The 115,343-nt window shown below is 49.1% G+C and carries 104 protein-coding genes, 1 tRNA gene, 1 other RNA gene and 13 pseudogenes; 67 read left to right on the forward strand and 52 right to left on the reverse strand.

All coding sequences use genetic code 11. The features are described 5' to 3' along the window. Positions 1–217 precede the first annotated feature (217 nt). The 8 genes from ruvX to metK form a co-directional block, all read right to left on the reverse strand. Positions 218–634: a Holliday junction resolvase RuvX gene (ruvX, locus tag ACJHXA_RS04650; protein ID WP_000017106.1), complete on the reverse strand. Its 417-nt coding sequence runs from the start codon at positions 632–634 to the stop codon at positions 218–220. After that, positions 634–1,197 (reverse strand): YqgE/AlgH family protein, encoded by a 564-nt coding sequence (locus ACJHXA_RS04655; RefSeq protein WP_001053178.1) that lies wholly within the window; start codon positions 1,195–1,197, stop codon positions 634–636. Before ACJHXA_RS04655 ends, ruvX begins: the two co-directional genes overlap by 1 nt. Before the next feature lie 108 nt (positions 1,198–1,305). After that, entirely contained in the window at positions 1,306–2,256 is a 951-nt protein-coding gene (gene gshB / locus ACJHXA_RS04660) for a glutathione synthase (protein WP_000593273.1), read from the reverse strand. Positions 2,257–2,268: 12 nt separating this feature from the next. Continuing rightward, positions 2,269–3,000: a 16S rRNA (uracil(1498)-N(3))-methyltransferase gene (rsmE, locus tag ACJHXA_RS04665; protein WP_001222508.1), complete on the reverse strand. Its 732-nt coding sequence runs from the start codon at positions 2,998–3,000 to the stop codon at positions 2,269–2,271. A gap of 79 nt (positions 3,001–3,079) precedes the next feature. Continuing rightward, positions 3,080–3,787: a deoxyribonuclease I gene (gene endA / locus ACJHXA_RS04670; RefSeq protein WP_000286500.1), complete on the reverse strand. Its 708-nt coding sequence runs from the start codon at positions 3,785–3,787 to the stop codon at positions 3,080–3,082. 94 nt (positions 3,788–3,881) lie between these two features. After that, positions 3,882–4,379 carry a SprT family zinc-dependent metalloprotease gene (locus tag ACJHXA_RS04675; RefSeq protein ID WP_000858396.1) on the reverse strand — a complete coding sequence of 166 codons (498 nt, stop codon included), beginning with the start codon at positions 4,377–4,379 and terminating at the stop codon, positions 3,882–3,884. Between the two features lie 76 nt (positions 4,380–4,455). Then, the gene (gene galP / locus ACJHXA_RS04680) at positions 4,456–5,850 is read right to left on the reverse strand and encodes a galactose/proton symporter (protein WP_103262161.1); all 1,395 of its coding nucleotides are present in this window, start codon (positions 5,848–5,850) and stop codon (positions 4,456–4,458) included. Between the two features lie 435 nt (positions 5,851–6,285). Next, entirely contained in the window at positions 6,286–7,440 is a 1,155-nt protein-coding gene (gene metK, locus ACJHXA_RS04685; protein ID WP_001062128.1) for a methionine adenosyltransferase, read from the reverse strand. A gap of 55 nt (positions 7,441–7,495) precedes the next feature. Between metK and yqgD the strand changes: the two genes are divergently transcribed. The 6 genes from yqgD to speB all read left to right on the forward strand — a co-directional run bounded on the left by yqgD (position 7,496) and on the right by speB (position 12,144). After that, positions 7,496–7,747 carry a protein YqgD gene (gene yqgD, locus ACJHXA_RS04690; protein ID WP_001303651.1) on the forward strand — a complete coding sequence of 84 codons (252 nt, stop codon included), beginning with the start codon at positions 7,496–7,498 and terminating at the stop codon, positions 7,745–7,747. Positions 7,748–7,857: 110 nt separating this feature from the next. After that, complete coding sequence (yqgG, locus tag ACJHXA_RS04695; protein ID WP_001297404.1) at positions 7,858–8,001, forward strand: protein YqgG; 144 nt, start codon at positions 7,858–7,860, stop codon at positions 7,999–8,001. Between the two features lie 93 nt (positions 8,002–8,094). Then, positions 8,095–8,226, forward strand: a complete 132-nt coding sequence (yqgB, locus tag ACJHXA_RS04700; RefSeq protein ID WP_001297406.1) for an acid stress response protein YqgB — start codon at positions 8,095–8,097, stop codon at positions 8,224–8,226. A gap of 8 nt (positions 8,227–8,234) precedes the next feature. Beyond that, complete coding sequence (gene speA / locus ACJHXA_RS04705; protein ID WP_001295380.1) at positions 8,235–10,211, forward strand: biosynthetic arginine decarboxylase; 1,977 nt, start codon at positions 8,235–8,237, stop codon at positions 10,209–10,211. 145 nt (positions 10,212–10,356) lie between these two features. Next, a complete protein-coding gene (locus ACJHXA_RS04710) occupies positions 10,357–11,088 on the forward strand; it encodes a membrane protein (protein WP_000758903.1) in 732 nt (243 codons plus the stop codon). A gap of 135 nt (positions 11,089–11,223) precedes the next feature. Next, on the forward strand, positions 11,224–12,144 hold the full coding sequence (speB, locus tag ACJHXA_RS04715) for an agmatinase (protein ID WP_000105566.1): 921 nt from the start codon (positions 11,224–11,226) through the stop codon (positions 12,142–12,144). Between the two features lie 205 nt (positions 12,145–12,349). Here speB and loiP read toward each other — a convergent pair whose 3' ends face one another. After that, entirely contained in the window at positions 12,350–13,108 is a 759-nt protein-coding gene (gene loiP, locus ACJHXA_RS04720) for a metalloprotease LoiP (RefSeq protein ID WP_000701842.1), read from the reverse strand. 277 nt (positions 13,109–13,385) lie between these two features. Here loiP and tkt point away from each other — a divergent pair, with 277 nt between their 5' ends. The 7 genes from tkt to ACJHXA_RS04755 all read left to right on the forward strand — a co-directional run bounded on the left by tkt (position 13,386) and on the right by ACJHXA_RS04755 (position 21,045). Continuing rightward, on the forward strand, positions 13,386–15,377 hold the full coding sequence (gene tkt, locus ACJHXA_RS04725) for a transketolase (RefSeq protein WP_000098614.1): 1,992 nt from the start codon (positions 13,386–13,388) through the stop codon (positions 15,375–15,377). A 313-nt stretch (positions 15,378–15,690) separates the two neighbouring features. After that, positions 15,691–16,134, forward strand: coding sequence for a PTS mannitol transporter subunit IIA (cmtB, locus tag ACJHXA_RS04730; RefSeq protein ID WP_001239650.1), 444 nt, complete (start codon positions 15,691–15,693; stop codon positions 16,132–16,134). Positions 16,135–16,161: 27 nt separating this feature from the next. Beyond that, positions 16,162–17,550 carry a PTS mannitol transporter subunit IICB gene (gene cmtA, locus ACJHXA_RS04735; protein ID WP_000428805.1) on the forward strand — a complete coding sequence of 463 codons (1,389 nt, stop codon included), beginning with the start codon at positions 16,162–16,164 and terminating at the stop codon, positions 17,548–17,550. Between the two features lie 14 nt (positions 17,551–17,564). Continuing rightward, positions 17,565–18,842, forward strand: a complete 1,278-nt coding sequence (locus ACJHXA_RS04740) for a zinc-binding dehydrogenase (protein WP_000853221.1) — start codon at positions 17,565–17,567, stop codon at positions 18,840–18,842. Next, on the forward strand, positions 18,839–19,804 hold the full coding sequence (glpX, locus tag ACJHXA_RS04745; protein ID WP_000987277.1) for a class II fructose-bisphosphatase: 966 nt from the start codon (positions 18,839–18,841) through the stop codon (positions 19,802–19,804). The genes ACJHXA_RS04740 and glpX overlap by 4 nt, the downstream gene beginning before the upstream one ends. Positions 19,805–19,825: 21 nt before the next feature. Continuing rightward, positions 19,826–20,335 carry a fumarase E gene (gene fumE / locus ACJHXA_RS04750; protein ID WP_000224138.1) on the forward strand — a complete coding sequence of 170 codons (510 nt, stop codon included), beginning with the start codon at positions 19,826–19,828 and terminating at the stop codon, positions 20,333–20,335. Further along, the gene (locus ACJHXA_RS04755) at positions 20,332–21,045 is read left to right on the forward strand and encodes a nucleoside/nucleotide kinase family protein (protein ID WP_000687753.1); all 714 of its coding nucleotides are present in this window, start codon (positions 20,332–20,334) and stop codon (positions 21,043–21,045) included. The genes fumE and ACJHXA_RS04755 overlap by 4 nt, the downstream gene beginning before the upstream one ends. Here the strand turns inward: ACJHXA_RS04755 and ACJHXA_RS04760 are convergent. Genes ACJHXA_RS04760 through ACJHXA_RS04780 form a run of 5 tightly spaced genes read right to left on the reverse strand, consistent with a single transcriptional unit; the run spans position 21,017 to position 24,093 of the window. Further along, positions 21,017–21,694: an ABC transporter ATP-binding protein gene (locus ACJHXA_RS04760; RefSeq protein WP_000956871.1), complete on the reverse strand. Its 678-nt coding sequence runs from the start codon at positions 21,692–21,694 to the stop codon at positions 21,017–21,019. The genes ACJHXA_RS04755 and ACJHXA_RS04760 overlap by 29 nt on opposite strands. After that, positions 21,688–22,365 carry an ABC transporter ATP-binding protein gene (locus ACJHXA_RS04765; protein ID WP_000256969.1) on the reverse strand — a complete coding sequence of 226 codons (678 nt, stop codon included), beginning with the start codon at positions 22,363–22,365 and terminating at the stop codon, positions 21,688–21,690. Before ACJHXA_RS04765 ends, ACJHXA_RS04760 begins: the two co-directional genes overlap by 7 nt. Continuing rightward, positions 22,353–23,060 (reverse strand): energy-coupling factor transporter transmembrane component T, encoded by a 708-nt coding sequence (locus tag ACJHXA_RS04770; RefSeq protein ID WP_000553217.1) that lies wholly within the window; start codon positions 23,058–23,060, stop codon positions 22,353–22,355. The genes ACJHXA_RS04765 and ACJHXA_RS04770 overlap by 13 nt, the downstream gene beginning before the upstream one ends. After that, on the reverse strand, positions 23,061–23,639 hold the full coding sequence (locus ACJHXA_RS04775; protein ID WP_000124317.1) for an ECF transporter S component: 579 nt from the start codon (positions 23,637–23,639) through the stop codon (positions 23,061–23,063). Between the two features lie 22 nt (positions 23,640–23,661). Then, entirely contained in the window at positions 23,662–24,093 is a 432-nt protein-coding gene (locus ACJHXA_RS04780) for a PPC domain-containing DNA-binding protein (RefSeq protein WP_000988693.1), read from the reverse strand. Positions 24,094–24,464: 371 nt separating this feature from the next. On the opposite strand from ACJHXA_RS04780, the gene epd reads away from it, so the two are divergent. The 7 genes from epd (at position 24,465) to srsR (ending at position 31,879) form a co-directional block, all read left to right on the forward strand. Further along, the gene (gene epd, locus ACJHXA_RS04785) at positions 24,465–25,484 is read left to right on the forward strand and encodes an erythrose-4-phosphate dehydrogenase (protein ID WP_000218480.1); all 1,020 of its coding nucleotides are present in this window, start codon (positions 24,465–24,467) and stop codon (positions 25,482–25,484) included. Positions 25,485–25,533: 49 nt separating this feature from the next. Then, positions 25,534–26,697: a phosphoglycerate kinase gene (gene pgk / locus ACJHXA_RS04790; protein WP_000111269.1), complete on the forward strand. Its 1,164-nt coding sequence runs from the start codon at positions 25,534–25,536 to the stop codon at positions 26,695–26,697. A 214-nt stretch (positions 26,698–26,911) separates the two neighbouring features. After that, positions 26,912–27,991: a class II fructose-bisphosphate aldolase gene (gene fbaA / locus ACJHXA_RS04795; protein ID WP_000034372.1), complete on the forward strand. Its 1,080-nt coding sequence runs from the start codon at positions 26,912–26,914 to the stop codon at positions 27,989–27,991. Between the two features lie 357 nt (positions 27,992–28,348). After that, positions 28,349–29,209: a small-conductance mechanosensitive channel MscS gene (gene mscS / locus ACJHXA_RS04800; protein ID WP_000389818.1), complete on the forward strand. Its 861-nt coding sequence runs from the start codon at positions 28,349–28,351 to the stop codon at positions 29,207–29,209. A 138-nt stretch (positions 29,210–29,347) separates the two neighbouring features. Beyond that, a complete protein-coding gene (gene argO / locus ACJHXA_RS04805) occupies positions 29,348–29,983 on the forward strand; it encodes an arginine exporter ArgO (RefSeq protein ID WP_000493360.1) in 636 nt (211 codons plus the stop codon). A 92-nt stretch (positions 29,984–30,075) separates the two neighbouring features. Next, positions 30,076–30,816, forward strand: coding sequence for an oxidative stress defense protein (locus ACJHXA_RS04810; protein WP_000669834.1), 741 nt, complete (start codon positions 30,076–30,078; stop codon positions 30,814–30,816). Positions 30,817–30,982: 166 nt separating this feature from the next. After that, complete coding sequence (gene srsR / locus ACJHXA_RS04815) at positions 30,983–31,879, forward strand: LysR family transcriptional regulator SrsR (protein WP_000350806.1); 897 nt, start codon at positions 30,983–30,985, stop codon at positions 31,877–31,879. On the opposite strand, the gene scpC is transcribed toward srsR, so the two are convergent. The 5 genes from scpC to argP form a co-directional block, all read right to left on the reverse strand. Then, positions 31,876–33,354 carry a propionyl-CoA:succinate CoA transferase gene (gene scpC / locus ACJHXA_RS04820; protein WP_000449941.1) on the reverse strand — a complete coding sequence of 493 codons (1,479 nt, stop codon included), beginning with the start codon at positions 33,352–33,354 and terminating at the stop codon, positions 31,876–31,878. The two genes, srsR and scpC, sit on opposite strands and share 4 nt — an antisense overlap. A gap of 23 nt (positions 33,355–33,377) precedes the next feature. Then, the gene (gene scpB, locus ACJHXA_RS04825) at positions 33,378–34,163 is read right to left on the reverse strand and encodes a methylmalonyl-CoA decarboxylase (protein WP_000122080.1); all 786 of its coding nucleotides are present in this window, start codon (positions 34,161–34,163) and stop codon (positions 33,378–33,380) included. Positions 34,164–34,173: 10 nt separating this feature from the next. After that, a complete protein-coding gene (gene meaB, locus ACJHXA_RS04830) occupies positions 34,174–35,169 on the reverse strand; it encodes a methylmalonyl Co-A mutase-associated GTPase MeaB (RefSeq protein WP_000606536.1) in 996 nt (331 codons plus the stop codon). Beyond that, entirely contained in the window at positions 35,162–37,306 is a 2,145-nt protein-coding gene (gene scpA, locus ACJHXA_RS04835) for a methylmalonyl-CoA mutase (RefSeq protein WP_000064239.1), read from the reverse strand. The genes meaB and scpA overlap by 8 nt, the downstream gene beginning before the upstream one ends. Before the next feature lie 203 nt (positions 37,307–37,509). Then, on the reverse strand, positions 37,510–38,403 hold the full coding sequence (gene argP, locus ACJHXA_RS04840; RefSeq protein WP_000828351.1) for a DNA-binding transcriptional regulator ArgP: 894 nt from the start codon (positions 38,401–38,403) through the stop codon (positions 37,510–37,512). Between the two features lie 141 nt (positions 38,404–38,544). On the opposite strand from argP, the gene ACJHXA_RS04845 reads away from it, so the two are divergent. The 5 genes from ACJHXA_RS04845 to ACJHXA_RS04865 all read left to right on the forward strand — a co-directional run bounded on the left by ACJHXA_RS04845 (position 38,545) and on the right by ACJHXA_RS04865 (position 41,613). Then, positions 38,545–38,730 (forward strand): hypothetical protein, encoded by a 186-nt coding sequence (locus ACJHXA_RS04845; RefSeq protein WP_000545299.1) that lies wholly within the window; start codon positions 38,545–38,547, stop codon positions 38,728–38,730. Positions 38,731–38,785: 55 nt separating this feature from the next. Beyond that, positions 38,786–39,445 carry a ribose-5-phosphate isomerase RpiA gene (rpiA, locus tag ACJHXA_RS04850; RefSeq protein ID WP_000189743.1) on the forward strand — a complete coding sequence of 220 codons (660 nt, stop codon included), beginning with the start codon at positions 38,786–38,788 and terminating at the stop codon, positions 39,443–39,445. A gap of 255 nt (positions 39,446–39,700) precedes the next feature. Beyond that, positions 39,701–40,933, forward strand: a complete 1,233-nt coding sequence (serA, locus tag ACJHXA_RS04855; protein ID WP_001151604.1) for a phosphoglycerate dehydrogenase — start codon at positions 39,701–39,703, stop codon at positions 40,931–40,933. A gap of 228 nt (positions 40,934–41,161) precedes the next feature. Further along, positions 41,162–41,221 carry a type I toxin-antitoxin system toxin IbsC gene (ibsC, locus tag ACJHXA_RS04860; RefSeq protein ID WP_071524576.1) on the forward strand — a complete coding sequence of 20 codons (60 nt, stop codon included), beginning with the start codon at positions 41,162–41,164 and terminating at the stop codon, positions 41,219–41,221. Between the two features lie 332 nt (positions 41,222–41,553). After that, positions 41,554–41,613 (forward strand): type I toxin-antitoxin system Ibs family toxin, encoded by a 60-nt coding sequence (locus tag ACJHXA_RS04865; RefSeq protein ID WP_001387035.1) that lies wholly within the window; start codon positions 41,554–41,556, stop codon positions 41,611–41,613. A gap of 100 nt (positions 41,614–41,713) precedes the next feature. On the opposite strand, the gene ACJHXA_RS04870 is transcribed toward ACJHXA_RS04865, so the two are convergent. The 3 genes from ACJHXA_RS04870 to zapA all read right to left on the reverse strand — a co-directional run bounded on the left by ACJHXA_RS04870 (position 41,714) and on the right by zapA (position 42,891). Further along, the gene (locus ACJHXA_RS04870; protein ID WP_000192748.1) at positions 41,714–42,316 is read right to left on the reverse strand and encodes a 5-formyltetrahydrofolate cyclo-ligase; all 603 of its coding nucleotides are present in this window, start codon (positions 42,314–42,316) and stop codon (positions 41,714–41,716) included. Positions 42,317–42,336: 20 nt separating this feature from the next. Further along, a non-coding RNA gene (ssrS, locus tag ACJHXA_RS04875) (6S RNA) lies at positions 42,337–42,520 on the reverse strand. A gap of 41 nt (positions 42,521–42,561) precedes the next feature. After that, the gene (gene zapA, locus ACJHXA_RS04880) at positions 42,562–42,891 is read right to left on the reverse strand and encodes a cell division protein ZapA (RefSeq protein WP_001276008.1); all 330 of its coding nucleotides are present in this window, start codon (positions 42,889–42,891) and stop codon (positions 42,562–42,564) included. A gap of 167 nt (positions 42,892–43,058) precedes the next feature. Here zapA and ygfB point away from each other — a divergent pair, with 167 nt between their 5' ends. From ygfB to ubiI, 4 genes are read left to right on the forward strand one after another with little or no spacing between them, the layout of a single operon-like run. Next, positions 43,059–43,637, forward strand: a complete 579-nt coding sequence (ygfB, locus tag ACJHXA_RS04885) for a UPF0149 family protein YgfB (RefSeq protein ID WP_001367089.1) — start codon at positions 43,059–43,061, stop codon at positions 43,635–43,637. Between the two features lie 25 nt (positions 43,638–43,662). Beyond that, positions 43,663–44,988, forward strand: a complete 1,326-nt coding sequence (pepP, locus tag ACJHXA_RS04890) for a Xaa-Pro aminopeptidase (RefSeq protein ID WP_001290117.1) — start codon at positions 43,663–43,665, stop codon at positions 44,986–44,988. Beyond that, positions 44,985–46,163, forward strand: a complete 1,179-nt coding sequence (ubiH, locus tag ACJHXA_RS04895; RefSeq protein ID WP_000111192.1) for a 2-octaprenyl-6-methoxyphenyl hydroxylase — start codon at positions 44,985–44,987, stop codon at positions 46,161–46,163. The genes pepP and ubiH overlap by 4 nt, the downstream gene beginning before the upstream one ends. A gap of 22 nt (positions 46,164–46,185) precedes the next feature. Beyond that, positions 46,186–47,388, forward strand: a complete 1,203-nt coding sequence (gene ubiI / locus ACJHXA_RS04900; RefSeq protein ID WP_001192202.1) for an FAD-dependent 2-octaprenylphenol hydroxylase — start codon at positions 46,186–46,188, stop codon at positions 47,386–47,388. A gap of 73 nt (positions 47,389–47,461) precedes the next feature. On the opposite strand, the gene ACJHXA_RS04905 is transcribed toward ubiI, so the two are convergent. Further along, positions 47,462–47,545: a hypothetical protein gene (locus ACJHXA_RS04905; RefSeq protein ID WP_122985416.1), complete on the reverse strand. Its 84-nt coding sequence runs from the start codon at positions 47,543–47,545 to the stop codon at positions 47,462–47,464. A 289-nt stretch (positions 47,546–47,834) separates the two neighbouring features. Between ACJHXA_RS04905 and gcvT the strand changes: the two genes are divergently transcribed. The 4 genes from gcvT to ACJHXA_RS04925 all read left to right on the forward strand — a co-directional run bounded on the left by gcvT (position 47,835) and on the right by ACJHXA_RS04925 (position 53,338). Next, on the forward strand, positions 47,835–48,929 hold the full coding sequence (gcvT, locus tag ACJHXA_RS04910) for a glycine cleavage system aminomethyltransferase GcvT (protein ID WP_000068701.1): 1,095 nt from the start codon (positions 47,835–47,837) through the stop codon (positions 48,927–48,929). Between the two features lie 23 nt (positions 48,930–48,952). Continuing rightward, positions 48,953–49,342 carry a glycine cleavage system protein GcvH gene (gcvH, locus tag ACJHXA_RS04915; protein WP_001295377.1) on the forward strand — a complete coding sequence of 130 codons (390 nt, stop codon included), beginning with the start codon at positions 48,953–48,955 and terminating at the stop codon, positions 49,340–49,342. Between the two features lie 118 nt (positions 49,343–49,460). Then, positions 49,461–52,334, forward strand: coding sequence for an aminomethyl-transferring glycine dehydrogenase (gene gcvP / locus ACJHXA_RS04920; protein ID WP_000195050.1), 2,874 nt, complete (start codon positions 49,461–49,463; stop codon positions 52,332–52,334). Between the two features lie 260 nt (positions 52,335–52,594). After that, positions 52,595–53,338 (forward strand): SDR family oxidoreductase, encoded by a 744-nt coding sequence (locus ACJHXA_RS04925; RefSeq protein WP_000951964.1) that lies wholly within the window; start codon positions 52,595–52,597, stop codon positions 53,336–53,338. Positions 53,339–53,394: 56 nt separating this feature from the next. On the opposite strand, the gene bglA is transcribed toward ACJHXA_RS04925, so the two are convergent. Beyond that, positions 53,395–54,828, reverse strand: coding sequence for a 6-phospho-beta-glucosidase BglA (bglA, locus tag ACJHXA_RS04930; protein ID WP_001363803.1), 1,434 nt, complete (start codon positions 54,826–54,828; stop codon positions 53,395–53,397). Positions 54,829–54,872: 44 nt separating this feature from the next. Here bglA and yqfB point away from each other — a divergent pair, with 44 nt between their 5' ends. Together yqfB and trhA are read left to right on the forward strand one after the other, a co-directional pair. Then, entirely contained in the window at positions 54,873–55,184 is a 312-nt protein-coding gene (yqfB, locus tag ACJHXA_RS04935; RefSeq protein ID WP_001182944.1) for a N(4)-acetylcytidine aminohydrolase, read from the forward strand. Between the two features lie 163 nt (positions 55,185–55,347). After that, positions 55,348–56,007, forward strand: a complete 660-nt coding sequence (gene trhA, locus ACJHXA_RS04940; protein WP_000250274.1) for a PAQR family membrane homeostasis protein TrhA — start codon at positions 55,348–55,350, stop codon at positions 56,005–56,007. 76 nt (positions 56,008–56,083) lie between these two features. Here the strand turns inward: trhA and ygfZ are convergent, their stop codons facing one another. Further along, on the reverse strand, positions 56,084–57,064 hold the full coding sequence (gene ygfZ, locus ACJHXA_RS04945) for a tRNA-modifying protein YgfZ (protein ID WP_000886062.1): 981 nt from the start codon (positions 57,062–57,064) through the stop codon (positions 56,084–56,086). 242 nt (positions 57,065–57,306) lie between these two features. On the opposite strand from ygfZ, the gene sdhE reads away from it, so the two are divergent. Further along, the gene (sdhE, locus tag ACJHXA_RS04950) at positions 57,307–57,573 is read left to right on the forward strand and encodes an FAD assembly factor SdhE (RefSeq protein ID WP_000354046.1); all 267 of its coding nucleotides are present in this window, start codon (positions 57,307–57,309) and stop codon (positions 57,571–57,573) included. Then, the gene (locus ACJHXA_RS04955) at positions 57,554–57,961 is read left to right on the forward strand and encodes a protein YgfX (protein ID WP_000244772.1); all 408 of its coding nucleotides are present in this window, start codon (positions 57,554–57,556) and stop codon (positions 57,959–57,961) included. Before sdhE ends, ACJHXA_RS04955 begins: the two co-directional genes overlap by 20 nt. A gap of 39 nt (positions 57,962–58,000) precedes the next feature. Here the strand turns inward: ACJHXA_RS04955 and fldB are convergent, their stop codons facing one another. Next, on the reverse strand, positions 58,001–58,522 hold the full coding sequence (gene fldB, locus ACJHXA_RS04960) for a flavodoxin FldB (protein ID WP_001055874.1): 522 nt from the start codon (positions 58,520–58,522) through the stop codon (positions 58,001–58,003). A gap of 111 nt (positions 58,523–58,633) precedes the next feature. Between fldB and xerD the strand changes: the two genes are divergently transcribed. The 5 genes from xerD (at position 58,634) to lysS (ending at position 64,720) form a co-directional block, all read left to right on the forward strand. Beyond that, the gene (xerD, locus tag ACJHXA_RS04965) at positions 58,634–59,530 is read left to right on the forward strand and encodes a site-specific tyrosine recombinase XerD (RefSeq protein WP_000806638.1); all 897 of its coding nucleotides are present in this window, start codon (positions 58,634–58,636) and stop codon (positions 59,528–59,530) included. Positions 59,531–59,554: 24 nt separating this feature from the next. Next, positions 59,555–60,265 carry a bifunctional protein-disulfide isomerase/oxidoreductase DsbC gene (gene dsbC / locus ACJHXA_RS04970; RefSeq protein ID WP_000715214.1) on the forward strand — a complete coding sequence of 237 codons (711 nt, stop codon included), beginning with the start codon at positions 59,555–59,557 and terminating at the stop codon, positions 60,263–60,265. A 5-nt stretch (positions 60,266–60,270) separates the two neighbouring features. Next, positions 60,271–62,004 (forward strand): single-stranded-DNA-specific exonuclease RecJ, encoded by a 1,734-nt coding sequence (gene recJ / locus ACJHXA_RS04975; RefSeq protein WP_000813215.1) that lies wholly within the window; start codon positions 60,271–60,273, stop codon positions 62,002–62,004. A 90-nt stretch (positions 62,005–62,094) separates the two neighbouring features. Beyond that, a protein-coding gene (gene prfB / locus ACJHXA_RS04980; protein WP_001701073.1) for a peptide chain release factor 2 occupies positions 62,095–63,193 on the forward strand; the annotation gives its coding sequence in 2 pieces (ribosomal slippage) (positions 62,095–62,169 and positions 62,171–63,193; 1,098 coding nt in all). A gap of 9 nt (positions 63,194–63,202) precedes the next feature. Beyond that, positions 63,203–64,720, forward strand: a complete 1,518-nt coding sequence (gene lysS, locus ACJHXA_RS04985) for a lysine--tRNA ligase (protein WP_000003068.1) — start codon at positions 63,203–63,205, stop codon at positions 64,718–64,720. Positions 64,721–64,762: 42 nt separating this feature from the next. Here lysS and idi read toward each other — a convergent pair whose 3' ends face one another. Continuing rightward, entirely contained in the window at positions 64,763–65,311 is a 549-nt protein-coding gene (gene idi / locus ACJHXA_RS04990) for an isopentenyl-diphosphate Delta-isomerase (RefSeq protein ID WP_001192804.1), read from the reverse strand. 54 nt (positions 65,312–65,365) lie between these two features. Here idi and ACJHXA_RS04995 point away from each other — a divergent pair, with 54 nt between their 5' ends. Further along, the gene (locus tag ACJHXA_RS04995) at positions 65,366–65,437 is read left to right on the forward strand and encodes a protein YqfH (protein ID WP_120795390.1); all 72 of its coding nucleotides are present in this window, start codon (positions 65,366–65,368) and stop codon (positions 65,435–65,437) included. Here the strand turns inward: ACJHXA_RS04995 and yqfG are convergent. Next, entirely contained in the window at positions 65,434–65,559 is a 126-nt protein-coding gene (gene yqfG, locus ACJHXA_RS05000) for a protein YqfG (RefSeq protein ID WP_001010156.1), read from the reverse strand. The two genes, ACJHXA_RS04995 and yqfG, sit on opposite strands and share 4 nt — an antisense overlap. A gap of 1 nt (position 65,560) precedes the next feature. After that, positions 65,561–67,009, reverse strand: a complete 1,449-nt coding sequence (uacT, locus tag ACJHXA_RS05005; RefSeq protein ID WP_283512258.1) for a urate/proton symporter UacT — start codon at positions 67,007–67,009, stop codon at positions 65,561–65,563. Between the two features lie 435 nt (positions 67,010–67,444). Here uacT and ygfT point away from each other — a divergent pair, with 435 nt between their 5' ends. Together ygfT and ACJHXA_RS05015 are read left to right on the forward strand one after the other, a co-directional pair. Then, entirely contained in the window at positions 67,445–69,364 is a 1,920-nt protein-coding gene (ygfT, locus tag ACJHXA_RS05010) for a formate-dependent uric acid utilization protein YgfT (RefSeq protein WP_001367088.1), read from the forward strand. Beyond that, the gene (locus ACJHXA_RS05015; RefSeq protein ID WP_000838428.1) at positions 69,364–69,852 is read left to right on the forward strand and encodes a 4Fe-4S dicluster domain-containing protein; all 489 of its coding nucleotides are present in this window, start codon (positions 69,364–69,366) and stop codon (positions 69,850–69,852) included. Before ygfT ends, ACJHXA_RS05015 begins: the two co-directional genes overlap by 1 nt. A gap of 35 nt (positions 69,853–69,887) precedes the next feature. Here the strand turns inward: ACJHXA_RS05015 and ghxQ are convergent, their stop codons facing one another. From ghxQ to mocA, 8 genes are all read right to left on the reverse strand, one after another. After that, positions 69,888–71,255: a guanine/hypoxanthine transporter GhxQ gene (ghxQ, locus tag ACJHXA_RS05020; protein WP_000012163.1), complete on the reverse strand. Its 1,368-nt coding sequence runs from the start codon at positions 71,253–71,255 to the stop codon at positions 69,888–69,890. A gap of 35 nt (positions 71,256–71,290) precedes the next feature. Next, positions 71,291–72,607 carry a guanine deaminase gene (gene guaD / locus ACJHXA_RS05025; protein WP_001295158.1) on the reverse strand — a complete coding sequence of 439 codons (1,317 nt, stop codon included), beginning with the start codon at positions 72,605–72,607 and terminating at the stop codon, positions 71,291–71,293. Positions 72,608–72,624: 17 nt separating this feature from the next. Then, a complete protein-coding gene (gene xanQ / locus ACJHXA_RS05030; protein WP_001280215.1) occupies positions 72,625–74,025 on the reverse strand; it encodes a xanthine/proton symporter XanQ in 1,401 nt (466 codons plus the stop codon). A gap of 164 nt (positions 74,026–74,189) precedes the next feature. Continuing rightward, entirely contained in the window at positions 74,190–77,060 is a 2,871-nt protein-coding gene (locus ACJHXA_RS05035; protein WP_000583618.1) for a molybdopterin-dependent oxidoreductase Mo/Fe-S-binding subunit, read from the reverse strand. Further along, complete coding sequence (ygfM, locus tag ACJHXA_RS05040) at positions 77,057–77,836, reverse strand: molybdopterin-dependent oxidoreductase FAD-binding subunit (protein ID WP_000572462.1); 780 nt, start codon at positions 77,834–77,836, stop codon at positions 77,057–77,059. Before ygfM ends, ACJHXA_RS05035 begins: the two co-directional genes overlap by 4 nt. Positions 77,837–77,886: 50 nt before the next feature. Beyond that, positions 77,887–79,215, reverse strand: a complete 1,329-nt coding sequence (gene ssnA / locus ACJHXA_RS05045; RefSeq protein ID WP_000906280.1) for a putative aminohydrolase SsnA — start codon at positions 79,213–79,215, stop codon at positions 77,887–77,889. A 2-nt stretch (positions 79,216–79,217) separates the two neighbouring features. After that, positions 79,218–82,316 (reverse strand): putative selenate reductase subunit YgfK, encoded by a 3,099-nt coding sequence (gene ygfK / locus ACJHXA_RS05050; RefSeq protein WP_000502432.1) that lies wholly within the window; start codon positions 82,314–82,316, stop codon positions 79,218–79,220. Between the two features lie 321 nt (positions 82,317–82,637). After that, positions 82,638–83,216: a molybdenum cofactor cytidylyltransferase gene (gene mocA / locus ACJHXA_RS05055; RefSeq protein WP_001272856.1), complete on the reverse strand. Its 579-nt coding sequence runs from the start codon at positions 83,214–83,216 to the stop codon at positions 82,638–82,640. Positions 83,217–83,318: 102 nt separating this feature from the next. Between mocA and yqeC the strand changes: the two genes are divergently transcribed. Further along, the gene (gene yqeC, locus ACJHXA_RS05060) at positions 83,319–84,089 is read left to right on the forward strand and encodes a selenium cofactor biosynthesis protein YqeC (RefSeq protein WP_001298920.1); all 771 of its coding nucleotides are present in this window, start codon (positions 83,319–83,321) and stop codon (positions 84,087–84,089) included. A gap of 47 nt (positions 84,090–84,136) precedes the next feature. Further along, on the forward strand, positions 84,137–85,762 hold the full coding sequence (yqeB, locus tag ACJHXA_RS05065; protein WP_001020381.1) for a selenium-dependent molybdenum cofactor biosynthesis protein YqeB: 1,626 nt from the start codon (positions 84,137–84,139) through the stop codon (positions 85,760–85,762). 40 nt (positions 85,763–85,802) lie between these two features. Here yqeB and arcC read toward each other — a convergent pair whose 3' ends face one another. Genes arcC through ygeW form a run of 5 tightly spaced genes read right to left on the reverse strand, consistent with a single transcriptional unit; the run spans position 85,803 to position 91,931 of the window. Then, positions 85,803–86,735 (reverse strand): carbamate kinase, encoded by a 933-nt coding sequence (arcC, locus tag ACJHXA_RS05070; RefSeq protein WP_000037992.1) that lies wholly within the window; start codon positions 86,733–86,735, stop codon positions 85,803–85,805. Positions 86,736–86,782: 47 nt separating this feature from the next. After that, positions 86,783–88,168, reverse strand: coding sequence for a D-phenylhydantoinase (hyuA, locus tag ACJHXA_RS05075; RefSeq protein WP_001264452.1), 1,386 nt, complete (start codon positions 88,166–88,168; stop codon positions 86,783–86,785). 52 nt (positions 88,169–88,220) lie between these two features. Further along, entirely contained in the window at positions 88,221–89,432 is a 1,212-nt protein-coding gene (locus ACJHXA_RS05080; protein ID WP_001107117.1) for a YgeY family selenium metabolism-linked hydrolase, read from the reverse strand. A gap of 57 nt (positions 89,433–89,489) precedes the next feature. Continuing rightward, positions 89,490–90,686, reverse strand: coding sequence for a diaminopropionate ammonia-lyase (gene dpaL, locus ACJHXA_RS05085; protein ID WP_000110493.1), 1,197 nt, complete (start codon positions 90,684–90,686; stop codon positions 89,490–89,492). A gap of 57 nt (positions 90,687–90,743) precedes the next feature. After that, positions 90,744–91,931, reverse strand: coding sequence for a knotted carbamoyltransferase YgeW (gene ygeW / locus ACJHXA_RS05090; protein ID WP_001406073.1), 1,188 nt, complete (start codon positions 91,929–91,931; stop codon positions 90,744–90,746). A 478-nt stretch (positions 91,932–92,409) separates the two neighbouring features. On the opposite strand from ygeW, the gene ACJHXA_RS05095 reads away from it, so the two are divergent. Beyond that, positions 92,410–94,188, forward strand: a complete 1,779-nt coding sequence (locus ACJHXA_RS05095) for a sigma-54 interaction domain-containing protein (protein ID WP_000417807.1) — start codon at positions 92,410–92,412, stop codon at positions 94,186–94,188. A 39-nt stretch (positions 94,189–94,227) separates the two neighbouring features. Here the strand turns inward: ACJHXA_RS05095 and xdhC are convergent, their stop codons facing one another. The 3 genes from xdhC to xdhA are packed head-to-tail and all read right to left on the reverse strand — an operon-like array spanning position 94,228 to position 97,890. Continuing rightward, positions 94,228–94,707: a xanthine dehydrogenase iron sulfur-binding subunit XdhC gene (gene xdhC, locus ACJHXA_RS05100; protein ID WP_001016605.1), complete on the reverse strand. Its 480-nt coding sequence runs from the start codon at positions 94,705–94,707 to the stop codon at positions 94,228–94,230. Continuing rightward, complete coding sequence (gene xdhB / locus ACJHXA_RS05105) at positions 94,704–95,582, reverse strand: xanthine dehydrogenase FAD-binding subunit XdhB (RefSeq protein ID WP_000459182.1); 879 nt, start codon at positions 95,580–95,582, stop codon at positions 94,704–94,706. The genes xdhC and xdhB overlap by 4 nt, the downstream gene beginning before the upstream one ends. Before the next feature lie 10 nt (positions 95,583–95,592). Continuing rightward, positions 95,593–97,890 carry a xanthine dehydrogenase molybdenum-binding subunit XdhA gene (gene xdhA, locus ACJHXA_RS05110; RefSeq protein WP_000388148.1) on the reverse strand — a complete coding sequence of 766 codons (2,298 nt, stop codon included), beginning with the start codon at positions 97,888–97,890 and terminating at the stop codon, positions 95,593–95,595. Between the two features lie 414 nt (positions 97,891–98,304). Here xdhA and actS point away from each other — a divergent pair, with 414 nt between their 5' ends. From actS to ACJHXA_RS05155, 9 genes and pseudogenes are all read left to right on the forward strand, one after another. Continuing rightward, positions 98,305–99,060, forward strand: coding sequence for an amidase activator ActS (actS, locus tag ACJHXA_RS05115; protein WP_001272558.1), 756 nt, complete (start codon positions 98,305–98,307; stop codon positions 99,058–99,060). Positions 99,061–99,138: 78 nt separating this feature from the next. Next, positions 99,139–99,212 (forward strand) — tRNA-Gly (locus tag ACJHXA_RS05120). Positions 99,213–99,445: 233 nt separating this feature from the next. Then, positions 99,446–101,056 (forward strand): glycoside hydrolase family 15 protein, encoded by a 1,611-nt coding sequence (locus ACJHXA_RS05125; RefSeq protein ID WP_000676929.1) that lies wholly within the window; start codon positions 99,446–99,448, stop codon positions 101,054–101,056. A gap of 12 nt (positions 101,057–101,068) precedes the next feature. After that, a pseudogene (locus ACJHXA_RS05130) lies at positions 101,069–101,188 on the forward strand (type III secretion protein); the annotation flags it as partial. Further along, positions 101,148–102,135, forward strand: a pseudogene (locus tag ACJHXA_RS05135) (YscQ/HrcQ family type III secretion apparatus protein). The pseudogenes ACJHXA_RS05130 and ACJHXA_RS05135, both read left to right, overlap by 41 nt. Further along, positions 102,125–102,790 (forward strand): annotated as a pseudogene (locus tag ACJHXA_RS05140) (EscR/YscR/HrcR family type III secretion system export apparatus protein). Before ACJHXA_RS05135 ends, ACJHXA_RS05140 begins: the two co-directional pseudogenes overlap by 11 nt. Before the next feature lie 9 nt (positions 102,791–102,799). Then, on the forward strand, positions 102,800–103,060 hold the full coding sequence (locus ACJHXA_RS05145; RefSeq protein WP_000341004.1) for an EscS/YscS/HrcS family type III secretion system export apparatus protein: 261 nt from the start codon (positions 102,800–102,802) through the stop codon (positions 103,058–103,060). Position 103,061: 1 nt separating this feature from the next. Next, entirely contained in the window at positions 103,062–103,829 is a 768-nt protein-coding gene (gene sctT / locus ACJHXA_RS05150; RefSeq protein WP_000503294.1) for a type III secretion system export apparatus subunit SctT, read from the forward strand. Positions 103,830–103,837: 8 nt separating this feature from the next. After that, positions 103,838–104,958, forward strand: a pseudogene (locus ACJHXA_RS05155) (EscU/YscU/HrcU family type III secretion system export apparatus switch protein). A 60-nt stretch (positions 104,959–105,018) separates the two neighbouring features. Here ACJHXA_RS05155 and ACJHXA_RS05160 read toward each other — a convergent pair. Both ACJHXA_RS05160 and ACJHXA_RS05165 read right to left on the reverse strand, forming a co-directional pair. Then, a complete protein-coding gene (locus ACJHXA_RS05160; protein ID WP_001566866.1) occupies positions 105,019–105,312 on the reverse strand; it encodes a hypothetical protein in 294 nt (97 codons plus the stop codon). Between the two features lies 1 nt (position 105,313). Then, a pseudogene (locus tag ACJHXA_RS05165) lies at positions 105,314–105,814 on the reverse strand (helix-turn-helix transcriptional regulator). Between the two features lie 257 nt (positions 105,815–106,071). Here ACJHXA_RS05165 and ACJHXA_RS05170 point away from each other — a divergent pair. The 8 genes and pseudogenes from ACJHXA_RS05170 to ACJHXA_RS05205 all read left to right on the forward strand — a co-directional run bounded on the left by ACJHXA_RS05170 (position 106,072) and on the right by ACJHXA_RS05205 (position 110,688). After that, a pseudogene (locus ACJHXA_RS05170) lies at positions 106,072–107,254 on the forward strand (PrgH/EprH family type III secretion apparatus protein). Positions 107,255–107,267: 13 nt separating this feature from the next. Then, positions 107,268–107,508, forward strand: a pseudogene (locus tag ACJHXA_RS05175) (type III secretion system needle complex protein). 19 nt (positions 107,509–107,527) lie between these two features. Next, positions 107,528–107,859 (forward strand): annotated as a pseudogene (sctI, locus tag ACJHXA_RS05180) (type III secretion system inner rod subunit SctI). Further along, positions 107,856–108,590: pseudogene (locus ACJHXA_RS05185) on the forward strand (EscJ/YscJ/HrcJ family type III secretion inner membrane ring protein). The pseudogenes sctI and ACJHXA_RS05185 overlap by 4 nt, the downstream one beginning before the upstream one ends. Before the next feature lie 15 nt (positions 108,591–108,605). Then, positions 108,606–109,187, forward strand: a complete 582-nt coding sequence (locus tag ACJHXA_RS05190) for a type III secretion apparatus protein OrgA/MxiK (RefSeq protein ID WP_001341846.1) — start codon at positions 108,606–108,608, stop codon at positions 109,185–109,187. Between the two features lie 28 nt (positions 109,188–109,215). Further along, the gene (locus tag ACJHXA_RS05195; RefSeq protein WP_146274757.1) at positions 109,216–109,401 is read left to right on the forward strand and encodes a hypothetical protein; all 186 of its coding nucleotides are present in this window, start codon (positions 109,216–109,218) and stop codon (positions 109,399–109,401) included. A 2-nt stretch (positions 109,402–109,403) separates the two neighbouring features. After that, positions 109,404–109,835, forward strand: a complete 432-nt coding sequence (locus ACJHXA_RS05200; RefSeq protein ID WP_001349908.1) for a hypothetical protein — start codon at positions 109,404–109,406, stop codon at positions 109,833–109,835. A 220-nt stretch (positions 109,836–110,055) separates the two neighbouring features. After that, positions 110,056–110,688: pseudogene (locus tag ACJHXA_RS05205) on the forward strand (LuxR C-terminal-related transcriptional regulator). An 18-nt stretch (positions 110,689–110,706) separates the two neighbouring features. On the opposite strand, the pseudogene ACJHXA_RS05210 reads toward ACJHXA_RS05205, so the two are convergent. From ACJHXA_RS05210 to ACJHXA_RS05230, 5 genes and pseudogenes are all read right to left on the reverse strand, one after another. Beyond that, positions 110,707–111,209 (reverse strand): annotated as a pseudogene (locus ACJHXA_RS05210) (lytic transglycosylase domain-containing protein). Positions 111,210–111,291: 82 nt separating this feature from the next. Next, a complete protein-coding gene (ygeI, locus tag ACJHXA_RS05215; RefSeq protein ID WP_000184091.1) occupies positions 111,292–111,510 on the reverse strand; it encodes a protein YgeI in 219 nt (72 codons plus the stop codon). Positions 111,511–111,677: 167 nt separating this feature from the next. Beyond that, complete coding sequence (gene ygeH, locus ACJHXA_RS05220; protein WP_000362702.1) at positions 111,678–113,054, reverse strand: HilA family transcriptional regulator YgeH; 1,377 nt, start codon at positions 113,052–113,054, stop codon at positions 111,678–111,680. A 333-nt stretch (positions 113,055–113,387) separates the two neighbouring features. After that, positions 113,388–113,879: a tetratricopeptide repeat protein gene (locus ACJHXA_RS05225; protein ID WP_001564498.1), complete on the reverse strand. Its 492-nt coding sequence runs from the start codon at positions 113,877–113,879 to the stop codon at positions 113,388–113,390. Between the two features lie 224 nt (positions 113,880–114,103). Then, positions 114,104–114,594, reverse strand: a pseudogene (locus ACJHXA_RS05230) (hypothetical protein). A gap of 193 nt (positions 114,595–114,787) precedes the next feature. On the opposite strand from ACJHXA_RS05230, the pseudogene yqeK reads away from it, so the two are divergent. Both yqeK and ACJHXA_RS05240 read left to right on the forward strand, forming a co-directional pair. Beyond that, positions 114,788–115,212, forward strand: a pseudogene (gene yqeK, locus ACJHXA_RS05235) (protein YqeK). Positions 115,213–115,247: 35 nt separating this feature from the next. Further along, positions 115,248–115,328, forward strand: a complete 81-nt coding sequence (locus ACJHXA_RS05240; protein ID WP_000655821.1) for a hypothetical protein — start codon at positions 115,248–115,250, stop codon at positions 115,326–115,328. Positions 115,329–115,343: the final 15 nt, after the last annotated feature.

Consider the following 115,343-nt stretch of genomic DNA (forward strand, 5'->3'; position numbering starts at 1 on the left):
TAATCCGGTAGCGGCGTAAAAATCGCGGAAGGGATGAAAAAAACAGCGCCTGACGGCGCTGTGTCTGGCATGCCTGCAATCCGGGAAACCGGACCAGGAAAAAACTTGCAGGCCATAACAGTATCTACAGCCGCTGCCAGATGTGTGCTGGATAAGGCGTTCACGCCGCATCCGGCAAGATGGCGGTAACGACTATCCGCCAGGCTTTTAGATCGCCTTAATATCCCTGCTCGAAATAGCTTTCGAGAATAATAACCGCAGAGGCAGAGTCGACTTTGCCTTTGTTGAGCGCCCGATAGCCGCCCTGTTCAAACAGACCGGAACGGGCTTCCACGGTGCTAAGACGTTCGTCATGGAGCTTTACTTCAACACCGAAACGACCATGAATACGGTTGGCAAATTTACGCGCTCTGGCAGTCAATGGTTGCTCGGTGCCGTCCATATTCAGCGGCAAACCGACGATGATTTCGTCCGGCTGCCACTCTTTCAGTAAACGCTCGATAATGTTCCAGTCCGGCGTACCGTCCTGTGCTTTAATTGCAGGCAAAGGGCGAGCGGTGCCGGTAATGCGTTGGCCGACCGCTACGCCAATGCTTTTGGTGCCGAAGTCGAAGGCGAGTAAGGTTCCACTCATCAGGCGTGCCCTGCCACACCAGGCATGGTGAGAATATCCACACCAATCAGTTTTGCCGCCTCGCGCCAGCGGTCGGCAATCGGCGTTTTGAACAGAATATTCAGATCCGCCGGGGCCGTTAGCCACGCGTTATCGAGAATTTCTTGTTCCAGTTGACCTTTTTCCCAGGAGGCATAACCCAGAGCCACCAATACGTCAGACGGTTGTTTATCGGTGCCGAGCGTTTCCAGCACATCGCGGGAAGTGGTCATCACTGTGTTGTCTGAAATGCGAATGCTGGAAGCAAAATTGGAGGGCGGAGTATGCAAAATAAACCCGCGATCTTCAGCCAGCGGACCGCCGAGCATAACCGGTTTATCCAGACGGATTGATTCATCACGCGGCTCCGGCGTGATCTTCAGCTTTTCCAGAATCCCTTCAATTTTGAGATTTTCCAGCGGCTTGTTGACGATGATCCCCATTGCACCATTGGTATTATGTTCGCAAATGTAGACCACGGAACGACGGAAAATCGGATCCTGGAGAGCAGGCATGGCAATAAGAAAGTGATGCTGTAAATTCATTGTCAGAGGTTCTGTTTCCTGGTTCAAAAAAGCAACAGCGCCCAGTATGCGTGGAAAGAAGGGCGCTGTCACTCAGAGTCTCAACGAGATCCTTCTCGCTAAGGTGGGTTACTGCTGCTGTAAACGTGCTTCGATGGCATCCATTAACATTCCGGTGATCGACACCGGAAACTCTGCTTCAATCTCACGAATACAGGTTGGGCTGGTGACGTTAATTTCAGTCAGACGGTCGCCGATGATATCCAGACCAACAAAAATCAGCCCTTTTTCTTTCAACGTCGGTCCGATCTGACGGGCGATTTTCCAGTCACTTTCCGTCAGCGGACGAGGTTCACCGCGACCACCGGCAGCCAGATTGCCACGGGTTTCGCCCCCCTGCGGAATACGCGCCAGGCAGTACGGTACCGGCTCGCCATCCACCACCAGCACGCGTTTGTCGCCATCTTTAATGGCTGGCAGGTAATTTTGCGCCATGCAGTAGCGAGTGCCATGCTCAGTCAGGGTTTCGGCAATCACGCCGAGGTTTGGATCGCCTTCTTTCACGCGGAAAATCGACGCGCCGCCCATACCGTCCAGCGGCTTAAGAATGATGTCGCTGTGTTTCTCCCAGAACGCTTTTAGCTGCGCTTTATTGCGCGTAACCAGCGTTTCTGGCGTTAAGTCAGAGAACCAGGCGGTAAACAGTTTCTCGTTACAGTCGCGCAGGCTCTGCGGCTTGTTAACGATCAGCGTTCCTTTCTCTTCGGCACGTTCCAGAATATAGGTCGCGTAGATAAACTCGGTATCAAACGGCGGGTCTTTACGCATCAGAATCACATCGAGATCGGCCAGCGGCAGATCCTGTTCACCGACGAACGAAAACCACTCTTCGTAGTTCTGCTTCACGTTCAGCGTGCGGGTATGGGCGCGGGCTTCGCCATTGATCAGATACAGATCGCCCATCTCCATATAGTGAAGTTCGTAACCACGACGCTGTGCTTCCAGCAACATAGCGAAACTGGAATCTTTCTTGATGTTGATGTTTGCGATGGGGTCCATCACGATGCCGAGCTTGATCATTATTCTTCTCCGTTAGCCCAAATCGCCAAATCGTACTTGTAGCGCGGTAATGGCGGTGAGCGCAGTTGTCTCTGTACGCAAAACGCGAGGTCCCAACAGGATATCAGTAAATTGATAGCGGGCAGTCATGGCAATTTCATCTGCCGATAAACCGCCTTCCGGGCCAATCAGCAGGCGGACGCGTTCAACCGGTAACGGCAACGTATTGATGCTGTTACTGGCGCGCGGGTGAAGATTCAGTTTCAGTCCTTCATCCTGCTCTGCACACCAGGCTTCCAGATCCATCGCTGGGCGGATTTCCGGCACCCGGTTACGACCACACTGCTCACAGGCAGCAATTGCAATCTTCTGCCACTGCTGGAGCTTCTTGTTCAGACGTTCACTATCCAGTTTAACGCCGCAGCGCTCAGAAAAAAGTGGCGTAATGAGGCTTACACCGAGTTCGATCGATTTCTGGATCGTAAATTCCATTTTTTCACCACGCGACATCACCTGACCGAGGTGAATATGCAGCGGAGATTCGCGATCGTCGATCTTGCCTTCCAGCACCTTCACTTCCACGCTTTTTTTGCTGGCGCTGGTAATTTCGGCGTCAAAGACCTGGTTGCTACCGTCAAACAATTGCAACGCCTGCCCCGGCCCCATGCGCAGTACGCGCCCGATATGGTTGGCGGCATCTTCGCAAAGCGCGATGTGAGAATGGCTGGTCAGTGGTTCAGGATGATAAATGCGGGGGATACGCATAGTTAAAAATCCGCGTCGTCTCCCCACGCGGTTGTACGCGTGGGGTAGGGGTTAACAAAAAGAGTCCCGCTAGTGTAGGTTAGCTCTTTCGCGCCTGGCAAGCGCGTTGCACATACGGGTTATGATTGCCTTGCACCTTCGCGATGCGTTCATCGCGCTCGCACTCCCAGTCGGTAACCGGATACATCTTGTTCCATGCGTTGAACAGCTGCGTTTGCTGGCGAGAGAGTGTCAGGTTGTATTGGTCGCGCATATAGAAGTAGGTGCGCGCAATGGCACCGCGTGCACGCGCTGGTGGTTCGGCAGCTTTTTCTTTGAAATCGACCTTCATGGCGCATTGACCGTACTGGCCTTCGCCGCCATTCCACTGGCTGTACATAAAGTTGCCGCGATCGCCATTCACCTCACCGACTGACGGCTGCAGGTTATGCATATCGCTTTCCATCTTGCGATAGACCGGATCTTTAGCGCAGTTTTTACGTCCACCGTCCTGCCAGCACTGGCGCTGGTGACCGAACTGCCAGGCGGGAACGACGTGTTCCCACTCTACGCGGCTGGCTCGGTTTTCATTTTTGCGCACCTGATAGCCGCACGATTGCAGATCAACAACGCCTTTTTTGCCCTGCCAGTTAATTTTACATCCGCAATAAAACGTACCGGGCGCGTCAGCGTGGACTTTTACCGCCGCGGCTTTCGCCTGAGAAAAACTATTGATACCTTCGGCCAACGCCGGGCCGGAAAATGCTGCGCTCAGTACCACCGCAGCAATAGACAAATAACGGTACATCACTTACTCCGTGTTAAAACGAGCCAGCAACGTAGCGAAAGTTGTTTTGGTATGCAATCAGCCAGATCAGGAAAGTTCCTGATAGTTCAGATGGTTATTTCGCAACCAGCTGTTCACCGCAGTGAACACAGCGATAGACGGCCTCGCCACGAACTACGCGATTATGGCGGCGTACGGTAAGCTGATGCTCCTGGCACTTGCAGCGGTAGGGGAAGGTGTTGCGACGCACGGATTGCAGTTCGAACTGATGCGTACGACGGGCGGGAACGCCCAGCACGCTTTCCATCATCCACTTCCACTCTTTGCCATGTGGCGCTACGCGGCCGAAATGTTTCCATACCAGCAAATGTGCCAGTTCGTGCGGTACCACTTCTTCAATAAAAGCTTCACTGTTTTCCAACAGCAAAACGGGATTGAGGCGGATTTCATAGCTTTCCAGCCAGGCTGTTCCGGCGGAGGTTCCGCGCTGGGTGTAAGAGAGTTTTGGCTCCGGGTAGTTACGCCCTAGCTTCAGGTTGGCCTGGGCGAGTTTTTCCCGCAGGCGGCGCATAACGGCCTGCTGGATGGCGATAGGGAGACGGGATGTTTTCATAGCGGCAGAGGATAGAGCGAAGAAAAGATGACTGCAAGAGGTGGCTTCCTCCGCGATGGGAGGAAGCCTGAGGAGATTAATCGTGAGCGCCGATTTCGCGCAGTTTACGACCTTTCATCAGATTACGTTCAATATGTTCCAGCGAAACGTGTTTGGTTTCCGGTACCAGCCAAAATGTCAGCAGGATAAACAGTACGTTCAGAGCCGCATACACCCAGAAGGTGTTGGCGTTACCCAGCGTGTTGAGCATGGTCAGGAACGTTGCGCCAACGATCATGTTGGCAATCCAGTTGGTGGCGGTGGAGCAGGTGATGCCAAAATCGCGGCCTTTCAGCGGCTGAATTTCGGAGCACAGTACCCAAATCAGCGGACCGGCACTCATGGCAAAACCGACAATAAACATCAGCAGCATGGCGATGGCGAAATACTGCGCTGACGGAGAGTGAATACCGATATGCATCATTGTACCGAGTACGCCCATGCCAGCAGCCATCACCAGGAAGCCCAGCGTTAGCGTTGGTTTACGTCCCCAGCGGTCAACAAGGCCGATTGCGATAAAGGTGGCAAGTACGTTGGTCAGGCCGACAATCACGGTCCCCCACATTTGCTCGGTAGTGTTGGTATAACCCGCCAGTTCGAAGATTTTCGGCGCGTAATACATGATGACGTTCATCCCGGTGAATTGCTGCATTACCTGCAACAGTACGCCAAGGAACACCGCGCGGCGGAAGTTGCTGTTCTCTTTAAACAGCGCCCAGCCACTCTGTTTAACCTGCAAACTTTCACGGATTTCATCCAGTTCGCGTTTCGCTTCCGCGCTGGTGTCACGCAGGCGTAGCAGCACGCGTTCGGCATCAACAAAACGGCGTTTGGCGGCAAACCAACGTGGGCTGTCTGGCAGGAAGAAGACACCAATCAGCAGCAAAATTGCCGGGATGATAATCACACCCAGCATCCAGCGCCATGCACCGGTGTAGCTGAAGGCGGTATCAGAAAGATAAGCACCGAGGATCCCGATAGTGATCATCAACTGATACATCGAGATCATACTGCCACGAATTTTTTCCGGCGCAATTTCAGAGAGGTACAGCGGTGCGGTATAAGAGGCCACACCCACCGCCAGCCCCAGTAGAACGCGGGAAAGAATCAGTACTTCAACGTTTGGCGCAGCCGCAGAGAACAGCGAACCGGCAACAAACAAAATTGCGCCGATCATCAGGCTCTTTTTGCGCCCGAGTTTAAAGGAGAGCCAGCCGCTGCCCACCGCACCGACTGCCGCACCGAACATCATGGAGCTTACGACCCATTCTTGCGTATGCGAAGTAATCTGGAATTCATCTGCAATAAACGGCAGTGCGCCAGCAATTACACCGATATCCAGGCCAAAGAGTAATCCCGCCAGAGCGGCAAGGAAGCAGACGAAAAACGTCATTGCCTTGTTTGACCGCCCCTGTTTTTTAGCGTCAGGCATGATGCCCTCCAATATGGTTATTTTTTATTGTGAATTAAGATAGGTGAGTACGACGTAAAAAGATGTGAAGCAAATCACATCAGTGTAATCGCTTACACTAACATTTATCTTAGTTATGGTTTAAGTGCATGAAAATAATTGAGTTATATCATCATAGATTAAACGCTGTTATCTGCAATTAAGACTTTACTGAAAAGAAATGTAACAACTGTGAAAACTGAATAATAATATGAAAATATTACAAATATTTGGCTGGTGTTATTGGTGTAATCGGTTTCAGTAGTGATGATAATTTGCGATAAAACGTGTTGAGGAAGAATGATGTTATTGTGCGGGCAGCTTTTTGCCGGATGCGGCGTGAATGCCTATCCACCGCGGTGAGGTAAAAGAAAAAGGCCAGCGCGAGGCTGGCCTTTGAAAGCAGGTGAAGAAAGATTACTTCAGACCGGCAGCATCGCGCAGCAGCTGCGCTTTGTCGGTTTTTTCCCACGGGAAATGTTCACGACCAAAGTGACCGTATGCTGCGGTTTCTTTGTAGATCGGGTGCAGCAGATCCAGCATCTGAATCAGACCGTATGGGCGCAGGTCGAAGAACTCACGTACCAGCAGAGTCAGTTGTTCAGAAGGCACTTTCTCAGTACCGAAAGTTTCTACCATGATGGAAGTCGGTTCAGCCACGCCGATTGCGTAGGAAACCTGAATTTCACAACGATCGGCCAGGCCAGCAGCAACGATGTTTTTCGCGACATAACGTGCTGCGTAGGCTGCGGAACGGTCCACTTTTGATGGATCTTTACCAGAGAATGCACCGCCACCGTGACGCGCCATGCCGCCGTAGGTATCAACGATAATTTTACGACCAGTCAGACCGCAGTCACCCATTGGGCCACCGATAACGAAACGACCGGTCGGGTTGATGAAGAATTTGGTGGCAGAAGTCAGCCATTCAGCGGGCAGAATTGGCTTGATGATCTCTTCCATTACCGCTTCTTGCAGCGATTTCTGGTCGATCTCTTCAGAATGCTGAGTGGAAAGCACGACAGCATCGATACCAACGATTTTGCCGTCGTCATACTGGAAAGTCACCTGGCTTTTCGCGTCCGGGCGCAGCCACGGCAGAGTGCCGTTTTTACGCACTTCAGCCTGACGCTGTACCAGACGGTGTGCATAGGTGATAGGTGCTGGCATCAGCACGTCGGTTTCATTAGTTGCGTAGCCAAACATCAGACCCTGGTCACCCGCGCCCTGTTCCAGCGGATCGGCACGGTCAACGCCCTGGTTGATGTCAGGAGACTGTTTGCCGATAGCGCTCAGAACCGCACAGGAGTTAGCGTCAAAGCCCATGTCGGAATGCACATAGCCAATTTCGCGAACGGTGTTACGGGTGATCTCTTCGATGTCTACCCAGGCGCTGGTGGTGATTTCGCCGCCAACTAAAACCATGCCGGTTTTTACGTAGGTTTCGCAAGCAACGCGTGCTTTCGGATCCTGTTCGAGGATCGCGTCTAAAACGGCATCAGAGATTTGGTCAGCAATTTTGTCAGGATGCCCTTCAGAGACGGACTCGGACGTAAAAAGGTGTTTTGCCATATTTAATATCACCTAAAGAGAATTTGGTTAGCTCAAACTGTTGTGTGGATTTTCTGTGGTAGCGGATCCTACCACGACTCTGCAGGTTAAAAACACTGGCAGTCTGAGTGTTAATCGGTATGGATGGATTAACATCTGGATGGCTATTTTAGGTCAATTCTTCACCCGATTTCCACTTTTTTTTGAATCGTGTCTCATTCTGTTAAAAACGTGGCTGGAAATTTTTCCTGACAATGCCGGCATTCTGCGTATTTATCTTTTGCAATTTTCTGCCATTGTGGGGTATAAAACGCGGCGCGCGGCTTAAATAAAAAGCACACGACGTTTCTTTCGTGTTGCCACTTCCAGCCGGGTTGAAATCAGAGTTTTGGCTTGTGGGTTCGTCTTAACAGGCGGCCGTGGAGGTGATACGAAATAATGAACCGTTGTCTGCTGCTTAACCTGTCTCACCGTTCTGGTGAAGATTCGTTCCCCGCACTCTGCATCTCTGCTTTGCATACCTGCCGATGTTATACCCATCTCGGCGCTTCTCAGGATTCAAGAGCTGGTTACAGTTACTGAGGACTGAACAAGGGCGCTCTTGTAAAAACAAGAGTTTTCTCGTGGTTTCGCCGAACTGTCACACTTACGTTCGGTTATGTGCTTAATAATGTTATGAAAAAGAAACCGGTTGCGCAGTTGGAGCGTCAGCATTCACTGCTGGAAAATCCATGTGCTTATGGGTTGTTATCGCAGTTCCAGGCTGCGATAGTCGTTAACTGTTTTACACTTAATAAAATAATTTGAGGTTCGCTATGTCTGACGACATGTCTATGGGTTTGCCTTCGTCAGCGGGCGAACACGGTGTACTACGCTCCATGCAGGAGGTTGCAATGAGCTCCCAGGAAGCCAGCAAGATGCTGCGTACTTACAATATTGCCTGGTGGGGCAATAACTACTATGACGTTAACGAGCTGGGCCACATCAGCGTGTGCCCGGACCCGGACGTCCCGGAAGCTCGCGTCGATCTCGCGCAGTTAGTGAAAACTCGTGAAGCACAGGGCCAGCGTCTGCCTGCACTGTTCTGTTTCCCACAGATCCTGCAGCACCGTTTGCGTTCCATTAACGCCGCGTTCAAACGTGCGCGGGAATCCTACGGCTATAACGGCGATTACTTCCTTGTTTATCCGATCAAAGTTAACCAGCACCGTCGCGTGATTGAGTCCCTGATTCATTCGGGCGAACCGCTGGGTCTGGAAGCCGGTTCCAAAGCCGAGTTGATGGCAGTGCTGGCACATGCTGGCATGACCCGTAGCGTCATCGTCTGCAACGGTTATAAAGACCGCGAATATATCCGCCTGGCATTAATTGGCGAGAAGATGGGGCACAAGGTCTATCTGGTCATTGAGAAGATGTCAGAAATCGCCATTGTGCTGGATGAAGCAGAACGTCTGAATGTCGTTCCTCGTCTGGGCGTGCGTGCACGTCTGGCTTCGCAGGGCTCGGGTAAATGGCAGTCCTCCGGCGGGGAAAAATCGAAGTTCGGCCTGGCTGCGACTCAGGTACTGCAACTGGTTGAAACCCTGCGTGAAGCCGGGCGTCTCGACAGCCTGCAACTACTGCACTTCCACCTCGGTTCGCAGATGGCGAATATTCGCGATATCGCCACAGGCGTTCGTGAATCGGCGCGTTTCTATGTGGAACTGCACAAGCTGGGCGTCAATATTCAGTGCTTCGACGTCGGCGGCGGTCTGGGCGTGGACTATGAAGGCACCCGTTCGCAGTCTGACTGCTCCGTAAACTACGGCCTCAATGAATATGCCAACAACATCATCTGGGCGATTGGTGATGCGTGTGAAGAAAACGGTCTGCCGCATCCGACGGTAATCACCGAATCGGGTCGTGCGGTGACTGCGCATCACACCGTGCTGGTGTCTAATATCATCGGCGTGGAACGTAACGAATACACGGTGCCGACCGCGCCTGCAGAAGATGCGCCGCGCGCGCTGCAAAGCATGTGGGAAACCTGGCAGGAGATGCACGAACCGGGAACTCGCCGTTCTCTGCGTGAATGGTTACACGACAGTCAGATGGATCTGCACGACATTCATATCGGCTACTCTTCCGGCACCTTTAGCCTGCAAGAACGTGCATGGGCAGAACAACTCTATCTGAGCATGTGCCATGAAGTGCAGAAGCAACTGGATCCGCAAAACCGTGCGCATCGTCCGATAATCGACGAACTGCAGGAACGTATGGCGGACAAAATGTACGTCAATTTCTCGCTGTTCCAGTCAATGCCGGACGCATGGGGGATCGACCAGTTGTTCCCGGTTCTGCCGCTGGAAGGGCTGGATCAAGTGCCGGAACGTCGCGCTGTGCTGCTGGATATTACCTGTGACTCTGACGGTGCTATCGACCACTATATTGATGGTGATGGTATTGCCACGACAATGCCAATGCCGGAGTACGATCCAGAGAATCCGCCGATGCTCGGTTTCTTTATGGTCGGCGCATATCAGGAGATCCTTGGCAATATGCACAACCTGTTCGGTGATACCGAAGCGGTTGACGTGTTCGTGTTCCCTGACGGTAGCGTAGAAGTAGAACTGTCTGACGAAGGCGATACCGTGGCGGACATGCTGCAATATGTACAGCTCGATCCGAAAACGCTGTTAACCCAGTTCCGCGATCAAGTGAAGAAAACCGATCTTGATGCTGAACTGCAACAACAGTTCCTTGAAGAGTTCGAGGCAGGTTTGTACGGTTATACCTATCTTGAAGATGAATAATTAAGATTATTCCGCTGGCGGGTCGATTTATTTACGTAAATCGGCCCGCTTTCTTTTTATATATTCTTAAAAATAATCTCGCTGCTTTTCTTATTAAATAATCTCCCTACAATCGCTGCATTAATTAAATGCAGAGGGAACGGTTATGAAAAAATGGAAAGTACGTAGCGCGTTGGTGGCATTAATCGTGCTGCTGGCCGGTTGTTCCAGTAATGCGCAGTATAATAGCAGTGCATCGGGCAATGTCGGCACTGCCTGGGGTGGGGATGTGCACTCATCGGTTCAGGGCGTATCTGCTGAGCGAGCCTGGCGCGATCCGGCAGAGATGATCGTTATTAGTTATTCGACTAATGTTCCTTCCGGCTATGACCGCGTTTATAGCATTCGTATTAACGAACTGGAATATGCTATTCGCGATGGTAATTTTAATTCTCTACCTATTACGCGTGTTTATGATTCATCCAATAATGAACCACGCTATATTGTCCATGCCAGAGTCGGAATGAATTATCAATTATATGTCCGTAATTACAGTCGTAACACCAACTACGAGATCGTTGCTACTGTTGATGGCCTGGATGTGCTGAACGGCAAGCAAGGTTCGCTGAATAACAACGGCTATATTGTGAATGCCGGAGATTCTTTAGCGATTAAAGGATTCCGCAAAGATAAACATACCGAAGCGGCTTTTCAGTTCGCCAACGTTGCTGATTCCTACGCAGCCAATTCGGCGCAAGGCGATGTGCGTAATACCGGTGTAATAGGCTTTGCCGCCTTTGAATTACAAGGCCAGGCGCAAAACGCGCTGCCGCCGTGCTCTGGACAAGCCTTTCCGGCAGATAACAATGGCTATGCGCCGCCACCGTGTCGGAAATAGCAACCTCGCTTGATGCCTCGCCCATTTAAGGCGATAATTAGCACAAACTTGTGTTTCGCAAATCCAACCCTTCCTCGTCGGGCCTAACGACGCGGAAGGGTTTTTTTATATCGACTTTGTAATAGGAGTCCATCCATGAGCACCTTAGGTCATCAATACGATAACTCACTGGTTTCCAATGCCTTTGGTTTTTTACGCCTGCCGATGAACTTCCAGCCGTATGACAGCGATGCTGACTGGGTGATTACTGGTGTGCCGTTCGATATGGCCACTTCTGGTCGTGCGGGGGGACGCCACGGTCCGGCAGCTATCCGTCAGGTTTCGACGAATCTGGCCTGGGAACACAACCGCTTCCCGTGGAATTTCGACATGCGTGAGCGTCTGAACGTCGTGGACTGCGGTGATCTGGTATATGCTTTCGGCGATGCCCGTGAGATGAGCGAGAAGCTGCAGGCGCACGCCGAGAAGCTGCTGGCTGCCGGTAAGCGTATGCTCTCCTTCGGTGGTGACCACTTTGTTACGCTGCCGCTGCTGCGTGCTCATGCGAAGCATTTCGGCAAAATGGCGCTGGTACACTTTGACGCCCACACCGATACCTACGCGAACGGTTGTGAATTTGACCACGGCACCATGTTCTATACCGCGCCGAAAGAAGGTCTGATCGATCCGAATCATTCCGTGCAGATTGGTATTCGTACCGAATTTGATAAAGACAACGGCTTTACCGTGCTGGACGCCTGCCAGGTGAACGATCGCAGCGTGGATGACGTTATCGCCCAGGTGAAACAAATTGTGGGTGATATGCCGGTTTACCTGACCTTTGATATCGACTGCCTGGATCCTGCATTTGCGCCGGGAACCGGTACGCCGGTAATTGGCGGTCTGACCTCCGATCGCGCCATTAAACTGGTACGCGGCCTGAAAGATCTCAACATCGTTGGGATGGACGTAGTGGAAGTGGCTCCGGCATACGATCAGTCGGAAATCACTGCTCTGGCTGCGGCGACGCTGGCGCTGGAGATGCTGTATATTCAGGCGGCGAAAAAGGGCGAGTAAGCACCAGATGCGATGCGCACGGGTAAAACGTGCCATTAATGTCGGATGCGGCGTGAACGCCTTATCCGACCTACGTTCGGCACCCGTAGGCCGGATAAGATGCGCCAGCATCGCATCCGGCAATGCGCACAAGGTAACAAATGTGCCATTCATGTCAGATGCGGGGTGAACGCCTTATCTGACCTACGTTCGACACCACCAGGCTTTACTTTATCCCATCCGCGCTCATACGATCGCGAATATGCTGGGCGCGTTCGGCGGATGCAGGATGGTCGTCAAACATTGAGCTTTGGCGGCCTTCTTCCAGTTTCGCCAGTTTTTCAAAGCTGGTGGCAAGACCTGCCGGGCTGATGCCGCGTTGGCGCAGAAGATCGTAAGAATAATCATCGGCTTCTGCTTCCTGGCGCTGGGAGAATTGCGAATTAACTAATTTCTCGCCCAGATCACCGAGTTGTGATTGAGATAAACTGCCGACAATCCCGCCCGCAGAGGCCGCAGCTACTCGCACGGCATTTGTACCAAGTGCCACCTGCATTCCTTTTTTCACATGGCCTAACGCCACGTGCCCCATTTCGTGACCGATCACCGCTTCGACTTCGTTATCCGTCATCATATCCATCAGCCCGCTATAGACGCGGATACAGCCGTTAGCCATTGCAAAGGCGTTCACATCCTTCGCCATATACACTTTGTAATTTACCGGCTGACCGTTGATATTGTTGCCTAGCGCATTGGCAATAGTTGTCAGACGTTTAGCGTATTCGCTATTGGCTGGCGCAATCGTCGCCTTGCTGTCCATCTCCTGACATGCCTGATCGCTCAGGGTTTTCACCTGCGCATCACTCAAACTGTAAGCCTGAAAAGCTTCCGCTCCTGATGAGAGCAGTCCGTTGGAGTCCATATTCTGGCAACCAGTCAGTACCGTTGCCACGCTCATTGCTACCAATAAGGCGCGAATTTTCATGTTTTCTCTTCCGCACAAGGTCAGGATTATTCTAAAAATGCGCCGTTTGCAGGTGAATCGACGCTCAGTCTCAGTATAAGGAAAAGCGCAGCGGACGGGCGAGTAGATTGCGCAACATGCGAGCATGATCCAGAGATTTCTGAAGCGGCAAAAGGATGTTCCATGTACATGACGCGCGGCTTGCGGTAAATTGTTGGCAAATTTTCCGGCGTAGCCCAAAACGCGCTGTCGTCAAGTCGTTAAGGGCGTGCCCTTCATCATCCGATCTGGAGTCAAAATGTCCTCACGTAAAGAGCTTGCCAATGCTATTCGTGCGCTGAGCATGGACGCAGTACAGAAAGCCAAATCCGGTCACCCGGGTGCCCCTATGGGTATGGCTGACATTGCCGAAGTCCTGTGGCGTGATTTCCTGAAACACAACCCGCAGAATCCGTCCTGGGCTGACCGTGACCGCTTCGTGCTGTCCAACGGCCACGGCTCCATGCTGATCTACAGCCTGCTGCACCTCACCGGTTACGATCTGCCGATGGAAGAACTGAAAAACTTCCGTCAGCTGCACTCTAAAACTCCGGGTCACCCGGAAGTGGGTTACACCGCTGGTGTGGAAACCACCACCGGTCCGCTGGGTCAGGGTATTGCCAACGCAGTCGGTATGGCGATTGCAGAAAAAACGCTGGCGGCGCAGTTTAACCGTCCGGGCCACGACATTGTCGACCACTACACCTATGCCTTCATGGGCGACGGCTGCATGATGGAAGGCATCTCCCACGAAGTTTGCTCTCTGGCGGGTACGCTGAAGCTGGGTAAACTGATTGCGTTCTACGATGACAACGGTATCTCTATTGATGGTCACGTTGAAGGCTGGTTCACCGACGACACCGCAATGCGTTTCGAAGCTTACGGCTGGCACGTTATTCGCGACATCGACGGTCATGACGCGGCATCCATCAAACGCGCAGTAGAAGAAGCGCGCGCAGTGACTGACAAACCGTCCCTGCTGATGTGCAAAACCATCATCGGTTTCGGTTCCCCGAACAAAGCCGGTACTCACGACTCCCACGGTGCGCCGCTGGGCGACGCTGAAATTGCCCTGACCCGCGAACAGCTGGGCTGGAAATATGCACCGTTCGAAATCCCGTCTGAAATCTATGCTCAGTGGGATGCGAAAGAAGCAGGCCAGGCGAAAGAATCCGCATGGAACGAGAAATTCGCTGCTTACGCGAAAGCTTATCCGCAGGAAGCCGCTGAATTTACCCGCCGTATGAAAGGCGAAATGCCGTCTGACTTCGACGCGAAAGCAAAAGAGTTCATTGCTAAACTGCAGGCTAACCCGGCGAAAATCGCCAGCCGTAAAGCGTCTCAGAATGCTATCGAAGCTTTCGGTCCGCTGTTGCCGGAATTCCTCGGCGGTTCTGCTGACCTGGCACCGTCTAACCTGACCCTGTGGTCTGGTTCTAAAGCAATCAACGAAGATGCTGCGGGTAACTACATCCACTACGGTGTTCGCGAGTTCGGTATGACCGCGATTGCTAACGGTATCTCCCTGCACGGTGGTTTCCTGCCGTACACCTCCACCTTCCTGATGTTCGTGGAATACGCACGTAACGCCGTACGTATGGCTGCGCTGATGAAACAGCGTCAGGTGATGGTTTACACCCACGACTCCATCGGTCTGGGCGAAGATGGCCCGACTCACCAGCCGGTAGAGCAGGTCGCTTCTCTGCGCGTAACCCCGAACATGTCTACATGGCGTCCGTGTGACCAGGTTGAATCCGCGGTCGCGTGGAAATACGGTGTTGAGCGTCAGGACGGCCCGACCGCACTGATCCTCTCCCGTCAGAACCTGGCGCAGCAGGAACGAACTGAAGAGCAACTGGCAAACATCGCGCGCGGTGGTTATGTGCTGAAAGACTGCGCCGGTCAGCCGGAACTGATTTTCATCGCTACCGGTTCAGAAGTTGAACTGGCTGTTGCTGCCTACGAAAAACTGACTGCCGAAGGCGTGAAAGCGCGCGTGGTGTCCATGCCGTCTACCGACGCATTTGACAAGCAGGATGCTGCTTACCGTGAATCCGTACTGCCGAAAGCGGTTACTGCACGCGTTGCTGTAGAAGCGGGTATTGCTGACTACTGGTACAAGTATGTTGGCCTGAACGGTGCTATCGTCGGTATGACCACCTTCGGTGAATCTGCTCCGGCAGAGCTGCTGTTTGAAGAGTTCGGCTTCACTGTTGATAACGTTGTTGCGAAAGCAAAAGAACTGCTGTAATTAGCATTTCGGGTAAAAAGGTCGCTTCGGCGACCTTTTTTATTACCTTGATATGTCCGTTTGCGGACAAGCAATAGATAAATCGTGTTGTAGATCACAAATATTTATATGCAATAAATATCAATTATGTAATATGCATCACGATATGCGTATTGACATTTGTTGTTATATCTATAACTCAATGTTATATAAGAAATTAATAATTCACTGTTTTCAAAACATCGGTTTCCCTGCTCAATTGCTTTCATTAAACCGCACGAGTATTTTATTTTTACCGCCGGACGGTACCCTAAAAATAAAATAAGGATAATTTATGCGGCTTAGTGATTATTTTCCAGAATCATCAATCTCAGTTATACATTCAGCAAAAGATTGGCAGGAAGCTATCGATTTCTCGATGGTATCATTGCTGGATAAAAACTATATCAGCGAGAATTACATTCAGGCAATTAAAGATTCCACCATTAACAATGGCCCTTATTATATTCTCGCACCAGGCGTGGCAATGCCTCATGCGCGACCGGAATGTGGGGCGCTTAAAACCGGGATGTCTTTGACATTACTTGAACAAGGTGTTTATTTTCCGGGGAATGACGAACCAATTAAATTACTCATCGGACTCTCTGCTGCCGATGCCGATTCGCACATTGGCGCTATTCAGGCGTTAAGTGAATTACTGTGCGAAGAAGAAATACTCGAACAACTCTTAACAGCATCATCAGAAAAACAATTAGCGGACATTATCAGCCGCGGATAATTACTCTCTCCTCTACAGGATAATATTATGGAAAACAAGTCTGCTCGTGCAAAGGTCCAGGCTTTTGGGGGCTTTTTGACTGCAATGGTCATCCCCAATATTGGTGCTTTTATTGCCTGGGGTTTTATTACTGCGTTATTTATTCCCACCGGTTGGCTGCCTAACGAACATTTCGCCAAAATTGTCGGCCCGATGATTACCTATTTATTGCCCGTGATGATTGGTTCTACAGGTGGTCATCTGGTCGGCGGTAAACGCGGGGCGGTCATGGGCGGAATAGGTACTATTGGTGTGATCGTTGGCGCAGAGATCCCGATGTTCCTTGGCTCAATGATCATGGGGCCGCTCGGTGGGTTGGTCATAAAATATGTCGATAAGGCACTGGAAAAACGCATACCTGCCGGTTTTGAGATGGTTATCAATAACTTCTCATTAGGTATCGCGGGGATGCTCCTTTGTCTGCTGGGTTTTGAAGTGATCGGCCCGGCGGTGTTAATTGCCAATACTTTCGTCAAAGAGTGTATCGAGGCGCTGGTACATGCGGGTTATCTGCCTCTGCTGTCAGTCATCAATGAACCGGCGAAAGTGCTTTTCCTTAATAATGCGATCGATCAGGGCGTCTATTATCCGCTGGGAATGCAACAGGCTTCGGTTAACGGTAAATCCATCTTCTTTATGGTGGCCTCTAACCCAGGTCCGGGCCTGGGGCTGCTGCTGGCGTTTACCTTGTTTGGTAAAGGGATGAGTAAACGTTCTGCGCCCGGGGCGATGATTATTCACTTCCTCGGTGGGATCCACGAACTGTATTTCCCATATGTGCTGATGAAGCCGCTGACTATTATTGCCATGATTGCGGGCGGTATGTCTGGTACCTGGATGTTTAACTTACTGGACGGTGGTCTGGTGGCTGGCCCAAGTCCGGGGTCTATCTTTGCTTACCTGGCACTGACGCCGAAAGGCTCGTTCCTGGCGACAATTGCCGGTGTTACGGTAGGTACCCTGGTGTCCTTTGCTATTACTTCGCTGATACTGAAGATGGAAAAAACGGTGGAAACGGAGAGCGAAGATGAGTTTGCTCAGTCAGCCAATGCGGTTAAGGCGATGAAACAAGAGGGTGCATTCTCGTTAAGCAGGGTTAAGCGTATCGCCTTTGTTTGCGATGCGGGGATGGGCTCCAGTGCGATGGGCGCGACCACCTTCCGTAAACGCCTGGAAAAAGCGGGGCTGGCAATAGAAGTAAAACATTACGCGATAGAAAACGTGCCTGCGGATGCCGATATCGTCGTTACTCATGCCAGTCTGGAAGGGCGCGTGAAACGTGTTACGGATAAACCGCTGATATTGATTAATAACTATATTGGCGATCCAAAACTCGACACTTTATTTAATCAATTAACCGCCGAACATAAACACTGATTACAGAGGTAAAAATGAAAACCAAAGTTGCTGCTATTTATGGCAAGCGGGATGTCCGTCTGCGCGAATTTGAACTGCCAGAAATTACCGATAATGAATTACTGGTGAGTGTAATTTCTGACAGCGTCTGTTTATCCACCTGGAAAGCTGCGTTACTCGGTAGTGAACATAAACGCGTACCCGACGATTTAGAAAATCATCCGGTCATTACCGGGCATGAATGTGCCGGGGTTATTGTCGAAGTGGGTAAAAATCTCACTGGCAAATATAAAAAAGGCCAGCGTTTTGTATTGCAACCAGCGATGGGGTTACCAAGCGGATATTCAGCGGGCTACAGCTACGAATATTTTGGCGGCAATGCCACTTATATGATTATTCCCGAAATCGCCATTAATTTGGGCTGCGTATTACCGTATCACGGCTCTTATTTTGCTGCGGCGTCGCTGGCAGAGCCTATGTGCTGCATTATTGGTGCTTATCATGCCAATTATCACACCACGCAATATGTTTATGAGCATCGCATGGGCGTCAAACCTGGCGGCAATATTGCACTGCTGGCGTGTGCAGGTCCGATGGGCATTGGCGCTATCGATTACGCCATTAACGGCGGCATACAACCGTCGCGGGTGGTGGTGGTCGATATCGACGACAAACGTCTGGCGCAGGTGCAGAAGCTGCTGCCGGTGGATCTGGCGGCCAGTAAAGGCATTGAGCTGGTGTATGTGAATACCAAAGGGATGAGCGATCCGGTCCAGACGCTGCGGGCGCTGACAGGAGATGTCGGGTTCGATGACATTTTTGTTTATGCGGCGGTGCCTGCTGTCGTTGAGATGGCTGACGAATTACTGGCGGAAGATGGCTGTCTGAACTTCTTTGCCGGGCCGACGGATAAAAACTTCAAAGTGCCGTTTAATTTCTACAACGTCCATTACAACAGCACGCACGTAGTCGGTACATCCGGCGGTTCAACGGACGACATGAAAGAGGCGATTGCGTTAAGCGCCACGGGGCAGTTGCAGCCGTCCTTTATGGTCACGCATATCGGTGGGCTGGATGCGGTGCCAGATACCGTGCTCAATCTGCCGGATATCCCTGGCGGTAAAAAACTCATTTATAACGGCGTGACCATGCCGCTCACTGCCATTGCCGATTTTGCCGAAAAAGGCAAAACCGATCCGCTGTTTAAAGAGTTGGCGCGGCTGGTTGAGGAAACGCACGGCATCTGGAATGAACAGGCCGAGAAATATCTGCTGGCACAATTTGGCGTTGATATCGGGGAGGCCGCGCAATGATGTCCCTGGCGTGGCCATTATTTCGCGTTACGGAACAGGCAGCGTTGGCTGCCTGGCCGCAAACCGGATGTGGCGACAAAAATAAAATTGATGGCCTGGCGGTCACCGCGATGCGCCAGGCATTAAACGACGTCGCTTTTCGTGGACGAGTGGTTATCGGCGAAGGAGAAATTGACCATGCGCCGATGCTGTGGATTGGCGAAGAGGTGGGCAAAGGCGATGGGCCAGAAGTCGATATCGCGGTTGACCCGATTGAAGGCACGCGGATGGTAGCGATGGGGCAGAGCAATGCGCTGGCGGTCATGGCTTTCGCCCCTCGAGATAGCCTGTTACATGCGCCCGATATGTATATGAAAAAGCTGGTTGTTAATCGACTGGCTGCCGGGGCGATTGATCTGTCTTTGCCTCTGGCGGACAACTTGCGTAACGTGGCGCGGGCGTTAGGTAAACCGCTGGACAAGCTGCGCATGGTTACGCTGGATAAACCGCGCCTGAGTGCCGCGATTGAAGAAGCAACACAGCTGGGCGTGAAGGTTTTCGCTCTGCCGGATGGCGATGTCGCCGCCAGCGTGCTGACCTGCTGGCAGGATAATCCTTACGACGTGATGTACACCATCGGCGGTGCGCCAGAAGGCGTGATTTCTGCCTGTGCCGTTAAAGCATTAGGTGGGGATATGCAGGCCGAGCTGATTGACTTTTGTCAGGCTAAAGGGGATTACACGGAAAATCGGCAGATTGCAGAGCAGGAGCGCAAGCGTTGTAAGGCAATGGGCGTTGACGTTAACCGTGTGTACTCGCTCGATGAACTGGTGAGGGGGAACGATATCCTCTTTAGCGCTACGGGCGTGACGGGCGGCGAGTTGGTGAACGGTATCCAACAGACGGCGAATGGGGTGCGGACGCAGACATTACTGATCGGCGGCGCGGACCAAACGTGTAATATAATAGACTCCCTGCATTGATGGTGATCTATCGGAAGACCAATGGCGACGCTGACAGAAGATGATGTGCTTGAGCAACTGGATGCACAGGACAATTTATTTTCATTTATGAAAACTGCGCATTCTATTTTGCTCCAGGGGATACGCCAGTTTCTGCCGTCGCTGTTTGTCGATAACGATGAAGAGATCGTCGAATATGCAGTGAAGCCGTTACTCGCCCAAAGCGGCCCGCTTGACGATATTGATGTTGCGCTGCGTTTGATTTATGCGCTGGGGAAAATGGATAAATGGCTGTATGCCGATATCACGCACTTTTCCCAGTACTGGCATTACCTGAACGAACAGGATGAAACGCCCGGATTTGCCGATGACATGACCTGGGATTTTATCAGCAACGTCAATAGCATAACCTGCAATGCGACGCTCTATGATGCGTTAAAAGCGATGAAGTTCGCCGATTTCGCCGTCTGGTCAGAGGCGCGTTTTAGCGGAATGGTCAAAACGGCGCTGACGCTGGCAGTAACGACCACCTTAAAGGAATTAACGCCGTGAAAATTGAATTAACGGTGAATGGGCTGAACGTGCAAGCGCAGTACCATGATGAAGAGATAGAACGCGTGCATAAACCGCTACTGCGTATGCTGGCGGCCTTACAGGCGGTAAGTTCGCAGCGACGTACGGTGGTTTTTCTTTGCGCTCCGCCGGGGACGGGTAAATCTACCTTAACTACCTTCTGGGAATATCTCGCGCAACAAGACCCGGAACTGCCCGCTATTCAGACGCTCCCGATGGATGGTTTTCACCATTACAATAGCTGGCTGGACGCGCATCAATTGCGCCCCTTCAAAGGCGCACCAGAGACATTTGACGTTGTGAAACTGGCGGAAAATCTGCGCCAGGTCGTGGAAGGAGATTGTACGTGGCCGCAGTACGATCGACAAAAGCATGATCCTGTTGAAGATGCGTTGCACGTTACCGCACCACTCGTCATCGTCGAAGGAAACTGGTTGTTGCTGGACGACGAGAAGTGGTGCCAGCTTGCGCAATTTTGTGATTTCTCGATCTTTATCAACGCGCCAGCTACTGCGTTGCGGGAACGACTGGTAGGGCGCAAGCTGGCGGGAGGGGTATCGCTGGCAGACGCAGAAGCTTTTTATGACCGTACCGACGGGCCGAATGTTCGCCGGGTGCTGGAAGAGAGTCTGCCTGCAAATTTGACCTTAATGATGACCGCTACGGGTGAATATCGTCTGGTGGATTAACGTTCCTGATTAGACCATCTTCCAGTCGCACCACACGAGAGAAATGACGCCGGGTAAATGCGGCGTCATGACTGATTGCTACGACGCTCGTGCCTCGCTGGCCGCACTTCTCCAGCCAGCTTTCAAACACGCTCAACCAATTTTCGTCAAAATCCCGACTCGGCTCGTCCAGCAGCAATAGTGGCGGAGAGAGTGCTTCCAGGCAGGCGACGGCGACCATCCGTCGCTGCGCACTATGCAGATCCAACGGGTGCGAGTTGGCAGTGTCTGCTAACTGACAACATTGCAGGGCAGCATGGGTACGTTGAGTGATTTCATCCGCCGGGCATTTTTGCAGTTTCAAACCAAATGCGATCTCGTCAGCGACGGTGCTGTGAAAAAGTTGGTTTTCCGCTTCCTGAAACAGTACGCCAACCTTTGCCGCGCGCTGGCGGTTTTTCAGGTTTTTCATCGCCTGTTGTTGCAGCATAACCGTACCGGCTGTGGGCGTAAGAAGACCTGCCATTACTCGTAACAGCGTCGATTTTCCCGCGCCATTGTCGCCGGTCAGCGCCAACCATTCACCTTGTTTGAGTTGCAGAGAAATGTCGCAAAGACAATCCGTTGCCGCGCCAGGCCAGCGATAAGATATCTTATTTAACGTTAACATAGTGGCTGGAGCGCTCCGTTTTGCAATTGCCACGCTTGCTGGCAGTAGTTCAGGAAAGGTGTGCGATGACGTTCAAAAAGAATAATCAGCGAACCACGTTCAAACGCCCAGTGTTGTAAGCGCTGCAACAGCATTTCGCTGGCCTGCGGAGTCAGGCGGCTAAAGGCTTCATCAAGAATTAAGAGCTTTGGCTGCATCGCGATGGCGCAGGCGATGACCACGCGCTGTGTCTCTCCACCGGAGAGTGTTGCCGGGTGACGATGGCGCAACGGCTGGCACTCGGTCAGAGTCAGGGCGGCATCAATCCGCGCCATAATCTCTGCTTCAGCAAGACACAGATTTTCTGGCCCAAAGGCAACTTCTTCTTCCACGCTAAAGGTACAGCCGGAGAGCTGCAAATAGGGCGATTGCTGGACGAGCTGGATGGTGGCGGATTGTTCATTAAGCGGGAGATGCCCAATGGGCGTACCGAGGAGCGTCCCCGTGCCTGTTATCTCTCCTGGCAGAAAGTCCGGATACCAGCCCGCCATCAGCTGTGCCAGCGTACTTTTGCCACTGCCGTTGTCACCAAAGATGGCGACCATCCCCGGTTTGACATAGTGAAAGTCATAACAGAACGGAGGATGCGTTGAGTGTGTCGGGCAATAACGGAACTGTTCTAACGTAACCATATCCACGCTCCGAATTCTGTCAGCATCAGCAAGATCATGGTGTAACGCGCTACGCGTTGTAGGGTGCTATCGGCTGGTGCCCACAACGTTGTTCGTCGGTTGTGGATCCGAAATGCCCGCATATCCAGCGCCGCACCACGGACAGCCAGATCGTTAAGCGCATTGTGTGTTAGCGGAATAATTAACGCGGGCATCGCACGTAAACGCTGATACCAGCCCTCATCCAGCGGCACGCCGCGGGCACGCTGCGCTTCATGAATAATCGCTAATTGCCGTTTTAACTGCTCAACGACCAATAACGGCCCGGCAAACAGATAAGCGACGCCTGGCGGCAGGCGAGAAGCAAACAGAGCGCGAATAAAACATTGCACGGGGACGTACTGCATCCACAACTGTGAGGTTGAAACAATCGCCAGAATCCGCAACCAGAGCGTAATAGCATGCGACCACCGTTCTGGCGAGCGTGGCGTGCCGCTTAGCCATTCTGGTAGCCAGCCACCGTGTACCAGCCACAGCCCGGCTCCCAGCGAGAACATCAGCCAGACGACATATTTTGCCCGCCGCCGCGTGGCCTTTAGCGCAATAAGGCAGAAAAAGGTCGCCGCGCTATAGATTGGCAAAATGGTCTGCGCGGGCAGGATAAGCGTGGTGCAGGCCGCCAATGCCCACAGTGTTAATGAGGTAAATGGATGCATTTAGCGCACGGCAGCCATTGCCGGAAAATGGCGCGTGGTGCGAATCGGCAGCTGGCGCAGTAAAAGCCAGACAATCACCGCTGTAAGAATTTTATCGACCAGGTTCGCGCCTATCACCGTAATCGCCACCGACTCCACCAGGTTTTGCCCCATCGAGTGCATCCAGGCAACGAACAAATCGGCTCCGCTACCGGTGACACCGCCGAACAGCGCAGTACGCAGCGGTACAGCGACGACCGTTACCGCAAGCGTAATAATCACGCCGCTGACAACGACTTTTGGCAGGGTGCGAAACCAACCCGCTCGCGCCAGGCAACCGGCGACCAGGCCGATGACCATCGCGACGGGTGCAAATGCGGCGGCGATCGGGTTGGTCAGCAATCCCCAGAGTAAATTGGTCAGTAAGCCGGTCAGCATTCCGATCACCGGACCAAGCAGTACCGCGCTAATAAGTGTGCCGATGGAGTCGAGAAATATAGGTAATTTGACCATGCTGGCCAGTTGCCCGCCGATCATATTGATGGCGATAGATATAACGATCAACACCAGTGCCTGACTGGAAAAGTGGCTACGCGCCATAAGAAAACCTCTTTGAAAGTAGTTATTTAACGGGGGAAATATGCAACTCGTCGTAACCAGAAAGCGCGCAAGGTTGGCGGCTAAACGCCAGTTCCTCAAGGCTACCGATCACCAGTTCAAGCGTGGTCCGCACGGTACAGCCGGGCATCATATGACCGCCAAGCATCGTGCCGTGTGGATCGGAAACGCAGAGATGAAGATGCTCACCACTCTGTTCCAGCGTGCCGTTTAGTGAGATCACTTCGAATGTACCGTTCAGGAGCGTGGTGCCTTCTTGCCCGGCATAGCGCAAGGCGACGTCAGTCAGGCTACCGGTACAGCCTGCAATCCAGGCGGCATGAAGTTGATGCTGCTGTGCAAAAGCGTGTAGCTGGGAAAAAACTTCCTGCCCGGGGAGGAGGCGCAGTGCGTAAAAGCGTGCGGAGGAAGAATATGGGTAGGGCAATGTCATCATTGGAGTACTCCGAAACTCGGACGTATTGCGGATAATATCGACGCTGCATCAGTCATATTCTGATATAAGTCAGGGTTTGTGACGGCACAACGAAAAGATTTTGCTACGCTTATTCGTGATTCTGCAAAGTGGAATAAATTCCACAGGGGCGGGGCTGAAAACGTGACGTAAGTCAGATAATTGCTTTCTTTGACTGGACAATCATTCCTTTTATTCCACGTTTCGCTTATCCTAGCTGAAGCGTTTCAGTCGATTAAATGTTCGACAATTAACCAATCAGTCGCAGTTTGCGACAGGTAAGGTTTCCCCGGACGATTTGCTGGATTACTCTGTCTGGCAAATTTGCTCAGGGAAAACCTTGCAGGAGATCTATGACCGTACGCGTAGCGATAAATGGCTTCGGTCGCATCGGGCGTAATGTGGTTCGTGCTTTGTATGAATCCGGACGCCGGGCGGAAATTACCGTGGTGGCAATCAACGAACTGGCGGATGCTGCGGGCATGGCGCATTTGTTGAAATATGACACCAGCCATGGCCGTTTTGCATGGGAAGTACGACAGGAACGCGATCAACTTTTTGTTGGTGATGACGCCATCCGCGTATTGCATGAACGTTCACTGCAATCGCTCCCCTGGCGTGAACTTGGCGTTGATGTAGTCCTCGACTGCACCGGCGTATATGGCTCCCGCGAGCATGGCGAAGCGCATATTGCCGCCGGGGCCAAAAAAGTGCTCTTTTCACATCCTGGCAGTAACGATCTCGACGCGACCGTTGTTTACGGCGTCAATCAGGATCAACTTCGTGCGGAACACCGCATCGTTTCTAACGCTTCCTGTACCACGAATTGCATAATTCCCGTCATCAAATTGTTAGATGATGCGTACGGTATTGAGTCCGGCACAGTGACCACAATTCACTCCGCCATGCACGATCAACAGGTTATTGATGCATACCATCCTGACCTGCGTCGCACCCGGGCAGCCAGCCAGTCGATCATTCCGGTCGATACTAAACTGGCCGCCGGTATCACACGATTTTTTCCGCAATTTAACGATCGCTTTGAAGCGATTGCGGTACGTGTGCCAACCATAAATGTGACGGCAATCGATTTAAGCGTGACGGTGAAGAAACCTGTAAAAGCCAATGAAGTCAACCTGTTGCTGCAAAAAGCAGCACAAGGTGCATTTCATGGTATAGTTGACTATACGGAATTGCCGTTGGTCTCTGTAGATTTTAACCACGATCCGCACAGTGCCATTGTCGATGGCACCCAAACCCGGGTCAGTGGCGCACACCTGATCAAAACGTTGGTCTGGTGCGATAACGAATGGGGCTTTGCTAACCGAATGCTCGACACGACGTTAGCTATGGCTACTGTTGCTTTCAGGTAAGACGCAAGCAGCGTCTGCAAAACTTTTAGAATCAACGAGAGGATTCACCATGTCTGTAATTAAGATGACCGATCTGGATCTTGCTGGGAAACGTGTATTTATCCGTGCGGATCTGAACGTACCAGTAAAAGACGGGAAAGTAACCAGCGACGCGCGTATCCGTGCTTCTCTGCCGACCATCGAACTGGCCCTGAAACAAGGCGCAAAAGTGATGGTAACTTCCCACCTGGGTCGTCCTACCGAAGGCGAGTACAACGAAGAATTCTCTCTGCTGCCGGTTGTTAACTACCTGAAAGACAAACTGTCTAACCCGGTTCGTCTGGTTAAAGATTACCTCGACGGCGTTGACGTTGCTGAAGGTGAACTGGTTGTTCTGGAAAACGTTCGCTTCAACAAAGGCGAGAAGAAAGACGACGAAACCCTGTCCAAAAAATACGCTGCACTGTGTGACGTGTTCGTAATGGACGCATTCGGTACTGCTCACCGCGCGCAGGCTTCTACTCACGGTATCGGTAAATTCGCTGACGTTGCGTGCGCAGGCCCGCTGCTGGCAGCTGAACTGGACGCGCTGGGTAAAGCACTGAAAGAACCTGCTCGCCCGATGGTGGCTATCGTTGGTGGTTCTAAAGTATCTACCAAACTGACCGTTCTGGACTCCCTGTCTAAAATCGCTGACCAGCTGATTGTTGGTGGTGGTATCGCTAACACCTTTATCGCGGCACAAGGCCACGATGTGGGTAAATCCCTGTACGAAGCTGACCTGGTTGACGAAGCTAAACGTCTGCTGACCACCTGCAACATCCCGGTTCCGTCTGATGTTCGCGTAGCAACCGAGTTCTCTGAAACTGCACCGGCTACCCTGAAATCTGTTAACGATGTGAAAGCTGACGAGCAGATCCTGGATATCGGTGATGCTTCCGCTCAGGAACTGGCTGAAATCCTGAAGAATGCGAAAACCATTCTGTGGAACGGTCCGGTTGGCGTGTTCGAATTCCCGAACTTCCGCAAAGGTACTGAAATCGTGGCTAACGCTATCGCAGACAGCGAAGCGTTCTCCATCGCTGGCGGCGGCGACACTCTGGCAGCAATCGACCTGTTCGGCATTGCTGACAAAATCTCCTACATCTCCACTGGCGGCGGCGCATTCCTCGAATTCGTGGAAGGTAAAGTACTGCCTGCAGTAGCGATGCTCGAAGAGCGCGCTAAGAAGTAAAAAATCACAGGGCAGGGAAACCTGCCCTTGTTTCAGCGCGCTTTTAGAGCACGCATTTTTTCATACTCTAAATAATTCGAGTTGCAGGAAGGCGACAAGAGAGTGAATCCCCAGGAGCTTACATAAGTAAGTGACTGGGGTGAGCGAACGCAGACGCAGCACATGCAACTTGAAGTATGACGAGTATAAGGCCCGACGATACAGGACAAGAGACATGTCTAAGATTTTTGATTTCGTAAAACCTGGCGTAATCACTGGTGATGACGTACAGAAAGTTTTCCAGGTAGCAAAAGAAAACAACTTCGCACTGCCAGCAGTAAACTGCGTCGGTACTGACTCCATCAACGCCGTACTGGAAACCGCTGCTAAAGTTAAAGCGCCGGTTATCGTTCAGTTCTCCAACGGTGGTGCTTCCTTTATCGCTGGTAAAGGCGTGAAATCTGACGTTCCGCAGGGTGCTGCTATCCTGGGCGCGATCTCTGGTGCGCATCACGTTCACCAGATGGCTGAACATTATGGTGTTCCGGTTATCCTGCACACCGACCACTGCGCGAAGAAACTGCTGCCGTGGATCGACGGTCTGCTGGACGCGGGTGAAAAACACTTCGCTGCTACCGGCAAGCCGCTGTTCTCTTCTCACATGATCGACCTGTCTGAAGAATCTCTGCAAGAGAACATCGAAATCTGCTCTAAATACCTGGAGCGTATGTCCAAAATCGGCATGACTCTGGAAATCGAACTGGGTTGCACCGGTGGTGAAGAAGACGGCGTGGACAACAGCCACATGGACGCTTCTGCACTGTACACCCAGCCGGAAGACGTTGATTACGCATACACCGAGCTGAGCAAAATCAGCCCGCGTTTCACCATCGCAGCGTCCTTCGGTAACGTACACGGTGTTTACAAGCCGGGTAACGTGGTTCTGACTCCGACCATCCTGCGTGATTCTCAGGAATATGTTTCTAAGAAACACAACCTGCCGCACAACAGCCTGAACTTCGTATTCCACGGTGGTTCCGGTTCTACTGCTCAGGAAATCAAAGACTCCGTAAGCTACGGCGTAGTGAAAATGAACATCGATACCGATACCCAATGGGCAACCTGGGAAGGCGTTCTGAACTACTACAAAGCGAACGAAGCTTATCTGCAGGGTCAGCTGGGTAACCCGAAAGGCGAAGATCAGCCGAACAAGAAATACTACGATCCGCGCGTATGGCTGCGTGCCGGTCAGACTTCGATGATCGCTCGTCTGGAAAAAGCATTCCAGGAACTGAACGCGATCGACGTTCTGTAAGATATTCCTTTCTGCTTATCTCAAGGCCCGCTCTGCGGGTCTTTTTTTCGCCAAAAGCAAAATTGCCTGATGCGCTACGCTTATCAGGCCTACACGTATCCTGCAATATATTGAATTTGCAGGTTTTTGTAGGCCGGATAAGGCGTTCACGCCGCATCCGGCATGACAAAGCGCACATTGATATCTGTCTGAGCCCCGCTCTGCGGGGATTTTTTCGCCAAAAGCAAGGTGATTCAGATGAGAAATCTGTGATCTATTTGGCAAAATTATGCTTTATTGTTTACCCTTGTCAGACTGCCCGTCATAAGGCGGCGGAGTGTATTTCTCCATTTTGAGTCAGTTGAAAAGGAATATTGAATGGAAGATTTGAATGTTGTCGATAGCATAAACGGCGCGGGAAGCTGGCTGGTAGCTAACCAGGCGCTGCTGCTAAGTTATGCAGTAAACATCGTGGCGGCACTCGCGATCATCATCGTTGGTTTGATTATCGCGCGGATGATTTCCAACGCGGTGAATCGCCTGATGATCTCCCGTAAAATCGATGCCACTGTTGCTGATTTTCTCTCTGCATTAGTCCGTTACGGTATTATCGCCTTTACGCTAATCGCTGCACTGGGACGCGTGGGTGTACAAACCGCGTCCGTCATTGCTGTACTCGGTGCCGCAGGCTTAGCTGTTGGTCTGGCTTTGCAGGGGTCACTGTCTAACCTGGCCGCTGGCGTGTTACTTGTCATGTTCCGCCCGTTCCGTGCCGGAGAATATGTTGACCTCGGCGGCGTAGCCGGTACTGTGCTGAGTGTGCAGATTTTCTCCACCACCATGCGTACTGCAGACGGTAAAATTATCGTTATTCCGAACGGTAAAATTATTGCCGGAAATATTATTAACTTCTCCCGCGAGCCAGTTCGCCGTAACGAATTTATTATTGGCGTGGCGTATGATTCCGATATCGATCAGGTTAAGCAGATCCTGACCAATATTATCCAGTCTGAAGATCGCATTTTGAAAGATCGCGAAATGACTGTGCGCCTGAACGAACTTGGTGCATCGTCGATTAATTTCGTGGTCCGCGTCTGGAGCAACAGCGGCGATCTGCAAAACGTGTACTGGGATGTGCTGGAGCGTATTAAACGTGAATTTGATGCCGCCGGTATCAGCTTCCCGTACCCGCAAATGGATGTGAACTTTAAGCGGGTGAAAGAAGACAAAGCTGCGTAATCAACGCTGAGGCCAGATAATACTCTCTGGCCTCTCTCTTATTAGTTATTCTGATTGCCAATTAATATTATCAATTTCCGCTAATAACAATCCCGCGATATAGTCTCTGCATCAGATACTTAATTCGGAATATCCAACGTGTTTTCTTATTACTTTCAAGGTCTTGCTCTTGGGGCAGCTATGATTCTGCCGCTCGGCCCACAAAATGCTTTTGTGATGAATCAGGGCATTCGTCGTCAGTATCACATTATGATTGCCTTACTTTGCGCTATCAGCGATTTGGTCCTGATTTGCGCGGGGATTTTTGGTGGTAGCGCGTTATTGATGCAGTCGCCGTGGTTGCTGGCGCTGGTCACCTGGGGCGGCGTAGTCTTCTTGCTGTGGTATGGTTTTGGCGCTTTTAAAACAGCGATGAGTAGTAATATTGAGTTAGCTAGTGCCGAAGTCCTGAAGCAAGGCAGATGGAAAATTATCGCCACCATGTTGGCAGTGACCTGGCTGAATCCGCATGTTTACCTGGATACTTTTGTTGTACTGGGCAGCCTTGGCGGGCAGCTTGACGTCGAACCAAAACGTTGGTTTGCGCTCGGGACAATTAGCGCCTCTTTCCTGTGGTTCTTTGGGCTGGCTATTCTCGCAGCCTGGCTGGCACCGCGCCTGCGCACGGCAAAATCACAGCGCATTATCAATCTGGTAGTGGGATGTGTCATGTGGTTTATAGCCTTGCAGCTGGCGAGAGACGGTATTGCTCATGCACAAGCCTTGTTCAGTTAGGCGCTATCTGATGGAAAAATAAAACAGAGGCGCTAAGCTTGCCTCCAGAGGTCCTGAATTTTGGGCAAGTCAATTAACACGGAGAGACTAACGTGAAGTTCAAAGTTATCGCCCTGGCGGCATTAATGGGTATTAGCGGGATGGCAGCGCAGGCTAACGAATTGCCGGATGGACCGCATATTGTCACCTCCGGTACGGCAAGTGTGGATGCGGTGCCAGACATTGCCACTCTTGCGATTGAAGTTAACGTGGCCGCGAAGGATGCCGCTACAGCCAAGAAACAGGCAGATGAGCGCGTCGCACAATACATTTCCTTCCTTGAACTCAATCAGATCGCGAAAAAAGATATCAGCTCAGCGAATTTACGCACCCAGCCAGATTATGATTATCAGGATGGTAAAAGTATCCTGAAAGGCTACCGCGCTGTGAGAACGGTGGAAGTCACGCTCCGTCAGTTAGACAAACTGAATTCCTTGCTGGATGGCGCGCTGAAGGCGGGTCTTAACGAAATTCGTTCTGTGTCGCTGGGCGTGGCGCAGCCGGATGCCTATAAAGACAAAGCGCGTAAGGCAGCGATTGATAACGCGATTCATCAGGCGCAGGAACTGGCGAACGGCTTTCATCGTAAACTGGGGCCGGTATATAGCGTGCGCTACCATGTTTCCAACTATCAGCCCAGCCCAATGGTGCGGATGATGAAAGCCGATGCCGCGCCGGTGTCTGCCCAGGAAACTTACGAGCAGGCCGCTATTCAGTTTGATGATCAGGTCGATGTGGTCTTCCAGTTAGAACCTGTGGATCAACAACCCGCTAAAACACCTGCAGCACAATAATACTTGTAGCCCGACGTATTCGTCGGGCTAATGCCTTTACCCGATATTGCCTCCTTTTTCTGTAATTTTCTGTAAAACCATGACGTAATCACCTATCTTTGCTCGCGGTTTCATCAAGGATAGGCTGACTGAAACGGTTAAGCGGACAAGGATGCGGGGAGGGGGGATGGACATTTTTATTTCGAAAAAGATGCGCAATTTCATTTTATTAGCGCAAACCAATAATATTGCCCGGGCGGCAGAAAAAATCCATATGACGGCTTCGCCATTTGGTAAAAGCATTGCCGCGCTGGAAGAACAAATTGGCTATACGCTATTTACCCGCAAAGATAATAATATCAGCCTCAATAAAGCCGGTCAGGAACTGTATCAAAAACTGTTCCCGGTTTATCAACGACTTTCTGCGATTGATAATGAAATCCATAACTCAGGGCGTCGTTCACGAGAAATTGTGATTGGCATAGATAATACTTATCCGACAATTATTTTCGATCAGTTGATTAGTCTCGGAGATAAGTATGAAGGCGTGACCGCCCAGCCAGTTGAGTTCAGCGAAAACGGTGTTATCGATAATCTTTTTGACCGTCAGTTAGATTTTATTATCTCCCCACAGCATGTATCTGCACGAGTTCAGGAACTGGAAAACCTGACTATCAGTGAATTACCACCGCTGCGATTGGGCTTTCTCGTTTCTCGCCGTTATGAAGAGCGTCAAGAGCAAGAGCTGCTTCAGGAGCTGCCCTGGCTACAAATGCGCTTTCAAAACCGGGCTAACTTCGAAGCAATGATTGATGCGAATATGCGACCTTGTGGGATCAATCCCACCATTATTTATCGTCCCTACAGTTTTATGGCCAAAATCAGCGCCGTGGAGCGCGGACATTTTCTGACGGTGATCCCGCATTTTGCCTGGCGACTGGTGAATCCGGCAACGCTGAAATATTTTGATGCGCCGCACAGGCCGATGTATATGCAGGAATATCTTTATTCAATCAGAAATCATCGTTATACCGCCACGATGCTTCAGCATATTGCTGAAGATCGTGACGGGACAAACCATTAACCCAGCATCGAGCCGGTTGCAATTAAATTACGGTGTAAGTCGAAGACGTGGCTAAGATCGTGGTGAATATGTCCGCCGGGCGCATTTTCCAGATAGCGATGCAGATAATCCCGATACATAGGATGTGCACAATTATCAATGATAGTGCGGGCGCGTTGAAGCGGGGAAAGACCGCGCAGATCGGCGATCCCTTGTTCGGTGATGATCACTTTGACGCTGTGTTCGCTGTGATCAACATGGCTGCACATTGGCACGACGGTTGAGATCTTGCCTTCTTTAGCAATCGACGGAGCCATAAAGATCGACAGATACGCGTTGCGTTCAAAATCACCGCTGCCGCCGATGCCGTTCATCAGATCGACCCCGGCTACGTGCGTTGAGTTGGCATGCCCGTAAATATCAAACTCCAGGCCGACGTTCAGAGCGATGACGCCCAGACGACGGATGATTTCCGGGTTATTGGAAATCTCCTGCGGACGCAACACAATGCGGCTGGCAAAGTAATCCATATTGTCGTAAATCTTGCGCAGGGAATCGGCCGAGATTGTCAGGCTGGAGGCGCTGGCCCCGCTGATTTTGCCGGTTTCCAGTAAATGCACCACCGATTCCTGTAGCACTTCCGAATACATCATGAACGGAGGAATTTCCGGGTTTTCCCCCAGACGCGCCATTACCGCATTATTGATATTGCCCACGCCACTTTGCAGCGGCAGAAATTCCGGCGGAATACGCCCATGCGCCATTTCCTGCAATAAGAACGTGACCACGTTATCGGCAATCTGCTGGCACATGGGATTTTGCTTATCCAGCATATTACCGGCGTCGGGCAAGTTGGTTTCCACGACGGCGACAATCTTTTTCGGATCGATTTGCACATAGCGGGTACCGACGCGATCCATTGCATGGAAGATCGACACGCTATTGCGCCGCGGTGGCGCGCCAGGAATCACAATATCTGCCAGTTCTGCAACGCGCGGATCGTGATAGTGATTAAGTTCAATGATCACTTTCTTCGCTCGCAGCAGCCAGGTCGGCGCATTACCGATCCCGCTGGTTAACCAGACTCGACCATCCGGTGCCAGTGCCGATGCTTCAATGACGGCAACATCAATGTCGCCGAAGAAACCGTAATTGACCATTTGCGCCACTTCGCTCAAATGCAGGTCAACGAAACTCACCGCGCCCTGATTGATCTTTTTACGTAAACCGGACGATGTTTGATATGGCGCACGCCAGGAAACAGCATCGGCGTCAGAAAGTACATCGTCAGCGGCGGCGCTGATTGACGCCCCCGTCAGCAGGCGAATTTGATACGGCTTTTTGGCCTCATGCTGTTCGTTAGCTCTGCGGGCAATCGCGGTGGGTAGGGCTTTCGGCGAACCCGCCGGGGTAAAGCCGCTAAATGCCACCATGTCGTTATGCTGGATAATTTCTGCCGCTTCATCGGCGGTCATCCTTGTCCACTGAGTTTCCATTTTTACTCCTTCGTTCGCAGGGATTAATGACCAACGAAATTAGGTTTACGTTTTTCGAGGAAAGCGTTCATTCCTTCCTGGTAATCTTCGCTGTCATAAACCGCGCGTCGCATCCCCTGAATACGTTCAAATTCATCGGAGTTCATGGTGTGCGCTTCGCCCAGTACACGCAGCTCTTCTTTGATAACAGCAATGGCTAACGGCGCTTTCTCAGAGATGTGGTGCGCCATTTGTAAGGTGAAATCTTCCAGTTCTTCCACTTCCACAACATGGTTGAGGATGCCGACAGCCAACGCGCGCTGGGCGGTGATTGGCGAAGCGGTAAAAATCAGTTCTTTGACAATGTGGAAGCCCGCGTCGCGGGTCAGGTTGTGAATGCCGACCAGGTTATACGGGACGCCGAGGTTTACAGGCGTCATTGAGAAGGTTGAGGTACTGGCGGCGATAATCAGATCGGAACTCATGATCATTTCAAATGCGCCACCCCAAACACTACCTTCCACCATCGAAATGATCGGTTTCGGGAATTTTTGGATCATGCGGGTGATTTGACGCAATGGATCATCATAGGAGAGCGGATCGCGACCGCCAGACGGCAGTTCGTGAATATCGTGGCCTGCGGAGAAGACTTTGGATCCACTCGGCGCGCGCAAAATGATACAGCGAATTTCCGGCCGGTTGAGATCGCTTAATGCCTGCATAAGATCATCAATAAAGACTTTACTTAAGGCATTAAGTTTGCGGCCATAGTTAAACTCAATGACCGCCACTTTGTTGATAGTGACAACGTTAACATACTGATAAGACATAAAAATTCCTTTAATCAAAATATTGCGTCTGGATAAATTCACTGAGCTGCCGCAGGCCGGTGCGCGGTGAGAGCGTATTGTTTTTGACCGCTAAAAGCGTCTGGCGGTAATAGCGATCGAAATCTTCATTCGCGAACAGGTGATGCAGTACTTCTTCTTCGGTCTGCTTACGCAGCCATTCCACCGATTGTTGTTGCCGCACTTGTTGTAAACGACCACTGGCAGTTAGCGCGGTTTTGAAGTCGATGATGGCGTGCCAGATCTCATCGATTCCACGTTTTTCCAGTGCGCTACAAGTCAGAACCCGTGGCTGCCATTCGTCGTATTTACGTCGCAGAATATGCAGGGCACTCTCGTACATATGCCGGGCAATGGCGACATTGGTATGGTTATCGCCATCGTCTTTGTTGATAACGAGCAGATCAGCCACTTCCATCAGCCCTTTTTTAATGCCCTGCAGATCATCGCCGCCACCGGCAATTTGCAACGAGATAAAACAGTCCACCATGCGGGCGACTTCCGTTTCCGACTGCCCGACGCCAACCGTTTCGACAATCACTACGTCATAACCCGCCGCTTCGCATAACAGCATTAATTCCCGCGCTCGCTGACTGGCACCGCCCAGATGACCGGAGGATGGTACCGGGCGAATAAACGCCGCTTCGGCACGCGCCAGGTCATTCATGCGGGTTTTATCCCCGAGAATGCTACCGCCAGTGACCGGGCTGCTGGGATCGACCGCAATAACCGCGACCTTTAATCCCTCACGAATCAACAACATGCCAAAGGCTTCAAGAAAGGTACTTTTCCCCGCGCCGGGTGTGCCGGTAACGCCCAGTCGCAGGGCGTTACCGCAGTACGGCATAATGGCATCAAGCAGTTGCGTACTTAGCGCCTGATGACTCGGGTGACGGCTTTCCACCAGCGTCATGGCCTGGGCGAGTGTGGCACGCTCACCCTGACGTAAGCGGCGAATACTTTCTGCCAGCGTGGCTTCATTAATCATGATGCTGGCTTATCAGATTCAGTACGTCGCGCACACTCTCGAGCATAGGTGTACCTGGACCATAAATCGCCGCCACGCCGCGCTCTTGCAGGAAGGCGTAATCCTGCGGTGGAATGACGCCACCGGCGACTACGCAGATATCTTCGCGTCCCCATTTTTTCAGCGCTTCGACCAGTTCCGGGATCAGCGTTTTATGACCGGCAGCCAGTGAGGATGCGCCCACTACGTGAACGTCGTTTTCTACGGCCAGGCGGGCGATCTCTTCAGGTGTAGAGAACATCGGGCTTAAATCTACGTCGAAACCGAGATCGGAATAGGCGCTGGCGATCACTTTCGCGCCGCGATCGTGTCCATCCTGGCCCATCTTAGCGATCAGAATGCGCGGGCGACGACCATTGTCGGCAAGGAACTGCTCCGTTTGCGCAACAATGGCATCGAACTCGGAGGCCGATTTCTCAGACTGATGATAGCTTTGCGCAATCACGCCGGTAACACACTGGCTTGGCACCAGATAACGGTCGAAAGCGACTTCCAGCGCATCGGAAATTTCACCCAGGGTGGCGCGAACGCGAGCGGCATTAACAGCGGCAGCCAGCAGGTTTTCGTTATGCTGTGCGGCGTGAGTCAGGGCGTTCAACGCGGCGGTTACGGCGGCATCATCACGGGTGGCGCGAATGCGTTCCAGCGAAGCAATTTGCTCGTTACGCACCATCACGTTGTCGATCTCAAGTACATCGGTTTCGTCTTCGTGATCCAGTTTGTACTTGTTGACACCAACGATGACACGCTTGCCCTGGTCGATCAGCGACTGTTCGCGCGCTGAGGCCTCTTCGATCATTCGTTTTGGCAGACCTGCTTCGATCGCTTTCGCCATGCCACCGGCTTCGTCGATCTGTTGGATAATAGCTCTGGCTTGTTTGACGATTTGATCGGTCAGCGACTCAATGTAATAGGATCCGGCCAGTGGATCGACGGTGCGGCAGAGTTCTGATTCTTCCTGGATGATGATCTGGGTGTTGCGGGCAATGCGTGCTGAGAAATCGGTAGGCAAACCAAGCGCTTCGTCAAAGGCGTTGGTATGCAGTGACTGAGTACCGCCCAGCGTCGCAGCCAGCGCTTCAATGGTGGTGCGGATAACGTTGTTATACGGATCCTGTTCAGTCAGGCTCCAGCCTGAGGTCTGGCAGTGGGTACGCAGCGCCAGTGATTTCGGATCCTGTGCGCCAAATCCACTGACCGCTTCGCTCCATAAATAACGTGCCGCACGCAACATGGCGACGTTCATAAACAGATCCATGCCGATACCGAAGAAGAACGACAGGCGAGGAGCGAAGTCATCAATTTTCAGTCCGGCAGAGATTGCTGCTTTGATGTACTCAATCCCATCAGCGAGCGTAAATGCTACCTGCTGCACGCAGTTGGCACCCGCTTCACCCATGTGGTAACCGCTGATACTGATGGTATTAAATCGCGGCATGTTGCCGGAACACCAGGCGATGATGTCGGCGATAATGCGCATTGACGGTTTTGGCGGGTAAATATAGGTGTTGCGGCAGAGGTACTCTTTGAGGATATCGTTCTGAATGGTGCCGGTCAGTTTATCAGGTGTAACACCTTGCTCTTCTGCGGCGACGATATAAAACGCCAGTACTGGTAGCACTGCGCCATTCATGGTCATCGAAACCGACATTTTATCCAGCGGGATCTGGTCGAACAGGACTTTCATATCTTCCACGGTGTCGATAGCGACGCCCGCTTTGCCGACGTCACCCGCCACGCGTGGGTTATCGGAGTCGTAGCCACGGTGGGTGGCAAGGTCAAACGCAACGGAAAGACCTTTTTGCCCGGCGGCCAGGTTACGGCGATAAAAAGCGTTGGACTCTTTTGCTGTTGAAAAACCAGCATACTGACGGATGGTCCACGGTTGGGCGGTATACATAGTGGCACGCGGGCCACGAACGTAGGGCGGCAAACCAGGAAGGGTACCTGTCACCTCCAGATTATCGAGATCGGCTTCGGTATACAGCGGCTTGATGGCGATCCCTTCCGCGGTTTGCTGAACCAGCGAGTCGACAGTTTTCTCCCGACGGCTCAATTCCTTGTTGGCAAGCTGTTGCCACTCCTGCTCGTTAGACATTATTTGCTCCGTAAAACGCAATCAAAATGAGGGTATTTGCGCTTACGGTGAGCTTTTTACGTGGGTTTGTCGCCAGCAAAAAAAATGCATTCAGACGTCGTTTTTTGCCGCCTGAGATTTGTCTATTTTGTGATGTGATTCAAGGAATACAAAAAGAAGTGAGGATAACGCCTGATATGTGCTATCAGGCATTATTTGATGGATTAATCCTGACGAAGGACTTTGTGACCATAATCGAGCAACGCATCAGTGACTTTACGCATCATGCGGCTTTCAGGAGCAAAGCGGTGCCAGTAGAGCATCCGGCGTTGAAATAGCCCCGGCGTTAAGTCAATCAGTTCACCGCTGGCCAGTTCTTTCTCGATTTGCAGGTGCGGGATCATACAGCAGGTGGTGCCCTGGCGAGCAAGTTGTACGAACGCTTCTGAAGAATTAACGATATGGCAGGGCACGCTGCCTGGAGGCAGATCGAAGTTTTGCTGCAAAAAGGCCTGGTGCATATCGTCAAGATGGTCAAACGCGACCACTGGCGCTTTCAGTAATGCCGAACGCGTTACGCCGTTAGGGAAATATTTTTCGGCAAAGGGTTTTGAGCTGACGAACAGATAGTCGAGCGCACCAAGTTTATCGACAAGACAGCTCGGCAGCGCCTGATGTTGAATACTCACCGCGCCGACCACTTCGCCGCGGCGCAGACGTTCCTGAGTGCGGGTTTCATCTTCTACCTGCAAGTTGAGGCGGATAGGCGAATCAGCCAACACAGGAGCCAGTGCAGGAAGCAACCACGTCGCCAGACTGTCGGCGTTGACCGCCAGTGAAAGCAGCAGCGGAGTCGAACCGGTTTGTTCATCGCCCAGCCACTCTTCTTCCAGCAACTCCACCTGGCGCAGCAGTGCCAGCAGTTTTTGCCCTTGTTCCGTCGGGCGCGGCGGTACGGTACGCACCAACAGCGGCTGCCCGAACATATTTTCCAGTTGCTTAATGCGCTGTGAGACGGCTGATTGTGTAATGCACAGCTTTTGTGCCGCGCGCTCAAATCCTCGTTCACGTATCACCGCATCCAGTGCCTGTAATGTTCTGTAGTCCGGGCGTTTCATTGCTGTTGTCTGCTCCTGGTAAATGCTTTTTCCTGCACTATGACACAATTTTGTGTCAGGTTGCATATACCGAAGCCGTCGGCGGGTAACATTTGTATTCGTGGTTAAACGCGCAGCTTAAAAGATCAGGGATTTGCGCTAATGCATTTCGCTCAGCGAGTTCGCGCCCTGGTTGTGTTGAATGGCGTGGCGTTATTGCCTCTGTTCGCACCGTGGAGCGGCATACCCAGACCGTTGTATGCTTTATTTGCGGGGCGAAAGGGGATGCCCGCCATTGCGCGATATTTTATGGATGAGTTAACCACGCGGCTTGCCAACGGGGTCTGAATCGCTTTTTTTGTATATAATGCGTGTGAAATTTCATACCACAGGCGAAACGATCATGACGCAGGATGAATTGAAAAAAGCAGTAGGATGGGCGGCACTTCAGTATGTTCAGCCCGGCACCATTGTTGGTGTAGGTACAGGTTCCACCGCCGCACACTTTATTGACGCGCTCGGTACAATGAAAGGCCAGATTGAAGGGGCCGTTTCCAGTTCAGATGCTTCCACTGAAAAACTGAAAAGCCTCGGCATTCACGTTTTTGATCTCAACGAAGTCGACAGCCTTGGCATCTACGTTGATGGCGCAGATGAAATCAACGGCCACATGCAAATGATCAAAGGCGGCGGCGCGGCGCTGACCCGTGAAAAAATCATTGCTTCGGTTGCAGAAAAATTTATCTGTATTGCAGACGCTTCCAAGCAGGTTGATATTCTGGGTAAATTCCCGCTGCCAGTAGAAGTTATCCCGATGGCACGTAGTGCAGTGGCGCGTCAGCTGGTGAAACTGGGCGGTCGTCCGGAATACCGTCAGGGCGTGGTGACCGATAATGGCAACGTGATCCTCGACGTCCACGGCATGGAAATCCTTGACCCGATAGCGATGGAAAACGCCATAAATGCGATTCCTGGCGTGGTGACTGTTGGCTTGTTTGCTAACCGTGGCGCGGACGTTGCGCTGATTGGCACACCTGACGGTGTCAAAACCATTGTGAAATGATCTGACGGGGGAACCTCCCCCGTTAAAAAAATTCTCTTCATTAAATTTGGTGACATGTGTCACGCTTTTACCAGGCAATTGTCGATTGCTCTAAATAAATCCTCTAAACCAGCATATTCATCCAAGAATTACCTTTGCGTGATATTTCCTCAACATCGCGACGCAAACGTTCATATTGCCGCAATATTATTTTTTGATATGTTGAAAGGCGGATGCAAATCCGCACACAACATTTCAAAAGACAGGATTGGGTAAATGGCAAAGGTATCGCTGGAGAAAGACAAGATTAAGTTTCTGCTGGTAGAAGGCGTGCACCAAAAGGCGCTGGAAAGCCTTCGTGCAGCTGGTTACACCAACATCGAATTTCACAAAGGCGCGCTGGATGATGAACAATTAAAAGAATCCATCCGCGATGCCCACTTCATCGGCCTGCGATCCCGTACCCATCTGACTGAAGACGTGATCAACGCCGCAGAAAAACTGGTCGCTATTGGCTGTTTCTGTATCGGAACAAACCAGGTTGATCTGGATGCGGCGGCAAAGCGCGGGATCCCGGTATTTAACGCACCGTTCTCAAATACGCGCTCTGTTGCGGAGCTGGTGATTGGCGAACTGCTGCTGCTATTGCGCGGCGTGCCGGAAGCCAATGCTAAAGCGCACCGTGGCGTGTGGAACAAACTGGCGGCGGGTTCTTTTGAAGCGCGCGGCAAAAAGCTGGGTATCATCGGCTACGGTCATATTGGTACGCAATTGGGCATTCTGGCTGAATCGCTGGGAATGTATGTTTACTTTTATGATATTGAAAACAAACTGCCGCTGGGCAACGCCACTCAGGTACAGCATCTTTCTGACCTGCTGAATATGAGCGATGTGGTGAGTCTGCATGTACCAGAGAATCCGTCCACCAAAAATATGATGGGCGCGAAAGAGATTTCGCTAATGAAGCCCGGCTCGCTGCTGATTAATGCCTCGCGCGGTACTGTGGTGGATATTCCGGCGCTGTGTGATGCGCTGGCGAGCAAACATCTGGCGGGGGCGGCAATCGACGTATTCCCGACGGAACCGGCGACCAATAGCGATCCATTTACCTCTCCACTGTGTGAATTCGACAACGTCCTTCTGACGCCACACATTGGCGGTTCGACTCAGGAAGCGCAGGAGAATATCGGCCTGGAAGTTGCGGGTAAATTGATCAAGTATTCTGACAATGGCTCAACGCTCTCTGCGGTGAACTTCCCGGAAGTCTCGCTGCCACTGCATGGTGGTCGTCGTCTGATGCACATCCACGAAAACCGTCCGGGCGTGCTAACTGCGCTGAACAAAATCTTCGCCGAGCAGGGCGTCAACATCGCCGCGCAATATCTACAAACTTCCGCCCAGATGGGTTATGTAGTTATTGATATTGAAGCTGACGAAGACGTTGCCGAAAAAGCGCTGCAGGCAATGAAAGCTATTCCGGGTACCATTCGCGCCCGTCTGCTGTACTAATTCCCCTTCTCTGAAAATTAACGGGCAGGTCACTGACTTGCCCGTTTTTTTATCCCTTCTCCACACCGTTGCCGCGTTGCGCATTCTACTTTGCGAGTCTGCTCCAGAAAATAAATCAAAGTCAGATCAATGCGTTGTGTTTATTTAATGGGGATTTACGATGGCGGGACAGCATGGGGCTGTAACGGTAAAGCCCTCACCGAAGCGAGGGCTTAAAGGAGAAGGGTTATGATGCGACTTGTCATCATACTGATTGTACTGTTACTGATAAGTTTCGGAGCTTATTAACAGTCAGTCTCAGGGGAGGAGTCATCCTCCCTTACCCTTACTCACTAAATTAGGTCAAAGAATCAACGATGTCAATCAGGGCGATGCGGGGTGCATCGCCCTGAACCGAACTTTTTGATAGCCACTTCATCGCCCACGTTTACTGCCGTAATAGATCCTTTTTCCCAAAAATTATCTCTGTTTTGCATGGGGTTTTTCGAGCACGCTCGAAGAAAAGATTTAAAGGTAGATCAATGCGTTGTGGTTATTTAAAGAGAGCTTACGATAGCTGGGCAGCATGGGGCTGTAACGGTAAAGCCCTCACCGAAGCGAGGGCTTGAAGGAGAAGGGTTATGATGCGACTTGCCATCATACTGATTGTACTGTTACTCATAAGTTTCCCAGCTTATTAACAGTCAGTCACAGGGGAGGAGCAATCCTCCCTTACCCTTACTCACTAAATTAGGTTAAAGAATCAACGATGTCAATCAGGGCGATGCAGGTGTATCGCCCTTACCACTCCCAGACTTTCGACGGTGTAACCACCGCAGGAAGAGGGATATCCCACTCTTCAACGGGGAGTTTTTCCACCAACTGACAATCATGCGCATAACCCACCGGTTGCGTTTTATAGTGCTGCCAGTTTTGTAAGGTCCGATCATAAAAACCACCGCCCATTCCCAGGCGCTGACCGTACTCATCAAAGGCGACCAGCGGTGTGATCAGCACGTCTAATCGGGAAAGGGGTAGCACGTCACGCACATCCAGTTTTGGCTCATGGATCTTCAACCTGTTCATCACCAGTTCGCTTTGCGGATGGTAATTCAGGAACAGCAAATTACCGGCACTAAAGGGATGCAAAACTGGAAGATATACGCGCTTACCGGCGCGCCAGAGTTGTTCTATTAGCGGCTGGGTGTCGAGTTCACCATCAAAAGAGAGGAATACAGCGACCGTATGCGCCATCACCACCGGGGGATAAGTCATCATCCGGGTAGCGGCTTGTTGACCCATTTCCTGCTGTTGTTCCGGCGTTAACGCACGACGACGTTGCCGAATCATTTTGCGGATTTCTTGTCGGGATAATGTCAGTGGGAGTTCTGGTAGTTGCGTCATGGCTGGTGCCAGATAAGAAGGGAATCTCCGAGATGCCGCCGCAGGCTGTAACCCTTGAACCCTTGGTTCAAGGTGAATGTGTCGTCGCAGTTTTAAGGCTTCTCGGACGGACCGAGCATGCTCACCAACCGCGGAGCGCCACATTCTTGTGGTATGAAATATCGGCTCAGGGGACTGGCCCGCTTGCGAACATCTCAGAGAAATTTTGTCTTCACGGTTACTCTACCACAGTAAACCGAAAAGTGTCATTCAAAGTTTTGGTTAGTTTTTTCGGTGATGCGACCTTGTTCAAGTAACGCTTGTTCTATGGTCTGCTGCAGCATCCGAATACGCTGTTCCATACTTGCCGCGTAGTCACGAGTCTTCGCTTTTTCTTGCGCTAACTCATAGCTGATATTCAATGCGGCAATGAAGACCAACTGTTCAGTATTTGTGACTCTAGTGCGTTCTTTCAGATCTTGCAACCGTTGGTTCAGATCGTCCGCTGCCTGATTCAACGCATCCCTTTGGTCAGGCGGGCAGTTCACACGCAGTGAACGGCCAAAAATTTGGATATCGACGGGTTGTGCAGACATGCCACCTTCCTGCTGATTGACTGCGCTGCCTTCGTCTTTAGACCCATGGTCTGCGAAGGGGCGACACTATAGCTACCCTGATGAGAAGAGACAAGCCCTTTTCTGGTCCACCAGGGCCCAAAGTGGTAGCATATCATGAATATTCCTCCCTTTGACGACGAATGCTTATGTCTATACAGAACGAAATGCCTGGTTACAACGAAATGAACCAGTATCTGAACCAACAAGGGACGGGTCTGACCCCTGCTGAGATGCATGGTTTAATCAGTGGGATGATATGTGGCGGTAACGATGACAGCTCATGGCTACCGCTACTTCACGACCTGACGAACGAAGGCATGGCTTTCGGTCATGAGCTGGCACAGGCACTGCGTAAAATGCACTCTGGCACCAGCGATGCCCTGCAGGATGACGGCTTCCTTTTTCAGCTTTATCTGCCTGATGGCGATGATGTCAGCGTTTTCGATCGGGCTGATGCATTGGCAGGTTGGGTCAATCACTTCCTGCTTGGTCTTGGCGTTACGCAACCGAAGCTGGATAAAGTGACCGGCGAAACCGGTGAAGCTATCGACGATCTGCGTAACATTGCGCAACTGGGTTACGACGAAGACGAAGATCAGGAAGAGCTTGAAATGTCGCTTGAAGAGATCATCGAATACGTTCGTGTTGCCGCGCTGTTATGCCACGACACCTTTACTCATCCGCAACCGACCGCGCCAGAAGTACAAAAACCGACTCTACACTAAAAACAAAAAACGTAAGGAGAGTGTTATGAGTGAGATATCCCGGCAAGAGTTTCAGCGTCGCCGTCAGGCCCTGGTGGAGCAAATGCAACCCGGCAGCGCCGCGCTGATTTTTGCTGCACCAGAAGTAACACGTAGCGCCGACAGCGAATACCCCTATCGTCAGAACAGTGACTTCTGGTACTTCACCGGCTTTAACGAACCGGAAGCGGTGCTGGTGCTGATTAAAAGCGATGACACTCATAACCACAGCGTTCTGTTTAACCGCGTTCGCGACCTGACGGCGGAGATCTGGTTTGGCCGTCGCTTAGGCCAGGATGCCGCGCCAGAGAAACTGGGCGTTGACCGCGCACTGGCATTCAGCGAAATCAATCAGCAACTTTATCAACTACTTAACGGCCTGGATGTGGTTTACCATGCCCAGGGCGAATATGCATATGCTGATGAAATCGTGAACAGTGCGCTGGAAAAACTGCGTAAAGGTTCGCGGCAAAATCTCACCGCACCGGCAACGATGATCGACTGGCGTCCTGTTGTTCATGAAATGCGCCTGTTCAAATCGCCAGAAGAGATTGCCGTACTCCGCCGCGCGGGAGAAATCACCGCCCTGGCACATACCCGGGCGATGGAAAAATGCCGTCCGGGAATGTTCGAGTACCATCTGGAAGGCGAAATTCACCACGAATTTAACCGCCACGGTGCGCGCTATCCTTCCTATAACACCATTGTCGGCAGCGGTGAAAACGGCTGCATTTTGCACTACACCGAAAACGAGTGTGAACTGCGTGACGGTGACCTGGTGTTGATTGACGCGGGTTGTGAATACAAAGGTTACGCTGGCGATATTACCCGCACCTTCCCGGTCAACGGCAAATTCACTCAGGCCCAGCGTGAAATCTACGACATTGTGCTGGAGTCTCTCGAAACCAGCTTGCGCCTGTATCGTCCGGGAACTTCCATGCAGGAAGTCACCGGTGAAGTGGTGCGCATCATGGTTAGCGGCCTGGTAAAACTCGGCATTCTGAAAGGTGATGTTGATGAACTGATCGCTCAGAACGCCCATCGTCCTTTCTTTATGCATGGCCTTAGCCACTGGTTAGGGCTAGATGTCCATGACGTTGGCGTTTATGGTCAGGATCGCTCGCGCATTCTGGAACCGGGGATGGTACTGACCGTAGAGCCTGGTCTGTATATCGCGCCGGATGCGGATGTGCCAGAACAATATCGCGGTATCGGCATTCGTATTGAAGACGACATTGTGATTACCGAAACCGGCAACGAAAACCTCACCGCCAGCGTGGTGAAAAAGCCGGAAGAAATCGAAGCGTTGATGGCAGCTGCGAGAAAGCAATGAGCGTAATCATCGTCGGTGGCGGCATGGCGGGCGCGACGCTGGCGCTGGCTATTTCCCGGTTAAGTCACGGGGCGTTGCCGGTACATTTGATTGAAGCGACTGCGCCAGAGTCACATGCTCATCCGGGCTTTGATGGACGAGCGATAGCGCTGGCGGCGGGTACCTGTCAGCAACTGGCGCGCATCGGCGTTTGGCAATCTCTGGCGGATTGCGCAACTGCCATCACCACCGTGCATGTCAGCGATCGTGGTCACGCTGGATTTGTCACCCTCGCCGCAGAAGATTACCAACTGGCGGCGCTGGGACAGGTTGTCGAATTGCACAATGTCGGGCAACGGCTGTTTGCATTGCTGCGTAAAGCACCTGGCGTAACGCTGCATTGCCCTGATCGCGTGGCTAACGTTGCCCGTACTCAGAGTCACGTTGAAGTGACGCTGGAGAGTGGCGAGACGCTGACGGGCCGCGTGCTGGTAGCCGCTGATGGCACCCATTCAGCGTTAGCCACCGCGTGCGGCGTTGACTGGCAGCAGGAGCCTTACGAACAACTGGCAGTGATTGCCAACGTTGCTACTTCTGTTGCGCACGAAGGCCGCGCTTTTGAACGCTTCACGCAACATGGCCCGCTGGCGATGTTGCCGATGTCTGACGGACGCTGTTCGCTGGTCTGGTGTCATCCACTGGAACGGCGCGAAGAGCTGCTGTCGTGGAGTGACGAGAAGTTTTGCCGTGAACTCCAGTCGGCCTTTGGCTGGCGACTTGGAAAAATTACCCACGCCGGTAAACGCAGTGCTTATCCGCTGGCGTTAACCCGCGCCGCCAGAGCTATTACCCATCGTACCGTGCTGGTGGGCAATGCGGCGCAAACTCTGCACCCGATTGCCGGGCAAGGGTTTAACCTCGGTATGCGAGATGTCATGAGCCTTGCGGAAACCCTGACTCAGGCGCATGAGCGCGGAGAAGACATCGGTGATTACGGCATATTGTGCCGCTATCAGCAGCGTCGACAGAGCGATCGCGAAGCAACCATTGGCGTCACGGACAGCCTTGTACATCTTTTTGCCAACCGTTGGGCACCGCTGGTTGTCGGGCGCAACATCGGACTGATGACGATGGAATTATTCACCCCGGCACGCGATGTGCTGGCGCAGCGCACCCTCGGTTGGGTGGCGCGTTGAAGGCGGTTTTAAGGAATAAACAATGCAAAGTGTTGATGTAGCCATTGTTGGCGGCGGCATGGTGGGGCTGGCGGTTGCCTGCGGCTTACAGGGGAGCGGCTTACGCGTTGCCGTACTGGAGCAGCGCGTACCGGAACCTCTGGCGGCGGATGCACCACCACAACTGCGCGTTTCGGCTATCAATGCCGCCAGCGAAAAATTACTCACCCGTCTTGGCGTCTGGCAGGACATTCTCTCTCGTAGGGCTAGTTGTTATCACGGTATGGAAGTGTGGGACAAAGACAGTTTTGGTCACATTTCGTTTGACGATCAAAGCATGGGCTATAGCCATCTTGGGCATATCGTTGAAAACTCAGTGATTCACTACGCGCTGTGGAGCAAAGCGCAGCAGGCGTCAGATATCACCCTGTTGGCCCCCGCAGAATTACAGCAGGTCGCCTGGGGAGAAAATGAAACTTTCCTGACGCTGAAAGATGGCAGCATGTTAACGGCGCGTCTGGTGATTGGCGCGGACGGCGCTAATTCCTGGTTGCGCAACAAAGCAGATATTCCGCTGACTTTCTGGGATTATCAGCATCACGCGCTGGTAGCGACCATTCGCACGGAAGAACCGCATGATGCGGTGGCGCGGCAGGTTTTCCATGGCGAAGGCATTCTGGCCTTTTTACCGCTTAGCGATCCGCATCTTTGCTCGATTGTCTGGTCACTGTCGCCAGAGGAAGCGCAGCGGATGCAGCAGGCAAGTGAAGACGAATTTAATCGCGCGTTAAATATCGCTTTTGATAATCGCCTGGGCTTATGCAAGGTTGAGAGCGCGCGTCAGGTGTTCCCACTGACGGGGCGTTATGCGCGCCAGTTTGCCGCGCACCGTCTGGCGCTGGTGGGCGACGCCGCGCATACCATTCACCCGCTGGCGGGGCAGGGGGTAAATCTTGGCTTTATGGATGCTGCAGAGCTGATTGCTGAACTGAAACGGTTGCATCGTCAGGGTAAAGACATCGGGCAGTACATTTATCTGCGTCGCTATGAGCGTAGCCGCAAGCACAGTTCGGCGCTGATGCTGGCTGGTATGCAGGGATTCCGCGATCTGTTTTCCGGTACCAATCCGGCGAAAAAACTGCTGCGTGATATTGGTTTGAAACTGGCCGACACGCTTCCTGGCGTTAAACCACAACTCATCCGCCAGGCAATGGGATTAAACGATTTGCCTGAATGGCTGCGTTAAAAATTTCTCTTCTGTTGTTTATTTGATACCCATCACACTTTCATCTCCCGGTTTTTTCGCCGGGAGATTTTCCTCATTTGAAATAAACTAATTTCACCTCCGTTTTCGCATTATATTTTCTAATGCCATGATTTTTTGATTTAGTGTTTTTTGACATTTTTTTAGTTCTTAATATTGCCTTATTCAAATTAACTTTCTAATGGCATCATCTTTATATAGAAACTAGTGTGTTTTTTGGTTTTTTATTCTGTCGCGATTTTGGCGTTTTTTAACCATAAGCTAATGTGATGATCAATTTTACCTTATGGTTAACAGTCTGTTTCGGTGGTAAGTTCAGGCAAAAGAGAACGATTGCGTTGGGGACCGGGAGTGGCTCCGATGCTGGGTTTCGTGGTGATAATTTCACCATGAAAAGTTGTCAGCCCCGCTTATTCAATGAGGACAAGATGGCACAACAGACTCCTTTGTACGAACAACACACGCTTTGCGGCGCTCGCATGGTGGATTTCCACGGCTGGATGATGCCGCTGCATTACGGTTCGCAAATCGACGAACATCATGCGGTACGTACCGATGCCGGAATGTTTGATGTGTCACATATGACCATCGTCGATCTCCGCGGCAGCCGCACCCGGGAGTTTCTGCGTTATCTGCTGGCGAACGATGTGGCGAAGCTCACCAAAAGCGGCAAAGCCCTTTACTCGGGGATGTTGAATGCCTCTGGCGGTGTGATAGATGACCTCATCGTCTACTACTTTACTGAAGATTTCTTCCGCCTCGTTGTTAACTCCGCCACCCGCGAAAAAGACCTCTCCTGGATTACCCAACACGCTGAACCTTTCGGCATCGAAATTACCGTTCGTGATGACCTTTCCATGATTGCCGTGCAAGGGCCGAATGCGCAGGCAAAAGCTGCCACACTGTTTAATGACGCCCAGCGTCAGGCGGTGGAAGGGATGAAACCGTTCTTTGGCGTGCAGGCGGGCGATCTGTTTATTGCCACCACTGGTTATACCGGTGAAGCGGGCTATGAAATTGCGCTGCCCAATGAAAAAGCGGCCGATTTCTGGCGTGCGCTGGTGGAAGCGGGTGTTAAGCCATGTGGCTTGGGCGCGCGTGACACGCTGCGTCTGGAAGCGGGCATGAATCTTTATGGTCAGGAGATGGACGAAACTATTTCTCCTTTAGCCGCCAACATGGGCTGGACTATCGCCTGGGAACCGGCAGATCGTGACTTTATCGGTCGTGAAGCCCTGGAAGTGCAGCGTGAGCATGGTACAGAAAAACTGGTTGGTCTGGTGATGACCGAAAAAGGCGTGCTGCGTAATGAACTGCCGGTACGCTTTACCGATGCGCAGGGCAACCAGCATGAAGGCATTATCACCAGCGGTACTTTCTCCCCGACGCTGGGTTACAGCATTGCGCTGGCGCGCGTGCCGGAAGGTATTGGCGAAACGGCGATTGTGCAAATTCGCAACCGTGAAATGCCGGTTAAAGTGACAAAACCTGTTTTTGTGCGTAACGGCAAAGCCGTCGCGTGATTTACTTTTTTGGAGATTGATTGATGAGCAACGTACCAGCAGAACTGAAATACAGCAAAGAACACGAATGGCTGCGTAAAGAAGCCGACGGCACTTACACCGTTGGTATTACCGAACATGCTCAGGAGCTGTTAGGCGATATGGTGTTTGTTGACCTGCCGGAAGTGGGCGCAACGGTTAGCGCGGGCGATGACTGCGCGGTTGCCGAATCAGTAAAAGCGGCGTCAGACATTTATGCGCCAGTAAGCGGTGAAATCGTGGCGGTAAACGACGCACTGAGCGATTCCCCGGAACTGGTGAACAGCGAACCGTATGCAGGTGGCTGGATCTTTAAAATCAAAGCCAGCGATGAAAGCGAACTGGAATCACTGCTGGATGCGACCGCATACGAAGCATTGTTAGAAGACGAGTAACGGCTTTATTCCTCTTCTGCGGGAGAGGATCAGGGTGAGGAAAATTTATGCCTCACCCTCACTCTCTTCGTAAGGAGAGAGGTTCACAATTCACTGCACGTTTCAGGAACCATCGCTCATGACACAGACGTTAAGCCAGCTTGAAAACAGCGGCGCTTTTATTGAACGCCATATCGGACCGGACGCCGCGCAACAGCAAGAAATGCTGAATGCCGTTGGTGCACAATCGTTAAACGCGCTGACCGGCCAGATTGTGCCGAAAGATATTCAGCTTGCGACCCCGCCGCAGGTTGGCGCACCGGCGACCGAATACGCCGCACTGGCAGAACTCAAGGCTATTGCCAGTCGCAATAAACGCTTCACGTCTTACATCGGCATGGGTTACACCGCCGTGCAGCTACCGCCGGTTATCCTGCGTAACATGCTGGAAAATCCGGGCTGGTATACCGCGTACACTCCGTATCAACCTGAAGTCTCCCAGGGCCGCCTTGAAGCACTGCTCAACTTCCAGCAGGTAACGCTGGATTTGACTGGACTGGATATGGCCTCTGCTTCTCTTCTGGACGAGGCCACCGCTGCCGCCGAAGCAATGGCGATGGCGAAACGCGTCAGCAAACTGAAAAATGCCAACCGCTTCTTCGTGGCTTCCGATGTGCATCCGCAAACGCTGGATGTGGTCCGTACTCGTGCCGAAACCTTTGGTTTTGAAGTGATTGTCGATGACGCGCAAAAAGTGCTCGACCATCAGGACGTCTTCGGCGTGCTGTTACAGCAGGTAGGCACTACCGGTGAAATTCACGACTACACTGCGCTTATTAGCGAACTGAAATCACGCAAAATTGTGGTCAGCGTTGCCGCCGATATTATGGCGCTGGTGCTGTTAACTGCGCCGGGTAAACAGGGCGCGGATATTGTTTTTGGTTCGGCGCAACGCTTCGGCGTGCCGATGGGCTACGGTGGCCCACACGCGGCATTCTTTGCGGCGAAAGATGAATACAAACGCTCAATGCCGGGCCGTATTATCGGTGTATCGAAAGATGCAGCTGGCAATACCGCGCTGCGCATGGCGATGCAGACTCGCGAGCAACATATCCGCCGTGAGAAAGCGAACTCCAACATTTGTACTTCCCAGGTACTGCTGGCAAACATCGCCAGCCTGTATGCCGTTTATCACGGCCCGGTTGGCCTGAAACGTATCGCTAACCGCATTCACCGTTTGACCGATATCCTGGCGGCAGGCCTGCAACAAAAAGGTCTGAAGCTGCGCCATGCGCACTATTTCGACACTCTGTGTGTGGAAGTGGCCGACAAGGCGGGCGTACTGGCGCGTGCCGAAGCGGCTGAAATCAACCTGCGTAGCGATATCCTGAACGCGGTTGGGATCACCCTTGATGAAACCACCACGCGTGAAAACGTAATGCAGCTTTTCAGCGTGCTGCTGGGCGATAACCACGGGCTGGAGATCGACACGCTGGACAAAGACGTGGCTCACGACAGCCGCTCTATTCAGCCTGCGATGCTGCGCGACGACGAAATCCTCACTCATCCGGTGTTTAATCGCTACCACAGCGAAACCGAAATGATGCGCTATATGCACTCGCTGGAGCGTAAAGATCTGGCGCTGAATCAGGCGATGATCCCGCTGGGTTCCTGCACCATGAAACTGAACGCCGCCGCCGAGATGATCCCAATCACCTGGCCGGAATTTGCCGAACTGCACCCGTTTTGCCCGCCGGAACAGGCTGAAGGTTATCAGCAGATGATTGCGCAGCTGGCTGACTGGCTGGTGAAACTGACCGGTTACGACGCCGTTTGTATGCAGCCGAACTCCGGCGCACAGGGCGAATACGCGGGCCTGCTGGCGATTCGTCATTATCATGAAAGCCGCAACGAAGGGCATCGCGATATCTGCCTGATCCCGGCTTCTGCGCACGGAACTAACCCCGCTTCTGCACATATGGCAGGAATGCAGGTGGTGGTTGTGGCGTGTGATAAAAACGGCAACATCGATCTGACTGATCTGCGCGCGAAAGCGGAACAGGCGGGCGATAACCTCTCCTGTATCATGGTGACTTATCCTTCTACCCACGGCGTGTATGAAGAAACGATCCGTGAAGTGTGTGAAGTCGTGCATCAGTTCGGCGGTCAGGTTTACCTTGATGGCGCGAACATGAACGCCCAGGTTGGCATCACCTCGCCGGGCTTTATTGGCGCGGACGTTTCGCACCTCAACCTGCATAAAACTTTCTGCATTCCGCACGGCGGTGGTGGTCCGGGTATGGGACCGATCGGTGTGAAAGCGCATCTGGCACCGTTTGTACCGGGTCATAGCGTGGTGCAAATCGAAGGCATGTTAACCCGTCAGGGCGCAGTTTCTGCGGCACCGTTCGGTAGCGCCTCTATCCTGCCAATCAGCTGGATGTACATCCGCATGATGGGCGCAGAAGGGCTGAAAAAAGCAAGCCAGGTGGCAATCCTCAACGCCAACTATATTGCCAGCCGCCTGCAGGATGCCTTCCCGGTGCTGTATACCGGTCGCGACGGTCGCGTGGCGCACGAATGTATTCTCGATATTCGCCCGCTGAAAGAAGAAACCGGCATCAGCGAGCTGGATATTGCCAAGCGCCTGATCGACTACGGTTTCCACGCGCCAACGATGTCGTTCCCGGTGGCGGGTACGCTGATGGTTGAACCGACTGAATCTGAAAGCAAAGTGGAACTGGATCGCTTTATCGACGCGATGCTGGCTATCCGCGCAGAAATTGACCAGGTGAAAGCCGGTGTCTGGCCGCTGGAAGATAACCCGCTGGTGAACGCGCCGCACATTCAGAGCGAACTGGTCGCCGAGTGGGCGCATCCGTACAGCCGTGAAGTTGCGGTATTCCCGGCAGGCGTGGCAGACAAATACTGGCCGACGGTGAAACGTCTGGATGATGTTTACGGCGACCGTAACCTGTTCTGCTCCTGCGTACCGATTAGCGAATACCAGTAATTCACTGATTCGACTATTTTCTAAAGGCGCTTCGGCGCCTTTTTAGTCAGATGACAAAGTACAAAAGTGCTCAGACAGTCCCCTCGCCCCTTTGGGGAGAGGGTGAGGGGAACAGGCCGGCACTGGCGCGAATATTTACCCTCACCCCGGCCCTCTCCCTGAAAGGGCGAGGGGGAAAAGCGTGCCAACATTGAAGATTGAGCCAGTTTGTTAGCAATCTCAAAGATACGTCAACGAATGAATTTTTCTCGGAAAAACAAATGGCTATAGCACTTGTGACCGGTGGCAGTCGCGGCATCGGGCGGGCAACTGCATTACTGTTGGCGCAAGAAGGGTATACGGTGGCGGTTAATTATCAACAAAACCTCCACGCGGCGCAGGAAGTGATGAACTTAATAACGCAAGCCGGTGGCAAAGCATTCGTGCTCCAGGCGGATATCAGCGACGAAAACCAGGTCGTTGCGATGTTTACAGCAATCGATCAGCACGATGAACCGCTAGCAGCGCTGGTCAATAACGCCGGGATCTTGTTTACCCAGTGCACCGTTGAAAACCTTACCGCAGAGCGAATCAACCGAGTACTTTCCACCAACGTGACGGGATATTTTCTCTGCTGCCGCGAGGCGGTAAAACGCATGGCGCTTAAAAATGGTGGCAGTGGCGGCGCTATCGTCAATGTCTCTTCGGTGGCCTCACGGTTGGGTTCGCCAGGGGAATATGTTGATTACGCGGCATCGAAAGGGGCGATTGATACGTTAACCACCGGACTATCGCTGGAAGTCGCCGCGCAGGGGATCCGGGTTAACTGCGTGCGGCCAGGGTTTATTTATACCGAAATGCACGCCAGCGGCGGCGAGCCTGGACGCGTCGATCGCGTTAAGTCGAACATCCCCATGCAGCGTGGTGGACAGGCAGAAGAGGTCGCGCAGGCCATTGTCTGGCTACTAAGTGATAAAGCCTCTTACGTCACGGGAAGTTTTATCGATTTGGCGGGCGGGAAATAAAACAGGGAAGTTGTCTGACCGGATGCAACAAGTATTGCATCCGGTACTTCATCGACTTAAAGCTTCTCGCCGTTGCTGGCAATCACCTCTTTGTACCAGTTAAAGCTCTTCTTACGTGAACGCGACATATCGCCAGTACCGTCGTCATGTTTATTCACATAGATAAAGCCGTAGCGTTTGCTGTACTGCCCGGTGGTGAACGATACGCAGTCGATGCAGCCCCACGGTGTGTAGCCCATCAGATCCACACCATCGTAAGTCACTGCTTTTTTCATCTCTTCAATATGGGCGCGCAGGTAGTCAATGCGGTAGTCGTCGTTGATGCTGCCATCTTCTTCCACTTTGTCGTAAGCGCCAAAACCGTTTTCGACAATAAACAGCGGCCTCTGATAACGCTCATACAGTTCGCAAAGGGCATAGCGCAGACCTACTGGATCAATCTGCCAGCCCCAGTCAGACGCTTTAACATACGGGTTCGGTACGCTGCCTTCAAAACCAGAGATCGCATCGCCGGTGCCGCCTTCGGCCTTCACTGCGTTGGTCATGTAATAGCTGAAACCAAGATAATCGCAGGTGCCTTCACGCAGTACATCGAGATCGCCGTCTTCCATTTTGATGTTAAATCCGCGACGCTCCCACTCGTTCAACACATAGGACGGGTAATAGCCGCGTAGCTGCACATCGGTAAAGACGTAGCGTTCGCGCATCGACTCCTGAGCGAACATCACATCGTCCGGGTTACAGCAGTAGGGATAGAGCGGCACCATCGCCAGCATACAGCCGACTTTCATCTCCGGGTTAATGCGACGCGCAGCTTTCACCGCCAGGGCGCTGGCGACAAACTGGTGATGCAGCACCTGATACATCGTCTCTTCCGGGTTCTCATGCTCGGTATAAACCACGCCGGAGCAGCAGTAACCGAACAGCGGTGCACGCCAGTTACGCTGGTTGTTAATTTCGTTGAAGGTCATCCAGTATTTGACTTTATGCTTATAGCGTTCAAACACCACTTCCGCGAAACGGACAAAGAAATCAACCACTTTACGGTTGGTCCAGCTACCGTATTGCTGCACCAGATGCAGCGGCATTTCAAAGTGGGAGAGGGTGATCACCGGTTCGATGTTGTATTTCAGCAGTTCATCGAACATATCATCGTAGAACTTCAGCCCTTCTTCGTTTGGCTGAGCTTCATCACCTTTTGGAAAAATACGCGTCCAGGCGATGGAAGTCCGAAAACATTTGAAGCCCATTTCGGCAAATAGCTTGATGTCTTCCTTGTAGTGACCATAAAAATCAACGGCTTCATGGTTTGGATAGTATTTGCCTGGCAAGACTTCTTTGGTGATTTCGCGCGGCACGCCGTGTGCGCCACCGGTCAGAACGTCACAAATGCTCGGCCCTTTGCCGCCTTTGTTCCAGCCGCCTTCGACCTGATGAGCGGCAACTGCGCCGCCCCATAAGAAATCTTTCGGTAAGGTGAGTTTTTTCACTATCATAGGCTCCAGATGAATCAATTCTTACAGGAAATAGTACCATGCAGCCAAACGACATCACTTTTTTTCAACGTTTCCAGGATGACATTCTGGCTGGACGTAAAACCATCACCATCCGCGACGAATCTGAATCGCACTTTAAAACGGGCGATGTGCTGCGCGTTGGGCGCTTTGAAGATGATGGCTATTTTTGCACCATCGAAGTCACCGCAACCTCAACCATAACGCTGGAGACGCTGACGGAAAAACATGCAGAGCAGGAAAATATGACCCTGCCTGAACTGAAAAAGGTCATTGCCGACATCTATCCCGGCCAGACACAGTTTTATGTGATTGAATTTAAATGCCTTTAAATTGAACTCACGCCTGTTAGTTGAAATTTCGCATTTAATTTCATGATTTTTCGGAGATTAGTCCAAAATCAGAATTTATTTTAGCTAACAGGTGTTCACTGGAACTATTCTCAGTTACGCTGGAGAGGTATACATGTGCGTGTACGTTTCTCCGGAGTAAGTTATGGTTCAGAAGCCCCTCATTAAGCAGGGATATTCGCTGGCAGAGGAAATTGCCAACAGCGTCAGTCACGGCATTGGGCTGGTGTTTGGTATCGTTGGGCTGGTGTTGCTACTGGTTCAGGCGGTGGATCTCAATGCCAGCGCCACGGCGATAACCAGTTATAGCCTATATGGCGGCAGTATGATCCTGCTGTTCCTCGCTTCGACGCTCTATCACGCCATTCCCCATCAACGGGCAAAAATGTGGCTGAAGAAATTTGACCATTGCGCCATTTACCTGTTGATTGCCGGAACCTATACACCGTTTTTGCTGGTGGGGTTAGATTCTCCGTTAGCGCGCGGATTGATGATTGTTATCTGGAGCCTGGCATTGCTGGGGATTCTGTTCAAACTGACCATCGCGCACCGATTTAAAATTTTATCTCTGGTGACTTATCTGGCGATGGGCTGGTTGTCGCTGGTGGTAATTTATGAAATGGCAGTTAAGCTCGCGGCAGGCAGCGTTACCTTACTGGCGGTAGGCGGCGTGGTTTATTCGCTCGGGGTGATTTTCTATGTCTGCAAACGCATTCCGTACAATCATGCCATCTGGCACGGCTTTGTACTCGGCGGTAGTGTGTGCCACTTTCTGGCGATCTATTTGTATATTGGGCAGGCGTAATTGCTGTGCCTTTGTCTGCATGAAAAGACACATCAGTGTCGCTTCAGGCAATAGATGCCCGAAGCGATATAGAAATTTACTCTTCGAGCGAATACGGCAGCGGCTCGATATGCAGTGTATTTGCATCGTCGCGCACGCGGAAGATGCTGTCCGGTTCCATATCGTTATTCATCACCACCTGCACCACGACCTGACCATCTTCCAGTTTGACCGCAGCCAGCACCGTACCGGTACGACGCCAGTTTTCGCCCATTTTCAGCTCTAAGTCTTCACCTGCTTCTGGCAGTCGGCTGGCGCTACCTGCCAGTAACCAGAGCGCACGTTTGTTGGCACCGCGGAATTTGGCCCGCGCCACCATCTCTTGTCCGGTATAACAGCCTTTCTTAAAGCTGATACCGCCCAGCGCCTGGAGATTGGTCGCCTGTGGGATAAACTGCCCGCTGTTGGCGGCATCAATCACCGGGAAACCCGCTTCAATGTTTAATGCCAGCCACTGTTGGCTATTGTTCAGTTCCGCTTCACCGCGCAGTTTATCGGTCAGCATATTAGCAGTAGCTTCATCGGTTACGATCAGGAAACGTTCTGCCGGGTGTTCAAACCATAGCAAAGTGGTCGCGCCTTCTTTGACTACCTGTTTTTCTTTCGAAGGCAGTTCGCTAAAGAGATTTGCCAGCGCGGCGCGCGCCTGAAAACCGGCAACACCAAGCAGCACACGCTCGTCGTCTGGCGCGATGGTCACTTTAGAGAATACCGCATATTTTTTCAGTTCAGTCAGCTGCGGTTCACGCACGCTGCGCCGTTCAATCCATGCAAAGCCATCGCCGTCGCGGAACAGACGTAAATTGCTCCACATTTTACCTTTGGCGTCGCAATGGGCGGCGAGCAGGTGCTGATCTTCTGCCATCTGGCTGACATCTGCTGTCACCTGACCCTGCATATATTTTTCGCTGTCCGCGCCAGTAATGGTGGCAAGCGCCCAGTCATCAAGCGTCATCAGCGTCAGCGGTAAACGGGCAGAAGCCGTAGGCTGACGGGGAGGAAAAGGTGTAAAAGCCATAATAGAGTCCTGAGTTGCTTAACGGCGTATTAATGACTAATGGTAAAAGAGCTATGAGGCAATGCAAGTGCTTTCACTACGCGATCTGTGCCTTCTGCGAGGCGACTTCCAAAAAAATGAAGCCATTGAATTGTTGTGAATTAATTTCGCGATCGCGATGGTGTTTACTGATATTCCCGTAAAAGAAGGCGAAAAACACGTTACAATAGCCGGGTACTGGATTTTCGTGAGACAGGAAGAAGATGGACATTAACAACAAAGCCCGCATTCATTGGGCATGCCGCCGTGGTATGCGCGAACTCGATATTTCAATCATGCCGTTTTTCGAACATGAGTACGACAGCTTAAGCGATGACGAAAAACGCATCTTTATTCGTCTGCTGGAATGTGACGATCCGGACCTGTTTAACTGGCTGATGAATCACGGTAAACCGGCCGATGCAGAACTGGAAATGATGGTCCGACTCATCCAGACACGGAACCGGGAACGTGGTCCTGTGGCAATCTGATTTGCGCGTCTCCTGGCGCGCACAGTGGCTTTCCTTGCTGATTCATGGGCTGGTTGCCGCTGTTATTTTACTCATGCCCTGGCCACTCAGTTACACCCCGTTATGGATGGTGTTACTTTCGCTGGTGGTGTTTGATTGCGTTCGCAGCCAGCGGCGTATTAATGCTCGCCAGGGGGAAATTCGCTTGTTGATGGACGGGCGTTTGCGTTGGCAAGGGCAGGAGTGGTGCATCGTCAAAGCACCGTGGATGATTAAGAGCGGCATGATGCTGCGTTTACGTTCTGATGGCGGTAAACGGCAACATTTATGGCTGGCAGCCGACAGCATGGACGAAGCCGAATGGCGGGATTTACGGCGGATTTTGTTGCAACAAGAGACGCAAAGATAAAGATGACGGCAAAGCATATGCGCTAAGCCGTCAGTGAGATCAGGCGTAATGCTCTGCCATTTCGTTGAGGATTTGCTCGCACCAGCTCTGAATACGCTCGTCGCTAAGGTCATACTGGTTAGTTTCATCCAGCGCCAGACCCACGAACAGTTGCCCGTCAGCAATCACCGGTTTCGGGCTGGTAAATTCATATCCTTCCGTTGGCCAGTAGCCGACGAACTTCACGCCTTTGGTCGAGAGTTTGTCATGCAGCATACCGAGCGCATCGAGGAACCACTCGCCGTATCCCAGTTGATCGCCAAGCCCATACAGCGCAACAATTTTACCTTCAAGGTTCAGGTCGTCGAGCTGATCCCAGACGGCTTCCCAGTCTTCCTGGATTTCACCAAAATCCCAGGTCGGGATACCCAGAATGAGCACATCGTACTGCTCCATTAATTTCGGGGAGTCGTCCTTGAGGTTATGTAAGGTCACCAGTTCTGGGCCGATAATATCGCGGATTTTTTCTGCCGCCATTTCGGTGTAACAGGTGCTGGAACCGTAAAAAAGACCCATATTCATAACGTAAGCTTCTCGATTCTGCTGTGGCTTTTGCGGCTAGTGTATCAGAATCGCTTTAGTCACGGCACAATAAGGCATAATGGATCAAATGAGTGACCATAAGGGGCGCAAGTGAAACAGGATCTGGCACGCATCGAGCAGTTTCTTGATGCTCTGTGGCTGGAAAAAAATCTGGCTGAAAATACGTTGAACGCTTACCGTCGCGATCTGTCAATGATGGTGGAGTGGTTGCATCACCGCGGGTTGACGCTGGCGACGGCGCAAAGTGACGATTTGCAGGCATTACTGGCAGAACGGCTGGAGGGCGGGTATAAAGCCACCAGCTCAGCGCGTTTGCTGAGTGCAGTGCGCCGATTGTTCCAGTATCTTTATCGCGAAAAGTTTCGTGAAGACGATCCCAGTGCGCATCTCGCTTCACCGAAATTGCCCCAGCGTTTGCCAAAAGATTTAAGCGAAGCGCAGGTCGAACGTTTATTACAGGCACCATTAATTGATCAGCCACTGGAGCTACGCGATAAAGCCATGCTTGAAGTGTTGTATGCTACCGGGCTGCGTGTCTCTGAACTGGTCGGACTGACAATGAGTGATATCAGCCTGCGTCAGGGCGTAGTGCGGGTCATTGGTAAAGGCAACAAAGAGCGCCTGGTACCGTTAGGTGAAGAGGCGGTTTACTGGCTGGAAACCTATCTGGAACATGGGCGTCCGTGGCTGCTGAATGGTGTGTCAATTGACGTGTTGTTTCCCAGCCAGCGTGCGCAGCAGATGACGCGACAGACCTTCTGGCACCGCATTAAACATTATGCTGTGCTGGCGGGTATCGACAGCGAAAAGCTGTCACCGCATGTATTGCGTCACGCTTTTGCCACCCATTTATTAAATCATGGTGCGGATTTACGCGTGGTGCAGATGCTACTGGGCCACAGCGACCTCTCCACCACGCAAATTTATACGCATGTCGCTACCGAGCGTCTGCGGCAACTTCATCAACAGCATCACCCGCGGGCGTGATGTCTGAAAAGAACGGGAAGATTTATGAAGAAAGGTTTTATGTTGTTTACTTTGTTAGCGGCGTTTTCAGGTTTTGCTCAGGCTGATGACGCGGCAATTCAACAAACGTTAGCCAAAATGGGCATCAAAAGCAGCGATATTCAGCCCGCGCCCGTAGCTGGCATGAAGACAGTTCTGACTAACAGCGGCGTGTTGTACATCACCGATGATGGTAAACATATCATTCAGGGGCCAATGTATGACGTTAGCGGCACGGCTCCGGTCAATGTCACCAATAAGATGCTGTTAAAGCAGTTGAATGCGCTTGAAAAAGAGATGATCGTTTATAAAGCGCCGCAGGAAAAACACGTCATCACCGTGTTTACTGATATTACCTGTGGTTACTGCCACAAACTGCATGAGCAAATGGCAGACTATAACGCGCTGGGGATCACCGTGCGTTATCTTGCTTTCCCGCGCCAGGGGCTGGACAGCGATGCAGAGAAAGAAATGAAAGCTATCTGGTGTGCGAAAGATAAAAACAAAGCGTTTGATGATGTGATGGCAGGTAAAAGCGTCGCACCAGCCAGCTGCGACGTGGATATTGCCGACCATTACGCACTTGGCGTCCAGCTTGGCGTTAGCGGTACTCCGGCAGTTGTGCTGAGCAATGGCACACTTGTTCCGGGTTACCAGCCGCCGAAAGAGATGAAAGAATTCCTCGACGAACACCAAAAAATGACCAGCGGTAAATAATTCGCGTGAAACAACAGATACAACTTCGTCGCCGTGAAGTCGATGAAACGGCAGACTTGCCCGCTGAATTGCCTCCCTTGCTGCGCCGTTTATACGCCAGCCGGGGCGTGCGCAGTGCGCAAGAACTGGAACGCAGTGTTAAAGGTATGTTGCCCTGGCAGCAACTGAGCGGCGTCGAAAAGGCCGTTGAGATCCTTTACAACGCTTTTCGCGAAGGAACGCGGATTATTGTGGTCGGCGATTTTGACGCCGACGGCGCGACCAGCACGGCTCTAAGCGTGCTGGCGATGCGCTCGCTTGGTTGCAGCAATATCGACTACCTGGTACCAAACCGTTTCGAAGACGGTTACGGCTTAAGCCCGGAAGTGGTCGATCAGGCCCATGCCCGTGGCGCGCAGTTAATTGTCACGGTGGATAACGGTATTTCCTCCCATGCGGGGGTTGAACACGCTCGCTCGTTGGGCATTCCGGTTATTGTTACCGATCACCATTTGCCAGGCGAAACATTACCCGCGGCGGAAGCGATCATTAACCCTAACTTGCGCGACTGTAATTTCCCGTCGAAATCACTGGCAGGCGTGGGTGTGGCGTTTTATCTGATGCTGGCGCTGCGCACCTTTTTGCGCGATCAGGGCTGGTTTGATGAGCGTGGCATCGCAATTCCTAACCTGGCAGAACTGCTGGATCTGGTAGCGCTGGGGACAGTAGCGGACGTCGTGCCGCTGGACGCTAATAATCGCATTCTGACCTGGCAGGGGATGAGTCGCATCCGTGCCGGAAAGTGCCGTCCGGGGATTAAAGCGCTGCTGGAAGTGGCAAATCGCGATGCGCAAAAACTCGCCGCCAGCGATTTAGGTTTTGCGCTGGGGCCACGTCTCAATGCTGCCGGGCGACTGGACGATATGTCCGTCGGTGTGGCGCTGTTGCTGTGCGACAACATCGGCGAAGCGCGCGTGCTGGCAAATGAACTCGATGCGCTAAACCAGACGCGAAAAGAGATCGAACAAGGAATGCAAGTTGAAGCCCTGACCCTGTGCGAGAAACTGGAGCGAAGTCGCGACACGCTACCCGGCGGGCTGGCAATGTACCACCCCGAATGGCATCAGGGCGTTGTCGGTATTCTGGCTTCGCGCATCAAAGAGCGTTTTCACCGTCCGGTTATCGCCTTTGCGCCAGCAGGTGATGGTACGCTGAAAGGTTCAGGTCGCTCCATTCAGGGGCTGCATATGCGTGATGCACTGGAGCGATTAGACACACTCTACCCTGGCATGATGCTGAAGTTTGGCGGTCATGCGATGGCGGCGGGTTTGTCGCTGGAAGAGGATAAATTCGAACTCTTTCAACAACGGTTTGGCGAACTGGTTACAGAGTGGCTGGACCCTTCGCTATTGCAAGGCGAAGTGGTGTCAGACGGTCCGTTAAGCCCGGCCGAAATGACCATGGAAGTGGCGCAGTTGCTGCGCGATGCTGGCCCGTGGGGGCAGATGTTCCCGGAGCCGCTGTTTGACGGTCATTTCCGTCTGCTGCAACAGCGGCTGGTGGGCGAACGTCATTTGAAGGTGATGGTCGAACCGGTCGGCGGCGGTCCACTGCTGGATGGTATTGCTTTTAATGTCGATACCGCCCTCTGGCCGGATAACGGCGTGCGTGAAGTGCAACTGGCTTATAAGCTCGATATCAACGAGTTTCGCGGCAACCGCAGCCTGCAAATTATCATCGACAATATCTGGCCAATTTAGCGTCATCTTCTCTATAAAAAAGAGCGTGGATTGGGTACAATCCCGCTCTTATCACCGCATTTTGACTAGCTCAATAAAAGAAATCAGACCATGTTTGAAATTAATCCGGTAAATAATCGCATTCAGGACCTCACGGAACGCTCCGACGTTCTTAGGGGGTATCTTTGACTACGACGCCAAGAAAGAGCGTCTGGAAGAAGTAAACGCCGAGCTGGAACAGCCGGATGTCTGGAACGAACCCGAACGCGCACAGGCGCTGGGTAAAGAGCGTTCCTCCCTCGAAGCCGTTGTCGACACCCTCGACCAAATGAAACAGGGGCTGGAAGATGTTTCTGGTCTGCTGGAACTGGCTGTAGAAGCTGACGACGAAGAAACCTTTAACGAAGCCGTTGCTGAACTCGACGCCCTGGAAGAAAAACTGGCGCAGCTTGAGTTCCGCCGTATGTTCTCTGGCGAATATGACAGCGCCGACTGCTACCTCGATATTCAGGCGGGGTCTGGCGGTACGGAAGCACAGGACTGGGCGAGCATGCTTGAGCGTATGTATCTGCGCTGGGCTGAATCGCGTGGTTTCAAAACTGAAATCATCGAAGAGTCGGAAGGTGAAGTGGCGGGTATTAAATCCGTGACGATCAAAATCTCCGGCGATTACGCTTACGGCTGGCTGCGTACAGAAACTGGCGTTCACCGCCTGGTGCGTAAAAGCCCGTTTGACTCCGGCGGTCGTCGCCACACATCGTTCAGCTCTGCGTTTGTTTACCCGGAAGTTGATGATGATATTGATATCGAAATCAACCCGGCGGATCTGCGCATTGACGTTTATCGCGCGTCCGGCGCGGGCGGTCAGCACGTTAACCGTACCGAATCTGCGGTGCGTATTACCCACATCCCAACCGGGATCGTGACCCAATGCCAGAACGACCGTTCCCAGCACAAGAACAAAGACCAGGCCATGAAGCAGATGAAAGCGAAGCTTTATGAACTGGAGATGCAGAAGAAAAATGCCGAGAAACAGGCGATGGAAGATAACAAATCCGACATCGGCTGGGGCAGCCAGATTCGTTCTTATGTCCTTGATGACTCCCGCATTAAAGATCTGCGTACCGGGGTAGAAACCCGCAACACGCAGGCCGTGCTGGACGGCAGCCTGGATCAATTTATCGAAGCAAGTTTGAAAGCAGGGTTATGAGGAACCAACATGTCTGAACAACACGCACAGGGCGCTGACGCGGTAGTCGATCTTAACAATGAACTGAAAACGCGTCGTGAGAAGCTGGCGAACCTGCGCGAGCAGGGGATTGCCTTCCCGAACGATTTCCGTCGCGATCATACCTCTGACCAATTGCACGCAGAATTCGACGGTAAAGAGAACGAAGAACTGGAAGCGCTGAACATCGAAGTCGCCGTTGCTGGCCGCATGATGACCCGCCGTATTATGGGTAAAGCGTCTTTCGTTACCCTGCAGGATGTGGGTGGCCGCATTCAGCTGTACGTTGCCCGTGACGATCTGCCGGAAGGCGTTTACAACGAGCAGTTCAAAAAATGGGACCTCGGTGACATCCTCGGCGCGAAAGGTAAACTGTTCAAAACCAAAACCGGCGAACTGTCTATCCACTGTACCGAGCTGCGTCTGCTGACCAAAGCACTGCGTCCGCTGCCGGATAAATTCCACGGCTTGCAGGATCAGGAAGCGCGCTATCGTCAGCGTTATCTGGATCTCATCTCTAACGATGAATCCCGTAACACCTTTAAAGTGCGCTCGCAGATCCTCTCTGGTATTCGCCAGTTCATGGTGAACCGCGGCTTTATGGAAGTTGAAACGCCGATGATGCAGGTGATCCCTGGCGGTGCCGCTGCGCGTCCGTTTATCACCCACCATAACGCGCTGGATCTCGACATGTACCTGCGTATCGCGCCGGAACTGTACCTCAAGCGTCTGGTGGTCGGTGGCTTCGAGCGTGTATTCGAAATCAACCGTAACTTCCGTAACGAAGGTATCTCCGTACGTCATAACCCAGAGTTCACCATGATGGAACTCTACATGGCTTACGCAGATTACAAAGATCTGATCGAGCTGACCGAATCGCTGTTCCGTACTCTGGCACAGGATATTCTCGGTAAGACGGAAGTGACCTATGGCGACGTGACGCTGGACTTCGGTAAACCGTTCGAAAAACTGACCATGCGTGAAGCGATCAAGAAATATCGCCCGGAAACCGACATGGCGGATCTGGATAACTTCGACTCTGCGAAAGCGATTGCTGAATCTATCGGTATCCACGTTGAGAAGAGCTGGGGTCTGGGCCGTATCGTTACCGAGATCTTCGAAGAAGTGGCAGAAGCACATCTGATTCAGCCGACCTTCATTACTGAATATCCGGCAGAAGTTTCTCCGCTGGCGCGTCGTAACGACATTAACCCGGAAATCACAGACCGCTTTGAGTTCTTCATCGGTGGTCGTGAAATCGGTAACGGCTTTAGCGAGCTGAATGACGCGGAAGATCAGGCGCAACGCTTCCTGGATCAGGTTGCCGCGAAAGACGCAGGTGACGACGAAGCGATGTTCTACGATGAAGATTACGTTACCGCACTGGAACATGGCTTACCGCCGACAGCAGGTCTGGGGATTGGCATCGACCGTATGGTAATGCTGTTCACCAACAGCCATACCATCCGCGACGTTATTCTGTTCCCGGCGATGCGTCCGGTGAAATAAGCATTACGTTATGCTCACAACCCCGGCAAATGTCGGGGTTTTTTATTTAAGCTGGGTAAATGCAGATAATCGTATTCTGGCTTCGCGATTTGTCGCCTGCATCACCATCCACGGACTGAACGCCCACGGCGTGGCATCAATACCGTGTAATACATCAGCTAAATCACACCATTGATAATCCATCACTTCATCATCGTTGATCTGTAACGCACTGGTGGTGCGTGCGGCAAATACCGGACACACTTCATTTTCCACAATGCCACTCGGATCGGTGGCGCGGTAGCGAAAGTCAGGATAGATAGATTCAGGAGGCGTAATTTCCACGCCAAGCTCATAACGGCAACGGCGGATCACCGCGTCTTCGCTGCTTTCTCCCAGTTGTGGGTGCCCACAAACCGAGTTAGTCCACACGCCAGGCCACGCTTTTTTGCTCAGTGCGCGGCGGGTAACTAATAATTGCCCCTTGGCATTAAACAGCCAACTGGAGAACGCGAGATGTAAGAGGGTGTCTGCCGTGTGTGCGGCATACTTTTCCAGCGTACCAGTGGGAACTCCCTGTGCATTCAATAAAATGACGTGTTCCGTTTGCATAATTTCTCACATGTAATTCTGATCACTCATCATTATAGATAATTGAAGAGTGAAATGATTAACCAAGTGAGCGTTTATCGACAACCGCCCGTTTTGAGCGGATGCCGACAGGTAAAAACCATTTAAAAAAGTAGCATCATATATTTGAAGCGACTTTCAATGGCCATTGCAACACAGTCAGAAATGACAGGAATAGAGAGAGTAAAAAGCAACAGCAGACTGAATATAGCGCGCATTAAAAAATTCATATTATTCTCCATGCTCATTTTTCTTCAGCTTGCGCATCAGAAGCCACATACGTACTGTCCTGACTTTTAAATCTTTATCAGAGACGGATTCCTTCACCAGGTCAGCATGATGCTGGTAGCCATTAAAGAAGACATTCAGCACAACGGCGCTAAGGGTTGCGAGCATAATGCCGCTATGCAGCAACGGTTGCAGTACGGCCGGTAACTTAGAAAAGAAATCGTGAGAGAGCGTCGGAGTCATGCCAACGCCGAGACTGATCGCCACAATATAGAGGTTGTAACGGTTGGTGGTGTAGTTACAGCGCGACAGAATTCGAATCCCTGTCGCCAGTACCATGCCGAACATCACCAGCCCAGCACCGCCCAGCACAAATTGCGGAATGGAGGCGACCAGCACCGCCATTTTTGGCACCATGCCAAACAGGATTAATATAATTCCCGAAGAAATACACACCCAGCGGCTATGAACGCGCGTCACGCTAACCAGGCCAACGTTTTGTGAAAATGACGTGTGGGGGAAGCTGTTAAACGTTCCGCCTATCATTGTCCCTACGCCATCGACACGCAGCCCGCGAATAATATCGTGTGAAGAGAGTTTACGACCGACTATTTCACCCAGTGCCAGGAACATCCCCATCGACTCGATAAACACGATGATTAACACGGCAGTCATGGTCAGAATGGAAACGGGATCGAAAATCGGCATACCAAATGACATCGGCGTGACAATCGCAAACCATGAAGCATCATGTAGCCCGGATAAATTGACTTCATTCATCATCCACGAAAGTAAAAAGCCAAATACAATCCCCAGTAATACGGCGACGTTGGACATAAATCCTTTCGCATAGCGAGTAATGAGCAAGATAAAAATTAAGACAGCAAAGGAGATACCTAAATAAACGGGATTACCATATTGCGGATTCCCTTTACCTCCGGCGGCCCAGTCAATACCCACCTGAATGATGCTAAGCCCAATAGAAGTAATAACCACACCGGTAACCAGTGGCGGGAATAAAGGCATCAAGCGACCGATAAGTGGCGCTAATAATGTGGTGATAAAACCCGCGGCGATAGTGGCACCAAATATCCCCAGCAGGACGATATCCGGGTTCATCCCAATGGCTATCATTGGTGTTACAGCAGCAAAGGTCACCGACATAATCACCGGCAGGCGGATCCCCATAAAGCGGCCGATACCGATACATTGCAATAATGTGACGATCCCGCAGCAAAAGAGATCCGAGCTAATGAGCATCGCAATAGCTTCTTTTGAGAGGCCCAGTCGGTCACCAATCATAAGAGGAACAGCGACTGCACCTGCGTACATGACAAGGACGTGTTGCAGACCGAGTATGATCAGCTTTCCTGGTGATAATATGCGGTCAACCTCATCAGTTGGGCGGTCTTGCCCAGAAGATGAGGGAAGTTGGGAATCTATGGCGCTCATCAGTGTTTCTCCTTTCGCCCGCCAGAGTAAAAAGCAACCGTTTACGTTAATGAAACTGTCTAAACACATGCTCGTGGAGTGCCAGTTTTTGCGAGGAAGGGGAGTTAGAGACAGGAATTGCGGAGGCAATCACATAATCGTGGTTAAACCACGAAAATGAGAAGAGAACCTGACAATGAAATTATCTGTAATTTTCTCATATTGATATTTCATTAATCATTCTGGCATGTCGCACTCTCGCATTTAATCGTTTTTATCTGGATAGCGCTCTTTTGGTCGGCAATGTTGAAATAATGAAAGCGGCATAGATTGAGGGGCAATAATTTGAACTCAGTCGCAAAATTATAATTAAAACGGTCATGCTACCTAATATATGCCCGTTTATTGCATCGCGAAATTTGAGAAGACATAACTCATTAAATGAAAGGGATGCAAATGAATAAGTTTATCGCTGCTGAAGCTGCGGAATGTATAGGCTGTCATGCTTGTGAAATTGCCTGTGCGGTGGCACACAATCAAGAAAACTGGCCGCTGAGTCACAGTGACTTTAGACCGCGTATCCACGTTGTAGGGAAAGGCCAGGCTGCGAATCCGGTGGCCTGCCATCACTGCAACAATGCCCCTTGCGTTACGGCTTGTCCGGTTAATGCTCTGACTTTCCAGTCCGATAGCGTACAACTGGACGAGCAAAAATGTATTGGTTGTAAAAGATGCGCAATCGCTTGCCCCTTTGGCGTCGTTGAGATGGTCGATACGATTGCGCAGAAATGCGACCTTTGTAACCAGCGCAGTTCTGGCACGCAAGCCTGTATTGAAGTCTGCCCAACACAGGCGTTACGACTGATGGACGATAAAGGGTTACAGCAGATAAAGGTGGCCCGCCAGCGCAAAACGGCAGCAGGAAAAGCGTCATCAGTCGCTCAGCCATCTCGCAGTGCAGCGTTGCTCCCCGTTAACTCGCGTAAAGGCGCAGATAAAATTTCAGCGAGTGAACGGAAAACCCACTTTGGCGAAATCTATTGCGGGCTGGATCCACTGCAAGCGACTTATGAGAGTGACCGCTGTGTTTATTGTGCCGAAAAAGCTAACTGCAACTGGCATTGCCCGCTGCATAACGCTATTCCGGATTACATCCGTCTGGTACAGGAAGGAAAGATTATTGAAGCGGCAGAACTTTGCCACCAGACCAGTTCCTTACCAGAAATCTGCGGCAGGGTATGCCCACAGGACCGTCTTTGTGAAGGCGCATGTACTTTGAAAGATCACTCTGGCGCAGTCTCTATCGGTAATCTGGAACGCTACATCACCGATACCGCGCTGGCGATGGGCTGGCGTCCCGATGTCAGCAAAGTTGTTCCCCGTAGCGAAAAAGTGGCGGTGATTGGCGCTGGGCCAGCAGGGTTAGGGTGTGCTGATATTCTGGCGCGCGCGGGAGTTCAGGTTGATGTCTTTGATCGCCATCCAGAAATTGGCGGTATGCTGACTTTTGGCATTCCTCCTTTCAAACTCGATAAAACGGTATTAAGCCAGCGGCGAGAGATATTCACCGCAATGGGAATCGACTTTCATCTTAACTGTGAAATTGGCCGCGATATTACCTTTAGCGATTTAACTTCTGAATATGATGCAGTTTTCATCGGCGTGGGGACTTACGGGATGATGCGAGCAGATCTGCCGCATGAAGATGCACCCGGTGTCATTCAGGCTCTACCGTTCCTGACTGCCCATACCCGCCAGCTCATGGGATTGCCGGAGTCTGAAGAGTATCCGCTGACGGACGTGGAAGGTAAGCGAGTCGTGGTATTGGGCGGTGGCGATACGACAATGGATTGTTTGCGGACTTCCATTCGCCTCAATGCTGCCAGCGTGACCTGCGCGTATCGTCGTGATGAAGTCAGTATGCCGGGCTCGCGCAAAGAGGTGGTTAATGCGTGCGAGGAAGGTGTCGAGTTTCAGTTCAATGTTCAACCGCAATATATCGCTTGTGACGAAGATGGGCGTTTAACTGCGGTGGGCCTGATTCGTACCGCCATGGGTGAGCCGGGGCCGGATGGTCGCCGTCGTCCTCGTCCGGTAGCGGGTTCAGAGTTTGAATTGCCCGCCGATGTTCTGATTATGGCCTTTGGTTTCCAGGCGCATGCCATGCCGTGGTTGCAGGGCAGCGGAATTAAACTCGATAAATGGGGCCTGATTCAAACCGGTGACGTCGGGTATTTACCTACCCAGACGCATCTGAAAAAAGTCTTTGCTGGTGGGGATGCAGTTCATGGCGCGGATCTGGTTGTCACTGCAATGGCCGCAGGAAGGCAGGCGGCGCGCGATATGTTAACTCTGTTTGATACGAAGGCATCGTGATGAAATCGTTAATTATCGTTAATCCGGCTGACTGTATTGGCTGCCGTACTTGTGAAGTAGCCTGTGTGGTCGCTCACCCTTCAGAACAGGAGTTGAATGCCGATGTCTTTTTACCCCGGCTGAAGGTACAGCGACTGGACAGCATCAGTGCGCCGGTGATGTGCCATCAGTGTGAAAACGCCCCTTGTGTTGGCGCTTGCCCCGTGGGGGCGCTGACGATGGGCGAGCAGGTGGTGCAGACCAATTCTGCCCGTTGTATTGGCTGTCAGAGTTGCGTCAGTGCGTGCCCGTTTGGAATGATCACCATTCAGTCGTTGCCGGGGGATACCCGACAACAAATTGTGAAATGCGATCTCTGTGAACAGCGGGAAGAGGGGCCTGCCTGCGTTGAATCTTGCCCAACACAGGCGCTGCAGTTGCTTACTGAAAGAGAACTCAGGCGAGTCCGCCAGCAGCGTATTGTTGCCAGCGGTGAGAATCCTCTGTGAAAGAAATCTCCGCGCTGAAAGGCGCGGAGAATCTATTAGATTGCCCAACCACCCGCGTAAAATGCGACCAGTGCGGCAGTAATGATCACCGTACCAATATTCAGCTTTTGCCATTCGCGTGCAAAGACGCGGCCTACGACCAGTGTCACAAAGCCCAGCATAATACCGGTAACGATATTACAAGTCAGAACGATGAACACGGCACACACCAGGCCAGCCATAGCGTCAATAAAATCATTGAAATCCAGCTTCGAGACGTTACTTAACATCAGCAAACCTACGTACATCAGAGCGGGTGCAGTGGCGTAACCAGGGATCAAAAATGACAGCGGTGATAAGAACAGAATCAGCAGGAATAACGCCCCCACTACGGTTGCGGTTAACCCTGTTTTACCCCCGGCGGCGGTTCCTGCCGCTGATTCGATATAAACCGCTGCGGGCGCTGCGCCCACCAGGCCGGAGAATATTGAACTTACTGAGTCACTGGTCAGGGCTTTGCCGCCGTTGATGATCTGGTTGTCTTTATCCAACAAATTCGCCTGACCGGCGACGGCACGGATGGTGCCAGTAGCGTCGAACACTGCGGTCATCACCAATGCCAGTACACTCGGAAGTACAGTTGGCTGGAGTGCGCCCATAATATCGAGGCTGAAAATCAGAGACTTACCATCTTCGCCAGTCAGGCTTGGCATCGCCACCAGACCGTGGTATTTCACCGCTGGGTCAAAGATTAAGCCGATGATCGAAATTGCAATAATCACCAACAAGATCCCGCCGGGTACGCGACACTTCTCCAGACCGAAGATGACCGCCAGCCCCAGCAAGCTCATCATCACCGGGAAGGAGGTAAACGCACCGAGCGCCACTGGCAAGCCTTCAATCGGGTTTTTGATAACCATACCCACACCGTTAGCAGCAATCAGCAGCAGAAACAGCCCGATACCGATACCTGTACCGTGAGCGATACCCATCGGTAAATTACGTAAGATCCAGGTACGCACACCGGTTACGGAAATAGCGGTGAAGATGACGCCCATCAGAAAGACCGCGCCCAGTGCGACAGGAACGCTAATTTGTTGCCCGAGTACCAGACTGAATGCGGTAAATGCCGTCAAGGAAATCGCACAACCAATCGCCATTGGCAAATTGGCCCACAACCCCATCAGCAACGAGCCGAAGCCCGCGACCAGACAGGTGGCAACAAACACAGCTGCGGGAGGAAAACCTGCTTTGCCCAGCATTCCCGGAACGACGATAACGGAATAAACCATGGCCAGAAAGGTCGTTAAGCCAGCCAGTACTTCCTGACGAACGGTACTGCCACGAGCGGTAATTTTAAAATAATTATCCAGCGCGCCCTGTGGCTTTGGTGCGTCCGGTGTTTGTAGGATGTCTCCAGACATAATGATGTCCTCACGAGGATGTTAAAGTTTTATTATTAGTTGCGTTCGTACACCAGACGACCATCAACGTAGGTGCGGTAGATCGAACGGTCATCGCCCAACGTCATCATCACGAACAATTTGTCGACTAAAGAAACAGAGTTGTCATAGCGCAGCTGCTGTAGCGGAGTGGCGGTGGGTTCCATCACCACGAAATCAGCCTCTTTGCCAGGTAAAAAGTTGCCAATCAAATCGTCAAGGCCCAGAGATTTCGCTCCGCCGAGCGTGGCCAGGTAAAACGCTTCATATGCCGAGAGGCGATAGCCTTGTAATTGCAATACTTTGTAGGCTTCGTTCAGCGTTTGCAGCATGTTGAAAGTGGTTCCGGCACCGATATCCGTTCCCATGCCCACTTTAACTTTCTTCTGCCATGCTTTTTTCAAGTTGAATAAGCCGCTGCCGAGGTAAAGGTTGGAGGTCGGACAGAAAGCAATGCTGGATTTGGTTTCGCTGAGACGATCCCACTCTTTTTCTTCGAGATGGACGCAGTGAGCAAAGACACAGTTTTTACCGGTCAGGCCGTACTGATGGTAAACATCCAGATAACCATCATGGTCAGGATAAAGCGATTTCACCCAGGCAATTTCATCTTTGTTTTCACAGAGATGGGTATGTACCCACGTATCCGGATATTCTTCTTTCAGGCGTTGCGCCATCGCCATCTGTTCAGGAGATGAGGTCGGGGCGAAGCGTGGCGTAATCGCATATAGCAGACGACCATTTTTGTGCCAGCGTTCAATCAGTTCTTTGCTTTGGTGATAGCTGCTTTCGGCAGTGTCGAGCAGATAATCCGGTGCGTTGCGGTCCATCATCACCTTACCGGCAATCATACGCATATTGATATGACTGGCGGCTTCAAACAGCGCATCAACAGATTGCGGATGAACAGTGCCAAACACCAGCGCCGTGGTGGTTCCGTTACGTAAAAGCTGCTTGATGAAGAATGCCGACATTTCGCGGGCGTACTCTAAATCCTCATAACGACGTTCAGTAGGGAAGGTGTGTTTATTCAACCACTCCAGCAATTGTTCACCATAGGCCCCCACCATTTCACTTTGCGGATAATGGATATGTGTATCGACAAAGCCCGGTACTATCAGTTTGCCGCGATAGTCGCGCACGCGAATAGTGTCAGGAATTTGATGCTTTCCGTCTTCCCATTCGCCAAACCATTCCACTTTTCCCTGTTTAATGAGTAATAAACCATCCTCAATAAACCGCAGCGCAGAGGCAATCTCTTCCGGGTTATCGACCGTACGGGTGACATCAATAAAACTGCCTCGTACCGCTTTCAACGTGTGTTCTCCTGACATCATTGACTCCTTTACTGTTAATCCATCTCTTCCGCTGAGGTAATACCAGGCAGAACGTTTTCCTGTCGGTAGCCACCAGGGAGGATAATATTTAATAAAATCGCAGTTAACCCGCCAGCACAAATAGGGTTTTCAACTAATACATAAATAGAGGCTGGCAATATTTTAAAAATTTCGGGATCGTAGGAGACGCCAAGCCCTAAACCTAAAGAAGTGGCGACAATAAGTGTTTCACGGCGCTTTAAACCGTTGGTGATGATGATGCGAATCCCTGCGATGGCAATCATGGAAAACATCAACGTCATTGCGCCTCCCAGAACTGCCGAGGGAATGGTCGTGAAGAAGCCGCCAATCATCGGAAATAAGCCGAGGATAACCAGCATTACCGCGATGGTTCGCCCGACATAACGTGAAGCGACGCCAGTCATCTGAATAACCCCATTATTTTGCGCAAACGTGGTTAATGGTAATGAACCGACAGCGGAGGCGATAACAGAAACCAGACCATCTGCCAGCACGCCGCCTTTCAGTCGGGACTGATACTCTTCCCCCTGAATGGGGCGGCGGGAAACCATTGCCGTGGCGGTGATATCGCCGACTGCTTCCAGCACGCTAAGCAGATAAATCGTGCCAACCACCAGGAACTGATGGAAGCTAAAACTAAAGCCGTATTTGAACGGATGCGGGATGGTGATTAACGGCAAATTGCGCATACTGCTGAAATCCACCATGCCCAGGCATAACGATGCGATATAGCCGACACATAGCCCAATGGCGATCCCTCCCATGCGTAGCAACGGACTGCGACAGCAGTTAAAGCCGATCACCACAATTAAAACCAATAAACCAACGCCGAGATGTTCGTAATTGCCGAATGTACCGCTGCTTTTGGCTGCAAATCCTCCACCAAAATCGATAATGCCGACTTTAATCAGGCTTAAGCCGATCATCAGTACCACAATACCGCTGACGGTAGGCGTAATAACCCGACGTAAATAGGGCAAGATAAATGAAGATCCGACAACCAGAAATGCGCCAACGAAGGAGACGCCGAGAAGCGACGACATGATTAACTCTTCGTGAAAACCGTCGCTTTTCATGCTGCTGCCCAGCGCAATCATGACCGTAACAAATGAAAAATTGACTGACTGAATTGAGAGTAGGCCAGAACCGACGATGCCGTAGCGGTTTACTTGTAACCAGGTACCAATACCAGAGGCGATCATCGCCATAGAAACAAGATAGGCAGTTGTTTCAGCGGAAAGCTGTAAGGCCGCCCCCACGATTAACGCGGGGGTTACCATCGGAACGAAAATTGCCAACAGATGGGTAATGGCACCAACGAGAGCCTGATGAAAGGGAGGGCGATCCTCCAGTTCAAATATAAGGTCAGAACCTGCATTGTTTATATCAGACATCCCTTCACTCCTTTTAAAGTAAATTTGATCATCTGAATTAGTAAAATAAATTCCCACGAATTTGGGGCGCAGGACGCCTTGAGAACGGCTTATCTCATTTTCGCAGTCACTATTTAGTCATCGTCCAAACAGAGAAACAGGCCGCCGAAGCGGCCATTTATTATTTATATTTTTTCCAGCGCAGTGAGTATTTTCTCCGGTGTGAAATGCCATTCGCGTAACCAGATGCCGCATGCATCGTGAATTGCGGTAGCAATCGCCGGAGCTGCGCCATTTACACCGATTTCCGAGATCGATTTCGCCCCGAACGGGCCGACTTTATCGTCGCTCGGCACCAGCACAGCGCGGAAATCACGCGGAATGTCACCAATTTTCGGTGCGCCGTAACTGCGTAAATCACGCGTTAACGGGTGACCTTCGGCGTCATAAATGATCTCTTCGCTCATACTGTGGCCGATAGCTCGCAGGGTAGCACCGTAGATTTGTCCCAATGCTAATTCCGGGTTGACCGGTGTACCGCAGTCCAGCAAGGCGTAGAATTTATCCAGGCGGATTTCACCCGTACGCGTGTTGACGGCAACTTCAGCGAAGTTTGCGCCATACGGGAAGGCGAAATCAGGCGTGATATAACTGCCAGTTCCCACCAGTGAACCAAAGCCGGTGCCGGTTTCGCCTTTATGAGCAATATCCCCGAAGCTGACTTCGCCTTTCTTGCCGCGCACGACGCCCGGCGTTGCCAGTTGAACATCTGCCACTGCCTCACCCAACATTTGCGCGCCGTGGAACAGAATTTTCTCCCGCAGATTTTCCGCTGCCAAACGCGCCGCGTTACCCGAGAAGCAAGTACCGGACGAGGCATATGCGCCTTTATCAAACAACGCATGATCGGTATCACCGGAGATAACATGCACGTCCTGCGGTGGGCAGTGCAGCACTTCTGCTGCCAGTTTCGTCACTACAGTATCCAGACCAGTACCAATATCCGCACCGCCAGAATGAACGATAAAGGTGCCGTCCGATTCCAGTTTGATCATGCAGTTAGCCTGATCGATATCCGGGATACCCGATTTCTGCATGATAATGGCGACGCCGCGACCGATGTGCCAGTCACTATTTTGCGGTTTCGGTGAAGACCATTGGATCATCTCGCGACCCTGACGCAGGATCTCTTCCAGTGCGCAGCTGGCGGCGGAAGGAACGGAGGTCGGCGCTTTACCTTCACCGATTGCACCGAGAATTTTCAGCTCTTGCCCTTCGTGTACCCGGTTACGTTCGATAATTTCCAGTTGGTCGATCTGTAACTGTTCAGCCAGTTCCGCTAATGCCATGGTGATAGCGAAGTTACCTTTCGGTGCGCCATAACCCTGATAAGCACCATTTGGGCAAATGTTGCTGTAGTAGGTGGTGACCTGGAAATCGACGTTATCGCACGGATATAACGGCAGCGACAGCGCCGGTCCGTTACACGGTACGGTGAGTGAGTGGTTGCCGTAAGGGCCAGTGTTGGCGCGGAAATCCATCTTCACTGCCGTCAGGCGACCATCTTTTTTCGCTCCCAGTTTGACGGTGACTTTCGCGACGTGACGAGAGGTGTTAGCAATAAACTCTTCTTCACGGGTGTAGCGGAACAGTACCGGACGCCCGGTCACGCAGGTTGCCCAGGCGCACACTTCTTCCAGCAGGATGTCCTGTTTGGAACCAAAACCGCCGCCAACTCGCTCTTTAATGACATGAACTTTATGCTGTTTCATGCCCACGAGGCGCGCGACCTGGCGGCGTAAGTGCCATGGTACCTGGGTGGAGGCGTGGATAACCAGACGATCGCCGTCCATACGAGTAAAGCAGATATGTGTTTCAGTCGGGCACTGCTGCGCTTGCGTTGAGTTATAGGTTCGCTCAATGATCACATCGGCATCGGCAAAGCCTTTGTCCATATCGCCAATATGACCATGAATACTGGCGGCGATATTTTTGCGAGGGCGAGAACCGATCGGGAAGTTGATGATCATATGCTCGCCGCGCTGGGCTGCATGGCTGTTATCGTCTTCCAGAGTATCTGGCGCACCAGCAACATACACCACCGGTTCATCGTGCACGACAGGCGCATCTTCCGCCATTGCTTCGTCGATCGACATTACCGGCTTAAGCACTTCATATTCAACGTCGATGAGCTTCAGTGCTTCGAGCGCAATTTCTTCACTTTCTGCGACGACCGCAGCAACACGATCGCCGACGTGACGCATTTTCTTGCCGAACATACGGCGGTCAAGCGGTGACGGTTCCGGTGCGCTCTGACCACCCGGGGTATAGTAGATATCCGGGCAATTCAGGTGAGTAATAACGTGAACGACGCCCGGTAAGGCTTCAGCTTTGCTGACATCCAGATGAGTAATCAGTGCGTGAGCGTGTGGGCTACGTAACATTTTAATGACGCAGGCGTCAGCCGTTACGCGGTCTTCAACATAGCAGGGTTTCGCCTGCACCATTTTCGCGGCATCAGTTTTAGGATAATGCTTACCAATGACTTCTAGGTCGTCACGGAAAGTCGGAGCGATATCAATGGTGGCCTGCGGATTATTTTTACGTGCAACCGCCAGTTCAATGACCTGATAGTATTGCTGCCAGCCAGCATCGCGGCTGAACAAACCAGAAAGCGCGTCGTCGATCTCTTCGCGGGTAGGTGCGGCGATGCGATCGAGAAGATCGGTGATAATCAGAGCTGCAGCTGGATCGTTATAACCAGACTGCACCACGCCAACATCAACCATTGCCTGTTGAACCAGACTTAACTCGTTCCATTTGCCCAGAGATTCTGCGGTACGAATATCTGCCTTCTCTAACTGTGCGGCAATAAGCAAGGACGCGTTAACGATATTACCGTTAAAGATTATTGCGTCAGAACCGGCAAACCCGAAACCATCATCACTGTTGCGTACAGAGTGCATTCCCATGTTAAACAACAGCTTTTGCACGTTTTCGCCTGGATTAACGGTTAGCTCCTGAGGCGCGCCATTTAAAGTAAAGTGGATGATCATACGGCTTCCTCCCCAGCCTGTTGGCAGTCGGCATACAGGTCGGCTACCAGAACTCCCGTGATATAGCGTTTATAGGCCACGCTGCCCCGCAAATCTTCCTGCGGGAAAATGGCGTTGGCGACAGCCTGTTCAAGTGCATTGCCTTCCAGATTTTGTTTTTCGACATCATGCAGACGCAGTGCTTTACTGGCGACGCCATCCAGCGCAATTCGCATACCGTCGTGGTCTGTCATTGCAACGGCTGCCGTCACGACGGTTAAACCTGCCTGAGAACGGCTAATTTTGCGGGTCGCACAGGTGCGATACGGATCTTTAATGATAATTTCGGTTAGCAGGCGATCGCATGGGCAGGCCAGGTAGTCCTCGATTGACAGCGTTTCGCCGTTGCCAAAAACCAGTTCAGCATCCAGTGCCAACAGGACGGGAAGCAGCACCGACTCTTCCTGGCGGGCGGCGATTTCACCACCAATGGTCGACTGATTACGAACATGGCGTGAGTAAACAAAACCGAGGGCTTCACGCAGCGCTGCAGGAATAAATCGCGCATCACGCAGTGGCTGCAAGCGAGACATTGCGCCAATCCGCAGTGCACCGTTATCCCAGTCAACCCAGTCCAGTTCCAGATCCTGTAAGGAAATGGCAATCTTTTTATCGGTACGGGTTGGTGTAGCATTGAGTTTGCTGCCCCCGGCGAACCAGACGGCTTCATCCTGGTAGCGGCGCTTCAGTTCCAGCGCCTGTTCGACAGAGTCGGGCCTGAAAAATTGTTCAATCATCTTCTTTCCTTATTTAACCCTCTTCCCTGCGGGAAGAGGGCATCTGTCATTTATGCCAGCGCATCCATCCGACGCCACATACTGGCAGCGGCTTTTCTGGCTTGTGCATAAATGGAATCGCAATCGAAGTTAAACTGACGGTCTTCATAGACCATCACACCATTGACCATTACGCTGTGAACGCTGCCTGAGCCCATACCGAAAGCGATATGCCCGGCGATATTGTCTGCCAGCAGCGGCGTCGGCGAGTTGTAATCGCAAATGGTTAAATCAGCTTTGTAACCGGCTTCCAGAAGCCCAAATTTCGCGCCAAAGTTGCGGCTCATCAGTTCGTTACCGTTAGTCAGGGCTTTGGCAAAACTGTCAGGCCACAGCGGACCACCCGCATCGCGATGTTTAAAGAAGGCAAATTTCATCTCTTCAAACATGTCCGAACCAATGCCGTCCGTTCCCAACGCCAGATTGCGGATGTCGCTAAGGTGATGGTTGTAGCCGACATGGTTGTTCATGTTTGAACGGGCGTTATGCACCAGGAACGCATCGCGCTGATTGAGTAGGGTGATGTCATCTTTCGACAAGTACAGCCCATGAGCGACCAGCGTTTTGCTGTCGATGAGATCGAATTGCGCCAGTCGTGCCAGCAGGTCTTTGCCGTACCAGTGGTGACTGTAGGAAACGTCGTAAAGGTCTTCCGCAGCGTGAATATGCAAACCACGGCCTGTGGCTTTCACGGCTTCACGCAGCATCTCCAGACCGGCATCCGGCACGGTAAACGGCGCGTGAGCACCGATATGTGCTTCCACCAGATACGGCTCGGTTGCTGCTTTCTTCGCCTCATCAATCTGACGGGCAAAGCGGATGTTTTCTTCTACACCTTCCTGCAACTCTTTGATGCCGTTGTTACGGTCAGTAGTTTCAAAACAGGTCATTGCGCGCAGGCCAACTTTTAAAAATGCGTCGCGCAATGTGGAGAGCGACCCGCCGATATACGCCGGAGAGGCATGGTGATCGATAACCGATGTACATCCGCTCTTAATCGCTTCCAGGGAACAAATCAGTCCGCTGTAATAGAGCGACTCTTCATCAAGGGCGCGATCGAGCCGCCACCAGAGATTTTTCAGCGTTGAGATGAAATCCGGGCAGGGGGCGATGTTTGCCATAATTCCGCGGGAAAGCCCCGAGTAAAAATGGTTGTGCGAGCAGACAATTCCCGGCATCACAATCCGACCATGCATCTCTTTGTAGCTGGCATCGGGGTAGCGTTGCGTCAGGGCATCGCCGATAGCGACAATCACGTCATTTTCGATAGCGATATCAACGCCTTCCTGCACTTTCGCCGGGTGTAACTGCACTGCGGTGACATTCTTCAGAATCAACATGATTACACCTCCACGCGGCCCAGCAGATAATGATGATGCTGGTGGACATGGCTGATGATGCGGCACATATCGTTCAGCTCCGGTGGTACGTTGTTAAACTGACCTTCGCTGTCGATGTTTAACACCCAGCTTTGGTTATTCAGACGTACTCGTACCCGGCAATCTTCCACAAGGAAGCCTGGGTTGCTGCTGTTATCAAAGTCTTGCGCCAGGCTGAAGACGGTGATTTTGTCTTTGTATGGTTTACCGTTCCACGGACAGAACTGAGCGCAGTTGCCGCATTCGTTACAGTAAGCGTCGAGGTGCAGCGTCTGGAATCTATTCTGGAAGCCAGGGACTGCAATGGAGACGTTGGCGCGGTTCGGGCAGACATCCACGCACTTGCTGCAAACGTAGTTACATTCAAGGCAGCGAGCAGCTTCCTGCGCGACAAACGCATCACGATCGTCACTGTTCACCAGCGTGATAGAGATATCGCCTTTACGTTGATAGATTTCCGCCGGATTGACGTTGTTCCAGTATTTATTGTTCTGGTGGGAACGGATATTTTCCCGACTAAGGATGGCATCGGTCGCCCGACGCGCGGTTCCGACAGCAGCGACAATGGAGGATGGTCCGCGCTGTACGTCGCCGATCATAAAGACGTCAGTCAGACGAGTTTCGCCATTATGGTCGACGTCTGGCCAGCCGTTTTTGTCCAGCGGTACGCCCATCGCATTCAGGGCTTCAGTATCCTGCTGTTCACCGATGGCGGTGATCAGACTGTCTACATGCAGTGTTACTGTTTCGTTGGTTTCAACCGGACGGCGACGACCTTTCTCATCGGGTTCGCCAAGCGACATAACGCGCAAGGTTAAGGTGCCATCAGCATCGAAACATTCCGGATTATTCAGGAAACGGAACTCCACGCCGTCGTGCAACGCTTCTTCATACTCTTCGCGCCATGCGGGCATCTCTTGCAGTGAACGACGGTAAACGATCGTTGCTTTTTCTACGCCTGGAACGCGTAACGCCGCACGAGCGCAGTCCATTGCGGTGTTACCCGCCCCGACAACGACCACATGTTTGCCCAGCTTGAGCGCTGTACCCTTGTTGTATTCACGCAGGAAGGGGAGTGATTTCCAGACATTTTGGTTGTCGCCCGCCAGTTTCACACCGCTATTTTTATCAGTGCCGGTGGCAATCAGAACATAGTGGAAGCCCTGATTTTTTAACTGTTCAACGGTCAAATCGGGTGAGCAGCCATACTCAAATTTCACGCCGTGAGCGGCAACAAAATCGATATCGTGCTGAATTAACTCTGCAGGAATACGGAACTGAGGAATGATATTTTTCACCACGCCGCCAGCATTGGCTTCGCGTTCAAACAGCGTAACCGGATGGCCCGCTCTGGCAAGGAAGTAACCTGCTGCCAGACCCGCCGGACCTGCACCAATCACGGCAACCGGATGGCGTGAACCAGAACCGACGGGTTTGTGCCAGCGTTGCTTATATTCATCCCAACCTTTTTCCAGCGCGACTTTTTTCAGTTCGCGGATATTCAGCGCACTGTCGTAATCCAGGCGGGTACAGTTGTATTGGCACTGGTGATCGCAAATATGACCGGTAATGGCGGGCAGAGCGTTGCGTTGGTAGATGAGTTCCAGCGCGTCGGCATAGCGGTGTTCGCCAAGCAGACGGATGTATTCCGGAATATCTTGCTTGATAGCGCAGGCAGTAACACAGGGGGCAACGTAGCAATCGGTCAGCGGCAGGTCTTCTGCCACTTCAATACGCTCTTCTGGCTTCCAGTGTTTCTGGGTGTATTCCATGGTTAACGCATCTGCTGCCAGTCTGTTCAGTCGTTCGACGTCAACATGGTCAAGTCCCCAGGCGTCGGAGCCTTCCAGCTCGCGCATGCAGGCACTTAAGCGCAAATAGCCGCCAGGTTTCAGCAGGTCGGTTGCCATAGTAATAGGGCGAATACCTGTATCAAAAATATCGCGGATAGTCAGCTGACTGGCACCACCGGAATAAGAAATGGGCAGTTTGCCGTCAAAGGCGCGAGAGAGAACTGCTGCAACATTGATGGAGAGCGGGAACAGCGCACGGCCTGACATATACATCTCTTCACCAGGCAGTGCGCCTTTATTGTTGATGGTGCCGAGAGTGTTAGTCAGTTTTACGCCAAAGCCGAGTGATTTTTCTTTTGCCAGTGCCATCAGGCGTTCCAGCATTTCCAGTGCTTGCGTCAGCTTGAGGTCGTGATCAAATGACTCTTCTTTTAAGCCTATGTAACCGAAACCGCAGACATCGAGGATCTCACGAACACGCGCGTATCCCAGTAAGGTCGGGTTAAGTTTCACAAAGGTGTTGAGCCCTTTTTCTTCCAGCATGTAGCGGCAAATGGCTTCGATTTCATGCGGAGGACAGCCGTGCATGGTGGAGAGGGTGACGCCCTGCACCATACTGGTGGGGATGCGAGCGGGTAAGGCTTGCAAGCTTTCGCGTTTTTCCTGCAATCCGTGGCGGGCTAAAAATGCGTCATCCTGGAGTAATTTATTCAGCGTATCGCGATATTGCGCGAATTTCGGATGGTCAGATGCGTCCATCATATTGTCGATGAACTGTTGCATTGGCGGTTGCTTAATACCTTCGAGGTTGTAACCGACGCTCATATTAAAGATGAACGATTTACCGGAATCAGAAGGCTGGAACATCGCTTCGAGAAGGTGCAGGGCAAACCAGGCTTTGAGGTATTCATCCCAGGCTTTAAGCAGGGTAAATTCGGTAGACCATTCGGTGTTAAAGCACTCGTCTTCGGCATCGATACAGGGCTTTTCCAGCTCCAGGCGGTCAAGAATTTGGACGGTTTTTAGTTCGATGAAGCGTCCGCCAGTCAGCCAGGAAGTGACAATATTTTGCGCGAGCTGCGTGTGCGGGCCAGCGGCAGGGCCGACGGGAGTGGCACAGGTTTCACCGAAGACGCTAACAGTTTTACCTTTTACAGGTGAGTAAAACTGTTGCTCGGGAATACCAAAGATTGAGCGTTGTTGTTGGTATTCATCAAATATGCGCGTCAAAAGTTCCTCAAACGGAATGGGACGCATAATATCCCCCATAACCCTCTCCTTAGCTTATACAGATATCATTGAGTGACCGGTGTTGAGAAATCCGGTGGTTTAGGGGGATAGAGCAACAATCGCACCACTCTTGCCAGGTTTGGCGGGAAATATAAAAAAATGTGAGGCGGCTCGAAACTTAAAGGCTTTTTGTGAATGAACTCACAGGTGCCAAATGAGAATTAAAATCACTCCTGAAAATTATTATTGTCAGCCCATTTATCACTTTTTCTCTTTTCTCAAAATCAGTGATTCCTTATCATTATGATAAAGAGTGCTGGAGAGATTAAATATTTGAACGCAATCGTTTAACTACATTTTCTAAATTTTAGTATACCTTTTTTGCGCTGTAATAAAGTCGTCCGGAGTATCAATATCTAAAATTATTTCTGCATTTTCTATCTCGACGGAATAATGAGCTCCCATAAGGAGTGCCTGACGCATATTGGTGACATTGGGTCGTTGGATTGCCTGCATCAAGCATGGTTTTGACACTAAAATCGGATGGCCGGGGATGCCATTATGGAGTGGCAGTATTGCGCCATCATTTCGTAACGACCAGATTTTTCTAAAAATATCGATGGTGAGGGTTGGCATGTCACCGTGGGTGAGAAAACAATGTTCTGTTTGCACTGCGGGTACTGCGGCCTTTACTGATGTTAGTAAACCCTGCGCATAATCTGGGTTGTGGATAATAGTGATATTGCTCTGGTTCGCATAACGTTCGTGCAGTTCATTACCACGATAGCCGGTGACTAAAATAATTCGGCTACAAAACTGCAACGCATTTTTGATACTTGTATCAAGAATTGTCCCCTGTTGCCAGGGTAACATCATTTTCCATTGCCCCATTCTTGATGATAATCCGGCAGCGGTAATTATACAGTCGATGGCTGACATAGTGGTTCCATTATTTATAGGGGCTAATAACGCCTGATAATTGCGTTACTTCCTGATGGATTAAGTTGGGGATAATTTATCCCAGAGAGGTCATAAAGACTCGTGAAAAGTATAGTTGACCCATCGGCATTAGTCATTGATTTAGGTGCGCAGAAACGTCCCACTGTGATTTCTGTTGTTGGTGCTGGGGGGAAAACCAGCTTGCTTTTTTGGCTGGCAGAACTGCTCCAGGCTAGCGGCAGGCGTGTGTTAATCACGACGACGACACATATGTTTATGCCAACGTCTCACTGGCCCGTGGTTTTCTGTCGTGATCCCGCCATGCTTCCTCATGCGTCTCTTACATCCCCCATTTCATTTTGTTTTCACAGCTGGAAAGCGAACCAGGGAAAAGTGCAGGGATTTACGCCAGAAGCGATTGATGCACTGGTGCAACGACCAGAGTGTGACGTAATTCTCATTGAAGCAGATGGCTCGCGTGGAATGCCGTTAAAAGCGCCTGATGAGCACGAACCTTGCATACCCAAAAGCAGTTGCTGCGTGATTGCTGTGATGGGAGGACATACTTTGGGCGCGAAAGTGAGCACAGAAAATGTCCATCGCTGGTCGCAGTTTGCTGATATTACCGGGTTAACACCTGATGCAACCTTGCAACTGAGCGATCTCGTTGCGCTGGTTCGCCACCCTCAGGGGGCGTTTAAAAACGTACCGCAAGGTTGTCGGCGAGTCTGGTTCATTAACCGTTTTTCTCAATGTGAGAATGCGATTGCACAAAGCGAGCTCCTTCAACCGCTGCAACAACACGACGTAGAGGCAATCTGGCTGGGCGATATACAAGAACATCCTGCAATCGCGCGCAGATTTGTGAATTAGCGGCCCGGGTATTCCGGGTTACTGAAAGGATATCCATTGAGGTTGGTATGAATATTTTCACAGAGGCTGCAAAACTCGAAGAGCAAAATTGTCCGTTTGCGATGGCGCAAATTGTTGATAGCCGAGGCTCGACTCCCCGCCATTCTGCACAAATGTTAGTGCGCGCCGATGGTTCTATCGTCGGTACAATTGGTGGCGGAATGGTTGAGCGGAAGGTGATTGAAGAGTCACTTCAGGCATTGCAGGAACGTAAGCCGCGATTATTCCATGGACGTATGGCTCGTAACGGTGCGGATGCTGTCGGGTCAGATTGTGGAGGTGCAATGTCAGTATTTATCAGCGTCCATGGTATGCGTCCACGTCTGGTGTTGATTGGCGCGGGGCATGTCAACCGGGCGATAGCCCAGAGTGCGGCGCTATTAGGATTTGATATTGCCGTTGCCGATATTTATCGCGAAAGCCTCAATCCTGAACTATTCCCTCCATCAACCACGCTTCTCCATGCTGAGTCGTTTGGTGCAGCAGTGGAAGCACTGGATATTCGCCCTGATAATTTTGTCCTGATTGCCACGAATAATCAGGATCGTGAAGCCCTCGACAAACTCATTGAACAGCCCATTGCATGGTTGGGGTTGCTGGCAAGTCGCCGCAAGGTTCAGCTTTTCCTGCGTCAATTGCGTGAGAAAGGCGTGGCTGAAGAACATATTGCCCGTTTACATGCGCCCGTTGGTTACAACATAGGTGCGGAAACGCCGCAGGAGATCGCCATCAGCGTGTTGGCAGAAATATTACAGGTGAAAAATAACGCGCCGGGTGGGCTGATGATGAAACCTTCTCATCCTTCCGGACACCAGCTGGTGGTGATTCGCGGTGCGGGAGATATCGCCAGTGGTGTGGCGCTACGTCTGTATCATGCGGGTTTTAAAGTGATCATGCTGGAAGTGGAAAAACCGACAGTGATTCGTTGTACGGTGGCGTTTGCCCAGGCCGTGTTCGATGGCGAAATGACGGTCGAAGGCGTCACTGCTCGCCTGGCAACCAGCTCTGCGGAAGCGATGAAACTTACCGAACGCGGATTCATCCCTGTGATGGTAGATCCCGCCTGTTCATTGCTTGATGAACTGAAACCGCTTTGCGTGGTGGACGCTATTCTGGCGAAACAGAATTTGGGAACGCGGGCAGATATGGCACCAGTAACAATCGCGCTTGGGCCGGGCTTTACTGCAGGGAAGGATTGTCATGCGGTAATTGAAACAAATCGCGGGCACTGGCTCGGTCAGGTGATTTACTCTGGTTGTGCGCAGGAGAATACCGGTGTTCCTGGCAATATTATGGGGCATACCACCCGACGGGTGATCCGTGCTCCTGCTGCAGGCATTATGCGATCCAACGTGAAATTAGGCGATCTGGTGAAAGAGGGCGATGTGATTGCCTGGATTGGTGAGCATGAAATTAAAGCACCGTTGACGGGGATGGTGCGTGGCTTGTTGAACGACGGCCTGGCAGTGGTCGGTGGTTTTAAAATTGGTGATATCGATCCTCGTGGTGAAACGGCTGATTTCACCAGCGTTTCTGATAAAGCCCGGGCGATTGGCGGCGGCGTACTTGAGGCGTTAATGATGTTGATGCATCAGGGCGTGAAAGCGACAAAAGAAGTGCTGGAAGTGGCTTAAATGAAAATGGCCGGATGGTATTACCCACCCGGCCTTAAAATTACTGACAAATCACCGTTCCGGTTTTGCCTTCAATCCCCTCTTTCGCTTTGCTCAATACGGTAATCAGTGCTTCACGACCTGCGCGAGAGCGAGCAAACGAGGCGGCAGCTTCCACTTTAGGCAGCATAGAACCTTTCGCAAAATGACCTTCTTCGATAAAGCGTTCAGCATCACTTAATGACAGGCGATCGAGCCACTGTTCATTCTCTTTACCGAAGTTAATGGCCACTTTTTCTACCGCAGTCAGAATGATCAGCATATCGGCATCAATCATTTCTGCTAAACGGGCGCTGGCCCAGTCTTTATCGATAACCGCGCTGGCACCACGCAGATGGTTACCTTCACGAATAACAGGAATACCACCACCGCCAACGGTGATCACCACCTGGCCTGCATCTACCAGAGCTTTAACCGTTTCTTTTTCAATAATATCAACCGGTTTTGGCGAGGCAACAACACGGCGATAGCCGCGACCAGCATCTTCTTTCAGAGTGTAACCCTGTTTTGTCAGTTGCTCTGCTTCTTGCTCGGTAAAGAACGAACCGATCGGCTTGGTCGGGTTGAGGAATGCCGGATCGTTAGCGTCGACTTCGACCTGAGTAACCAGCGTTGCTACCGGTTTATTAATGCCCCGAGAAAGCAGTTCTTCTCTTAAGGCGTTTTGTAGATCGTAACCAATATAACCCTGGCTTAAGGCAACGCAGACAGACATCGGCAGCATTGGCGAGTGCGCTTCAGTTTTTGCAGCAGCTTCAAAGGCCTGGTTAATCATGCCCACCTGCGGCCCGTTACCATGAGTGACGATAACTTCATGTCCTTGGGCAATTAAATCAACAATTGCCTGAGAAGTAATTTTTACCGCTTTCATTTGTCCGGCCAGGTCATCGCCCAGCGCATTCCCGCCCAGGGCGAGAACAATTTTCTTACTCATTTTTCCTCACTCATCATTCTTGATTGTGTATAGATCCCTGACAGTGGTTAGAGCACGGGAGGGACAAACGGTTTGCGTCGCAGGAAACGACCTCGCCCGGCTTTGCCTGTAAAGGTGCCGTCACAGAAAATCGTTTCACCACGGGATAAGGTTCTGACAATCGCGCCCTGACAGGTAAAACCCTCCCATGGCGAGTAGTCGGCGTTGTCGTGGAGATGGCGATGCTGAATTTGTTGGCTCTGACGTGGGTCGATAATCACCACGTCGCCATCGGAACCGGGCGCTAATAATCCTTTTTGCGGCCACAGGCCAAACAGCCTGGCGGGCATTGCGCTGGTTAATTCAACAAAGCGTTCCGGTGTTATACGTCCCGTCATCACGCCACTGGAAAACAGTAACTGCATGCGGTTTTCCACACCGGGTAAGCCATTTGGGCAGCGACTGAAATCGCCTTTAGAAATTTGCAGGCGTTGAGCCATCGAGAAGGTGCAGTGATCGGTCGCCACCACGTCAATCGCACCATCGCTGATGCCACACCACAGTTTGTCCTGCTCGCGTACGTTACGCAGCGGTGGGCTAAGAATGAACTTCATGCCGTCTTCTGTATCGTAACTGCGTTCGTCCAACAGGAGATATTGTGGGCAGGTTTCAACCCAGACTGGCTGGTGATTCGCACGGGCAAGACGCAGATAATCCAGACCTAAGCCGTTAGACAGGTGCACGATATAGAGCGGGGCGTTACCGGCAATTTGTGCCAGGTTAATCATGCGGGCGATGGCTTCCGCTTCGCATTCCAGAGGGCGACTCAAGGCATGATAGCGCGGCGCGGTTAACCCTGCGGCGATAAATTCCGCCCGCTTGCTGGCGATAGCCGCATCATTTTCCGGGTGCACGGTGGTCAGCGCGCCGGATTCATGCAGACGGCGTAATGCCTGCAAAACCTCGTCATCGTTGAGTTTGTATTGATAGGTTAAATAGAGTTTAAAACTGCTCAGTCCTTCCTCGACCATCATCGGGATTTCGTCGAGGATTGCGTGATTAATGTGCTGGATCACACCGTGAAAGCTGTAATCGATGACCGCTTTATGGGCGGCATAACCACGATAAACCTCCAGTTGATGGCGTAACCGACAGCCGTTTGGGCCAAATCCCATATGGTCAATAATGGTTGTTGTACCGCCACACGCAGCTGCGCGGGTACCGGTAAAAAAATCATCACAACTGCGCGCGATGCCGACATCAATATTGAAATGCGTATGGACATCCACGCCGCCAGGGAAAACGTAACAGCCAGTGGCATCAATTTCTTCATACGGGAGCTGCGGCGAAATATTGTTGCCCAACTGGCGAACAATCCCGCTTTCAATCAGCAAATCCTGTTTGGCTTGTCCATCTGCGTTAACGACAGTGCCGTTTTTGATCAATACGCGCATAGCAAACTCCAAAAACCCTCCGGCGAACCGGAGGGGAATAAGTGAAGAGTAATTACTCTGTTGCCAGCCAGCTTAACGGGATTGCAGCGTACATCGCGGCACAGGTCACCAGGTGAGATTTCCAGGTTTTTTCGTTAGGTGCATGCGCTTCAGGTTCTTTACCCGGGCCAAAGCCGATCACCGGAATGCCGTGACGGCCCATGATAGATACGCCGTTAGTTGAGAAGGTCCACTTATCAACAACCGGCGCTTTGCCAAACAGCCCTTCGTAGGCATTCACCAGTGCTTTAACGGTGAAGTGATCTTCTTCCACTTTCCAGGTCGGGAAGTAGCATTCGGTTGGGTAAACCAGGCCAGTCCAGGACGGACGGTCGTAGTTGTACATAGAAACAACCGCGTTAGCTTTCTGTACTGCAGGCAGGGCGCGGATTTCGTCCAGCGCGCCTTCCCAGGTTTCGCCCCAGGTCAGACGGCGGTCAATAGAGACGGCGCAGCTATCTGCTACAGCGCAACGGCTTGGGGATGTGAAGAAGATTTCAGAAACGGTGAGGGTGCCTTTGCCGAGGAATTCGTCATAACCCAGACGTTGGGAGAGTTCTTGTAATTCGCCAAGAATCGGACCCATTTTGAAAATGGCGTTGTCACCGCGTTCTGGCGCAGAACCGTGGCAGCTAACACCCTGAACATCAATACGAATTTCCATACGACCGCGCTGACCACGGTATATCTGGCAGTCGGTTGGTTCGGTACTGACCACAAATTCCGGGCGAATGCCGGATTGTTCAATAATGTACTGCCAGCACAGACCGTCGCAGTCTTCTTCCTGCACAGTACCGGTAACCAGCAGGGTATATTCATCTTCCAGACCGAGGTCTTTAATGATTTTACCGGCATAAACCATAGATGCCATGCCGCCTTCCTGGTCGGAAGTACCGCGACCACCGATTAGCTCATCAGTTTCCATGCCTTCGTACGGATCGAAGTCCCAGTTTTTGATGTTGCCAATGCCGACGGTATCGATATGAGCGTCCATTGCCACCAGACGCGGGCCGTGGCCGATATAACCGAGAACGTTGCCCATCGGGTCGATTTCAACTTTATCGAAGCCGACTTTTTCCATCTCTTCTTTAATACGATGTACTACGCGTTTTTCGTCGCAGCTTTCACTGGGAATAGCAACCATGTCGCGCAGGAAGCGAGTCATGTCCGCCTGGTAATCTTTTGCTTTTTCAAGAATCAGTTTGAATGGAATATTCTTAGCCATTATTTTTCTCCAGATTTTTTACTCCCCGTTTTGCAGGGAGCAGTTCCAATAGGGTGATTAAGGTGCTACAGCGTGTTTGCCTTCCCAGACAACTTCGCGGTAGTGCTTCACGTCGGTGTCGCCTTCAGTGCTGATAACCAGCACCACGGCATCTTTGTTCAGCGCCAGTTTTTCCATCAGGCTTTGACGTTGCGGGTGATAATGAACCGCTGCGAGAACGCCCAAACCGACAGCGCCGGATTCACCGGAGATGATGCGCGGGTCGTTGCCGTACGGATTACCCAGCACGCGCATACCTAATGCGGCAACGCTGTCCTGGCAGGAGATGAATTGGGTGGCGCAGTTACGTAGGATTTCCCAGCCCAGCGGGTTAGGTTCGCCACAGGCCAGGCCTGCCATGATGGTGGCCATATCACCGCCAACGTTGACGATGTCGCCTTTGACGCCGGAGCGATAAATACAGTCAGCTTTGTCAGGTTCAACAATAATGCTGTGCAGATTTTGCGGGCTATAGACGTCGACCAGATAACCCAGCACACCACCGGCCATTGCTCCGACACCGGCTTGCAGCAGAACGTGCGTCGGGGTTACGCCCATTTCACGCATTTGCTCGACGGCTTCATCTGCCAGGGTTGCGTAGCCTTGCATGATCCAGGTTGGGATTTTGGTGTAACCTTCCCATGCCGTGTCCTGTACCACTTCCCAGCCGTGCTGCTGCGCGTGTTGCATGGTCAGGCGAACGGTATCGTCATAGTTCATATCTGTGACGATGCACTCGGCACCGAGGTTCAGAATGGCGTCAACGCGTTCCTGAGCAGAACCTTTCGGCATGTAAATCACCGCATTCTGTCCGAGTTGCTGCGCTGCCCACGCCACACCGCGCCCGTGGTTGCCGTCGGTGGTGGTCGCGAAAGTCATTTTTTCGCCGATGGCATTTTTCAGGTGCTCAAATGACAGCGTTTCGATATCAAGATGATATTTTTCACACAATAATTGAGCGATGGCGTACGCACCGCCGAGCATTTTGAAGGCGTTCAGACCGAATCGTTTTGATTCGTCTTTGACAAGAATTTTCTTCACACCAAAAAGGTTTGCGAGATCGTCCAGCGCACAAAGCGGTGTTGGGCGATAACCAGCTATTTTCTGGTGGAACTGGCGCGCCAGTTTGGCCTGGCTTTGCGAAAAGAGCGGTGATGTTTCGCCGTTGAAAAATTTGTTATCGGCGATATCAATCTTCAATGAGAAAACGGACATATCCTATCCTTTTGGCCTCTGGAAATAGAGGGCCGACCAGCTGATCGGCCCGAGGGGTTATTTCACGCGTTCTTGCGCTTCTTTCAGCAGTTGCTCGAGCAGTGCACCTGGTTTGGCGTATTTACGGGACAGGATCATCGCGGCGATGATATAAGGCTTCCAGCTGGCTTCTTTGTAGGTTGCGATACGGTATTTTTCGAATACGCCTTCAGTCACTTCACCTTCTTTACAGGATACGCCGCTGATATCAGCTGGCAGGCAGTGCATGTACAGGGCTTCGCCATCACGGGTCAGTTCCATCATCTCTTCAGTACAATGCCAGTCTTTGTGTTGCGCGTTCTGTGCCAGACACTGTTTTTCCAGTGCTTTTAAGCCTTCGTGATCGTTAGCGCGCAGCAATTCGGTACGCTGTTCCATCACTTTGTAAGGTGCCCATGACTTCGGATAAACGATGTCTGCATCTTTGAACGCTTCTTCCATGCTGGTGACCTGACGGAAGCTACCGCCAGATGCTTTAGCATTGTTTTTCGCCACTTCAACCACATCCGGGATCAGGTCGTAGCCTTCCGGATGGGCCAGGGTGACATCCATACCGAAGCGAGTCATCAGACCGATGATGCCTTGTGGTACAGAGAGCGGTTTGCCATAGCTTGGAGAGTAGGCCCAGGTCATGGCGATTTTTTTACCTTTCAGGTTTTCCAGTGAACCAAAGTGTTCACGTAACCACGCGAGGTCAGCCATTGACTGAGTCGGGTGGTCAATATCGCATTGCAGGTTCACTAAAGCCGGACGCTGTGGCAGTACACCCTGCTTGTAACCGTCATCAAGTGCAGCGCCAACTTCACGCATATAGGCGTTGCCTGCGCCCAGAAACATATCGTCGCGAATACCAATAGCGTCGGCGCAGAAGGAGATCATATTGGCGGTTTCACGCACGGTTTCGCCGTGAGCGATTTGTGATTTGCCTTCGTCGAGATCTTGTTGTGCAAGGCCGAGCAGGTTAAGCGCGGAAGCATAAGAGAAGCGGGTACGGGTGGAGTTGTCGCGGAATACGGAAATACCTAATCCACTATTAAAGACTTTGGTTGAGATGTTTTCAGCACGCAGTGCTTTTAATGCTGCGGCAACGTCCAGTACTTGTTTCAGTTCATCTGGCGTCTGTTCCCACGTTAACAAAAAATCTTTCTCGTGAAGGTGAGAGGTCAGCGAATTGATATCCTTAATCAGCTCATTAACAGTTTTCATCATAAAGTCCCGGTAGTGGAATGACAGGCAAAGTGGTTTATTTCACTGTGACTTGCCAAAGTGATTGGTGTTTTCACAGCTATACCTGGGACTAACAATAAGTGTGCCAGAATTATCCACGGGGCTGCAAAAGACTAATTTGACGGATAATGTGTGGGGTTGATCACAAATTGATGCCAGCTTCCGGTTGTTTGTAAAATACGAAAACGTTTGGCTTTTTTTATCGCGTTATTTATTTGCTGCTAAGTATCAGAAATAAGATAAAGGGACAGGCTATCTCTCTTCAGTTTGATAAACTCACCGCCGTAATTCTCATATTGATATAGAAATGTGATATCTCTTCCATAATTTCATTAGAAAATGATAAAAATCTTATGTTTTTATCAAAGCCAATTTCGCCTGAGTTAATATCATCATGATCTGTGAACCATCAACGTCTTCAATGATCGACTTTTAAGTAAGTCTGGAAGGTAAAGCTATGGAGCTTGCTACTACGCAGTCAGTATTGATGCAAATTCAACCGACAATTCAGCGTTTTGCCAGAATGCTTGCCAGCGTTTTGCAGCTTGAGGTTGAGATCGTTGATGAAAACTTGTGTCGCGTCGCCGGAACGGGCGCGTATGGGAAGTTTCTTGGTCGCCAGTTGAGCGGCAACTCACGCCTGCTCCGCCACGTCCTGGAAACGAAAACTGAAAAAGTTGTGACACAGTCTCGCTTCGATCCCCTTTGCGAAGGTTGCGATAGTAAAGAAAATTGCCGCGAAAAAGCATTTCTGGGTACGCCTGTCATTTTACAGGATCGTTGTGTTGGGGTGATAAGTTTGATTGCCGTTACCCACGAGCAACAAGAGCATATCAGTGATAATTTACGCGAATTTTCTGATTATGTTCGCCATATATCCACCATTTTTGTTTCGAAACTTCTGGAGGATCAGGGGCCAGGAGATAACATCAGTAAAATATTCGCGACCATGATCGATAATATGGATCAGGGCGTATTAGTTGTTGATGATGAAAGTCGGGTTCAGTTTGTTAATCAGACTGCCTTAAAAACACTTGGTGTTGTACAAAATAATATTATTGGGAAACCTATCCGTTTCAGACCATTAACATTTGAGAGTAATTTTACTCATGGACATATGCAGCATATTGTTTCGTGGGACGATAAAAGTGAATTAATCATTGGTCAATTGCATAACATTCAGGGCCGACAATTATTTTTAATGGCATTTCACCAATCGCATACCAGTTTTTCTGTAGCAAATGCACCTGATGAACCACATATTGAACAATTGGTTGGCGAGTGCCGTGTTATGCGGCAATTAAAACGACTCATTAGCCGTATTGCACCCAGCCCATCCAGCGTTATGGTGGTTGGTGAAAGCGGCACGGGTAAAGAAGTCGTCGCCCGAGCAATCCATAAGTTGAGCGGAAGACGGAATAAACCCTTTATTGCTATCAACTGTGCCGCGATTCCGGAGCAGCTTCTGGAAAGCGAACTGTTCGGTTATGTTAAAGGCGCATTTACTGGCGCTTCTGCCAACGGTAAAACAGGGTTGATTCAGGCGGCGAATACGGGCACGCTGTTTCTCGATGAAATAGGTGATATGCCATTAATGTTGCAGGCTAAATTACTGCGCGCTATTGAGGCGCGTGAAATTCTGCCGATTGGTGCCAGTAGCCCAATACAAGTCGACATTCGCATCATTTCTGCAACTAATCAGAATTTGGCCCAGTTCATTGCCGAAGGTAAATTCCGCGAAGATCTCTTCTACCGACTTAATGTTATCCCGATAACTCTGCCACCGCTGCGTGAACGTCAGGAAGATATTGAACTATTGGTGCATTACTTTTTACATCTGCATACCCGTCGTCTGGGATCGGTTTATCCTGGCATTGCTCCCGATGTCGTCGAAATATTGCGTAAGCATCGTTGGCCCGGAAACCTGCGCGAGTTAAGCAATTTGATGGAATATCTGGTTAACGTAGTTCCTTCAGGTGAAGTTATCGACAGCACGCTATTGCCGCCAAATCTGCTGAATAATGGCACAACGGAGCAAAGTGATGTAACAGAGGTCAGTGAGGCGCACCTGTCACTCGATGATGCGGGCGGCACGGCGCTGGAGGAGATGGAAAAGCAAATGATCCGCGAGGCGCTTTCACGTCATAACAGCAAGAAGCAAGTTGCTGATGAACTGGGCATCGGCATTGCTACGCTCTATCGCAAGATTAAGAAATATGAGTTGTTAAACATATAACCTCAGTGAATCCGGCCTGAATTCAGGCCGGATATCCTTTTACTTCGTTTTCTCGCAATCCAGAACTGTATTTACAATCATCTGATACCCCGTGCAGCGACAAAGATTTCCCGCCAGTCCGCGACGAATTTCCGTAATGGTTAATGGCTTCTCGCGTGGTTTCGCCAGCATTGCCGTGGTAGCCATAATCAGGCCAGGCGTACAAAACCCGCACTGCACTGCGCCGGATTTCGCATAAGCCTGCTGAACATGAGAAAGTTTTCCGCCTTTCGCTTCACCTTCCAGCGTGCGGATCTCTTTTCCTTCAGCCCAGGCGGCAAGGTATAAGCAACTGTCTATTGCTGTGCCGTCGACCAACACCGTACAGGCACCACATTCACCCACGCAGCACCCTTGTTTGACACTTAGCAGTCCTTGTTCGCGGAGTAATTCCGAGAGCGGCGTGCCTGGTGCGGCGTGAAGCTGAAAAGGCATCCCGTTAATGGTGCATTCGATGGTAATTGTTTCGCTGTGATTCATTGCAATTTTCCCCCCGCCGCGGCGACGGCTTCGCTAATCACTTTTTTGGTCATCGTCTGGATGAGATGCAGACGAAACTCTTTACTGGCCCGCCATGAAGAACGCGGGGCGACATCTTGCAGGACAGATTCGCTGATAGCTTCCAGCGTTTGCAGGTTTAATGGCGCATTTTGTGCAGTCTGTTCGGCATGTTGGCAGCGAATCGGCGTTGGCGCGGCAACACCAAATGCCAGGCGTAATTCGCTGAAATTGCCGTTATCCAGTCGGCAATGTGCGGCGCAGCCAATCGTTGAAATATCCATTGCGTCGCGCATGGCATATTTAAAATGCGCGCTGCCCGCGTGTTCTTTCGGCTGTGGCGGAAAATGAAAGGCGACGAGGATTTCGTCATGCTCAAGAGACACTTTGCCCGGCCCGGTGTGAAAGCCATTAATCGGGACGAAACGAACACCGCGCGGGGAGTGGATCTCCAGTTTCGCGTCATAAATTAGCGTTGGCGTGGCAGAATCTGCGCTGGTGGCACCGTTGCAAATATTTCCACCGTAGGTAGCGACGTTACGGATCTGCGGTCCAGCAATGGACGTGGCCGCAGCACATAACGCCGGGAGATGACGTTGAGTTATAGGATCTTCTATTAGCTGGGTAAATGTCGTTGCAGAGCCGATACGTAGCGAGCCATCTTCCGCCAGCGTAATTCCCCGCAGCTCCGCCAGATTATGAATATCAACAATATGGCGATAACGGTCATTGTGATGGTGGAGCTGAATCAGTACGTCAGTGCCACCGGCGAGCAGTTTGGCCTGCGGGTTGTCAGCCAGCAGGTTGATGGCATCGGCAAGGGTTGCTGCGCGATGGTAAGAAGCAAAATCAAACATGATGTTATCCTCAAATCAATCCTGCCAGATGGAACTCTTCATATAACCGTTTTGGCGTCAGCGGCAGTGTATTGATTGCAACACCGGTAGCCATCTTCACCGCGTTACGAATAGCAGCGGCAACAGGAATTATTGGTGGCTCACCCAGTGACTTATGTCCGTATGCGGATTGCGGCTCATTGATTTCGACGAACGCGCTTTCCAGTTGTGGCAGATCCGGCATGGTCGGCATTTTGTAATCCAGCAGATTGGGGTTACGGACCACGCCGCTTTTAGCATCGATGATCATCTCTTCAAATAGCGCCCAGCCAATGCCCATTCCCATTCCGCCGTGTACCTGACCTTCTGCCAGCAGTGGATTAAGAATATGCCCTGAATCATGAACGTTGAGGATGCGGTTGATGATGACTTTGCACAGCGCAATATCGACCGTCAGATCAACAAAGGTACAGCCAAACGCCGGTGGGTTAGTGGTGGTTTTGATGGAGCTTTCAGCAGAGAGCTGCCCGCCGCGTTCAGGGTGGTAGAAAGCGTCCATCGCCAAATCTTTTAACGACATTAACGGCTCTTCCGGTCGTTCAACCAGCACGATATGGCCTTTTATCAGGGTCAGATTCATCGCTGACTGATGTAGCATGACTGCGGCGTGAGCGATGATTTTCTCTTTTAATAATAGTGCCGCACTGCGCAGCGCAGGCGCGGCAACATAGCTCTGGCGTGAGGCAAATGCGCCGGGATCGAACGGCGTAACGTCGGTATCTTGAGTTGAAATAACGCGAACGTCGCTGACCGGAACCCCCACGGTTTCTGCCACCATTTGCGAGAAGACGGTGTCGGCACCCTGACCGATTTCCGTCGCGCCGCTTTGCACGTTGATGGTTCCATCCTGATTCATCAGAAGGCGCGCGCCTGCTATTTCTACGCCGACAGGCCAGGTGTTAGAGGTGTAGCTAAAACAGGCGACGCCAACGCCGCGGCGCAAATTGCCTTGCTGGTTCTGGCATTCTGCACGGCGTTTTTCCCATTCAAAGATTTTCCGGCCTTTTTCAAGACACTCCGGCAACCCTGCGCTGTAAATACGTTTGCCCGTGAGCGGATTAGCATCTCCTTCGCGGGCGGCGTTGCGTAAACGAATTTCAACAGGATCAATACCTAACGCTGTCGCGGCGTCATCAAGCATAGACTCAACGGCAAATACGACTTGTGGCGCGCCATAACCACGCATCGCACCAGCCGAGGGGAGGTTGGTATAGCAGGTCTTTGAACTGTAAGCGTAGGCACAACGAGGATAAAGGTAAGCGACTTTATTCCCCCCCGCAGAAGCGATGGAGTGCCCGTGAGATGCATAAGCGCCGGTGTTAGACAGAACATCCAGACTATAACCTTTCAATGTTCCGTCGCGGTTCACGCCCATTTGCCCGTCAATGGTAAAAGCGTGGCGGGTACGGGTTGCGAGGAAACACTCTTCACGGCTAAGGGAAACTTTCACCGGAATGCCGCCAAGCTTGCTGGTCAGGAATGCCGCCATTGGCTCTTCCAGTACATCCTGTTTATTACCAAAACCGCCACCGACAAACGGTTTGATGACTCGTACGCATGACCAGGGAATATCCAGCGCCTGACCAACCACGCGGCGAACAATGTGCGGGATCTGGGTGCTGGAAACGATGGTAATTCGCGAGTCATCCTCCATCCACGCCAGCGATGTTACGCTTTCCATGTGACAATGTTGAATAACGGGGGTCTGATAGTGCCCCTGTACCTGGTAGTCGGCGGCATCGATTGTTTGTTGGACATTACCCGTCGACATCGTGCTTTGTTTCAGTAAATTGCCACCGTTATGGATTGGTGCAGCGTCTTCTGCCAGCGCCGCTTCTGGCGTGGTGATAACGGGTAATTCTTGCCACTCAATGCTGACCAATTGCGCCGCTTTTTCTGCCGTGAGTTCATCGCGGGCCACGACGATGGCAACGGCGTCACCATGATGACGAACATGGCGAGTTAGCAGTGCGCGATCGGCGGTATCGCGCTTGTTTTCGTCAAGTGTCCAGGCATGCCCAGCAGTAGCAAATGGAATATCAGGCACATCTTCCCAGGTAAAAATCGCCAGTACGCCCGGCAAACTTCTGGCTTGTTCATCATTAATACTTACGGCATAACCATGTGCGATAGGGCTACGTACATATTTCGCATAACACATGCCCGCCATAACATAATCGTCAGTATATCGTGCCCGCCCGGTGACCTTAGCAATGGCATCGACGCGCATGCATGATTCACCCGTAGCGGTTGCTTCCCGCGCTTCCATAGAAATCCCCTCGATTTGAACATTTGGTTCTTATGGCAAAGATTTAGTCTAAGCAGGCAAGATTTACGCCAGAAACGACGATAAGCGTTAGGGGAGGTAGGAAGTGTGATGACGTTAAAAAAACACAGATATGATACGAAACAGGACTCTGAATAGGGGCAGTGATACGTATCAATATGAGTGGCGATAAAATCAATGTGATAAATTGGGATTATTACGCATCAGGATGGGAAATAGGGTAAAAAGTCAGGAAGTTCGATACCTCTACAGCGAATATTTTGCTGATGATACTTCCCTTTGCCAAATGAAATTAACCTCTTTCTCTATTACCACGTTTTTCCAGAAGCAAGAGATTGGGTATCAAGAGGCTGGCTGCTATGATAAGGCGTCTTGTTTTTTAAGCGAGGAAAGATTTTGAGTGCGGGACGCCTGAATAAAAAATCTCTGGGTATCGTGATGTTGTTATCGGTTGGACTGCTTTTGGCGGGCTGTTCGGGTAGCAAATCATCCGATACAGGAACGTATTCCGGCTCCGTTTACACCGTGAAACGGGGGGATACGCTATATCGTATTTCGCGCACCACGGGAACCAGCGTAAAAGAACTGGCGCGACTGAACGGCATTTCCCCCCCTTACACCATTGAAGTTGGTCAGAAACTAAAACTAGGTGGGGCGAAAAGTAGCAGTAGTACACGTAAATCAACCGCCAAATCAACGACCAAAACCGCATCGGTTACACCGTCATCAGCGGTACCGAAATCTTCCTGGCCGCCAGTAGGGCAACGTTGTTGGTTATGGCCAACGACAGGGAAAGTTATCATGCCGTATTCGACAGCAGATGGCGGCAATAAAGGGATTGATATCTCAGCTCCACGGGGTACACCTATTTACGCCGCGGGTGCAGGAAAGGTGGTGTATGTGGGCAACCAGCTGCGTGGCTACGGTAATCTCATCATGATTAAACACAGTGAAGATTACATTACGGCTTACGCCCATAATGACACGATGCTGGTAAATAATGGGCAAAGCGTGAAGGCTGGGCAAAAAATCGCCACTATGGGGAGCACGGATGCGGCATCTGTTCGCCTGCATTTCCAGATTCGTTACCGTGCAACGGCAATTGATCCGCTACGTTACTTGCCGCCGCAGGGCAGCAAGCCAAAATGCTGATGGCGAATTAATCAGCAGTCAGCAGCGCGGCACTTGCTAAGGAGAGCGTAAGGTTTATAATGCCTTACGCATCTCGAAGCGGGCGTAGTTCAATGGTAGAACGAGAGCTTCCCAAGCTCTATACGAGGGTTCGATTCCCTTCGCCCGCTCCAATTTATCTTCACCTGATCAATCTGCCATTTTTGCTGTATCTGATTTTCTATATTATCTTAATTCAATCGCTTCAGACTTTTCGCAATCGCCGTAATACTTCCCCATTTTGTTGTAAATAAAAAGCGTTTACGCAATGCAATCCTTTTGTAACAACCCAGGTAAAACACCTTATTTTCAAGTTGTTAAATAAGTGGTTATCTACGCTTTTAACAAACGATTGATGGAATATTTTATGAAAGGGAAATCTGCATTAACTCTTCTGCTCGCTGGTATATTTTCGTGCGGCACATGCCAGGCGACAGGGGCAGAAGTGACGAGTGAATCTGTATTTAACATTCTTAATTCCACGGGGGCAGCAACAGATAAAAGTTATTTATCGTTAAATCCAGATAAGTATCCTAATTATCGTCTTTTGATTCACTCAGCCAAATTACAAAATGAAATAAAGAGCCACTATACCAAAGACGAAATTCAAGGATTGCTAACATTAACAGAAAACACACGAAAGTTAACGTTGACGGAGAAACCCTGGGGAACGTTTATTCTTGCTTCTACTTTCGAAGATGACAAAACAGCGGCAGAAACCCACTATGATGCTGTCTGGCTGAGGGATAGTTTATGGGGCTATATGGCATTAGTATCAGATCAGGGAAATAGTGTAGCCGCAAAAAAGGTTCTGCTCACCCTGTGGGATTATATGTCTACGCCCGACCAGATTAAGCGGATGCAGGACGTCATTAGCAACCCCAAACGACTGGATGGAGTTCCCGGGCAAATGAATGTTGTGCATATCCGATTTGACAGCAACTCCCCCGTGATGGCAGATGTGCAGGAAGAAGGCAAGCCGCAGCTGTGGAACCATAAACAAAATGATGCGTTAGGTCTTTATCTTGATCTCCTTATACAAGCAATCGACACTGATACAATTAACGCTGAAGATTGGCAAAAAGGTGACCGATTAAAATCGGTTGCGCTGCTGATTGCTTATCTGGATAAAGCCAATTTCTATGTTATGGAAGATTCCGGAGCATGGGAAGAAGATGCCCGATTAAACACATCTTCCGTTGCACTGGTGACCTCTGGACTGGAACGTTTGTCGAACTTACTCTCGAAGAAAGACTCTGTTTTTGTCTCTGATTTACTACGCGAAGCTAAAGCCAATGAACTGGATGAACCTCTTTCAACAACGAGGTTGAACCACCTCATAGATAAAGGTTATGAAAGAATAACGTTACAGCTTGATTTAGGGGGAGAATCCCCAGGTTATCTGGAAAAAGATAAACATTACAGAGAAGCCGATGCGGCTTTACTTAATGTTATTTATCCTGCAAATCTTGCAAAGATAAACACCAGAAGAAAAGAGCAGGTTCTAAAAATAGTTAAAAAACTAGCAGGTCCGTATGGTATAAAAAGATACGAGAAGGATAATTATCAGTCGGCAAATTTTTGGTTCAATGATATTAAAACCGATACCGATCAAAATTCACATGCGAAAAGAGAAAAGAGCTTCATTCCATCAACAGAAGCAGAATGGTTTTTTGACTCATGGTATGCAAAATCAGCAGCAATTGTTTATAAAGAATCAAGAAAGGAAGAGTATTTGAATGACTCAGTGCAATTTATGAATAGATCATTGGCCCAAATAACAGGCGAGAATATGATTGGTGCAAATGGCAGGAGTGTACCTGAAATGGCACTTCCCGAAAGCTATAACTATATCCACAAGTCGGGAACTTTGCATGAAGCGCCAAGCCCTATCATTCCGCTAAATTGGTCGAAAGCTTCAATGACTCTCATGTTGAAAGAGATGTCCAACCTTATCAATGATGAGGGAATTAAATAGTTTTCATAATGAGTTACAGCACAACGTTGGGTATTGACTGAGCAAGATGAACGACAAGGACAACGACATCAGCCTTATGAGGAGCAAGAAAATGAAAGCAAATTCGAAAACGATCAGAAGGATGAAAGTTAATGTTCGGTCTGAGGAAAGTAAATCGAAACACTCATACGTTTGAAACCACTTTTCAAAATTGGAAAGAAAATGGCGAAGATGTTGCATTATTAATGCCCGAATTTAGTGCTAAATGGTTACCGATAGCAGAAGAGAGTGGCAGCTGGTCTGGATGGGTATTGCTTGGAGAAATATTTCCCTTAATTTCATCTGAGCTCGCTGGGATGGCTTTAATGCCAGAAACGGAAAGGTTAATAGGGGAATGGCTCAGTTTATCCAGTTCCCCGTTAAATCTAAAGCATCCTGAACTAAAATATAATCGTTTGCACGTAGGTAAAGTATTTGATGGAGTATTGAGCCCTGCTCAACCACTAATAAGAATATGAACAGGGGAATTGAATCTTTGGTTAGATAAAGTCACAGTCTGCCAATACGGAAACGCTCCAGTGTTAGACAAAAAATCATTATATTGGTCCATTCATTTTGTAATTGGATTTAGTAAAACATGTTACAGAAGTCTTGTTGATATTGAAGTTGGTGATGTTTTATTAATCTCAAATAATTTGGCTTATGCGGTTATTTATAATACAAAAATTTGTGATTTAATTTATCCAGAGGAGTTAAAAATGGCTGATCATTTTGAGTACGAGGAAGATTTTGAAACAGATGATTTTGATATCAAAAAAAACGAGAGTGAGATTTATGATGAAAATGACGAACAGATGATTAATAGTTTTGAAGAGTTGCCTGTAAAAATTGAGTTTGTTCTTGGTAAGAAAATAATGAATCTATATGAAATAGACGATCTCTGTGCAAAAAGAATAATATCTCTGCTTCCTGAATCTGAGAAAAATATAGAGATACGTGTAAATGGTGCGCTAACTGGCTATGGCGAACTTGTTGAAGTGGATGATAAATTGGGCGTAGAAATTCATTCTTGGTTATCAGGGAATAATAATGTCAAATAGCATTTCGCTGATAGCGATATTATCATTATTTACACTATTGCCGTTTATAATAGCATCCGGGACATGTTTTATTAAATTCTCGATTGTTTTTGTTATTGTCCGAAACGCGCTGGGACTTCAGCAAGTGCCATCAAATATGACACTTAATGGGGTTGCTTTGCTATTGTCAATGTTCGTAATGATGCCGGTTGGGAAGGAAATATATAATAACAGTCAGAATGAGAATCTTTCATTCAATAATGTAGCATCGGTTGTTAATTTTGTTGAGACAGGCATGAGTGGTTATAAATCATATTTGATAAAATATTCTGAACCTGAGTTGGTTAGCTTTTTTGAAAAGATTTAGAAGGTGAATAGTTCTGAAGACAATGAAGAGATAATCGATGATGATAATATTTCAATTTTCTCGTTACTGCCCGCATATGCATTGAGTGAGATAAAAAGTGCATTTATTATAGATTTTTATATCTATTTACCCTTTGTCGTAGTGGATCTGGTTATATCCAGCGTTCTGTTAACGTTAGGTATGATGATGATGAGTCCGGTAACCATATCTACACCGATAAAATTAATTTTGTTTGTCGCGATGGACGGTTGGACAATGTTATCAAAAGGGCTCATTTTACAATATTTTGACCTATCCATTAATCCCTGAGGAAAAAATATGGACGATATTGTTTTTGCGGGGAATAGGGCGCTGTATCTGATTTTAGTTATGTCTGCAGGACCTATTGCAGTTGCGACATTTGTTGGTTTATTGGTAGGGCTTTTTCAAACGGTAACGCAGTTGCAAGAACAGACGTTGCCATTTGGCGTGAAATTATTGTGCGTAAGTATTTGCTTTTTTTTAATGAGCGGGTGGTATGGTGAAAAATTATATTCATTTGGTATCGAAATGCTGAATTTAGCATTCGCGAGAGGATAGCATGGGGGAGGCGATACTCTATCAGTTGCATAGTCTGCTGGCTGCTACAGCGCTCGGTTTTTGCCGATTGGCACCAACTTTCTATTTGTTACCATTTTTCGCCAGTGGGAATATACCAACAGTAGTTCGTCACCCAATAATAATAGTGGTATCATGTGCATTAGTTCAGCATTACCACTATGAATTATTGAACTTAAATGAAATCGATATTGCTTTGTTCGCTGCCAGAGAAATTATCATAGGGCTGTTTATTGCATGCTTATTAGCATCCCCGTTTTGGATGTTCCTTGCTATAGGTAGCTTTATCGATAACCAACGCGGTGCAACATTAAGTAGTACTTTGGATCCGGCTACAGGTGTCGATACCTCGGAATTAGCAAGATTATTTAACCTTTTCTCTGCTGCGGTTTATCTTACTAAAGGTGGAATGAACTTTATTCTGGAAACTCTTTGGCAAAGTTATAATTTATGGCCTTCAGGCAATTTTAATTTTCCTAAATTAGAGCCTTTATTCTCATATATTAATAACATAATGACTCATACTATCGTTTACGCAAGCCCCGTGATTGCCGTTATGCTGGGCGGTGAGGCTGTCCTGGGATTGCTGGCATGTTATGCTTCACAACTAAATGCTTTTGCCATTTCACTGACTGTCAAAAGTGCGCTGGCATTTTTAATATTAATTATTTATTTTGCCCCAATACTGGCTGAACGAGTAATGCCGTTATCCTTTTTCCCAGAACAATTGCAACTATACATTGAGAAATAGAGTGTTTCATGGCCAATAAAACTGAAAAGCCAACACAAAAGAAACTCCAGGATGCTTCTAAAAAAGGGCAAATTCTAAAAAGTAGAGACTTAACCATCTCTGTAATAATGCTTGTGGGTACTTTATATCTCGGATATGTTTTTGATGTGCATCACATTATGTCGATTCTTGAATACATCCTTGATCATAACGCTAAACCAGATATTTGGGACTATTTTAAAGCTATGGGGGTTGGTTGGTTGAAAACGAACATTCCTTTTTTGCTGGTTTGCATGTTCACAACAATACTTGTCTCCTGGTTTCAAAGTAAAATGCAATTAGCAACTGAAGCTGTTAAATTTAAGTTTGATTCATTGAATCCAGTAAATGGCTTAAAGCGTATATTTGGCTTAAAAACCGTAAAAGAATTTGTTAAAGCAATTCTTTATATTGTTTTTTTTGCATTGGCGATCAAAGTATTTTGGAGTAATCATAAATCACTGCTTTTTAAAACTCTTGATGGAGATATCATATCTTTATTATCAGATTGGGGAGAGATGCTATTCCTTCTCATACTGTATTGTCTCGGCAGTATGATAATTGTCTTAATTTTTGATTTTATCGCTGAATATTTTTTATTTATGAAAGATATGAAAATGGATAAACAAGAAGTTAAAAGAGAATACAAGGAGCAAGAAGGAAATCCAGAAATTAAGTCTAAACGCAGAGAGCGCATCAGGAAATTCTTTCTGAGCAATTGAAGTCTGATGTCAGTAATAGTCGTTTGATGATTTCCAACCCTACTCACATTGCAATAGGGATATACTTTAAGCCACATCTTTCACCTATTCCATTGATTTCTGTAAGAGTAACTAATGAGGTGGCCTTAGGCGTAAGGAAATATGCAAAGGAAATCGGAATACCAATTATCACAGATAAAAAATTAGCACGAAAAAATTATGCTACCCATCGTCGCTACGATTATGTTAGCTTCGAAAATATAGATGAAATATTACGTCTTCTGCTGTGGCTTGAAGATGTGGAGAATGCTGGGCAACCTGTTCAAGATGAACAGCTCTCTTCAGAAGATAAATTCATTGAGGGTGAAGACACAAAAATCGAGAATAAAGACGATAATTTAAAAAATTAAACATCTGTCGTAGTCAGAAATTTATAAGAATCTACACGCAAAAAGCGTGTAGATCCTTATTTAATGAGTTAAACGATCTTGTGAAATGATAAGCAATTGATACATACTCATCTCTTTATAAGCTGGAACTGTAGTAACCTGTGCAAATTCGCGATATAGCTTTTGCTCCAGTTCTGCTGATGATATATATTCCGGGTGTTCGATAAAGAACTGTCTTGCATCTACTATCGCTTGGGATTCGCCACTTCTTTTATTTTGATTCTCCTTTAATGAATTTTCTCTGGTGCATGCAGAGAGCAACGATATCAGCGCGATGGTTATTATGATGTTACTATTATATCCTACTAATGACATATCAACTTTCTCTTACGCAAGATTGGAGTTTAAAATAATGTTTATCCCATTCACAGAGTGCTATAAACAACTAAACAGTACCTTTTATGTTAAGTTTATTTAGGGCTCTTATTTTGTGATATGATATTGTTTTATAATCAATTCCTTTAATAATGGCTATTTGTTTTAACGAGTAAGAAACACATAACCGCAGGATATCTATCTCATCATGGATAAGTGGTTCTTGTGTGGAATACACATTTTGTGTATGAAGATTTGAAACCAGGAAATGCGTTAAATCAGATAATGTAATATTCTTATTGATCCTGATGAAATTGTTGCTCAAAAGGATGTTTACAGGTTCTGTATTTGGTTTGAGATTTCGATGTTGATGCTCATCAATAACAACGAACGAATGTCCAAGATCAACCAACGCAACTAAATCGCTGTAATATTCTTTTTGGGATGCTAATAATGCATTAGTGCCTACAGTGAAGTAGACATCACTGGAAAAGACTTGCATATGCCCACCTGTACTCTAAAATCATTTAGGGTAAATATTACGTGTAAAATTTAAAATAAGAGTGATTGTTATATTTGCTTAACATTGAGGGAATAGGGTTTATACCTTAAATTGTAAATAAAGTTATGCATAGAGGCATTTAAAATAGTTCTCGAAATTATAATTTTTTTATTCTGTGTCATCATAATTTGGTCATGAAATTTCCGTCTTGTTACACTACTCTAAACTAGAGCTTATGGAATTAGCGGGTGGTATTCATGGAAAATAATGATAAATTCTTATCACAAGACTTATTGGAATCTTATGCCATTCGTTTGTTGAGCGGACCATTGAATGGATGCGAGTATGAAATACTTAATGGGCGTCTACTTGTTATCATTGGTAATGATGTTTCGTTAGGAAGAAGTGATGCTTTTTCTGAGTTACCAGAAAACACAATAGTCGTTCCTTATGGCGAGCTTACAGGTAGTTTTGAGATAATAATTACTACCGACCCTGATCTGGTAGTAACATTCAGAGAATTAACAGCACAAGAACCTGAAGATAGAACGTTAACATTGAATCAGCAAATAGAAGTTTTAGGTCTCAAATTTGCTGTAAAAGAAAAAAATGAAGTTTGGCAGTATTCATTGCCAGGCATTATTGAAAATAACATTATTTCTACAAAACAACATTTCTTTAGCAGTAAGCTGTTTAAGTATGTAATGCTTTTTTTTTCTTTTTGCTATCATTTTTATTGCTTTTTATATTGTTAATGCTAGTAATGATCCGCAGCTGAGACATATCGATAAAATTCTTGTAAACAAAAACAGGAATTATGAAGTTTTATATGGTAGAGATCATGTTATCTATATTAATATCAATATTTTGGATGAAGCAGTCTGGGTCAAACAAGCACTGGAAAAAAATCAACCAGGAAAGCCAGTACGGGTGATAAATCCTGATGATGAATCGATACGAATTTTTTCATGGCTTGCTGATAATTTCCCTGATTTACAATATTTTAAACTTCAACTATTAGATGCCAGTAATCTAAGATTGACAGTGAGTAAGCAACGGAACGCTATCACACAGCAACTAATCGATAATCTTATTAAAGGATTACTGCAAACTATGCCATATGCCAGCAATATAAGTATTGCGGTATTAGATGATAATGTATTGGAAAGTCAGGCTATTGAAACGTTGTCAGCGATAGGTCTTTCTTATGAAAAATATAAAACAGCTAACAATGTGTATTTCAATATCATTGGTACGTTAAGTGACAGTGAATTAAATAAAATTAATAACTATGTTGACGAATATTATAAACAATGGGGTAAACAATATGTAAGATTTAATGTGAATTTGAAAAATCAGGACACAAATAATAGTTCATTTAGCTACGGAGATAACCGATTCGAGAAGTCTCAAGGTAGCAACTGGACATTTCAGGAATAATTGAGGAGGACTTATGGCAGATTGGAATGGTTATATTATGGATATCAGCAATCAATTTGATCAGGGCGTTGATGATCTGAACCAGCAAGTTGAAAAAGCGTTGGAGGATTTAGCCAACCAATCCCTCCGACACGAAATTTCTTGCCGAATATCAAAGTGCATTAGCTGAGTATACATTATATCGAAATGCGCAATCTAACGTTGTAAAAGCGTATAAAGATCTTGATTCAGCAATCATACAAAACTTCCGCTAAACTGGATAAGGATTTTATTATGTCAGTAAGCAATATGCCACCTATTGATAGAGCTGAGCAATCAACTGCTCATGAAATACAGCAAGCGAAAGTGATTGATTTAAATGACCGGGTTCTCAATCTTGACAACCCGGATGATAAAATGATCTCCGCTTTTGCCAACTATGCTGTACAAACTGAAAATTGGCAGCAAAATGCGTTACAAGCATTAAGGTCTGATAAAGAGGGGTTAACTCCTGAAAAATTATTAGTCTTGCAGGATCATGTGCTTAATTATAATGTCGAGGTTTCATTGGTGGAACATTAGCAAGAAAGATTGTCGCTGCAGTTGAGACGTTGACCCGCTCATGAAATATATATCATTATTATTGTTTATCCTGCTGTTGTGCGGCTGCAAGCAGCAGGAATTATTGAACCATCTTGATCAACAGCAAGCTAATGATGTCCTTGCTGTTTTACAAAGACATAATATTAATGCTGAAAAGAAGGATTAAGGCAAAACAGGATTTTCAATATTTGTCGAACCAACGGATTTTGCTTCTGCGGTGGATTGGCTAAAAATCTACAATCTACCGGGTAAGCCTGATATTCAAATATCGCAGATGTTCCCTGCAGATGCACTCGTTTCATCTCCACGAGCGGAAAAAGCAAGGCTATATTCTGCTATTGAGCAGCGGTTAGAGCAATCTCTCAAAATTATGGATGGCATTATTTCTTCGAGAGTACATGTTAGTTACGATGTTGATAATGGCGATAGTGGTAAAACTGCTTTACCAATTCATATTTCTGTACTTGCAGTATATGAAAAAGATATCAACCCAGAAATAAAAATAAATGATATCAAGAGATTTATTGTTAATAGCTCTGCAAGCGTACAATATGAAAATATTTCTGTTGTATTGTCAAAACGAAGAGACATTATTGAGCAAGCACCAACATATGAAATTAGCGAACCTGTTTTTGCTTATGATAAGGCTATGCCGGTTTCTATCTTACTTGCATTAATATCCGTAGCGACTTGCTGGCTGTTATGGAAGTATAGGGCCATTCTAACTAATTTAGTCAGGTTGAAAATTAAGTAGACATATGAGAGCGTTATGAATCTTGCCCTAAGAAAGATTATATATGATCCAATTAGTTATATTCATCCTCAACGAGTAAGCTTGAATAATACACCTATTAACAATCCGGTGCTTAGATCTATTACCAATGAAATGATTGTTCTGCAGTACAATCTTTCAGTTGAACATTTTAATCTGAATAGTTCACTTATTTACTACATAAACAATTGGAATTTATTTCCATTGTTCTGTTTATTCAGTGGTTATCACTTTTATCGAGAAAGGTTTGCAGAACGCGGATTTTTTTATAAGGTTCCTGCTGTGCTAAGGGATTATTTATCAGCTATACCGGTGAAAATAAATGAAAAGGCACGATACAAACCCGGCATCGCTAGCTATCACAATATCATCACATGTGGTTTTTCAACGTTGTCACCCTATATAAGGCAACAACCATTGGCAATGCAGCAACGATTTAATTTATTATTTCCTGATTTTGTTGATCACATACAATTGCCGTTACCACTTGCATCAACTCTTTTAGAGAGAATTACATTTTATGCGAAAAAAAATAGAGATGAGCTTGATAAAATCTCCTGCAAATGGTGTTGTGATTAAAAGAAAAATTTCTGATGGATTGAAATAAATAGTTTCTCTTAAAGAAAGTATCCTTCTTGAAACCAGCGCAAAAATTCAGAGCATTGAGGTAAAGAGAGAAGAAAAATTTATTCAAGGTTATTATGATGGCTATACAAAAGGCATTATTGATGTGATGGATAATTTTATACCCTTGATAAGCTTGTTGAGCTCAGAACTAGAAAAAAAAGAATAAACATGATAAACGATCTGAAGAGTATATTGTTAAAATCCTCAGAGGAAGTTGATGTTTTTATCAAAATTTTTGAAAGTTGGAGAAAAAAATTACCGGCAATATCAGGTCCTGTAAATCTCTTTATACCTACCAGATTCAAAGATAAGTATCTTGAAGTAGAGTCATATTTTGTCGACAAATCAATATGGAATGTCCATATTACATTTCATGATGATAAGCGTTTTGTGTTTTTTACCGATCAATTTATTGCTGAATTTAGTCCGCAGGAATTTGTGGATAATTGTGAGCAATATTTAATTAATAATCATTGTTTCTCCCCTGACAAGGTTAACGAAATCTGCGAACAAGCCAGACATTATTTAGTTGAAAAAATGTTTGAAACACATTCTTTGGATATGAATAATTCTGTTTTGGCAAGCCCTGAGGACTTATAGCTCCCTGGCTCAAGTTTAATGATTTGAATATAATCTAATTGTAATATTTTAATCATCTCATGATTTTTTAATGCCTGTGGTATTTTTTACGAAAAAATTTTATTTTTAATTATATTTCATTATTATTTCATCAATGTATTCTTTGGATTTTGCTTATAATAATAATGGAAGGGATGATTATAAATGAATGCGTTAAAGCATTTACACTCAGGATGAATATATGGGAAAAATTAAAATTGTAGTTTCAGATCAGCAGCCGTTTATGATTGATGGGATAATTGGATTTCTCGGACATTATCCTGATTTATATAAGGTTGTTGGGGGCTATAAAGATCTGAAGAAAGCTATAGCGGAGTGTAACAAATCTACAGCCTAAATATTTATTTTAGGAGAATTTGCAGGTGGAATGATGGGGTCCGAACTCGTAAAATGGGTTAAATCGCATAAGATAGATGCTCATATTATTACATTTGTAGCAAAGATGCCGTATATTGATTCAATAAAATTGCTTGAAGCAGGTGCGAAAGGATGCGTATGGAAAACCAGTCACCCGGCGAAACTAAATCGTGCTATTGATTCGATTAGTAATGGTTACACTTATTTTGATAGTGTACATATGGATTGTGAAAAAATATCTTCCAGGTATTCCTCTGATAATCAACTTACAAATCGTGAGTCAGAAATATTACAACTCATAGCTGATGGTAAAACAAACAAAGAAATCGCTAATTTCTTGCAGTTAAGCAGAAAAAAAGTCGAAACTCATAGACTCAATATCATGAAGAAATTAGATGTTCACAGTGGTATCGAGTTGATCAAAACAGCTTTACGTATGGGTGTTTGCACTATATAAAAAAAAGAGGCTTTAGGCTCATTTTGCTGAAGCCTTACGATTGTCTAGTTCATTAAGCCTGGTATATACAATATATATTTTGGGGCATATTGCTGTCTCTTTTTTTGGTTATCCATTGCAAAACCCGCATTATAAGTCCCCAGGCATTGCCACGTTACTCCACAACGTGAAAAATGGTTATATAAAATCTCGGTTCCTATTTTAATGTTCAGACAAGGGTTATCTAACAAATCTCGTTCATCTTTTATTATTCCACGTTTTTTTAACAGGGGAATATGCATCTGGTTTATCTGCATTAACCAATAATCTAAACTCTTTATATTGTTATTCTTATCTCTGTTCTTGCCTATGCTATCCTTTTTTAGATTGCTTTCAACAAGAGCGATAGCTTTAATTAAATTTGGTTCGATTCTGAACATTGTTCCTGCTTCATTAGAGCAAGAGTTGCTGGCGAAAGACATTTTTGTAATAAATATACAAAACGTGAAGATGGTTAAGAATTTAACTTTTGGTGAGCGCATATTTTTTCATGTGTGAGGATTGAATGAAAGGGAGGAGATACTATTATAAAAGTATCTCGTTATGATTTATTTGGTCAATCGTCTACCATTCAATTTTATAGTAAGGTGAGATAGGATTATCTTCTGAATACATATCATTTTGAAAAGGCGCCATCCATGTTGAAACTATAAATGCTTGTATTTGATCTGTATCAGTAGCACTGGTGTTGATGTGTTTATCTAATGATACGACTTCATCACCCGTTGCATTCGCTATATTTGAACTTTGAGATAAATTATTGATACCGATTGGATTAGTCATAAAGCTCCCTTTTTTAATTGTCCAGGCCAATGGTCTTTACATCATACTTTTAACTCTAGAGCATTTTAAATATCTTGCAATAAGGTGAATATCTTAGATATTTTTATCTCTGTTGTTTAAATAACAAGTTGCATACATCTAAATAATAAAATTGCGTCAATAAAAATTTATCGCATACAAATTCTCGTCAGCTGCTTTAATTTCAAAATGTTGTCAATTATAACTCGATGGCTTTCACTCTCAGTTTCTTTATAGTAGAGTTTAATGTTGTTTTTGAGCGGGTTAGGCACATACATATCTACACATTCTTTTATCACAACTGCTTTTCGTCTTCTGGGTTCGAGTTGTAGTGATTTGTCTATACAAATCCTTGCCTCTTCAATTTTTTCATTATGAAAGTGGACTAGTGCCCTATAGTAGTAGAGAGAGGCTATATCAGTTGAGTGTATCTTAGCCTGTTCAAATAAGATATGAGATACTTTTGCTTGTCCAGACAGACCAGTTATCAGTCCCATAATAGCTAAAATTTTTCCATCGACAGTGGTTATGTCTGATACATAATCTAAAAGCTCTAATGCTTTTTGAGCAGCAAGTTCAAGTTCACTTTTTCCATGAAGTGCCAAAGACATATGGCATTCCGCTAGAAGGCAATAACATTCTGTTTTTAGCGTCTGTATATCACTTTTATTTTGTAATCTATCAAATATAGTCATGGCCCTGTAAATGCTTTCAGGGGTGAAGTCGTAAAGTTCTTTCTTTCCGGCTAACATTTCATCTGATAAATAATGATTCTTATATCCTTGGTCCTGCTTAGCTAATCTTACAGATCGTTCTGGTTTATGTACCGTTTGAAGGATATTATCTATAATAAATTGTGATGTATTATGTAGTTCATCAACAGGGAGATGATTACTGGCGATGAGGAAAAGGTTTTTAGCGTCGATCAACTCAATGTATAAAGTGTTCACTGCATTATTCTGGTTTATTCTTCCTGTAACGAAATAATCTGGCTTGAATCTGCTCAAGAATGAATTTTGAGATATGTGATCATTACAAAAATTTGTCGCAGCCATCGGATAGGTATAGAGACCATCGATTTTTTTATTTGAAATGATTTGCACTAATTCCTGATTAAGTATTAATGGATCCAGTGTATTCAACGAAGTAGTGAAAGGGAATATAGCTATGGAATAGTCTGAAGTATTATCTTCATTAATTTTAGTTTTGAAAACCTGCCCGCTGAAACGATAACCTTTCCGGTAGATTGTTTCTATGCAACGATCATAGCCAATTTTTTCAAAAATGCAGCGCAAAGAATAGATACATCTTGTCAGGGACTCGTCACTAACAATAATATTTTTCCATACTGATTCGATGATCATATCTTTCAGTACAACATGACCAGCGGATTCAAGTAATACTATTAATACACCTAACTCTTTCTGTGGAATATAAACTTGCTCATTTCCTTGAGTAAGAATTCCATCTTCCGTGAGCGTTAATCCCTCAAGAAAATGATATGAGAATTTATTTTCTAAGTCCATTAGTTAACCTCTATGAAAAAATTGGTTTCTTGCATCCTGCTTAAGCAATAGAAATTATGGCTATTCATATTTATGTGTCATTAACGTTACAGGAAATTACATTCGACATTCTATGGTTGTGTTCACTAATTTATCTTAGGAATTCAGTGATGTAATCTGAAATAGCCTTATTCAATTTTGATAAAGTAGATTGTTCTCTAACGCATTGAAAAATAATGATTTATAGTATGCTCTTAACTGTTTTAAGATGCTGATTTAAGAAAACATAAGAGGTGCTGGTTATAGTGGTTAACTGCACTATAACCAGCAAATTTAACCAAATGATTGTAATGCTTAGCCATTATCTTCTGAATTATCGTTTAAGAGTTCAATATATGCCTGCGCTTTACTCTTAACACTATCATCCTCACAATTGTTAATAATGTGATAGAAACATTGCATTGCGTTATCGATATTTTTAGCCCCAATCTGACATTGACCCATACGATAAATAACTGAATAGTCATCATACGGGAGGTAATTGTAACTTAGTTTGTAAAGGTCATATGCTTGTTGATATTTCTTTTTTGACTGACATACTGATGCAAAACCTTCTAGATACTCATGATTTTCGAACGCATAAATGCACAAAAATTTATAATAAATTTCTGCGTCCGTTACATTACCCTTTTCATGGTAGTCGAATGCATATGCATATATTCTATCAAGGATATCAGGAGTTAAACCATGTAGTAATGCCAGATTTTCTCCTTTCGATAATAGGTGTTTTAGTTGATTTGCCCATTCATCACTATTATTGAATATTTCAATTGTTTCTGTGCTCATAATATTCCTCTGTGATGTGTCTCGTGATGCTAAATTATTATTGATTGACTCATTAATATTTTTACATTTATCTTTTTTAAATTATTGGTTTTAAGCTTGCATTGCTTATGGTATATTTTTCATTATTGGTAAAAGTACTGTTCACTACAAAATAATAACATCATTAGTTGTTTTACTAATATTCACCTTATTAGTTGTCTTAATTACGACATTACATAAATGCCTTAATGTGTATGACCTGGATTCATAGTATCAATTGCCATTTTTTCAATGAAAATTAAAAAGGGGATTTTTGCGAAGGGTAGAATGTCGTTTGTTTTTTTTCTTTATTATGTCTGGTGACGAGGGGGGATAGAACGTCTGTGCATATAGTAGTGAATTTATTCAGGTCTACATTATTCTCTATTTTGGTCAGTTTTATGAGTTCATTTACAGCCATACTCATTAAATCATCTGTTATCGAAAATTTATATATGCTCATAGCAGATAATATTGCTTGCTGAATTATCTCTTCAGAAATATCCGCTATCTTTATTGACAAATCATGTATTAGATATTTTCCTCCAAGAGATTCTTGTTCAATATAATTTAAACCAGACCCCATTGTGATTTTAACTGGATTAACGGATTTCTCTTCATTTTTCTTATTTTTGTTCTCCTGATCAGGAACTAATGGTTGCAGTGATAGGCTATTATTAATATTTCGTGGCTTCATTTTACATTTCTCTCATTTGATTAGAGCAAAATCCGAATTCGCAGCTTCTGATAATGTCAAATATCACCTTATGGAGACGTTACGTAGAATGACTATATTTGTTATCGGCACATTAGGGGTATTAATTTTAGTATTGATGGAAGGTGATTATTGAACAGTAACATCGAGTCACGGTAAAAATGTGAGGTATACAATGGACATTGAGTTTTCGCAGATTCATGAAATGGTCTATATGCATGATATTGTAAATTCGGACTCGAAAAAGAAACCAAGGATTCCGTTAAAAAATTCCTTAATGCTGAGAAGGTTCTCACGCAAACAACATCATGGACATTAAATTCAAGATATGTGAATGTTAATTCTGTCAATAAAGTCAACGTAAAGAGTAAAGTTAAAAACAGTTATATCTCACGATCTGTCAATGATGAGTTTAGTTTAACAGATGATGAAATTAATTCTTTTAAAGAAACGTTAATCCTTTCCTCTATTGATTCACTGAGTAAACTGGTTCTTAATAATCCTCTTTCTGTATTGTTTACATCGACTGTACGAAGGAATAATAATCGAGCTAAGATGAATGTCGAGTTCGACTCATGGATTTGCACCAGATGTTGTTGATACATGATATTTTACATTGCAAGGAGATGTCTAAAATGAAAGATGTTGATCAAAACTTTGATGCTTTAGACTGCCATATACTGCGAGAATATTTAATTTTATTGTTTTATGATTAACGAGGTTCCATCTTT

This window comes from Escherichia sp. WS33 (genome assembly GCF_046486385.1).
In the GTDB taxonomy this organism is placed as follows: Bacteria; Pseudomonadota; Gammaproteobacteria; order Enterobacterales; family Enterobacteriaceae; genus ECMA0423.

Excerpts from the sequence above, each read along its gene's own strand:
- yqfG (WP_001010156.1), bottom strand. The coding sequence starts at position 65,559 with ATGAATTTTTTAATGCGCGCTATATTCAGTCTGCTGTTGCTTTTTACT.
- ygfZ (WP_000886062.1), bottom strand. The coding sequence starts at position 57,064 with ATGGCTTTTACACCTTTTCCTCCCCGTCAGCCTACGGCTTCTGCCCGT.
- endA (WP_000286500.1), bottom strand. The coding sequence starts at position 3,787 with ATGTACCGTTATTTGTCTATTGCTGCGGTGGTACTGAGCGCAGCATTT.
- yqfB (WP_001182944.1), top strand. The coding sequence starts at position 54,873 with ATGCAGCCAAACGACATCACTTTTTTTCAACGTTTCCAGGATGACATT.
- fldB (WP_001055874.1), bottom strand. The coding sequence starts at position 58,522 with ATGAATATGGGTCTTTTTTACGGTTCCAGCACCTGTTACACCGAAATG.
- ACJHXA_RS04710 (WP_000758903.1), top strand. The coding sequence starts at position 10,357 with ATGAAAAAATGGAAAGTACGTAGCGCGTTGGTGGCATTAATCGTGCTG.
- speB (WP_000105566.1), top strand. The coding sequence starts at position 11,224 with ATGAGCACCTTAGGTCATCAATACGATAACTCACTGGTTTCCAATGCC.
- gcvP (WP_000195050.1), top strand. The coding sequence starts at position 49,461 with ATGACACAGACGTTAAGCCAGCTTGAAAACAGCGGCGCTTTTATTGAA.
- ygfT (WP_001367088.1), top strand. The coding sequence starts at position 67,445 with ATGAATAAGTTTATCGCTGCTGAAGCTGCGGAATGTATAGGCTGTCAT.
- ygfM (WP_000572462.1), bottom strand. The coding sequence starts at position 77,836 with ATGATTGAACAATTTTTCAGGCCCGACTCTGTCGAACAGGCGCTGGAA.
- gshB (WP_000593273.1), bottom strand. The coding sequence starts at position 2,256 with ATGATCAAGCTCGGCATCGTGATGGACCCCATCGCAAACATCAACATC.
- glpX (WP_000987277.1), top strand. The coding sequence starts at position 18,839 with ATGATGTCCCTGGCGTGGCCATTATTTCGCGTTACGGAACAGGCAGCG.
- ygfB (WP_001367089.1), top strand. The coding sequence starts at position 43,059 with ATGTCTATACAGAACGAAATGCCTGGTTACAACGAAATGAACCAGTAT.
- ACJHXA_RS05125 (WP_000676929.1), top strand. The coding sequence starts at position 99,446 with ATGAAAGGGAAATCTGCATTAACTCTTCTGCTCGCTGGTATATTTTCG.
- ACJHXA_RS04905 (WP_122985416.1), bottom strand. The coding sequence starts at position 47,545 with ATGTCAAAAAACACTAAATCAAAAAATCATGGCATTAGAAAATATAAT.
- sctT (WP_000503294.1), top strand. The coding sequence starts at position 103,062 with ATGGGGGAGGCGATACTCTATCAGTTGCATAGTCTGCTGGCTGCTACA.
- sdhE (WP_000354046.1), top strand. The coding sequence starts at position 57,307 with ATGGACATTAACAACAAAGCCCGCATTCATTGGGCATGCCGCCGTGGT.
- yqeB (WP_001020381.1), top strand. The coding sequence starts at position 84,137 with ATGAATATTTTCACAGAGGCTGCAAAACTCGAAGAGCAAAATTGTCCG.
- cmtB (WP_001239650.1), top strand. The coding sequence starts at position 15,691 with ATGCGGCTTAGTGATTATTTTCCAGAATCATCAATCTCAGTTATACAT.
- dpaL (WP_000110493.1), bottom strand. The coding sequence starts at position 90,686 with ATGTCCGTTTTCTCATTGAAGATTGATATCGCCGATAACAAATTTTTC.
- ssnA (WP_000906280.1), bottom strand. The coding sequence starts at position 79,215 with ATGTTGATTCTGAAGAATGTCACCGCAGTGCAGTTACACCCGGCGAAA.
- ACJHXA_RS05035 (WP_000583618.1), bottom strand. The coding sequence starts at position 77,060 with ATGATCATCCACTTTACTTTAAATGGCGCGCCTCAGGAGCTAACCGTT.
- serA (WP_001151604.1), top strand. The coding sequence starts at position 39,701 with ATGGCAAAGGTATCGCTGGAGAAAGACAAGATTAAGTTTCTGCTGGTA.
- xdhC (WP_001016605.1), bottom strand. The coding sequence starts at position 94,707 with ATGAATCACAGCGAAACAATTACCATCGAATGCACCATTAACGGGATG.
- ygfK (WP_000502432.1), bottom strand. The coding sequence starts at position 82,316 with ATGGGGGATATTATGCGTCCCATTCCGTTTGAGGAACTTTTGACGCGC.
- ACJHXA_RS04775 (WP_000124317.1), bottom strand. The coding sequence starts at position 23,639 with ATGGCGCGTAGCCACTTTTCCAGTCAGGCACTGGTGTTGATCGTTATA.
- ygeH (WP_000362702.1), bottom strand. The coding sequence starts at position 113,054 with ATGGACTTAGAAAATAAATTCTCATATCATTTTCTTGAGGGATTAACG.
- speA (WP_001295380.1), top strand. The coding sequence starts at position 8,235 with ATGTCTGACGACATGTCTATGGGTTTGCCTTCGTCAGCGGGCGAACAC.
- ubiI (WP_001192202.1), top strand. The coding sequence starts at position 46,186 with ATGCAAAGTGTTGATGTAGCCATTGTTGGCGGCGGCATGGTGGGGCTG.
- rsmE (WP_001222508.1), bottom strand. The coding sequence starts at position 3,000 with ATGCGTATCCCCCGCATTTATCATCCTGAACCACTGACCAGCCATTCT.
- pgk (WP_000111269.1), top strand. The coding sequence starts at position 25,534 with ATGTCTGTAATTAAGATGACCGATCTGGATCTTGCTGGGAAACGTGTA.
- galP (WP_103262161.1), bottom strand. The coding sequence starts at position 5,850 with ATGCCTGACGCTAAAAAACAGGGGCGGTCAAACAAGGCAATGACGTTT.
- ygeW (WP_001406073.1), bottom strand. The coding sequence starts at position 91,931 with ATGAAAACTGTTAATGAGCTGATTAAGGATATCAATTCGCTGACCTCT.
- scpA (WP_000064239.1), bottom strand. The coding sequence starts at position 37,306 with ATGTCTAACGAGCAGGAGTGGCAACAGCTTGCCAACAAGGAATTGAGC.
- gcvH (WP_001295377.1), top strand. The coding sequence starts at position 48,953 with ATGAGCAACGTACCAGCAGAACTGAAATACAGCAAAGAACACGAATGG.
- ACJHXA_RS04870 (WP_000192748.1), bottom strand. The coding sequence starts at position 42,316 with ATGACGCAACTACCAGAACTCCCACTGACATTATCCCGACAAGAAATC.
- ACJHXA_RS05095 (WP_000417807.1), top strand. The coding sequence starts at position 92,410 with ATGGAGCTTGCTACTACGCAGTCAGTATTGATGCAAATTCAACCGACA.
- dsbC (WP_000715214.1), top strand. The coding sequence starts at position 59,555 with ATGAAGAAAGGTTTTATGTTGTTTACTTTGTTAGCGGCGTTTTCAGGT.
- lysS (WP_000003068.1), top strand. The coding sequence starts at position 63,203 with ATGTCTGAACAACACGCACAGGGCGCTGACGCGGTAGTCGATCTTAAC.
- ACJHXA_RS04845 (WP_000545299.1), top strand. The coding sequence starts at position 38,545 with ATGCATTTCGCTCAGCGAGTTCGCGCCCTGGTTGTGTTGAATGGCGTG.
- meaB (WP_000606536.1), bottom strand. The coding sequence starts at position 35,169 with ATGATTAATGAAGCCACGCTGGCAGAAAGTATTCGCCGCTTACGTCAG.
- fumE (WP_000224138.1), top strand. The coding sequence starts at position 19,826 with ATGGCGACGCTGACAGAAGATGATGTGCTTGAGCAACTGGATGCACAG.
- ubiH (WP_000111192.1), top strand. The coding sequence starts at position 44,985 with ATGAGCGTAATCATCGTCGGTGGCGGCATGGCGGGCGCGACGCTGGCG.
- loiP (WP_000701842.1), bottom strand. The coding sequence starts at position 13,108 with ATGAAAATTCGCGCCTTATTGGTAGCAATGAGCGTGGCAACGGTACTG.
- ACJHXA_RS04765 (WP_000256969.1), bottom strand. The coding sequence starts at position 22,365 with ATGGTTACGTTAGAACAGTTCCGTTATTGCCCGACACACTCAACGCAT.
- scpC (WP_000449941.1), bottom strand. The coding sequence starts at position 33,354 with ATGGAAACTCAGTGGACAAGGATGACCGCCGATGAAGCGGCAGAAATT.
- ACJHXA_RS05160 (WP_001566866.1), bottom strand. The coding sequence starts at position 105,312 with ATGTCATTAGTAGGATATAATAGTAACATCATAATAACCATCGCGCTG.
- pepP (WP_001290117.1), top strand. The coding sequence starts at position 43,663 with ATGAGTGAGATATCCCGGCAAGAGTTTCAGCGTCGCCGTCAGGCCCTG.
- arcC (WP_000037992.1), bottom strand. The coding sequence starts at position 86,735 with ATGAGTAAGAAAATTGTTCTCGCCCTGGGCGGGAATGCGCTGGGCGAT.
- ruvX (WP_000017106.1), bottom strand. The coding sequence starts at position 634 with ATGAGTGGAACCTTACTCGCCTTCGACTTCGGCACCAAAAGCATTGGC.
- metK (WP_001062128.1), bottom strand. The coding sequence starts at position 7,440 with ATGGCAAAACACCTTTTTACGTCCGAGTCCGTCTCTGAAGGGCATCCT.
- xdhA (WP_000388148.1), bottom strand. The coding sequence starts at position 97,890 with ATGGAAGCGCGGGAAGCAACCGCTACGGGTGAATCATGCATGCGCGTC.
- epd (WP_000218480.1), top strand. The coding sequence starts at position 24,465 with ATGACCGTACGCGTAGCGATAAATGGCTTCGGTCGCATCGGGCGTAAT.
- ACJHXA_RS04675 (WP_000858396.1), bottom strand. The coding sequence starts at position 4,379 with ATGAAAACATCCCGTCTCCCTATCGCCATCCAGCAGGCCGTTATGCGC.
- guaD (WP_001295158.1), bottom strand. The coding sequence starts at position 72,607 with ATGTCAGGAGAACACACGTTGAAAGCGGTACGAGGCAGTTTTATTGAT.
- ACJHXA_RS05015 (WP_000838428.1), top strand. The coding sequence starts at position 69,364 with ATGAAATCGTTAATTATCGTTAATCCGGCTGACTGTATTGGCTGCCGT.
- ACJHXA_RS05080 (WP_001107117.1), bottom strand. The coding sequence starts at position 89,432 with ATGGCTAAGAATATTCCATTCAAACTGATTCTTGAAAAAGCAAAAGAT.
- ACJHXA_RS04770 (WP_000553217.1), bottom strand. The coding sequence starts at position 23,060 with ATGCATCCATTTACCTCATTAACACTGTGGGCATTGGCGGCCTGCACC.
- ACJHXA_RS05190 (WP_001341846.1), top strand. The coding sequence starts at position 108,606 with ATGAATCTTGCCCTAAGAAAGATTATATATGATCCAATTAGTTATATT.
- mscS (WP_000389818.1), top strand. The coding sequence starts at position 28,349 with ATGGAAGATTTGAATGTTGTCGATAGCATAAACGGCGCGGGAAGCTGG.
- ygeI (WP_000184091.1), bottom strand. The coding sequence starts at position 111,510 with ATGACTAATCCAATCGGTATCAATAATTTATCTCAAAGTTCAAATATA.
- uacT (WP_283512258.1), bottom strand. The coding sequence starts at position 67,009 with ATGAGCGCCATAGATTCCCAACTTCCCTCATCTTCTGGGCAAGACCGC.
- ACJHXA_RS05200 (WP_001349908.1), top strand. The coding sequence starts at position 109,404 with ATGATAAACGATCTGAAGAGTATATTGTTAAAATCCTCAGAGGAAGTT.
- ACJHXA_RS04655 (WP_001053178.1), bottom strand. The coding sequence starts at position 1,197 with ATGAATTTACAGCATCACTTTCTTATTGCCATGCCTGCTCTCCAGGAT.
- ACJHXA_RS04740 (WP_000853221.1), top strand. The coding sequence starts at position 17,565 with ATGAAAACCAAAGTTGCTGCTATTTATGGCAAGCGGGATGTCCGTCTG.
- srsR (WP_000350806.1), top strand. The coding sequence starts at position 30,983 with ATGGACATTTTTATTTCGAAAAAGATGCGCAATTTCATTTTATTAGCG.
- ACJHXA_RS05240 (WP_000655821.1), top strand. The coding sequence starts at position 115,248 with ATGAAAGATGTTGATCAAAACTTTGATGCTTTAGACTGCCATATACTG.
- ACJHXA_RS05225 (WP_001564498.1), bottom strand. The coding sequence starts at position 113,879 with ATGAGCACAGAAACAATTGAAATATTCAATAATAGTGATGAATGGGCA.
- xdhB (WP_000459182.1), bottom strand. The coding sequence starts at position 95,582 with ATGTTTGATTTTGCTTCTTACCATCGCGCAGCAACCCTTGCCGATGCC.
- cmtA (WP_000428805.1), top strand. The coding sequence starts at position 16,162 with ATGGAAAACAAGTCTGCTCGTGCAAAGGTCCAGGCTTTTGGGGGCTTT.
- zapA (WP_001276008.1), bottom strand. The coding sequence starts at position 42,891 with ATGTCTGCACAACCCGTCGATATCCAAATTTTTGGCCGTTCACTGCGT.
- ACJHXA_RS04760 (WP_000956871.1), bottom strand. The coding sequence starts at position 21,694 with ATGTTAACGTTAAATAAGATATCTTATCGCTGGCCTGGCGCGGCAACG.
- xanQ (WP_001280215.1), bottom strand. The coding sequence starts at position 74,025 with ATGTCTGATATAAACAATGCAGGTTCTGACCTTATATTTGAACTGGAG.
- rpiA (WP_000189743.1), top strand. The coding sequence starts at position 38,786 with ATGACGCAGGATGAATTGAAAAAAGCAGTAGGATGGGCGGCACTTCAG.
- mocA (WP_001272856.1), bottom strand. The coding sequence starts at position 83,216 with ATGTCAGCCATCGACTGTATAATTACCGCTGCCGGATTATCATCAAGA.
- yqgG (WP_001297404.1), top strand. The coding sequence starts at position 7,858 with ATGAACCGTTGTCTGCTGCTTAACCTGTCTCACCGTTCTGGTGAAGAT.
- yqgB (WP_001297406.1), top strand. The coding sequence starts at position 8,095 with ATGAAAAAGAAACCGGTTGCGCAGTTGGAGCGTCAGCATTCACTGCTG.
- ACJHXA_RS05145 (WP_000341004.1), top strand. The coding sequence starts at position 102,800 with ATGGACGATATTGTTTTTGCGGGGAATAGGGCGCTGTATCTGATTTTA.
- scpB (WP_000122080.1), bottom strand. The coding sequence starts at position 34,163 with ATGTCTTATCAGTATGTTAACGTTGTCACTATCAACAAAGTGGCGGTC.
- ACJHXA_RS04925 (WP_000951964.1), top strand. The coding sequence starts at position 52,595 with ATGGCTATAGCACTTGTGACCGGTGGCAGTCGCGGCATCGGGCGGGCA.
- fbaA (WP_000034372.1), top strand. The coding sequence starts at position 26,912 with ATGTCTAAGATTTTTGATTTCGTAAAACCTGGCGTAATCACTGGTGAT.
- trhA (WP_000250274.1), top strand. The coding sequence starts at position 55,348 with ATGGTTCAGAAGCCCCTCATTAAGCAGGGATATTCGCTGGCAGAGGAA.
- hyuA (WP_001264452.1), bottom strand. The coding sequence starts at position 88,168 with ATGCGCGTATTGATCAAAAACGGCACTGTCGTTAACGCAGATGGACAA.
- ghxQ (WP_000012163.1), bottom strand. The coding sequence starts at position 71,255 with ATGTCTGGAGACATCCTACAAACACCGGACGCACCAAAGCCACAGGGC.
- idi (WP_001192804.1), bottom strand. The coding sequence starts at position 65,311 with ATGCAAACGGAACACGTCATTTTATTGAATGCACAGGGAGTTCCCACT.
- ACJHXA_RS04780 (WP_000988693.1), bottom strand. The coding sequence starts at position 24,093 with ATGATGACATTGCCCTACCCATATTCTTCCTCCGCACGCTTTTACGCA.
- argP (WP_000828351.1), bottom strand. The coding sequence starts at position 38,403 with ATGAAACGCCCGGACTACAGAACATTACAGGCACTGGATGCGGTGATA.
- gcvT (WP_000068701.1), top strand. The coding sequence starts at position 47,835 with ATGGCACAACAGACTCCTTTGTACGAACAACACACGCTTTGCGGCGCT.
- tkt (WP_000098614.1), top strand. The coding sequence starts at position 13,386 with ATGTCCTCACGTAAAGAGCTTGCCAATGCTATTCGTGCGCTGAGCATG.